The organism is Pseudarthrobacter sp. S6 (assembly GCF_050156575.1).
Lineage (GTDB): Bacteria > Actinomycetota > Actinomycetes > Actinomycetales > Micrococcaceae > Arthrobacter.
In genome coordinates, this window is the sequence record NZ_CP189581.1 from 1,127,018 (window position 1) to 1,239,693 (window position 112,676).

Below are 112,676 nucleotides of genomic sequence, written 5' to 3' on the forward strand. Positions count from 1 at the left end.
GTTCGTGGCCTGACATGATGTGCCAGAGCGCGAGCATGGAGTGGGTCTTTCCGCCGCCAAAGTTGGTCTGCAGGTTGATCACCGGGGGAGCGTTGAGATCTCCGCTAATGCGGCGAACGGCTTTCTCGAGGAGATCCTTGAGGCCTTCGGTCAGGTAGGTGCGGCGGAAGAACTGCACAGGATCGATGTATTCCTCGGATCCGATACCTTGCGCGACCATGTGGAGGTCAGCTGCGAATTCACTGGCGTTGAAAGTTCCAGTGATGACATCGGCGTGGGGTGTAACGACGTCGCGCCATGCCTTAATCGTTGAGGAGCCCGTTTCCGTGAGGACACCCGAGGTCGTCGCCTTCTTGACGTCTTTTTGGAAGTTGCTGTTGCGGAGGTCCTCGCGGGAAGCCCTGATCAGATCGGCGCCAGCGGGGTACCCAACCACTCGCAAGAGTCGTTCGAGAGTGTCCAGTGCACGATAGGCGTCGTCGAAATTGACTGGTGTTCGGTGCGCCCAGTTATTGCGGATATCCCGGGCCTCGCCAGCCAAATTCTGCTCGGCTCGGGACAGCTTGCCATCAAAGGGGAACCAACCGGGAATGAGTTTTTCCGTGAGCGCCCGGAGTTGATCATTGGTGTCAAGGCTGTTGTATCTTTTTACCGCTCCATTCTGTGCGTCTTTGGCGGCCAGAATGATCGTCCAATCCTTGCCTGGCGGCACTTTGGACGCGAGCGCTTCGGCGACGAAGGGCTCTAGGCCCTGCGCCAAAATATCGAGCGCCTTGCCGATTCGGTCGAGATTACTCATTGCCATGATGCCCCCAGGTGCCGTTCTAGAACTCGTCGTCGATGGATTCGAAGTCGAATCCCGTCTGTATGGTTGTGGCCGCGCCGGATTCGGAGGCCCGCAGGATATCGGGCCACGCTGTGGCCAGATTGTTGAAGGTCTGGCCAATGGTGGACCAGTTCTTGAGCTCGGCAATCGAGTACAAAAGGTAGGCGAGTTCCTTGACCGCATCGAAGTCGATGCGTGATCCCGGAGCCTTCTTCAGCTTGGCCACGAGTTGCCCCGCAGCTTCGATGCCCTTCTCATCAAGTACGCGGGCCGTGTGGAGCGAAGCTTCCCAGACGCTGAGTCGGTGATCGCGACGTGGGTCGTAATCGTCCGGCACCTTCGCTGGGGCGAAGAGCTGGACCTTGCCTCCGCGGCTGGTCAGAATGCCGCCGCGTTCCAAACCTGGAAGCGATGTGTTCAAGGCGGTAGCGAGAGTCTCGGCTTCGCCGAATGCTCCCTCCTCGAAGCCGTGCTGGCGGAACCACGTGATCGCCCAACGAGTGTCTGAGTCGAAGTCGCCCTCCAACTCGTTAAGTACTTCGGCAAGGACCTGGTTGATGAGCTCAAGGGCCGAACGGACACCCATCGTTGAGCCGTCAGCTTCAGTCACCTTTGAGAAACGCGTGAAGACTGCCATGCCTGGGCCGATCGTGGACTGCGCAAGGTCGACTGGTGCGACCGCTGCCTGCTGCAATTCGCGTAGTTTGGACGGGAGCTCGGAACGGAGGACGGACAGGAAACCGCCGCGGTCATTGGAAGAGGCCGATTCGCTGCGCGGTCTGCAGGCTAGGACAATTGACGATGCCAATGCGTTCGAGCCCACACCGATGAGCCGGGCTCCGCGCTCGCTGCGCACCGGCCATGTAGCCGTGACCATCCATCCTGCCCGAACGATTCCCTCGAGAATCGTGGCCCAACCAGTCGACGATGATCCGTCGGAGGTTGTCTCGGATTGTTTAAATGCATAGAACACACTGATCGGATAGTCGGGGTTGGCGCCTTTACGCATGTTGACAAAGACGTCTTCAAAACCGGACTCGAAAAATTCTTCCGCGGACTTCTTACTGCCATGACGGTACGCATTCGCCACGAGCTCTTCAGTCTTGGGGACAAGGAGTGTGGCCATGAGCTTCGGATGGATGGTCCTTAGCGCTCGACGCTGCCATACGTAGAAAAAGTCCGAAAGGTCCGAGTAACCGATATTGTCGTAGTAGGGCGGATCGGTGGAAACGACCATGCCGGAATAATCGCGCGAGGACGCGTCCGCTTGAATGGCATGGCCCGCGGTCTTTTGGCCAGCACTTCGGACTGCCTTTTCTACCCACTCGAGCTGGCCAAAGAAGTTGCCTGACGAAGTTGAGAATGGGTTTACTTCCGCGAAGTCCCAGACCATCGGAATGGCTTGTCGACCAAAGACATTACGCATGGTCTCTCCAGCGCTGATCCAGCTGCACATGCTGGAGAAGTAATCTGCACACCGACTGACTGCGAGGCCGAGGTAGGTGGCGACGGCGTCCGCATAGGCCGCGGCTCCGCCCCCGCCAGATTCCAGGCGATCGCCTTCCGGCAGACCTGCGTCTAGCGCATGTCTCAAGACCTCCTCACGCGCCTCAGCCACGAGGTCGCTCAGCGTGGTGAGGGCTATGAGCTGGCGGTTGGTAAATAGGTCAGAGAACTTCGTCAGCCCGTAGTTTGGCGTCTTGAAGTCTCTAGGGTTCTGGGCAAGATATCCTTCGGGTATGTCGGCGGGCGCGGTGCAGTTCAGTGCCGTTTGGACGTGCGATTCACTGGGCGGAAGGTAGGTTCGCGACCTGGTTCCTTCGCCAACGACAGCGATGAGGTTTGTACCCAGCCCGATATCTCGACCCTGCTGGCGGATGTACTTGAGCTCGATACCGCCGCCGCACGAGATGCACGTTGCGCCGGCTCGGCCTACCGTCCCGTCATATTCTCCCGTCGGTGCCGCGTCAGGGTCGGCGCCGATAGAGTAAGTGACCTGACCGTTTTCGACAATCGGAATTACGTAAGCTTCTCGACCCTTCTTCTTCCCCAGCCACCAGGAGCGCACGAGGGGCACAGCTATGTGGCACGCTGGGTTGGGGCATATAACTGTGCGAGCCCAAATCCACGCGACAACGGTGGTCGTCTGACCGGCCCCGATTTCGATGGCCGGATACAGGTGGCCGATCCTCTGGGTCGCCGCATCACGAATCCACTCACCATAGGCGTGGATGTCTGCGGCCAGACCCTCGGGCCCAGTCCACGCAGTCGTCTGGCCGTCAGCAAGCCGCGGGAATACGGGTGGTGTATCGGCGAACTTAGGTGGGATCTCGATCAGCGCCTTGTTGATCAGTACAGCAACGGGGTTGAGATCGGAGGCGTGGGCCTCGAGGCCGAGTCGCTGTGCTTCGAGCGGAATGGACCCGCCACCGGCGAAGGGGTCCAGAATGGCCGGTGGGCCGTCCGGTCCAGCCGACTTCACGATCTCCGCGTGAGCAGCGCTGAGGAGCGCCTTGTTGTTCAAGTTCTCCCAGACAACAAGCTGCTCGATGATGCCGTGCAGTCGCGCACGCTCGATAGTCTGCTCCTCTTCAGTCGGGAAGCGCTCCGGATGCGAGGACGGGTCATCGACCAGCTGCGCAAAGAGCACAGCACGGGCCGCGGCAAGCGGACGTCGGGCCCACCACAGATGAAGAGTGGACGGGTGTCCATGACGGATGGACTTTTCGCGTGCTGACTCCCGGTTGATGACCTCGAGGGGCATCGAGACCTCGATGAGTTTCCGCTTCTCCGCGTGCATACGTGCTTTTGTCCATTCATGTTGTGCTGCAAGAACCAGGGCGCCCCGTTTCCACAACCAAATGTATACTCTGCTGGCTGGCTGAACGGCATGGGGCTCGCGTGGTGATCCAAAGGTCTAACGATTAGGCGTGGCTGATGCCAGCGCGCCAGCGGTTGTAACCCAAAAGTGTCCTACTGGCCGGCTAAGCTAGTGGTCATGCCACAACGTCTACGCCTTATCGACCTCTTCGCCGGCGCAGGCGGAATGACTCAGGGTTTCAAGTCCACCCGGCGATACCGAACTGTGGTGGCCGTCGAGCTCGACAAGTACGCTGCTGCCACATTTGCGCAGAACCACAATGCCGCGCGAGTCTTTGCCGGGGGGATCGAGGAATGGCTGGACGAAGGTCTCGTGCCTCAGGCCGATGTGATAATCGGGGGACCGCCCTGCCAAGGATTCTCGGGGCTTGGAAAGCAGGACGTGCTTGATGAAAGGAACTTCCTCTGGCGGAAATACGCGGAAACCATCATTCGGGCACGACCAAAGTACTTTGTGGTCGAAAATGTACGGCAGTTTCTGACTTCGCCGCAGTTCGCCGAGTTTGAATCATGGACTTCCCCGGGCGAACCCCTGCAGGATTATGAGCTTCAGCCTCTCCTTCTGAATGCAGCGGACTTTGGAGCCTACCAAGCTCGCACCAGAACCATCGTGATCGGACGACGGAGGGGGCTTGCGGAGATTCCAGTGCCGGCCGTGGGACCGTTCAAGGGGCAGCACCGCAGCGTCGAGGACGCATTTGTGGGAATGCCAAACCAACGGGTCATACCGCGGATGACTTCCGTGAGGGACTTTCCAGACACGAGGACTGAAGTCCGCGGCATGACGATGCCCGGTCCGTTCACAACGCCCGAGCTGCACGTGACACGCAACTACACAGATAGGTCTCTGGAGCGCTTTAGGACGATCCCAGCTGGCGGTAATCGGTTCGATATCCCGGACGAGCTGTTGGCCGACTGCTGGCGTAAACACAAGAGTGGATCTGGCGATGTCATGGGTCGCTTGCACTGGAACAAGCCATCAGTAACGATTCGAACCGAATTTTTCAAACCTGAGAAAGGTCGGTACCTCCACCCCGATCCCGACGTACATAGAGCTATCACTCATTTCGAGGCAGCCCGGCTCCAGGGTTTCCCCGACGACTACAAATGGATGGGTTCGAAGACGGCAATTGCTAAGCAGATCGGCAACGCTGTCCCGATTCAGCTCGCTGCGTTCTTAGGCCAGCTCATAGCCGAAGCGTGGGACGCCGCACTGGCAGAGGCCGGAACTGTGCCGTCGAGTAGAAGCGATAAGGCAGCCTGATGCTGAGCTACAGGACACTTTTCAACATCAACCCGGGGTCAGACGCCGACGTGGTTCAAGATGTACTCAACAAGACCTTCGATTGGCTCCGAGAGAAGGGCTTGGACTCCGATTCGATCGCAGCCAACCAGGAAGTCGCAGTCGCGGATCATGCCAAGGTGAAGTGGATTTCCCCCGACTCCGCAGACTTTGCTGACACGCATCGCCTCATCCTCACGGAACAATCGCCCATCGGGGAATGGGTCTCCACCATCACCATTCGGCAACCGGCCGATGGTCGACCATGGTTTTGGATGGACGTTGAGGGACCAGAGTGGGCCGGGGCGCCCAGGCTGGTTCGGTCGTTGATCGACGATTACGCCTGTTCGGATCGCGGCGTGAAGCTGACAAATCGGCCAGTAATAGTTCGGGCACAGCAGGTGGATCAACTCATTCAACTCCTCGGCCGAAACGGCCGGCGGACTCTCTCGTTCATTGCTGGAAGTAGCGCTGGACTGCCGATGAAAGAATGGACGGAATTCGTCGGCAATATTCTCAAGCAGACAACTGGTCAAGCATCTGCGTACGTGCTCGATCCCGTTGCAACGACCATGTTCAACCAGCGAGTTGGAATGGAATTCGGTGTGAGGCCGGGCATGCTACGGACTTATCTTCCCGACTTGGACGTCAATGATCCGCAAGATTCAGCCCGACATCGGTTCCTGACGACCGAGTCAATCGCCTCTCAGCACGTGGGACGTCTACGTAAGACACTTAGCTACAAGGCGCGCGAGGTGGCCCAGACGTCACTATTGGACGACAGCATCAGATTGCTGGATCGCCGGATAGATGAACTGGAGCTTCGGCTAACGCCGCTGGTTGTGAGGGAGCCGACGGATGGGGCGGCTCTCGACGGCCGTTCCGCCGCCCACACGCCTGAAGCCTCATCGGGGCAGATTGTCATCCCAGCCGTCGAGTGCCCTGCTTCGACACCCAACGCGCCGGATGTCCCGCTGGGTGAGCGTTCCAAGACGAAAGACAACCTCGAGGGGGAGCCCTCCGACACGTCGTTGGGGGAGCAGGCCGAAATCTACCTGGCGCTGCGATCACTTGTCGAAGAGTATGCCGGCGGTGAGACGTCACTGCCGGCAGTGGAAGTTGTGCGAGGGCTCTTGGAAGCTGGTGTTGCGACTGAGGCCTTGAGCACTCGTCTCCTAGCGAAAATCGACCAAAAGTCAGCCGCTCTCGATGCGGCCACAGTTGAACAGGCGAAGCTGCGCCACCTAATCGACGACCTTGAGCTAGACGCCTGGGACACATGGGAGCAGCTCGAAGCCCAATACGCCCGAACTCGAAATGCCCAGGACACCGAGCTAAAGCTGCGCGGGATGCTGGCAAAGACCGGCAGCGACGACGTTGATTGGACCCAGCTTGACGAAGTTGCATCGGTTGAGCTTGTCGTCCCCCAAAACTTCAACGGCCTGGTGGAGTCGTTTGATGGGCTTCCCTACGTGGTTTACACCGGGGATAAAGACATCACGGCCCGCCTCGATGACCACGACGCAGTGGGCCGATGGTGCAGCATGACGTGGAGCATTCTGGCGGCCCTGAACGACTATGCGCGATTCAAAGTAGAAGGCGCGGACATTGCTGGCGTGCAGGCTTATTTGGAGAGTCCACCGCCGGGAGCCCACACATACCATCCTGGACGCCATGCTCGAGATGAGAGCGAAACCGTCAAGAACAATCCGAATTATTCGGCCCCGCGAACCCTGCCCGTTCCAACGAAGGTCGACCCACGTGGCGAGGCCTTTATGGGCGCCCATTTCCGGATCGCTAAACATGGGCTTGTGTCGCCACGGCTGCACTACTTGGACGCCACCGCCATAGCCGGGAAGATCATCGTCGGATACATTGGACCACATCTGCCGAACTCTCAGACGAACTAAGAGCCGGAGCCAGATCCTTCCATTTTGTCCCAGAGGATGTCGACGACCCGCTGTTGCACGTTGGGACCAACTTCTCGTAGTACCTCAAAAAACTCTTGGGCCATGCTCTGGGCCATACGCTCAAGCATCGGTTTCAACTCTCCATTCAACGGCGTTACTGCGGCCGATTCCTCATGGGCGGAGTGAGTGTCGTCGGGGCGCGGAACGTCGTTCTCAGATTTAGATCCATGATCGTTGTTGTCGCTGTGAATTGCTATGTCGTGCGTTTCGGCCCCGACGCTTGGTTCGGCATTTCCGGAATCGTTAGGAGCCGAGTCAAGATCGAAGGCTTCGGTACCGCTCTGGGCGACGAAGTCCGCCAGCATCTCCGGGATCCTGTCGACTCTGAGGATCACGTCAAGATGGTGGACTGTGCGCGTCAGAGCGACGTAAAGGAGCTTGTCTCCCTGAGCGAGTTCGAGTATCGAGGCAGGCTCGACGACTACGACGGCGTCAAACTCAAGGCCCTTGGACTCCTCAGGGGAAACCAGGTTGATGCCCTGCGACAACCCACCATCGGCCGACTCGCTGTATCTGATTCCAGCTGTGCGGAAGGCGGTGCGAACTGAAACCATCTGCGGTTCAGCGACGACCACACCTACAAACAAGCCCCGAGAACTGTAGTCCTTCACGGACGAAACCACTACGTCCATCAACTCGTCGGTAGCCACGACACGCCAACGAGGTTCTTCTTCAACCTGCCGCGGAAATGCCTCCGGAGCAGTTAACCCAGGCGCTGCCGTGGCGAGGACCTTGGCTGCGATAGCCAAGACAGGAGCTGGCACGCGATACCCAATGGTCAGCTCAGCTTCAGTGAAGTTGTCTTCAGTTCCAAGCGTCGTGAGGACTTGATTCCAATCTTTGCGTGAATAAGCTGAAGTCGCCTGGGCGATGTCGCCCACCACAGTCATAGACCCGTTCTGACTGCGCCTCCTGACCGCACGGAGCTGCATGTATGAGAGGTCCTGCGCTTCATCTACGACAATGTGCCCATAGCGGCTGAGCGTGCCACTAATTGCATCGGCCGCACAGTCGATAACGCCTAAGTCCGCCATCGTCCACGGTTCGTCCCCGATTCTCGGGGCCGCCGGCCGGTAAAGTAGCTCCACTTCAGATTCTGTGGCGCCGGCTCGACCGAGTCGGTCCTTCGAACCGGACAACTCCCGGACGAACTGCTGGGGGGATAGCGATGGGTAAACCCTCTCTGATTGCTCATCCAATGAAGCTCGATCTATGAGGGGTGCCGAGTCCCTTCTCCCGGCGTCGATCTTGCCCCCAACGAAAGTCTGCAGTGCGGCCCTGAACTGAGCGCGACGGCGGTTGTAGAGGCCGGTGGTGATTCCAGCCATGAGGCGTTCAACCGCCTCTTTTGTAACGGACACGGTCAATGCGGTGTCCGTCCGCCGCACCTCTAGCCCGTCTGCTGGAACCCGCGCCCGTCCGTTCAGCCCACTTTGGACGATGGACTCCATCTTGGCGGAGCCCTTCTTCCGCGCCACGTCTGGCTTGTCGAGTTCCCTTGCGGCAAAGTCGCCCGCAAGCAACTGTGCCAGCGACTGCTGAACCACCTCGACGTCGCCGAGCGTCGGCAGTACGCGTCTGATGTATTTCGTGAATGTAGGGTTGGGCCCGACTACCAATACGTCCCGCGGCTGCAGCTCATCTCGAAAGTTATGGAGGATCCACGAGACGCGGTGAAGCGCCACGGTGTCAATGGCCAATAGTTTGTGCCCATGGGCGGCCAGCAGAAATGCCCGCTGGTGGCCATGAAAACTGCCCATTCATGGCCAGCAGATCTGCCCACCGGGTGTTCGGTGGCGTTGGCCATGTTGGGATGTGGGTTTAGTTCATTGGTGTGACTCCTTTCCCGGCCAGGGCCTGGCTGAGGCGGATCGATTCCCCTGAGGTTTGGCAGACGTGGGCGTGGTGCAGCAGCCGGTCGACGGTTGCCGTGGCCAGAGTTTTAGGCATGAGCTCGTCAAAGCCGGCAGGATGCAAATTTGAGGACACCGCGATGGACCGTTTTTCATAAGCGGCGTCGACGAGACGGTAGAGCCCCTCCGCCGCGTCCGTGCCCACCGGCAACAGCCCGATGTCATCGACCACCACTAAATCTGCGCGCAGGATCCGGGCGACGACTTTCGTGACGCTGTCATCGGAGCGGTGTGCGCGCATGAGAGCCCCGAGATCCTCGAGCCGGAACCAGGCGACCCGCAGGCCGGCCTCGACTGCCTGCTGGCCGAGGGCTTCGAGGAAGAACGTCTTGCCCGTGCCGGAGGGGCCGCAGATCACGACGTTTTCCTTCCGCCCGATCCATTCCAGCGTCCGCAGCGCCTGCTGCGTCGGGGCCGGGATCGAGGAGGCGGCAGGGTCCCAGGTGTCAAAGGTCTTCCCGGTCGGGAAGCCCGCGGCCTTGCGTCTGGTGGCGAGCATGGACCGGGACCGGCCGGTGACTTCCTCGACGAAGAGGGCTTTGATGACCTCGGCCGGTTCCCAGCGCTGGGCGCGGGCAGTCGCGATCAGTTCCGGCGCCAGCGCCCGCGCATGGGGCATCTTCAACTGCCGCATCAGCGCCTCGAGCTCCGCCGGCAACGCCGGTGCGGTGATCGGGACCGGACTCATGCGCTTTCCTCCAGAACGGCGGCGGCGGCGCTGGCGGTTGCGGGTGGGCGCCCGATCGCCGCCCACCCGGCGGTGCCCTGGGTCAGGGACCGGGTTTCCCCGGCGGCATGGGTGGTGGTGCGTGAACCCGCGGCGTTCAGGATCGAGGCCAGGTCCTTGTTCGCGAAGCGGCCATGGATGGCCGCGGTCCCCAACGCGTGATCAACTTCGGCCTGTCCTGCGATCTTCGCCAGGGCGACGGCTTCGGCCATTTTCACGTTCATTCGCCCGGTGCCTGCCGCTGCGGCCTCGAGCAGCCAGGTGCGGGCGCCGTCCCCGATTGCGAGGAACTCCGCCTCCGCGGCCGTCCTGGCTTTCGCCGTGTAGTCGCCCGGGATCCTGGGCCGGTGGTCCGGGAAGTGCGCGTCGTCGATCGCCGGGCTGCCGGGCCGGGCGCGCGGGTGCCGGGCGACTTCCACCGGTCCCTGGCTGCCGTGGTGGACGACGATGACCTGTTCGTCGCCTCCGGCGCCGTGGGATCTGACGAACACCCGCGCGCCGAGCAGATACGCCGGGACGGAGTACTGGCCGTTTTCGAACGTGACCATCGGCGTGTTCTCCGGGACGCTGCGGGAGAGCCCGAACGCGACCGTGTGCGCGGTATCAGGGATCCGGTGCAGCCGTGGCGCTTCCTCGGCCAGCATCGCCACGGGTTTGCGGCGGGTGGCCCGGTGCTCACGGTGGTTGACCTCGTCCATGAACGCCTGACAGGCCGCTTCGATCTCGGCGAAGGAGGCGTATTCGGCCCGCAGGTTGGTGTCCTTAGGCACGATGTCGGCCTTGGCGACTTTCACCGAGGACTCCACGCCGCCCTTGGTCGCAGGGTCAGCCGGCTGGCAGGTCAACACCGTCACCCCGTAGTGGCGGGCGAAGTCGACCGTCTGCTGGTTGCGCACCGGGACCCCGGCAACATGGGACACCGTGACCGTTTTCTCGTTATCGGTCAGGACGTAGGTCGGGGCGCCGCCGATGACACGGAAGGTGCGGTCCAGCGCCGCGAACACACTCGGAGCCGTCCGGTCCCGCAGGGCGATGACGATCCTGAACCGTGACCACGCCAGCCACGCCACGAACAAAACGGTCTTCTTCCCCTCGATCACGGGCCCGTCGCCGAAGTCGTACTGGATCCACTGACCAGGCTCGGTCACCCAGGGGCGGTGCACCCGGACGTGGCCCAGACGCCAGGCCGCGCGGACCTGCGCGACGGCCCGGCGGGTCGAACGTTCCGAGCCTTCGTAGCCGAGGGCCCGGAGTTTGTCGTGGGCTTTGTCGGCGCGGATCTTGCCCTTGGAGGCCTCAATCCATTCCTCAATCTTGGGCAGGAACGCATCGGTGACCCGGCCCCGGTAGACCGGCTCGGCGATCGGCTGACCCGCGTCCCTGGCAGCGACGTGCCGGGCGACGGTGTGGTGCGAGCAGCCGGTGAGTTCCGCGGCGGCGCGCAAAGATCCGGTCAGATCATACGCAGCAAGTATTTCCATGATTTCTCCGTCAAACTTCATTAGGGCCTCTTCCCGGGCGACTTTGGTGCGACTAGACACCGTCATCAAACCCCGGGAAGAGGCTCCCGCCGCTTAAGCAGCAGGGCTAAGTCAAAGAAGTGGGCAGATCTCATGGCCACCAACGGGCACTTTTCATGGCCGTCAGTGGGCAGTTCCGTGGCCGCCTATGGGCAGTTTTTCATGGCCGCTAACACCACGGCAGTCTTGCCTGTCCCGGGACCGCCTTGAATGACGAGAAGTTGGTCTTTCGGAGCACGGATAATGCGGTTTTGAGCCGCCGTAATGGTGCGTACGATATCCCTCATGTACTCGCCGCGGCCGCGGCCAAGATCTTCAAGTAGCGGATCCTGCTCGCCGACGAAAGTGTCGGCCGCGAAATCGTCGGATAGCTCCTGGAAGATCACGTCGTTAAACGTGTCGATTCGGTTGAATGTAGTGCTGAAGATTCGCTTGCGGGCAAGCCCGTGGGGCTCCTCGTGAGTGGCCTCGTAGAAGATCCCTCCGATTTCTGACTGCCAGGGTGCGACAAGGAGGTCATACTTTTCGTCGCGGATCGCCACACTGCCGAGGTAGATTGTTTGGCCGTCCTCAAGGTCCATGCGGGCCGTCGCGACCGCCTCGGAGGGATCGAGCCTTCTGCGATTCAGGAGCGCTTTGCGCTGACTGGAGCGCTCATGGACGTTCCCGCTGACTGTTGAGGACGCAGCTTCTTCCAAGTGCTTGTCGTAGGCCTGCTTTGCCGCATCAAAATAGTCCTGCTCCAGTAACTTTTCGGCCTGAAAAGCGTCCTGATCTGTATCCTGCAACTGTGCAGTCATGATTCCCCCCGTAACTCGTGGAACACATTAAAGCAGAGAGGGGCGACAGCAGCGCGTAAGTGCACCTGTGCGTAGGAGCGCCTTTGCCGATTGACGGGAGTACATAGTCGATCTGGATGCCATGTAGGGTCGTCACACGTACGCAGGGAATTTTGGAATTCCTCATGCTGTCGTTACTCGACGATTTACACCCGAGGATCGGAGCAATAGCCTGGACCGATGTTTACTGATGCGGGCCGCGTGCCGGACGACTTCGACAACAGGCTTCGCACTGCCGCATTCGCCTGGCTAACGAGCCGAACGCTCCAGCGCACAGGGAACCTTACTTACTCCGCAATCCAGAGTTTTGTTTTTGAGGGACACACGATTCCGCTCAAGGACCGAGTGAAGGGGATATGGAAACCCGCACGTTTGAGTTCGGCGCTCTCGATCACGACGACATATCGTCCGCCGGGGGTTGTTCGACCCTATGACGATCTAATTCACGAGGGCGACGGGCTGCTGAGGTACAAATGGAACGGAATCGAACGGGATGAGGCAACAAATCGCTCGCTGAGATCGGCGATGCAGTCTGGTGTTCCGTTGATCTGGTTTTTCGGCGTCGGAAAAGGTGTCTTTAATCCGATCTTTCCGGTTTACGTGGTGGGCGAAGAAGAGGAGAACAGGCAATTCATCCTGGACGCTGACCCCTCAGCAATCGGTGAGCATGAGGAAGGTGTTGCAGAGCAATTCCTCCGCCGCTACCTCAAAGTAGAAACGCGCCACAGGCTCTTTCAAGCTGTCTTTCGTGGAACAGTCATGCGCGCCTATCAAGGACGATGCGCAGTGTGCAGACTTCAGCATGGTCAACTACTGGACGCCGCGCACATCGTTCCAGACCGGGACGAGGACGGTGTGGCGAGCGTCGTCAACGGCATGGCTCTCTGCAAGATTCATCATGCAGCGTTCGACGTCGGCATTCTGGGTATTCGACCGGACCTGGTCGTCCAGATACGGTCGGAACTGATGCATGAGATTGACGGGCCGATGCTTCGGTATGGACTTCAGGAGATGCACGGGAAGCGGATCGTAGTACCGAGCGCGAGAGCTGAGAGGCCGAGAGCGGACCTCCTCGAACGCGCCTATGAGCGGTTCCGGCAGGCTGGATGAGGCGGGTCAGAGCTTGTCTATCCAGGTGTCTTCATCTCGGTTGTCCCATGCAGAGCCCGAGGTGGGCTTGGACGGGAGGCTTCTCTCTTCGATACGCCGGAGTACGAGGCGCACATCTTTTGCCAGGAGGTCCCTTATGGTGGTGACCGGGCGGACAGAGCAGCTTTCGATGATTGCTCGCCGTTCGTCCATGGAGTTGATACCGGCGGCGGCAAAGGCATCGCGGAGCTGCTGCACCTGGGCGTCGCGGATTGGTATGTCCGTGAGTTCGTTCGGATTTTCGGCGGGCTGGGCAAAGATGTCAAAAGTGCTGTCGTTCACGGTGCTTCCTCGTCGATTTCGCAGGGCTTCAATTCTGCCACGCCCTTATCGACGTGACCCCGAACCGCCACTGTTCGGGGCCTCGCAGTGATGACGGGCTGTGTCTGAGGTTCAGAGATCTTCCACTGAGGGCGGTTTGGGCAACTGCCAGACTCGGGCGAATTCGTCGGCAACAAGGGGCCAGACCTCACGAAGACCATCCTTGACTGAGTCGATCCCGTCGGCTAAGGGCGGAAAAACGACGAATTCATGTGGGATCACCCTGCCGGCCAGGTCCTGCCACCCCGAAGGATCTGGGAAACGTAGCGCCACTTTCTCGCCAACGCGGCGGCAGACTTCCCGCTCATCCTCGACACCCAAGAATGCTTTGTCGTATTCCGGCAGCGGATCCGGAAACCCCCCGTCACTGAGAAACCGGAAACCCCAAGTCCGCCCACGAGTGGCCCAGATGAGGGTCATCTACGGCTCCTGAGTAGGATCTGCTCCTCTTCGCCCGTTTCTAAGTCCATCCGGAAGCCGGACAGTGTGGCTTTCAGGTTGTCCTGCTTGGCCCGCGCTTCGGAATTTATCTCTCTGAGTTTGTCACCTGCCAGCTTTGCGGCATCGCTAGCAAGCTTGGCCGCATCTTTCACCTGCTTGGGATCGAAGCGGTTCAGCAGCTGGCCTAATGGGCCAGGCAGGGTACCTTCACTGTCGGTCAGCACGGCAGCCAAAGCTTCAGTCCCGACCAGAAGGTTTTCTATCACTTTTCCGTGGATTTGCTTTGCCTGGGCCCATTGCGCGTACCGTTCGATAGGAAGCATGGCTGCCAGCGGCAGGATCAGCTCCAGCCCAACGCGCCTTGTCACCTCAATTCTGTCTGCTTCGAACTTTGCTGACGAAAACAGTACAAAGTCCTCACCCACTGACAGCGCGTCGTTGTCTTCCACTAGGCCAGCGAGGACCTTGCGAAGTTCGTCCAGGTCGTCGCAGGCCTTCTCTATGAGGAGATCCCTGAACTTGAACACGTCCAGATTTGGCAGCAGGTCGGACTTGGACAGCGCCATTACCCAAATACGCGGAAACACGACAAGAGGCTTGCCGTCATCCAGCAGGTCATCCTTAAGCGATAGCAGTCCGTTGCGGAAATTGGTCAACAACGACCTAAGGTACTTCTCCTCCTCGCCGGAGTTGTCCAGCAGCTGCTGACCATCCACCAGTAAGAGCGCGACATCAGAACCCAGCAAAGACCTAAACGTATCAACCTTGCGGTGGGCCTCCGACCCCTTCACGTCTTCCTCGAACCATTCCCCCGGGTAGTCGTGCCAGACGAGTCGGAAGGCGTCGAGAGGGCTGGGCTTCTTCTGCTTCCGCTTGGTGTCAGCCCCATCCTTCAGCTTGATTTTGAAAGAGTAAGACGTCGCAGCAAAACGGGTGGTCTCGGGCGGCTGCGCCGAGTTTTTCATGCCAAGGTAGTTTTTATGCAGCCGGTTGCCTTGGCCAATATCGTCCGGCACTACATGAAACAGACTCTTCTGCAGGTACTGAGATTCTTGCGTGGCTCCGTAAAACGACGAGAGCATGACGGTCTTGCCGCTGCCGCTCTCGCCAAACACTGCAATGTGCTGCTCGCCCGCTCTGCTACGTTCCATAAGAGGAGCTTACGCGAGGCGGCATTCCCCAACCCGCTGGCCACCCGCGCCTGTTCGGTCGCTGTTACCGTGATGTCCCGAGGACCAAATCTGACGCGACGCCCACGCGGCAGCGACCGCTCTGCTAATGGCCAGGCGGCGTCCGTGGTTCGGGCGGGCGGTCGTGCGGGGTGGGTGCCCTCTACATCGTGGGCATCTCGTGGGAGCGGATTATCCGGGAGTCCTTCGGGCACCCGGATAGGGAGACCACCCCGCTGCTAACCTCAGGGCTTGGCTGTCTATTGCGATGGCGCTGCTCGATCGAGCCGGACGGAACCAGCGCACTGACGCGTCCAACTGACCTCCGCGGCCACTGGCGCTTTCGTCCAGCTGCGGTCGGGAAAAGAAACCTAGTTCACACGGACCGCGACAGTCCAGAAGCTCCGCCTGCCGTCGTTTTCAGAGGTTGCGTGGACAAATTTCAGTGCCCGCCAGCTCAGGCCTTCCGTGTCAGTATGCGTCTTCGTCGTCGCTTCCGGCCGCTACGACACCGCCTCAGGGCAGGGCATCACCTCGAACGCCAGGCCATCATGTTGGGCTAGATATGTTACAACTCCTCTTGACGGGACTGCTCCTAGGGGCCAAACTGGAAATGCCAACCCACGTTGCAACCTATCTTGGAGTTCAGATGCTTATTCCGATAACCGTTCACGTCCCCGAACACCGCGTTGCGGAGTTCCAAATCCGCTTTGGAGAATTCATGGCCAACGCCACTGATCCCGATGCTCCCTCCCTGCTGCCGTCGGGGATCGTCCCCTCCTGGGTTGAGACCGATGAAGCTCCAGCAATCGCCGCGACCCTATGGGAAAAGATCTCGCTGCCGGGACACGAAGTTCTCCTTCACTTGATACGAGCGACCGGTGACGAGACCGCGCATTTCCTTCCAGAGGAGATCGCCAAGGCGATCTCGCACCCCAAAGGCAAGTCGGGCGTCGCAGGCATTCTCGGTGGCGTGGGGAAGGCAATCCGGCGCGCGGGCCTTCCGATGTACACCACGCCTAGGGGCAATTCTTGGCACTACATCTGGGATTGGGACGGTGAGCGCTACTCCATGACCCCGGAAGTCGCTCGCCTCTTGCGAACGGCCGCACGCAACTGACAGTGACGAACCATCCGATGTGGTCGGCGGCATGGCCGACGACCACATCCCGTTCGCATACCCAATCAGGTGGGAAGCAATGCCCGGCCTTGGCGCGGGGCTTCTTTGACCTATTCCTCGCCGAAGTAAGTCCGCTACGACGAGCCCAAGCCCGGAGGGTCTCGGTGCAGTTCAGCGCCGCCACCGTCCAGTCCATGGTCTTCCTGGCCGGTGCCATCCGGTCCCGTGATCGGCAGATGGAGCGACTTCATCGGCCGCCGCGCCGCCCTGCTGCTGGTCCTCGGCATTATGGGCGCCGGCACCATCCTCTGCATCACCGCGCCCACGCTGGACTGCTCACATCCGCCGGCAACGCCGCCGCACTATGGATCTCGGTGGCCATCACCGCCGCCAAGGGAGAGACCGCCTGACTCCGCTTCCCCCACACGAAAGAAGAACCATGACCACGCCTCCCGTTCTGGCTCGACTGCGACACCGGGATCGACGACGCCCTCGCCCTGGCCTACCTGCTCGCATCTCTCACCGCTGAGCTGGTGGGGATCGGGACCGTCAGCGGCAACGTCAGTGCCGCCGTCGGCGCCCGCAACACCCTGAACCTGTGCAGCTCGCGGGCCCCATGCACATCACCGTGGCGCTCGGTGCGCGCGATCCCCTTGTTGGCGAGTTCGGGGGGAGGGGCGCCGTGGGTGCACTGCCACGCGCAGCGGTGCGCCTGGCTGGGCGGCCACCGGCCGGGAGAGGACCCGGGCGTCCGGCGTCGTGACGAGCTGAGGCATTCTCAACCCGCACCTGCCGGATTGTCGGCGCCAGATGCCATGATGGGTTCTGATTGATTGAATGACGACACTGACGCCGGTGCCGTAGATGGGGGAACCTGATGAGTCTGTCCAACCGCGAGTACGTGGGCCGCGCCCTTGACGCCTTGGCCGTGGGCCTTGAGCCCTACATCGCAGGAGTGCTCGCCGAGGTAGCCCCCGGCGTGGTCTGGACAAAGATCCTCCAGCACAAGGATGAGAACGCCGGACGCGCTGCGCAGAACTACGCAGCCTCGGACCTCAGCGTGCAGCTGCGGATCATGACCGAACCCATGGGCTCACTGGGATACCCTTTCAACCTCCCGCACGATGCCCGCAGCCACACCTCCGAGCTGCGGCAGGCACGTAACCTGTGGGCACACAACGAGTCCTTCAATGACGCCGACACGTTCCGCACTCTGGACACCGCAGGACGGCTGGCCAAGGTCATCGGCCTGAACGACACCTCCAGCGAGCTGACCGCACTTCTGAACGCGTACCAGAACCGGACTTCTCAGAACCAGGAACAACCGGAAAAGAACGATCACGCCCTGCCGGCCGCCGTCGTGGAAGTCGACATCCAGGAAGACGGCGCAGCGGACGATTCGGTGGCTCCGGAACCGGTCGCCTCGTCTCCTCACGTGGTGGTGGAAGTGACCACAGCGGATGCCCTCAGCTATGCGATGGCGCACAACGGCTTCCGTTTTGTGCGGCAGGTCAAGATCACCAACGCCGGCGCGGAAATCCGCGGTGCCGTCGTCCACATCGAAGCCACCGCGCAGTCCGGCCGGATCTCGGGCGACTTCCAGCAGTACGTGGATCTCGCAGCAGGCCAGACCATCACCCTGGATGATCTCAACGTCCCTGTCCTGGCCGCCACCATGTATGAGCTGGCGGACCGGCAGCTGGGGAAGGTGCTGGTAACCGTCCAGTCGGTGGGCGCCGATTCAACCGTGACGGAGCTGGGCCGTGCCGAGGCTGACCTGACACTCCTGCCCGCCCAGCTCTGGATTGCCGGGCGGGGACTGGTCTCCTACGAGTTCCTGGCCGCATATGTGCAACCACACCACCCCAGCATCGCCAGGCTCATCTCCGAGGCTGCCGACGTCCTCATGGAAACCACCGGCAGCGGCAGCTTCGACGGCTACCTGGAAGACGGCGACCGGGTTGACAAGATCGTCTTCGCCATCGCCCGGGCCATGAGTGACCGTGACATCCGCTACAGCATGCCGCCCGCAAGCTGGGGATTGGATGGCCAGCAGGTCCGCACCCCGGCGCAGGTACTGGATGAGCGTTTGGGCACCTGCCTGGACACCACGCTGGTCCTCGCCGCCGCGCTGGAATCCTGCGGCATCAGGCCGCTGCTCTGGCTGGTGGACAGCCACGCGTTCCTGGGCTATTGGCGCGAAGGAGGCAGCCTCAGCACCGCGGCGTCCGACGACGTTCCCGAACTGGTCAGCCTGGTCCAGCGCGGCTTCATCGGGCTCGTCGAGACCACGCTCCTCACCGGCAGTCAGCCCATCTCAGCCGCCGCACTCCGCAGCAGTCCGCTGAACCGCTACGTGGAGAGTGGCAATGACGAGATCAACGCCGTCACGGACGTCCGGCGCGCGCGCCTTGACGGCATCTACCCGTTGCCCGCCCGCACCACGTCCGACGCCGGAACCCACACTGTGGTCAACTACGTCCCGGAGACCAGGACGGCACCGTCCCTGCCGGAGAAGGCAACCGCCAGCGGGGGAGCGGCCAGGACCCCCTCCGACGTTCCACCCCGGGTAGGCCAGTGGAAAAACGCCCTGCTGGACCTCAGCCTGCGGAACAGGCTGATCAACTTCACGGACACGGCCAGGTTCCCGCTGGCCGTCCCCACCGCCTGGATGGGCGCCTTCGAGGACCTCATCAGCAAGGGCACGTCCGTCAGTTTGCTGCCGTCCAACCAGATCAGCGCCATCCACCAGGAGCGCGGCGTGCGCTTCGGCCGGGACCTCCCCCAGGACGAACTCGAGGACCTGCTGAACTCTAGGAAGTCCGTCTTCGCTGAGGTCAGCGAGGACGGCTACAACGCCAAGATGCGGGGCCTGGCATACAAGGCGAAGACCCAGTTGGAGGAAACCGGCGCCAACAACCTGTACCTGGCCATCGGCAGCCTGATGTGGGAGCTGGACGGCCGGACGCTCAGGTCCCCGCTGGTGCTGGTCCCGGTCAAACTGACCTCCGCGGGCAAGAACGGCCTGTACCGGGTGACCCTTGATGAGACGGGCCAGTCAACGCCGAACTATTGCCTTCTGGAGAAGCTGGCGCAGTCCCATGACCTGCGCATCCCTGGCCTGGCCGAACCGGAGGAAGATGGCTCCGGGATTGACCTGGACGCCGCGTTCGCTGCCGTGCGTGCCGCTGTTTCTGCCAAGGGCCTGGCCTTCCGGGTGGAGAACACCGTGGACCTGTCCATGCTGCAGTTCGCCAAGTTCCGCCTGTGGAAGGACCTCGACGAGAACTGGAAGGAATTCACCTCCAACAGCCTGGTCAACCACCTCATCAGCACCCCCACGGAACTGTTCTCGGACAGCATTCCGGTAACGTCCGACGTCGATCTGGACGCCCTTGCGGCGCAGTGTCCCATTCCAGCGGACTCGTCTCAGTTGGAGGCAGTTGCGTCTGCAGTAGCCGGCCAGACATTCGTTCTGGAAGGCCCACCAGGCACGGGCAAGTCCCAGACCATCACGAACCTGCTGACCCGCGCCATTGTTGAAGGCAAACGGGTCCTGTTCGTTGCGGAGAAGCGGGCAGCACTCGATGTTGTCCAGCGGCGGCTTGAAGACGTTGGCATGGGGCCGTTCTCCCTGGATCTGCATGACAAGGGCAGCAAGCCGGCGGTGGTCAGGGCGCAGATTAAGCACGCCTTGGAACTGCGGTTAGCGGCGGATAAGCAGCAGCTCGAAACTGCCTCCACCGACTTGGCTTCAGCCCGGCGCGGACTGGTCCGCTATGCCAATAACGTCCATGACGAGAATGGCGCGCAGCTCTCCCTGTACAGCGCCCGGACCAAGGCCCTGACGTACGAACCTGATCACGCGACGGTGCCGCTCAGCCCGGAACTGACAGCGTCACTGAACGGGGCGACGCTGGATTCGATCCGGCAGGTCTTCCGGGAACTTCCCGAGCTCACCGACCCCGTCCGTCCTGGCCCAGCCCACCCTTGGCGGTTTGTCTCTGTGGCCGGCGGCGAGCAGCAGGAGCAACAGCTGCTGGCTCTGGGACGCCGCATCAACGATGCGTTGAACGCCCTGCGTCCAACGCCTGGGCTGCCGTCGGTTCTGGATGCTGCCCAGACGCCGGCCGACGTCGGAACGCTCGCCGCACTGCTGCAGGACCGGAACGTACCGTTAGGCACCCTGGACGTGGTCCGCTCGGGCGACTGGTCCGTCAACGCTGAACAGCTCGAAAAGCTGGTGGCTGCTTTCGCCTCTGTCCAGCATCCTGGGCTGGAGCAGGTGGGGCCCGGTGCCATGGACCTCCCGCTGCCGGAGATCCTGGGACGTGCGCAGCAGGCTGCGGCCACCGGATTCTGGGGCCGCAAGAAGCGGCTGCTGGCGGTAGCTGCTGAGCTGTCTCCCGTACTGTCTCCCGTACTGGCTTCCGGAGCGGAGGTCCGGCACAAGGAACTGGTACCGCTGCTGGAGAAATTGGTGGCCGTGCAGCAGGAGGTCTCCGGCCTGCGGGCAACCCGGGGCTCGCTGCCCGGTCTTGCCGCGGATCAGCAGTGGAACCCGCTGACGCCGGACGATCAGGCTGACCTGCGGCACCGGATTTCCTGGCTGCGCTGGGCTGCGGAGGCCGTGCAGCCTGCTCCGGAGGCCGCGGTCGTGAGTTTTCAGAACGAGCTGCGGACGTTCCTGAAGGATGCCCCGGGCGTCCACCAGAACGTTGTTGGCTGGCTGGAGGAGCTTTCCCAGGCTTGGGAAGAGTTTCTGCAGGTCCAGGGTGTAGGCACAGCTGAGCTGCGCACCTGGACCGGTGAGCGGGGCTTCCTGGCGCGCTGGTGGGAAACATCCGTGGCCAGACGGCTGGATGCCTCGGGGGCGGTACCGCTGACGCGATGGCGGGATCTGGTTCGCCACCTCGAACCGCTGCGTGCTGCCGGGCTGCTCGACGCCCGTACCGCCGTGCTCGACGGCGAGCTTGAAGCTGATGACGCTGCAGCTGCCTTCGAACGCGGCTTGGCCGAAGGGTCGCTGGCCGAACGGCGCATCGCTACCGGGTTGAGCGACTTTGACGCCACCGTGCACGAGCGCACAATCGACAGGTTCACCACCCGCGCCGAAACGGTCCGTGAGCTGCTCAAAACCAACCTGGCTGCCGGGGTGCTGGGCTCCCGGACGGTCTCGTCGTCGTCGACCTCGGGGCGCATGGGGGAGCTGCAACGACAATTGACCCGGCAGCGGGGCGGCATGTCAGTCCGCAAACTGATGGAAAACTACGCAGACCTGATCACGGGGATCATGCCCTGCACGCTGGTGAGCCCGGATTCGGTGGCGCGGTTCTTCCCTGCCAAGGCTGGTCTGTTCGACATCGTGGTCTTCGATGAGGCGTCGCAGATCCGGGTAGCCGACGCGGTGGGTGCCATGGGCCGCGGCGCGTCAGTAGTGGTGGTGGGTGACAGCAAACAGATGCCGCCGACGTCGTTCGCGGAGATTTCCTCAGACACCGGGAGCGACGGGGACGCCGAGATTTCCGTGGTGGAGGATATGGAATCGATCCTTTCCGAATGCGTGGAAGCGCGGGTGCCGCGGCAGTGGCTGTCCTGGCACTACCGGAGCCAGGACGAATCGCTGATCGCCTTCAGCAATCAGCAGTATTACGACAGCAAGCTGTCGTCCTTCCCCGGCCCATCGCATGGTGCTGCGAATGCGGGTGTCCGCGGGCACGGCGTGAACTTTGTCCGGGTGGATGGGCAGTTCCACCGTTCGGGGCCGTCCAAGGTGCTCCGGACCAACCCTGTGGAGGCGGCTGCTATGGTGGCCGAGATTCGGCGCCGGTTTGATGCTGATCCTGCGGGTTTGCCCTCCGTTGGTGTGGTGACGTTCAACCTGCAGCAGCGTGCCTTGATTGAGGGGCTGCTGCGGGATACAGAGGATCCGCGGATTGTGGCTGCTCTTGATGAGGAATCTGAAGGGCTGTTCGTCAAGAACCTTGAGAACGTACAGGGGGATGAGCGGGACATCATCCTGTTCTCCACGGGGTTCAGCAAGAACGACAAGGGTTACCTGCCGCTGAACTTTGGGCCGCTGAACCGGTCGGGTGGTGAGCGGAGGCTCAACGTGGCCGTGACCCGTGCACGCCGGCAGGTGATCGTTTTCTCCAGCTTCAGCCCGGCGGACCTGCGCTCTGAGGAGACCAGTTCGGTGGGCATCAAGCACCTCCGGTCCTACCTGGATCTGGCCGAGCAGGGAACTGCTGCGCTGCCTTATGACGGGCGACGTGCTGCCAGCATTGACCTGCACCGGGAAGAGATTGCCGACGCCCTGCGGGACCGTGGGTTCGTGGTTTCTTCAGATGTTGGGTTGTCCGACTTCAAGGTGGATTTGAGCGTGGCGCTGGCGGAGAACCCAAGCCGCCAGCTGATGGCCATCCTGTTGGACGGTCCCGCCTGGGCTGCTCGCCGGACGGCGGGGGATCGGGATGGACTGCCCCGGGATGTCCTGACGCGGATGATGCGGTGGCCGTCGGTGGAGCGGGTATGGTTGCCGGCTTGGCTCGCCGACAGTGAGGCCGTCCTTGACCGGATTGAACTGTCCCTGCGGGAAGCAGCTGCGGACGTTTTGGAAGAGCCCGCCGACGAGCCAGCTCCTCGGGAAGTCGCCGTTCCGCGTGCGTCCGACGAAGAGCTTTACGCAGAGCCTGCTGAGGATGTCACGGATATTCTTGGAACCTTGCCGCTGTTCGATGAGATTCGGAAACCGGCTGTCGCGCCGTCGTCCACGTCTGTCGTCTCTGAGGTTGATACGTACGCGCCGTGGCTCGTTCAGACGTTCGGTACCACCGACGTCCTTGACAACCTCCACTCGCGCCGTTCGATCGCTTCCGTCCGGGATGCCATTTCCGCGGTAGTGGCAGCTGAAGGTCCTGTCCATCAGGACCGTCTGGCGAAACTGGTGTGTGCGGCTTTCGGGCTGAACAAGGTCAATGGTCAGCGTTCACATTCTGTGCTTCGGTTGGTGGAGCCATCGACCCATGTCATTGATGATGATGGCTTCGTGTGGGATGCCGCCGTGGACAGAGGCTCCTGGCGAGTATTCCGTCCGAACGGCACAGATATTGTCCGCAAGCCAGAGCACATCAGTGTTGTCGAGCTGAAGAACGCCATGGTGGACATTGTGGGCGTGAACGGCGGCATAGCTGTGGATGAGCTGCATCGGGAGACGATCCAGGCATTCGGGGGAAAGCGTCGAACAGCCGGCATCATCGCCCGCCTAAACGAGGGGCTGCAGCATGGCCTTGAATCGGATCAGCTGGAACTGCGCGGCGACGTGGTCCATTTGACCAGCTCAGCTTCGGGCTAATTAACCGTGTCGGTGGTAGCGAATAGCATCGTCGCAGAACTGACGGATGCGGTGTCAATAAATGAGTGAAGGCGGTCAAGTTGACTGGAACAGCACGTCCGAACGGTGAGCTGATTCTCTATGCCAGCCCTGACGGTCGGCAGGTGGTGCAGTTGCGGGCAGCTGGTGGCACAGTGTGGCTCACGCAGATGCAAATTGCGGAGCTGTTTGGGACCTCAATACCCAATGTAGCCCAGCTCATCTCCAGGGTTTTGGGGGACGGGGAAGTGACCGAGGCAACTATTAACTCAGAGTTAATGGTTCGAACTGAGGGGACCCGACAGGTCACCCGCGAGGTCAAGGTATACAACCTCGACATGATCTTGGCCGTAGGCTATCGCGTCTCCACACCAAGGGCTGTCCAGTTCCGCCAGTGGGCGACGACGGTGCTAAAGGAATTCTTGATCAAGGGGTTTGCAATGAATGATGCATACCTCAAAGATCCCGCCGGCGTGGACTACTTCGACGAGCTTCTGGAGCGGATCCGCAGCATTCGTGCGTCGGAGAAGCGCTTCTATCAGAAGGTTCGTGACATTTTCGCTGAAACGAGCAGTGACTACGACAGCAAGTCAGAACTGGCTCGGAGCTTCTTCGCTACCATTCAGAATAAGCTGCTCTTCGCCGTTACCGGCAAGACGGCGGCTGAACTGGTGGTGGCTCGTTCGGATGCGTCGGCTCCAAACTTGGGGCTCACGACCTGGGCAGGCAAGGAAGTCAAACGTCTGGATGCGGAGACGGCCAAGAATTACCTCACGCATGAGGAGATACGAGAGCTTGACCGTTTGACCGTGATGTTCCTCGACTTTGCTGAAGACCGGTCCGCAAGACGTCAGGAAATTCGTATGGCCGACTGGGTCACGCAGGCCGACCGCTTCCTCGACTTCAACGAAAGGACTCTGCTCGGTAATGCCGGGTCCGTATCTCACCAATCCATGAAGGCGGAGATCGGCCGCCGATACGACGACTTCGACAACAATCGAAAAGCAACTCAAGCCAGACAGGCTCTCGAAGAGGAAGCCAAGGATTTGACGGAACTTATGAACGCTGCCGAGGCCATCACCCGCCCAGACGACAATCCGGAACCGGGACGACGGACGGACGGCATGTAGGCACGACACATACGGCGTGGAGCGCCGCTCAGGATCACTGTGAAGCGCCCAGGCGCTGTCCATGGGCGTCCCGCCGTCGGGCGTTCCCAACAGCGCCTCCGCCACCCGGATCGCTCACCGCACCATCCGCAGGGTGTCCGCGCTGATGGTGTCCAGCGGCCCGGAGACGTCCAGCACCCCAGCAGCCGGCCGGTTGCCGGGTCCGTGATGGGCTGACGCTGGGCCGCAAGGAGAAAGCGGTTTCCAGCGGCGTGGCGGACCATGTGCTGGACCCCAGCAAGGAGGAGGTCCCGGCGCGGGTGCTGGAACCCACCGGTGGTACCGGCGCGGACGTCGCTTTCGAGTGCGCGGGCGTGAACGCAGTGCTTGACACCATGCTCGACGCCGTCCGGCCGGCGGGCGTGGTGGTCAACGTGTCCATCTGGGGTGCGCCGGCCACGGTGGACATGCAGAAGCTGGTGCTGAAGGAAATCGACCTGCGCGGCACCATCGCCTACGTCCGGGACCATGCTGCCGCCATCAGACTGGTGCAGGAGGGCACGGCGGACCTCAAGCCGTTCATCACCGGAAGGATCGCGCTGGAGGATCTGGTGGAGCAAGGGTTCGACACCCTGATCAGCCACAATTAGACGGCGGTGAAGGTGCTGGTGCACCCCTAGGGGTGTTCCGTGGGTGCCCGGAGGAACTGCACCGACTCAGTTCCGGAGCGCGGCACAGCGAAGCCCCCAGCTGATCAGCCGGGGGCTTCGCGAACTTTCTCTGAGTGTTATTTGGCTGCGACGAATACCTTGTCACCGAGCATGCCCGCACGGACGGCGAGAACGCCTTGACCCGCGGTGGCCGACGGCACTTCAAAGGCCTCATTGCCGGTTGCCGAGCCGTCCTTGTAGAGCGCGTTCGAGCTGATGGGATCCGGTTCTACGACGTTCTTGTCGTAACTGTTCACGGTCCTGCCGTCTGCTGTCACGTATGCGACTGACACGAACGAAGGTGTCTGCCCGTTAACGTCATCGCCGATGTAGGTGACCGAGTAGTTCACGAGGATGTACTCCGAACCCGCGGCTGGCGGGTCGTTGAATCGGTTGGCGGCGACCACAGCGTCCGTGGCGGCGAGGGTGACCGTGTTGACCACAACGCGCCAATCCTTAGATTCAATGACCGAGCCGATCGGGTGTGGGGTTTCGCGGGTCCCGGCTTTGGCTGCGGGAGCTTCCGCTGCCCCACCGTTAGTGGCACCTGCATCGCCGGACGGTGCCACGACTTTGGTGTCGCCGCTGCCGAACGCGTTGCTCGCCGCTGTCCCGACGACTGCAAAGAACACGACGACCCCAACAATCGTTCCTACGATTGACAGGATCAAGGCAGCAATACCCATTCCTTTGGGCTTGTCCCTTTGGAAGAGGGAGACGAGAGCCAGAACGAATGCGATCGGCAACAGTATCCAGCCAACAATGAGGGCACCGGGCATACAGGCGAAGATGAATCCGAGTACTGCTGTGATGAGCGCGATGAGGCCGACGACGTTCAACGGCTTTTTAGCCTTCGCCGACTGAGGCGGGAGGGTCTGCCTTGACGCCTCGTGATCAGCCTGTGCAGGAGATGCGTGGTTGGGCGAAGTCTGCTGTGAGCCCGCCCCAGGGAACTCTGGTGTTGTCATGCCTCAAATATGGCAGACGCAAAAGGTTTTCGGTCTTACGACAATACGTAATCCCAAATATGACGAGCCTGAGTCGCATTCTATTTGTTATTTACAAAGGCACCGTATTGTTGAATCTTTTACTAAAGAACCATTGGGCTGCGTTGACCGCGGGTCCTAAGTTCGCGGAAGGTCTTGCGGTCTGCTGGCGGCATAAAAGAATCGTTACTACGTGACAAGAAAGTGTTGATTAAAACCCGCGAGAGTTTCGGGAGTCGAACTGCTCCTGCGAGGGAAGTCCGGCTGCGCGCGGCACACCGCGAAAAGTTCCCGCCGTAGGTAAGGATTGAGCCATGGCAAAGCGCAAACGCGGCCCGAACGCGGTGACGTACAAGCAGACTGTTTCCGTCCCGGTGATCCAAAGTGCCTCCTCATGAAGCAGATGAGGCTCCGGTACGCCGGAGCCTGCCGGTTGTGCGGCGTGTCTCTTCCGGCCGGGACGGTCGCCATCTACGAAAGCGAGACGAAGACCGTCCGCTGTGTGGAATGTGCCACCGAGCCTCCCGAACTCGGACGACCTGATGACGAGTCATTGTCCCCTGACTTCGGACTAGCCGGATCGTCCGCCCGCCGAGAATACGAGCGCCGAAAGGCGAAGGACGAGGAAAAGCTCCGCGAGAAGTGGGGTCGCTTCGGTGGCCTTGCAGTCGCCCTCTCCGAGGAGCCGCAACACACAAAGTCCTGGGATCGAGGCGCGATCGGTGAGGAACAGCTCGGCGCTCGGCTAAATGCCATGGGCTCGGCCGGCCTAGCTGTCCTCCACGATCGGCGCATCTCCGGATCGAAGGCCAACATCGACCACATCGCCATCACTTCTGGTGGAATCTGGGTTATTGATGCCAAGCGGTACAAGGGCCGGCCTGAACTGAAGATCGACGGTGGCATCCTTCGCCCACGCGTCGAGAAGCTCCTCGTTGGCCGGCGTGACTGCACGAAACTGGTCGACGGGGTGCTCAAACAGGTCGACGTCGTGCGCGACCTCGTCGGGGATGTTCCGATCACCGGGGCGCTGTGCTTCATCGAAGCGGACTGGCCCCTGATCGGGGGCGCGTTCTCGACTCGTGGCGTTCACGTCCTCTGGCCGAAAAGGTTAGCCAAAGTGCTGACAGAGCAATCAGCCGGCGACGTTGATGTGGCACGGATGCGTGAGTCGATAGCGTCGCGGTTCAGGCCTGCGTGACGTGAATCGTCGATGTTGGAAGCCGTTCCGAAGGGGGCTGCGTCCCTTCCCCGGCACAGACGGAAGGCGGCGGCGGGAGGCAAGTGACACCGTCGTTCCATGCTGGGCTGCTACTTCCGGTTCTACGAGAGCACCCACGGCAGGCCCTGCTCCGCAATGCACCATCCGCTGGCGGCGGCGCTCGCCGTTGGTGCGGTGAAGCCCGCTCTGGCACCCGTGGTGCGCGCCGCCGTCGACACCTCCGACCGTCCCTGCCGTGGGCAGACTGTGTGTGACATGCGCGGGCTTTAAGTCGGGTATCCAGGGGTGAAGGGTGCGCGGCGCCGGGTGGTGCTCAGCCTCGGGGATGACTTTGCCCCGCGCCTGGTGGAAACGTTGCTCGGCCGGTTTATAGGGGCACGACGGCCGCGCTCGCTGAGGCGGGTTGGCCGCGTGAGGCTGTGGGCGGACAGCACTGATACTGGTGAAGCCAACCCCTCCGCGGTCGGGAATCGAGGACTACAGTGGATGCATGGCTCCCGGCCGCAAACCGCTCGACGAGCTGCGCGAGACCATCGGCCATCTGGCCGATCAGCTCAAGCTGCCCGGCGGTTCGGAGCGCGTCGACGACCTGGTCGGCGATCTTATCGGTGCGAGGCCCGGGCCGGCCCGGCCATTGTCCGAGGTGCAGGCCGAGCTCGACGCGCTGGTCGGACTGGAGACCGTGAAGGAACAGGTGCGGGCCCTCGTCGCACTGCTCCAGGTCCAGGCACGCCGGAAGGCGCACGGCCTGCCGGAGGTGGCCACATCGCAGCATCTGGTGTTCCTCGGAAACCCGGGCACGGGCAAGACCACCGTGGCGCGGCTCCTGGCCGAGATGTACCGAGCTGTCGGTCTGCTGCAGAAAGGCCACCTGGTCGAGGTGGACCGTTCGGGCCTGGTGGGGCAGTACGTCGGCGCGACTGCCATCAAGACGGACCGGGTGATCCGGCGTGCGCTGGACGGCGTCCTTTTCATCGATGAGGCCTACGCGCTGGCCCCGGAGGACGGCCGGATGGACTTCGGCCCCGAGGCGATCGAGGTCCTGCTCAAGGGGATGGAGGACCACCGCCACCGCCTGGTGGTAATTGTGGCCGGGTACCCGCGGCTGATGGAGTCCTTCTTGCTCTCGAACCCCGGGCTGCGCTCCCGGTTCGCCCGCGAAATCACGTTCCCCGACTACTCCGTCGACGCACTCCAGACGATCTTCCACCAGATGCTGGCCCAGCACGAGTACACGCTGGAGCCGGGCGCGGACCAGATGCTGCGCCGCATCTTCACCGGGCTCCACGCGGGCGAGGACTCCGGCAACGCACGGTTCGCCCGCACGTTGTTCGAGCAGGCGCTCAACCGCCAGGCGCTGCGACTCTCGCTCGACGAGGAACGAAGTCTCGACGCGCTCGATCGTGAGGCCGTCATGACGCTCACCGCGGACGACATCGTCGGGGCCGCGCTGGCCTTGGGCGAGGAGCCGGAACCAGAACCGACTCCGGAACCGGAGCGGCCCCGCTGGTGGCGCTGGCTGGTCTGACCGCATCTGCGGCGGCTGTATGCGGATGGTAAGGATAGTTAATCCCGGCCTGACCCTTCCGACGGTGTCGGGCGCCGCTGTAGTCTCATGACGTGATCGTTCCCGATATATCCCAGAACGCCGTGGCGGTCGCCGATCACTACGACGAGCTCGATCCCATTTATCGCCGAGTGTGGGGCGAGCATGTCCACCACGGGCTATGGGCAACGGGTCGCGAGACGTCCGGCGAGGCCGTCGAGGCGCTGGTCGACACGGTCGCTGATCGGCTGCGCCTTATGCGCGGCGAGGCGTGCGTTGACATCGGCTGCGGCTACGGCACCACCGCAGGGCGGCTCGCGGTGACGCGCGGGGTCCGCGTCACCGGTTTCACGCTGTCCGCCGAGCAGGCCCTCTACGCCGCCGCGCATCCGGTACCGGACGTAGACATCCAGGTCCGCGACTGGCTCGCCAACGGGCTGCCCGACGCGTCGGCCGACGCCGCATGGGCGATTGAGTCGAGCGAGCACATGGTCGATAAGCCCAGGTTCTTCGCCGAGGCGCACCGCGTGCTGTCGCCTGGTGGCCGCTTCGTTGTCTGCGCGTGGCTCGCCGAGTCCGATGCCAGCCGTTGGAAGGTTCGCCACCTGCTCGAGCCGATCTGCCGCGAAGGGCGCCTGCCCTCGATGGGCACGCGCGAGGAGTATGAGGCGATGGCACTGGCGGCTGGCTTTGCGATCACCGGCTATGAGGATGTGAGCCGCCGCGTCGCCCGCACGTGGCCGATCTGCGCCCGACGACTTGTGAGGGTTTTGCTCGTCGATCGCGAGACCCGTCGCCTCGCCCTTGGCGGTCGCAATCGCATCTTCGCTCTGAGCATCCCGCGCCTGATCCTGGCCTACCGCACCGGTGCGATGCGCTATGGGATATTCACGCTGTCGAAGGCTGGGGACAGCGGGGCGCCACACAAACCCGGCACATCAACGCAGCAGAAGCCGGGACTTCCGGCATAGCCGTTACGGCGGCCATAGCGTTCCAGCAGGAGTCCTTCTTCGCCCTGCGCGTCTTGTCGTTGGTGGTTACTGGGCTGCGGGCGGAGGGCATCGTCGAGTAGGAGAACCCCGGGCGGTTGGTGTTAGCCGCCCGGGGTGATCGTATGGAGTCCTGTTTGAGTTGCTGCCCTTACAAGCTCCTTGTCGAAGGCGACGAGGGTCTGCGTTTCAAGTCTGATCGCAGCGGCGAGGTGGATCGCGTCGGCGCTGCGCAATTTACCTGGGAGGGCGGCGGCGTAAAGGAGGTCTGAACGTGTCAGGTCCACGAGGTTGATTGCGTCCAGCACGGCGTTGACCAGTTCCGGCGGCAGGCCGCGGCGGTTGGCGGCACAGTGCAGTTCCGTGTGGAGAAGCATCGAGGCTACGAGCCGCTCACCCCTCTGGACGGCCGATGAGAGAAACTCCGCGGTGGGACCGGACTCCGGTTCCTCGACCACCAGCTTCAAGGCGGCCGAGGTGTCCACATAAACGATCACCGGTCGCCGCGAAGGTCGTCGATCATCTCGGCCGTGCCGACATCAGAGGCCACGCGCTGGAGCAACCGGAAGTCGACGGGGCTTTCCGATGCCTGTCGCACGCTGCCGGACAACAGCAGGCGCCCGAAAGGGGAGGCTGCAGGCGGGATCAACGTAGCCGCAACTTCACCGTTGTTTGTGACATCGATGGTTTCGCCGTTCTTGACCCGTTCCAGGATCTTGCTGCTCTGGTTTCGCAGTTCGCGGTGGGGGATTGTTGTCATGGCCTGCCTCCGTAGCAATCGTAGCATCTGCCGGCCGCGGGCATCCCTCGGCGACCCTCAAGCTGTGTGGTCGGCTCTATCCAGCACCTGTCCGCATGTTCGAGCCCATCAGGCGGGAACGGCGCGCCGTGAACCTAGTCCAGAAGGCGGACACCCGCCGTCGCGCGTTAGAGCTCCAGCCGGAACACCCACAACAGCGCGTCCTCGCGGTCCACCACGATCAGCGCGGTTCCGGTCGGCTCCGGCAGGATGGCAACGTCCGTGGTGTCCACGCCGGCAGCCGCCTGCGCGTCCAACATCTTCCGCGCCGGCACCATCCTCTGCATCACCGCGCCCACCCTGGACTGCTCATCACCGGCCGGTCCCTGCAGGGCGTCTCCAGCGCCGGCTTCGCGCTCGCCTACATTGTCCTCAACGAGAACCTGCAGGCCAGGGTGTTCGGCACGTCCGTGGGCATCATCGCTGCCATCAACGGGGGAGTGGGCGGCTACGTGGGCCAGCTGATGGCCCAGCCCCTGGGCTTCCGGTCCATGTTCGCCGTGGTGCTCGTCCTCACCGCCATCGCAGCCACCTGCATCATCGAAATCACCACGAGGGGTATCCAACCAGTCACTGTTCGCGCAAGATAAGCGCCATGAAAAAACTTATAGTGGCCAGTTTCGCAGCGGCAACGATGGCGCTTGGCGGAATCACCGTGGCGGCCCCGAGCAACGCAGCTCCCGAGTCCTCACACATCGTCGGACAGATCATGGTCAAATTCCGTGACAACGCCGCCGCGCCTGACGTCCTGCGCCAGCATGGCCTGAGCGACGGCGGCGGCATTGGCAGCACGGGCGCCCGCCTCATCAAAGTACCTGCGGGCAAGGAACTGCAGCTCGTCACCGCCTTGAGCCGGAACCCGGCAGTGGAGTACGCCGAGCCGGACCAGCTGGTCACTGCCGCTACCGATGATCCTTTCTTCGGCCGCCAGTATGCCCTGCAGAACAACGGTCAGTCATTCTTCAACAACAACCCGGACTATCTGGTGGAGGTGGCCGCGGGCACACCGGACGCCGACGTGGACGCCGTCGAAGCCTGGACCCGCTCCAAGGGGAGCGGCGTCAGAGTGGCCATCATCGACTCCGGGGTGGCAGTGGACCATGCGGACATTTCAGGCCAGGTGGTTGCGCGGACCAACCTCACCGACAAGCAGATCGTGAATGCTGAGGACTACGACAAATATGGCCACGGCACCCACGTCGCCGGCATCGTCGCCGCCGTCCATAACACCGCCGGTGTGGCCGGTGTGTGCCCGGAGTGCTCCATCCTGGACGTCAAAGTCCTCAACGACTCCGGGACCGGCTCCAGTTCGGCCATTGCCAAGGGCATCGACTGGGCGGTGGAAAATGATGCAAAGGTGATCAACATGAGCCTGGGACAGCGCGTCTCTTCACGCACCCTGGAAGCTGCGGTCAACAAGGCGTGGGAGGCGGGGAGGGTCATCGTTGCCGCTGCCGGGAATGGCGGTACCCAGGCCAAAATTTACCCGGGCGCGTACCCGAACGTCATCGCGGTTGCGGCCACGGACAACAACGACCTGAAGGCATCCTTTTCGACGTACGGCAGGTGGGTGGACGTGGCGGCTCCGGGTGTCAGCGTGTTTTCGACGTTCCCGAATCATGAGTTCACGCTGGGTAGCCAGAACAACCGCGCGAAGGGTTACGACATTGCCAGCGGAACCTCCATGGCTTCGCCTATCGTGGCCGCAGTTGCCGCGCTGGTGTGGATTACGCCCGCAGGCACGTCAAACACGACAGTCCGCAAACAGGTGGAATCCTCTGCCAAACCCATAGCCGGCACAGGCAGCTACTGGGTGCATGGCCGGGTGGACGCTTGCAAAGAGGTTGGGTGTGTGAAGCCAGGGCCGTAACGGGCGCTGTTGTTGATGACGATAGCAAGGCCCGCGTGCCGGCCGGACATTTTTCCACTGTCCACCAGAGAGTAGAGTTGTGCGTTAGTGACACGGGGTGCCCTGCTGGTAGGGGCTGAGAGAACACCCGTTGAACCTGATCTAGTTCGGACTAGCGAAGGGATGTCGCGGATGACTATTCGCCTGACGCCTAACCATGCTTGGACCATGCTCGAACGTGTCCGGGAAACCACGCCGCTGATCCAGTGCCTGACCAACACGGTGGTGACGAATTTCACCGCCAATGTGCTGCTTGCCCTAGGCGCGGCACCGGCGATGGTTGATGTCCCTGCTGAGGCAGGGCCGTTCGCACGGGTTGCGTCCGGAGTGTTGGTGAACGTCGGCACTCCGCATGAAGAACAGCAGGCCGGCATGCGCGAGGCGGTGCACGCCGCCACGGAGGCCGGGACACCTTGGGTCCTGGACCCAGTGGCTGTCGGCGTTCTGCCGGTCCGCACGGCCCTCGCCGCCGAGCTGCTGAATTACCGGCCGACGGCGGTGCGCGGCAACGCGTCGGAGGTCTTGGCGCTTGCCGGCGAAGGTCAGGGCGGACGCGGCGTCGACGCCGTGGACGGGCCCGAAGCCGCGCTTAAAGCGGCCAGCGGCCTTGCCCGCCGCTACGGCTCCGTCCTTGCGGTCTCTGGCCCCACAGATGTCATCACGGACGGCACGGACGTCATCCGGATCAGCAACGGCCACCCGTATCTGACCCAGGTCACCGGGGGAGGCTGCGCCCTGGGTGCGGTCACCGTCGCTTTCCTCGCCGTCGACGACGATCCGCTGGCTGCTGCTGCGGCGGCCACCGCCGTCTACACTGTGGCAGCAGACATGGCAGCTGACGGCGCCCGCGGCCCGGGCAGCTTTGCCGTCGCATTCCTTGACGCTCTGGCAGGTATTGACGCTCGAACGTTCACCTCCCGCGTGGTCATTTCATGACCGGTGGGGACTGGGCGCCCGGACGTATTGAGGGCATCTACTTGGTGACCGACACCCAGCTGTGCGGTTCGCGGGGAGTGGTGGAGACCGTCCGCGCGGCGGTGGCCGGTGGCGTTCGGGTAGTCCAAATCCGCGAGAAAACCGCCAGCACCGCTGATCTGTACCAGCTGGTCCTGCAGACCGCGGACGCCGTCGGGCACGCGGCTACGGTGCTGGTGGATGACCGGATCGACGTGTTCCTTGCCGCCCGCGCGGAAGGGGCCGCCGTGCATGGAGTCCATGTTGGGCAAAGCGATCTTCCCGTGGAACGGGTCCGGGCACTGGTAGGCCCGGACGCCGTCGTCGGACTAACGGCGAACACCCCAGGCCACCTGGAAGTGCTGCATGCCCTGCCGCCGGGGACGGTGGACTACCTGGGGGTAGGGGTCATCCGGCCGACCGCCACAAAGCCGGACCACCCGGCGCCGCTGGGCGTTGACGGATTCGGGCGGATCGCGGCCGCCACGCCCCTGCCCTGCGTAGCGATTGGCGGGATCGAATCCCCTGACGTTGATGCGCTGCGTGCTGCCGGAGCGGCGGGCATAGCAGTGGTCTCTGCCATCTGCGCCTCTGATGATCCAGAGCGCAGCGCCGAAGAACTTGTGGCCCAGTGGGGCCGTCAGAACACCAACCGATAGAAAGCGGAAAAACCATGCAAATCCCAGAACAGCTCGTCCTCGTTACCGGCGGCGGACGCGGCCTCGGCCACAGCATCGTCCAGGCCTTTGCCGAGCAAGATGCCCGGGTTGTCATCAATTACCGCAACAGCGCCGAGGAGAGCGAAGCCCTGGCAGCAAAGTACGGTCCCGGCCAGGCTGTGGCCCTGCAAGCGGACGTGACCGACGCCGACCAGGTGGCCGCTATGCTCACCGACGCCCAGGAACATTTCGGCAGCCCCGTCACCACCGTGGTCAACAACGCCCTGGCCGACTTCTCCTTCAATGGCGACGCCCGTTCCTCCGCGGCCGGCATCACTTGGCCGGAATTCGAAGCCCAGTTTTCCGGCAGCGTCCGCGGCGCGCTCAACACCACCCAGCAGGCCCTGCCGGGCATGCTGCAGAACGGGTTCGGCCGGATCATCAACATCGGCACCAACCTGTTCCAGAACCCGGTGGTTCCCTACCACGACTACACCGCCGCGAAGGCCGCGCTGCTGGCCTTGACCCGGACCATGGCCGCGGACCTGGGCCAGCACAACGTCTCGGTGAACATGGTCTCCGGCGGGTTGCTTCGCACCACCGACGCCAGCGCCGCCACACCCGAGGAAGTCTTCGACTACATCGCCGCCGCCACGCCCCTGCGCAAGGTCACCACGCCGTCCAGCTTTGCTGACGCCATCCTCTTCTTCGCCTCCCCGTGGGCACGCTCCGTCACCGGCCAGAACCTGGTGGTCGACGGCGGCCTGGTCATGAACTAGCGGAAAGGGACGGCCATGCAGGACACGGACGGAACCCAGCGCCAACTCCATTTCAACGCCTTCCTTTTCGGCTGCGGCCACCACGGGGCCGCCTGGCGGAGGCCGGACTCGCCGGTCGAGCGGCTTAGCGACATTGCCTTTTATGAGCAGCTGGCGCAAAGCGCCGAACGTGGACTCTTCGATGCGGTGTTTTTCGCCGACGGCCACAGCGTGGGCGATCCGGACCAGGGACCGAGGTGGTTCCTTGAACCGCTGACCGCCCTGGCCGCCATGGCGCGTGCCACCAGCAAGATAGGTCTGGTCAGCACCGTATCCAGCACCTTCTACACGCCCTTCCACGCCGCGAGGATGTTGGCATCCCTCGACCACATCAGCGGTGGGCGGATGGGCTGGAACGTGGTGACGTCTATGTTCGACGCCGAAGCGCGCAACCACGGGCTGGACGCGATGCCCAGCCACGGGGAACGGTATGCGCGGGCGGCCGAATTCATCGACGTGGCGGTGCGGCTCTGGGATTCATGGGCTGATGATGCGCTGGTGATGGACCGCGCCGGCGTTTACGCTGACCCGGACAAGCTTCAGCCACTGCATCATGTAGGAAGTCATTTCCGTGTTGAGGGCTCGCTGACGGTACCCCGGCCGCCCCAGGGCCGGCCAGTGCTGTTCCAGGCAGGCGCCTCGGAACAGGGACGCGATCTGGCAGGCCAGTATGCCGAGGGGATCTACGCCGTGGCGTATGACCTGCCCTCCGCGCAGGACTACTACGCCGACATGAAAAGGCGAATTGCGCTGGCCGGTCGAAACCCCGACAACGTGGCGATCATGCCCGGCCTGGTCACCTACATTGGTGCTACCGAGGCGGAGGCCCGCCGCAGGCAGGCCGAGGTGGACGCGCTGCTCCCGGCCGCGCACTCGCTGGCGCAGCTCGGCACCTTCATCGGCCAGGACTGCAGCGGGTGGGAGCTGGATGCCCCAGTGCCGTCCCTGCCGCCAGCCAGTGAGTTCACCGGACCGCAGGGGCGCTACACAACCATCCTGCGGATCATCGAAGCGGAAAAGCCCACGGTGCGGCAACTGCTGGGCCGGCTGGCCGCCGGCGGGGGACACTGCACCATGGTGGGAACACCGGAGCAGATCGCCGACCAGATCGAGCTGTGGTTTTCATCAGGTGCCGCCGACGGCTTCAACCTGATGCCACCACTGCTGCCGGAGTCCCTGGACGAGTTCGTGGACCAAGTGATCCCTGTCCTGCAGCGCCGGGGTCTCTTCCGCAGCCGCTACACCGCGGGAACACTGCGCGGACACCTGGGCCTTGAACGGCCCGCCGCCGTCGGCCGGCGGGGCTGAGGATCACTTGGGGCCGACCTTACATCGCCCGCCAAAGGGCTACGTCTACCCAACCAGCACGTCGTTCGCGATGCTGTTAATGCCGGACTTGGTGATCAGTCGAGGACGCAGCGGTTGCTACCTGATTGCGTTCAGGATGCGTAGGCGGCGTGCCTCAAATAATTCCAGGCTGTCCAGGCTGTCCAGGCTGTCCAGGCGGTAACGCTTGTACGTGGGCACGTCGGAGGGCAGCACCGGCAGGCTGGCGCAGAGCAGCCAGATCATGGTGGACAAGCTGACGACGGGACGGCGCGCTAACCTCGGCCAGCGAATAGGCAGAATCGATTCCGCAACCATGGTTGCTGTGGAGCAGTCGCTCGCCGTCTTCCTCGGCCTGGCACGCTGACGGAGGTCGACGGCGGCAGGTGGTCCCGCCGTCGTCGTTCCATCCGTTGCTGCTGGCGGAGGCGCGCACGTTCGACGGCGAACTGGGGCTCCTGCGTTCGCGCGGCGTTGAGGTGGTGGTCCTGGACGATCAGCGGTGCGTGGACATGATGCGCACCTTCCAGGCCGACAACCCGGAGCTGTGGGCGGAGGACATTGCTGAATAGGCCCCGGGCCTGTTCTCGAGGCCATCTGACGATGTTGGCGCGGCCGATTGGACGTACGTCACCAGCCGGTGTAAGGGTGGACAGATGAATGCCGACATCAACTTCTATTTCGACCCGGTCTGCCCTTTCGCCTGGATGACCAGCAAATGGGTGCGGCAGGTGCAGGCCCAGCGTGACTACACCGTGGACTGGCGGTTCATCTCCTTGCGCCAGGTCAATGCCGATATTGACTATGACGCCCATTTTCCGCCCGAGTACGAAGCCGGACACACCGCCGGGCTCCGGCTTCTGCGGGTGGCGGCCAAGGCACGTGCGGAGCACGGCCGTGAGTCAATCGCCCGGTTGTACAAGGCATGCGGCACACACATCTTCGAAACCGCCCCGGACACGGACCAGGGCACCGAGGAAGAGGTGCGCGAGCGGCGCGGCACGCGTGAGTTTGTGGAGCCGGTCCTCGCCGAGGCCGGTTTGCCCCTGGAGCTCGCGGAAGCTCTCGACGACGAGTCCTGGGACCTCGAAATTCGGCAAGAAACGGATGAGGCGCTGGCCCTGACCGGTAAGGACGTGGGAACACCCATCATCCACTTTGAGCCACCGGCCGGCGTGGCCTTCTTCGGCCCGGTGATCAGCCGGCTGCCGGACGGGGAGTCGGCCGCCGAGTTGTGGGACCACGTGGTGGGGCTGGCACGCTTCCCTGGATTCGCCGAGCTCAAGCGCAGCCTGCGCGAGCAGCCTCAGCTTCCTGCTTTCGGGGTCGCCGCGGACACCGTCGGTCAGCAGGAGGACTGGCACGGCGGCAGCCGGCGGCAGAAGAAGTGAGCGGTTGTAAGGATGGACCCATGCATCAGACCAGCATCCGCCAGTACCAGGAGTCCATTACGGTCCAGGCGTCAGCCGAGACCCTCTACGACCTGGTCTCGGACATCACCCGCACCGGCGAGTGGAGCCCCGTCTGTACATCGTGCTGGTGGGACGACGAGGAAACGGCAGGCCAGCCCGGGGCCTGGTTCACCGGGCGCAATGAGCTGCCGCAGCGGACCTGGGAGACCCGGTCGCAGGTAGTGGCCGCGGAGCGCGGCCGCGAGTTCGCCTGGGTGGTAGGCGGCAGGTTGGTCCGCTGGGGCTTCACTATGACCCCTGTAGATGCCGCGACGACGCTGACCGAGTCGTGGGAATTCCTGCCGGACGGGGTAGCCATGTTCGAGGAAAAGTTCGGCGACGGGGCTTCCGACCAGATCGCCGACCGCACCCAGCAGGCGCTCGACGGCATCCCGAAAACGCTCGCAGCTATCAAGCGGATCGCAGAATCTATCGCTGCGAACGGGTAGGCCTGGTTCTGGGACGGGAGAAGCTGCATCACTGAAAGGTGACCGGTTCAGGGAGCGACCACGAGGTCCGCCGTCTGGAAGGGGCCGTATTCGGTGGGGCGTGCGATGAAGGCCGTGGCCAGTCCTACTTCCCGGGCAGCGTGCAGGTCGCTGTTGTGGGCCGATCGCGGGACCTGCCGCGTCGCCCTGGGCGCGGGCAACCGTGGCACCTTCCTGGGCATTCCCCGCCTGATCCTGGCCTACCGCACCGGTGCGATGCGCTACGGGATCTTCACGCTGTCCAAGGCCGGGGAACACGGGGCGGCAGGGGAGGGTAGCAACCAGCGCTGACGGAGGACGACGTCGGCGGGCTGTCCCGCCGTCGTAATCTCTTGCCCACTCACTTATTGCATCGTCTGCGGACGCCGCTCACCTCCCCTTGTTGAAGTTCCCCAGGACTTCCCCCACGTAGGCGGCACGGGCCGCGTCTCCAGGTGCGGCAGAACGGACCAAGCCGGCAGCCGCAGGGGTTTCAGGGGGCTTTTACCCCTACCCAGCAGCAACGGGCAGGGGCAAGATGACCCTATGAAAAAACTGCTTATGGCCGGCCTCGCCGCGATGATCCTGGTGCTTGGCACCATTACCAGTGCCGTCCCGGGCGCTGCGGCGGCAGCCCCTTCAGGCGCCGCGGGGCACATCATCGTCAAATTCCGCGACGGCGGTGCCGCCGCGGGTGTGCTGCGCCAGCACGGCCTGGGTGAAGGGCCCGGCGTCGGCAGTACCGGCGCCCACCTGATCACGGTGCCGGGAGGCAACGAACAGCAGCTCATCGACGCCTTGAGCCGGAACCCGGCGGTTGAATATGCTGAGCCGGACCACCAGGTCACCGCCTTGTCAACGGACCAGTACTTCCCCCGGCAGTACGCGCTCCAGAACGACGGGCAGGCGTTCACCAACACCAAGGGCGACATCCAGGTAGCCGCAGGTACTCCGGATGCCGATGTGGACGCCGTCGAAGCGTGGACCGTCACCACCGGCGCCGGCATCAAAGTTGCCGTCCTCGATTCGGGCGTCGACGGCAACCACGAAGACATCTCCTCGCAGGTTGTTGCCCGAGCCAACTTCAGCAGCTCAGCAACCAGGAGCGGCGACGTTGTGGCAGAAGACTATTACGGGCACGGCACCCACATGGCCGGCACCGTCGCTGCCATTTACAACAACTCCAAGGGCGTGGCGGGGGTATGCCCTGGCTGCAGCATCCTGGCTGGCAAGGTGCTCAACGACAGTGGGGTCGGCTCCAGTTCAAGCCTCGCCAACGGTATCAACTGGGCGGTCAGCAACGGCGCGAAGGTCATTAACATGAGTCTCGGTGTGCGGGCATCGCGCACCCTCGAAACTGCGGTCAACAACGCGTGGAGCAAAGGCGTGGTGCTGGTTGCCGCAGCAGGCAACGGCGGCAACCAGACGAAGATCTACCCGGGCGCATACCCGAACGTCATTGCCGTCGCCGCCACGGACAACAACGACCTGAAGGCATCGTTCTCAACCTACGGAGCCAGCTGGGTGGACATCGCAGCACCCGGAGTCAACGTGTACTCGACCTTCCCGAACCACGATTTCGCGCTGGCCGCGCCCAACAACCGGTCGTTGAATTACGACGTCGGCAACGGCACCTCGGTGTCCTCGGCCATCGTCGCTGCCACTGCCGCGCTCGCGTGGAGCACCAACCCTGGTGCCGGCAGTTCGGCAATCCGCGCCAAGGTTGAGTCAACCGCGGACAAAATTGGCGGCACCGGCACTTTCTGGGCAAATGGCCGGGTGAACGCGTTCAACGCCGTCAAGTAGTTCCACATGTAGTCCACGTGCGGCGGAGACCGTCGCGGCGGAGGCACCGGCCGCCGTCGACCTCTGCCCCCACCGTACAATCTGAGCATCCTGGTCATCGGGGGCTCTGGTGATCACCGTGCTCGTGTACGGTGCCGTCGCACTCATCGTCAAGATGGACGACGTCGGCCTGCACCTGACCACCAAGGAACCCCGCGTACGGAGCGATCGGGAAGTGCTCCGAGAATGCGTCCGCCGAGAAATTATGGTCACTTAAATAATCACTAAAGCACTTAGTGGTCATGTTTATGACCTTTATTGGTTGGATCCGAAATGTGGCCACGAAGAGAACGTCCCTGAAGACGCAGCGGACTGCGCGCACAATCGGCGAGCAGCTGGTTACCTGGCGAAAACTACTCGGCCTCACCGCCGAGCAGGTGGCCGACCGCGCCGGGCTCAGTCGCAACACGCTCCGCAAGCTCGAACATGGCGAGCTCGGAGTCGGTTTCGAGGCCTTCCTCGACGTGGCGCGGGTCCTCGGCCTCGGAGATCAGCTCAACGTCGCCTTCGACCCCTACGAGAGCGACTTCGGCTGTTCCGGAGGATTGCCTTCAATATCGCGGTGAACAATACAGGTGACCATCTTCGGAACCATGGCTTCCTCCGCGGGTGCAGTGGCTGGCGGTTTTCGCCGGCGTTCGACGTCAACCCGAATCCGGATATGGCGGCGGAGCGCAGCACCGCCGTTGACGGAGCTACCAGCCGGGAGGACGCCATGGCTGCACTCCTCGATTCGGCTGAATACTTCGTTCAACCCAGCCAACGGGATACGATCCTCGCCTCCGTGCGGAAGGCGTTGGGCGCTTGGCGGCAGGCGGCAGATGCCTGCGGGATACCTCGAACCGAGTTGGAGCTTTTTGCGCCGCTGTTCGACAACCCACCGCGGCGTTTGGGCTCTCAGACAGAGTGAACTCCTGAGATCGTCCGGTAGCTACTTTCTCCTGCTCAGGGCTTGCGGGCCAAGGCAGCGGGCATCGGCCCATGCGAGAATGGCGCCATGAGCCACGAGCAGCACGAATCCGCCGCGACGGAACCGGACCGCACCGCCCACTCGGCATTCGAAGCCGCCTACCAGGCCGCCCAGAAGAGCCTCAGCGAAGGCGGCATCCCCATCGGAGCGGCGCTGGCCCGTGACGGCGTGGTCATCGCAAGCGGCCACAACGAACGGGTCCAGAACGCCGATCCGATCGCGCACGGTGAAATGTCCGCCCTCCGCGCCGCCGGCCGGCAGAGGAGCTACCGGGACACCACGCTCTACACCACCCTGGCCCCGTGTGCCATGTGCGCCGGAACCATCATCCAGTTCAAAATCCCCCGCGTGGTGGTGGGGGAAGCAGACACGTTCGACGGCGAACTTGAGCTTCTGCGCTCACGTGGCGTTGAGGTGGTGGTCCTGGATGACCGGCGTTGCGTGGACATGATGCGCACCTTCCAGGCTGACTGCCCGGAGCTGTGGTCGGAGGACATCGCCGAGTAGGCCTGGCCGTGCACGGTGCACTTCGCACTAGTTCCGCGCCGGTTCCTTCTCGCGCTCGGCCGTCTTGTAGGACTCCCAGAAGGTGGCTCCCACGATGTCGAGGGGCCGCGGATCGAACACCGGGTCGAGGCCAAGCTTCTGCTGCGCCTCGAAGTCCTTGAGTGCTTTGAACGCGGGTTTCTGCAGGATCAGGATGCCCACAATGTTCAGCCAGGCCATCAGGCCCACGCTGACCTTGACGCCCGGAATGAGCTTGCTCGAGGAGGTGCCACCAGGAAGCGCAGGTTGGTTTCGGCCATGTAGTAGTAGACGAAGACCGTGGTCAGGCAGAAGAAGATCAGTGTGATGGCCATGAACGCCAGTTTCCGAAGTCGTTTGCACAGAATATCCGAAGCCATCTGCGCTGGCTCCTCAACCCATTCCGCTAGATGGAAAGTTTATTTCCTATTGTGAAAATGTGTGACTTGGCTTACTGTTTAGCTACGCCCTCAACGATGAGGGCAGGTTTCAAGTGATTGGTCTGAATCCATGTACATCTCACAACCTGCGGGGCTGAAAGCGAGTTCGGTCCTTGCCGGGAGGAACGCAGCTCTGATGCGCCTCCTCTTGACCAGCTCTGATCGCCCCGGCGGCGCCTTCAGACCCCGATCGCCGTGGGCAGATCCCCGCAGCTGACAGGTTCGGAATTACAGGCGGCCCGTACCGCCGTCGCTTTGGCATCACCTGCACGATTTTCCGTACATCCGATCTTCCTGACTTCCGGCTACTGACGCCATTTCCCCGGCGCAGTTTTCCCGGTGGACCGACCGGCCGACGTGCGGCCACGTCCCCACTCCTTCGTATACAGCATTTGGTATAGCCAAAATCTTCATTCCAGAGAGGCATTTCCATGAATATGGTGCCGGATACAACCCGTCCCGCAGATAAAGCCGTCCCCGAAGTCACCGTGGACCACCACCGCCATGAGCACCACGACCCCATCATGCACCAGCCGCCGGTCAGCGCCGAGGCTCTGGGCCTGTCGCCGACCAGTGCCCGGCTTTACAACCAGGATCTTGCCCCGACGAAGATGGCCGGGCGCAGGTGGACCGCGTACAGTATCTTCACCCTCTGGGCGAACGACGTGCACAGCCTGGGCAACTACGGGTTCGCGATCGGGCTTTTCGCCCTGGGTCTTGGCGCCTGGCAGATCCTGCTGGCCCTTGGTGTCGGTGCGGTGCTGCTGTTCCTGCTCCTGACCTTCTCCGGCTTCATGGGCCACAAGACGGGCGTCCCGTTCCCCGTCATGAGCCGTATCGCCTTCGGGATCCACGGTGCCCAGATTCCGGCGCTCATCCGTGGCGGCGTGGCAATCGTGTGGTTTGGCATCCAGACGTATCTTGCCTCGCTGGTCCTCAGGGTGCTGCTTATCGCACTGGCGCCGGGACTCGCTGACCTGGACAAGAATGACATCCTGGGCCTGTCCACTCTGGGCTGGGCCGCGTTCGTCTTCCTCTGGGTGGTCCAGGTCATCATCGTCCGGTACGGCATGGACATGATCCGCAAATACGAAGCGTTCGCCGGGCCCATCATCCTGGTCACCATGGCCGGCCTCGCCATCTGGATGTTTCTCCAGGCCGGCGGGTCCATCGCTTTGTCCACCCACGATGCCCTCACCGGCGGCGCGATGTGGCGCGAAATCTTCGCCGGCGGCGCACTCTGGGTCTCCATCTACGCGACCTTCGTCCTGAACTTCTGCGACTTCACCCGTTCCTCCACCACCCGCCGGTCCATCATCAAGGGCAACTTCTGGGGCATCCCCGTGAACATGCTGTTCTTCGGCATCATCGTGGTCGTCATCACCGGAGCCCAGTTCAAAATCAACGGCGCCATCATCGGCAGCCCCTCCGACATCGTCCAGTCCATCCCCAACACTTTCCTGCTCGTGCTGGCCGCCCTCGCGCTCCTGGTGCTCACCATCGCGGTGAACCTGATGGCGAACTTCGTAGCCCCCATCTATGCACTGACGAACCTCATGCCCAAGCGGCTCGACTTCCGCCGCGCCAGCCTGGTCAGCGCCATCATCGGCCTGGTCATCCTGCCCTGGAACCTCTACAACAACCCCGCCGTGATCGTGTACTTCCTCGGCGGCCTCGGAGCCCTGCTCGGACCGCTCTTTGGCGTCATCATGGCCGACTACTGGCTCATCCGCAAGACCAGAATCAACGTCCCCGAGCTCTACACCGAAGTCAGCAACGGCTCCTACTTCTACCGCAACGGCGTCAACATGCGGGCCGTCGGCGCCTTCATCCCGGCCGCGGTCATCTCGCTCCTCATCGCCTTCATCCCCGCCCTGCAACCGGTCGCGGCGTTCTCCTGGTTCATCGGCGCCGGCATCGGAGCCATCGCCTACCTCGTCGTCGCCGACCGCAAACGGACCTTCCACGACGTTTCCGGGGAACCGATCGCCGTCCCCAGCCTCCACTGAGGCCGTCCCAGCCATACCGAAAGCCAACCGGAAAGTAACCATGCGCATCCTCGTCGCCAACGTCAACACCACAGCATCCATGACCGAATCAATTGCCGCCCAGGCCCGCGCGGCCGCTGCCCCCGGGACAGAAATCATCGGCCTAACACCCCGATTCGGCGCCGACTCCTGCGAGGGCAACTTTGAAAGCTACCTTGCGGCCATCGCAGTCATGGACGCCGTTCTCGCCTACCCGGAACCGTTCGACGCCGTCATCCAGGCCGGTTACGGCGAGCACGGGCGGGAAGGGCTCCAGGAGCTGCTGGACGTCCCGGTCGTCGACATCACTGAAGCGGCCGCCAGCACGGCCATGTTCCTCGGCCACAAATACTCTGTCGTCACCACCTTGGACCGCACCGTGCCGCTCATTGAAGACCGGCTAAAACTCGCCGGGCTGGACGCCCGGTGTGCCTCCGTCCGTGCCAGCGGCCTCGGCGTCCTCGAACTTGAAGAATTCCCGGAGCGGGCTGTGGAAGCTATCCTTGCCCAATCCACGCACGCCGTTGAGGAAGACAAAGCAGAGGTCATCGTCCTCGGATGCGGAGGGATGTCAGGCCTGGATGCGCAGATCCGAACACGCCTCGGTGTCCCCGTGGTTGACGGCGTCGCGGCCGCAGTCACAATCGCAGAATCCCTGGTCCGCCTTGGCCTGTCCACCTCCAAGGTCCGCACCTACGCACCGCCCCGCCCGAAAACCGTAACTGGCTGGCCGTTCCCGGCCAACCTGCGCAACTCTGGGAACGCAAAGGTGAGCATCAATGACTGAAGCAACGGAATTCGCGTTTGACCTGGTCATCCGTGGCCAGCGCATCCTCACCACTGCCGGCATCACCGCCCGTGAAGTGGGCGTCCGCGGCGGCGTGATCGTGGCCATCGAACCGTTCGGCAACGGCCTCACCGGCGGCCAGGTCATTGACCTGGCCGACGACGAAACCCTGATCCCCGGCCTCGTGGACACCCATGTCCACGTCAACGAGCCTGGCCGCACCGAGTGGGAGGGCTTCGCCTCCGCCACCCGCGCGGCCGCCGCCGGCGGTGTTACCACCATCATCGACATGCCGCTGAACTCCATCCCGCCCACCACCACCGTGGAAGGCCTCAAGCTCAAGCGCGAGGTGGCCGAGGACCAGGCGTTTGTGGACGTCGGCTTCTGGGGCGGTGCCGTACCGGGCAACAAGAAGGACCTCCGCGGCCTCCATGACGAGGGCGTCTTCGGCTTCAAGTGCTTCCTGCTGCACTCCGGCGTGGACGAATTCCCGCACCTCGAAGCGGACGAGATGGAGGAGGACATGGCCGAGCTCAAGTCCTTCGACTCCCTGATGATCGTCCACGCCGAGGACTCCCACGCGATCGACCGCGCCCCGCACCCGGGCGGTGACCACTACGAAACGTTCCTGGCCTCCCGCCCGCGCGGTGCCGAGAACAAGGCCATCGCCGAGGTCATCGAGCGCGCCCGCTGGACCGGCGCCCGCGCCCACATCCTGCACCTCTCGTCCTCCGACGCGCTGCCCATGATCGCCAGTGCGAAGCGCGACGGCGTTCACCTCACCGTGGAGACGTGCCCGCACTACCTGACCCTGATGGCCGAGGAAATCCCCGACGGCGCCACCGCCTACAAGTGCTGCCCGCCGATCCGTGAGGCCTCCAACCGCGAGCTGCTCTGGAAGGGCCTGCAGGAGGGCACCATCGACTGCATCGTCTCGGACCACTCCCCCTCCACCCTGGACCTGAAAGACCTGGAAAACGGCGACTTCGCCGTGGCCTGGGGCGGCGTCTCATCGCTGCAGCTGGGGCTGTCCCTGATCTGGACCGAGGCCCGGCACCGCGGCATCACCCTGGAACAGGTGGTGTCCTGGATGGCTGAGAAGCCGGCCGCACTGGCCCGCCTGCACAACAAGGGCCAGCTTGCCCTCGGTTACGACGCGGACTTCTCCATCTTCGCGCCGGACGACGCTTTCGTCGTCGACGTCACCAAGCTCAAGCACAAGAACCCCATCACGCCCTACGACGGCAAAGCGCTCTCCGGCGTCGTCCGCAAAACGTTCCTTCGCGGCAGCGAGATCGACGGCCGCACGCCCAGCGGCAAGCTGATCCGCCGCGGCGGCGTCTGAGGCGCAGCGCGATGGCCGTAAACGTCCACGCCCCCTACCCGCGGCCGCGCGCCGGCGCCCGCGTCGGCTTCAGCCCGGGACCTGGCACGGGCTATCTTCACCCTCACGCTCAACCGAAAAGGTGCCATCCTGAAGGCCGCCCACCATCCCATGGTGTGCAGAGGACTTCTGACATCTGGATGTCAGAAGTGCCGTGCACGGTCATCCAAATCTTCAGAAGTCCCGTGCACCAACCACAGCAGCTACGGAGTCGAAACCTTGGCCGGTCTTCGATGCCGGGACCCAGCGGTAGAGGGTAGGTACAGAGACGCCGAGGTTTTTGGCGACTTCCTTGAGCGGAGTGCCCTCGCAGAGGAGCTTTCGTGCGGAGCGGATTTTGGAATCCGTCATGATGCGTTGGCGGCCGCCGACCCTGCCTTGTTCCCTCGCCGCCCGCAGGCCGGCCTGGGTACGTTCGACCATGAGCTCCCGCTCCACCTGGGCCAGGGAAGCCATAATCTTGAAGAAGAAGCGCCCGGAAGCGGTCGTGGTGTCGATCGCGTCGGTCAGGCTGATAAAATCAATTCCGCCGTCGCATAACCCGCCGGCGAAGTCCAGCAGGTCTTTAACCCTCCGCCCGCGACGGTCCAGCTTCCATACGACGAGGGTGTCACCGTTGCGTAGTTGGTCCAGTGCTTAAGCGAGGCCTGGGCGCGTGGCTTTGGTTCCGCTGATGGTGATGACCTCGCCGTGCCCAGCACTGAGCCGGGCCAGTGCTTCTTCCATCAGCAGCTTCATCAACAGCCCGTCCACGTGCTCGACCGTAACCGCCATCTGCTCCAGGTCCTCCGTCTGCGTTTGTTGGGGCCGGCGCTGCTGACGGCGGAAATTGTCGATGACGATGTTTCTGGCCGTCCGGAAAAGGTAACCGCGCATACTGGTGGTGATTCCGGGGGCCTGCTGCCAGATGCGCAGAATCGTTTCCTGCACGACGCCTTCGGCCTGCTCCGGGCTCGATGTTATCCCGATCACGAAGCGTCGTAGCGCCGGCGCATGCTCCCGGTAGATCTCTGCGACTATCTGCTCATCCAGTGGCATGGACGCCCCTGACATCTCGATGGAACGGGCTCTACCCGCTACGACGCCCATGGCCGGGAAAAGTTCAGCCGTAAAAAATTCTGCCCCCGGTTGAACCATTCTCACCACCAGCGCCGTCTTAGGGCATAGCGGCAACCCGCGCCGTGCAGATCCACAGCAACGACCGGCTGAGAGCAGGCCGTGTGTATCTGTCCCAAAGATCTGTTTTTAGAGGAGTCATATTTCATGAACACGAGACTGAGCATAGCCATGGCGGCGCTGTCCCTTTCCGCTCTGGCCCTGACCGGCTGCGGCGCATCGACAACGACCTCCACCGGAACCACGTCAGCCCCGGCCGCGCCCGCCACCAGCGCCGCCCCGGCAGATCTGGCGACCGCGAAAACCTCCCTGGGGACCACGGTTGTCAACAACAAGGGCATGTCCGTCTATGTTTTCGACAAGGACGTCAAAGACTCCGGGAAAAGTGCCTGCACCGGGGCCTGCCTGTCCATCTGGTCGGCGGTGACCGCCGGATCCGGGACCCCGGTAGTGGAGGGTGTCACCGGAAAGGTCGGCGTGATCACCACCGACGCCGGGACCAGGCAAGTCACGCTCAACGGGATGCCCCTGTACATCTACACCAAAGACACCGCCCCGGGCGACGTTAAGGGCCAAGGCTTCAACAAGATCTGGTGGGTCATCAACCCCACCGGGGAAAAGATCAGCACGCCCGCCGGATAACAGGTGCAACGCAGGGCCCCGGCCGCCGCCGGCCCATTAGCTGGCCGCCCGAGGAACGTGTGTCGGCAAGAACGGTTGCCAACAGTTACCAGACCATGGCCCCTCGGCCCCTCTCTCGGTCCGCGATACAGCGCCGCGCCAATCCCGCCCGCGTAACTCAGCAGCCGACGCGGCGAATTCCCAGCCAGCGAGGAAATAGTCCCCTACTGCCGTCGCGGGTATTGTGTTCTCTCCTCCGAACCCGTGTGCCTGCGTCACTCCAGGGGCCGCCGTGCCCGTCAGGCAAAGCATTACAACCGCGCCGGGTTTCATGCCTTCCGGCGGGTGCTGGTTCCCGGAACAGCTCTGGCGGCGATGGCTGCCAGATCCCGGGCCGGCCCCGGCGGGGGTGTTGGACCGGTCTGCCACAGGGCGGTCAGGGTGCGGCGCAGGGGCAGCCCACGGACGGGGACGGCGATGAGCCGGTGCAGGGCAAGGTCGTCACGGACGGCCAGTGCGCTGAGTACTCCGGGGGCCGTGCCGGCGGCGATGGCGGAGCGGACGGCCGCCGTCGTGGATAGTTCCACCAGCGGCTCTGCCAGGGGCGGGGCCCCGGCGGTGGTGAGCAGGTGCTCGAGGGCGTCCCGGGTTCCGCTGCCGTGTTCCCTGGTGACCAGCGCGGTTGCTGCCAGTTCGCCTGCTGTGACGGGTGTCCGTCGCCGGGCCCAGGGATGCTGCGGTGCGACGACCAGGACCATGTCATCGTCCTGCACCGCCGTGGCGCTCAAGTCCGGGGGAAGGTGCGGGCTTTCGATGAAACCGATGGCTGCCTGTCCGGAGCGGACCAGGGCTACGGTGGCTTCACTGTTGTTCACCGTCAGCTCCACGACCGTGGGGACGAGTCCGAGACTCTCCTGCTGGCGGCGCAGCGCGACCAGCCAGAGGGGCAGCAGGTGTTCGGCGATGGTCTGGCTGGCCGCGACCTTCAGCTGCCGGACGGTGTCGGAACGCAGCGAGGCGATTCCGGCGTCGAGCCGTTCCGCCGCTGAGAGGACCTCCGCCGCCCACCCGGCGACCAGTGCACCTGATTCTGTCAGGGTGGAACCCCGCGGGGTCCGGGTCAGCAGGGCGGACCCGATCTGGGACTCCAGGGAACGCATCCGGGAGGAGACAGCCTGCTGGGACAGTCCCAGGTGTTTCCCCGCGGCGGAGAGGGATCCCAGATCATGGACCGCGGCCAGCATTTCCAGGGCGGAGAGCTCCGGTATCCGGGGGCTGAGCATCGGGGAATCTCCTTCAGAAACGTCACGTGCGGTACAAGTCCGGCTTGTACCCTGACAAGTCTATGCCGCCTACTGCGGCAGGTCCGGAACCGGGAGCATTGAAGACATGGGAACACTGCTGCTGACCGCCGACAACCACCACACCGCACCACCGGCACCGCCCCCGGGCGGGCGCCCCGGGGACCGGCGCGTCCTGCGCCGTCTGGAGAAGCCGTCGGAGCTGTTCGCGAACCTGACCCCTAACTGGTTCGCCTCCATTATGGGTACCGGGATCGTCGCGACTGCCGCCGCCACACTGCCCGTCCAGTTCCCCGGCCTGCGCACCGGCGCCACCGTCGTCTGGGCCCTGGCGTCGCTGCTGCTGATCCTGTTGATGGCCGCGACTGGGGTGCACTGGATCCGGCACCGGGAAACCGCCCAAAGCCACCACAGCCACCCGGTCATGGCGCAGTTCTACGGCGCACCGCCCATGGCGCTGCTCACCGTCGGCGCCGGGACCCTGCTGCTGGGCAAAGACATCATGGGAGAACAGTTGGCGCTCGGCATCGATGCGGTGCTCTGGACCGCCGGGACCCTGCTGGGGCTGGCCAGCGCAGTCGCGGTCCCGTACCTGCAGTTCACCCGGCACCAGGTCACGCAGGACAGCGCGTTCGGCGGCTGGCTGATGCCCGTCGTCCCTCCGATGGTTTCGGCCTCCACCGGGGCACTGCTGCTGCCCTACGTCCCGGCCGGGCAGGCACGCCTGACCCTGCTGATGGGCTGCTACGCGATGTTCGGACTGAGCCTGCTGGCCTCCATCATCATCATCACCCTGATCTGGAACCGACTCGCCGGACACAAGATCGGGGCCGCCGCGGCCGTTCCCACCTTGTGGATCGTGCTGGGCCCGCTGGGCCAGTCCATCACCGCCGCGAACCTCCTGGGTGGGAACGCCCACCTCGCCGTGTCCGGGACCCTGGCCCGGGCGATGGAAGCCTTCGGCGTCCTGTACGGGGTGCCGGTCCTGGGCTTCGTGCTCATGTGGGCCGGACTCGCAACCGCCATCACCATCCGCATCGCCCGCCAGGGCCTGCCGTTCTCCCTGACCTGGTGGTCCTTCACCTTCCCCATCGGAACCTGCGTCACCGGCCTGACCGGCCTCGCCGCCCACACCCACCTCGCCGTGTTCGACGCGATGGCCGTTGCCGGCTACACCCTGCTCGTGGCCGCCTGGATCATCGTCGCCGCCTGGACCTTCCACGGCAGCATCCTCGAAGGCAATCTCTTCCAGAAACCCGTAACGACCGCCCCGTAGGCGGGCCGCAGCGGACCAACGGCCCAGCGGCTCCTCACCGGCAGTCCTCGCAAACAAGCACCGAGTGTAGCGTGTCGTTGATTCCTTTGGGTCTGGTTGTTTGCCAGACTTGGTCCATGGTGTATCTGGCAAGGGCATTGGAATTGCGTGACGGGGACCGGGGAGCTCTGGAGGCGCTGACGCGCGGGAAAGCATCTACCGCGACGGTGGCGTTGCGGGCGCGGACGGTCTTATTGGCTGCCGACGGGATGCCGAATGTCCAGATCGAGAAGATCACCGGGTTTTCGGCACCCACGGTTTTGAAGTGGCGCAACCGCTATGCGGAGGGCGGGATCGAGGCCCTGTCCGATGTCCAGCGCCCGGGCCGGGAGCGGGAAATCGACGAGCTTGCCCTGGTCGCGGACACTCTGACCAATGACGGGATCCCGCCGGCGGAGATGGGGATCTGGCACTGGTCCGCCCGGATTATGGCCGAACGCCACGGGATCTCCTTTTCCTCTGTGGCCCGGATCTGGCGCCGGTGGAAAATCCAGCCGCACCGGATCGAGACGTTCAAGTTCTCCACCGATCCCGCCCTGGAGTCCAAGCTCCGGGACGTGGTGGGCCTGTACATGTCCCCGCCGGAAAACGCGGTGGTGGTGAGTATCCATGAGAAGACGCAGATCCAGGCCCTGTCCCGCACCGGCCCGGTCCAGCCGCTGTCCCCGACGCATCCGCTGCAGCAGACCCACGACTACAAGCGCAACGGCACCACCACCTTGTTCGCCGCCCTGGAGGTCCTAACCGGCAAACTCAGCGCGAACGCCTTCTACCCAAAGCACACCAACATCGAGTTCGCCGATTTCCTGGGCCGGGTCGCCGACGCCCACCCCGGGGTTGAGCTGCATGTCATCTGCGACAACTATGCGACCCATAAGCACCAGAACGTGAAGGACTGGCTGGCCGAGAATCCGCGCGCGAGCCTGCATTTCACCCCTACCAGCTGTTCCTGGCTGAACATGGTGGAAATCTTCTTCGGGATCATCACCCGCCAGTGCCTCAAACGCGGGGCATTCAGCTCGGTCAAAGAGCTGGAAGCAACCATGGAACGCTACATCGAGAACTACAACCAGGACGCCAAACCATTCACCTGGACCAAGTCAGCGGACTATCTCCTGGGCAAGATGAAACGCAAACAAACCATTAACACGCAGCACTAGATTGCCCCTGACGACACTCTCAGGAGTACCGGGCCTAATCGCGGTGGGTGCCGTTTGACCGCTCGCCGCGGTCAGGTTCGGCAACCTAACCCACCGACGCGCGTCAGCGCACCCGGATGTTAGAAGGCTTCCCTGGAACGTCCAGCGGCTTCATGCCCGCGGCCCGAGCCTGCAGCACACACCACTTACGCAGCGGCATACCCAGCACCTTGGGCAGCGAACCGTGGTGCCGCTTCACCAGCGGCGTCCCCACGGACCCGAAAAGGGAGATGCTGATACCGGTCTCTCCATGCAGCAGCCGATCCGCAAGCACCAGCTTCCAAGCTTTCGCCAGTGCCTTGGCTGCGGCGTCGGAGTTGCCGTTGACGCCTTGGAAGCTTTGCGCCAGGTGGGCGTTCATTCGCTGGTGCTCGGTCAGGGTAGGGGATACAGGCGCCGGGGCGGTCCTTGTCGCTGCAGGCCGCGGCTGGACGGTAACGGAGCCCCGGGCGATCAGTGTGAGGTCGGCGAGTTCGACGTGCAGCGCGGCGATCTGCCGGTGAATGGCGCTGATCCGTTGGACGAAGTCGGTGTCCCCACCCGCCAATGGACCTCGCAGCTTGGCTTTAACTTCGGCAGGTGATGTTGTGCGGAACAGCGCACAAAGCGCGGTCGCTACGCGAAGCCGGGCGCCTTCTTCTGACATCACCAGCGGCGACCGGCTGGTCGAGTTCGAAATCACGGCAGCCAAAGCCGGAAGGCTGCCGTACACCTTGCCCCAGCGGATCCGCTCGATGGCTGTCCTCCCGTCCACCTGCGGCGAGTAGACGCTCTGCATAAGCAACAGCTGCTGCGGATCGAAAGCGGGGAAGTGCTGCGGAAGGATCTCGGCCCGCAGGACTGAGCGGACCGCATCGAGCTGCCGCGAGACCTGCTCTATCGGATTGGGGACCGCCATGCCGCCGTCAAGCCTCCAGGGTTCACCCGTATCGGTTGCCGACACCACACGTTGCGGGAAACCCTTCCACTCGCTGACCATAAGTGTCCCGTGACGCACGTTGTAGAAGAGCCAGTCAATTTCGGCAACAGGCTTGCCAGGGGCATCAACCCGGCAATTGCTGAACGCCCACACGTCGTCGTCCAGCAGCCCACACAGGATTGTGACGTCGCGGTCAGAGGGACGGTGCGCCGCCGAATTGGCGGAAGGAAAATGCAGCAACGTAGGCCTTCTGGGGCGCTGGAACCGGCAGAGGGGACCCCGCACCCACAGCCCGCAGCGCGACGTGCGCTACGCCATCATGACTGGGCGCAGGTTCCATCCGCAAGTATCTCCAGCCGGGGAGTGCGGCTCAGCGGGATGGGGCCCGGAGGGATGAAGCCGGGAGTTACTGCGCCGGCTGGCGGGCAGGGGCGAGGCGGGCGGCGAGGCCACTGAGCAGGATGGTGATTCCCTCGTCGAGTTCTGCCATTCCGTCGTAGTCGACCAGGACGGGGGCGAGGGCGCGCAGGCGCGGGAACTCCTTTGGCGGCAACCGGTGCAGGCCCAGACGGAGCAGGGCTTCATTCTCGTCCGGATCCACAACGAACTCCTGCAGCTCGTTGAGGATGTGACCGTACAGGTAGCCGTAGTAGGCGCGGTAGACATGGAGGGCATCGGCCGGAGAAAAGCCGGCGTCGATCAACAGCGACAGGATCTGCTCCAAGGGCCGCAGCGTCCCCAGGGGGCGAAGGCCCAAGGGGGTGGACAGAGGGCGGGTCACCAGCAGGGGCACAACATTGGGGTGCCGGAGCGCCAGGAGGCGAAGATCGTGGGCGATGCGCCGGAGCTGGGCCTGCCAGTCCGGGTCGTCAGGAAAAATGGCCAGTTCGTCAAACACCAGCTCTGACACGCCGTCGAGTAGCGCCGCGCGGTTTTCCGCATAGCGGTACAGCCCCATGGGATCCCGGCCCAGTTCCTGCCCGAGCCGGCGCATGGTGAGCGCATCGAGCCCTTCGGAATCAACCAGTTCCAGCGCCGCGGACAGCACAATTTCACGGCTGAGCCGCTTCTTGGTGCGGTGCGTCGGGCCGGACGTCGGGTTCTCTGCGGGGGGCATTGGGTTCCGTTCACATGGAGGCGGCGGTCCCTCAACAGAGGCACCAATCGATGGGGAAATTCCTCGGCAAACCCACATGGGCTTGTTTAACTTGTAGTCTACGCCTAAAGTCTACATTGTAGATAAAACGTTTATTGCCCGTTACAGGCGTCGAACCCTGGAACGCCTGGCCGTGCCGGCCCGTCACGCGAAGCTGATTAAATTCATGCGGCGTGACCTAGAACCGCCCCCGATATCACACCACACCCGAAGCTGCAGTTCCGCAGATGCCGGGTTCCCCGCTTGACGCCGTATGCGCAGTCAAGCATTGGCCGCCGCAACAACGCGGAGGCATGACCCCCAAGCGGAAGAGACTTTCATGACATCCACCCAAGCGGAAGAGGCTTCCCTGGCAGATTCGGAATTCGACCACTTCGACCAGTTCCTTCAGGAAGCCACCGCCTTTGACCCGGACGCCGGGGCAGCGCTCGGGCGGAACCGACTTTACGGGCTCTACACGAGCTGGTGCTTCGTGTCCCATGGCGCACCGGGTCCCGAAGACGCATTTTGGGCGGCCATGAAGCAAAAAGGGATCCGCCCCGGACACACCCGGCTCCGCATGAAAGGGCCTGCGGCCACCGACTACATCCTGTCCACGTATCCCGAGATGGTGTGAGGCAGATGCGCGCCACCGCAGGCGCCGCGGCATTCCTGGCATCCCGCTTAGCCCGCCGGCAGGCGGCTTAACCGGCTGACAGGCCGCCCAGCGCCGCCCATGCGAGCCCCGCTCCCACCCCCACAACCAGGACCAGCACGGCCCCGGCAACGGCGGTCCGCCCAGCCCACGGGCGCGGGCTGAACTCCCCGGCGTCGGGGGAGTCCGGTGACGCGGCGCGGAAGGCGGGGGCGAGCCAGCGCAGGTAGTAGAAGAGGCTGATCACGGTGTTGACCGCGGCCGCAAGCGTGAGCCACCAAAAGCCGCCGTCCCACGCGGCGGTGAAGACTGTCAGTTTCCCCAGGAAGACGGCGGTGGGCGGGGTCCCGACCAGGCTGAGCAGTGCCACCACCAACGCCACAGCATGCCATGGGCGGGCCGCGGCCAGGCCCTCGTAGGCGCGGAGCTCCGTCCGGTCCGGGTACGCCGCGATCACGGCGAACGCGGCGAGGTTGGTGACCGCATACCCGGCCAGGAACACCACGAGCGAGGGCAGGGCAAGCGGTACGGATCCGGCCACCGCAACAGGCATCAGCAAATACCCGGCCTGGCTGACGGTGGACCAGCCCAGCAGCCGCCGCGGGTTTGTCTGCGTGTACGCGGCCAGGTTGCCCAGCGTCATGGTGAGCACGGACAGCAACGCGATCAGCAGCGGCCAGCGCACCGTGCCGGGCATCATCTCCAGCAGCCGGTACGCGGCCAGGAAGCCGCCGATCTTCGGCACCGTCGTAGCAAACGCCGCCACCGCAGTGCCGGACCCTTCCGCGGCGTCGGGAACCCAGAAATGGCCCGGGACGGCCCCGGCCTTGAACATCAGCCCAGCGAGGACCCCCACCAGCCCCACACCGACGACGGCGGGCGCGGCCGCCGCCAGCGCGCCGCGGAGCCCGGCGTACGACGTCGACCCCGAGACCGCGTACAGCACGGTCACGCCGAGCAGCAGCAGGATCCCGAACAGCGCCCCAAGCAGGTAGGTCTTCAGGGCGGCTTCGGCCCCGGCCTTGGTGCCGCCGATCCCGATCAGGGCGTAGAGCGGGATGCTCGCGAGCAGGAAGCCCACCGCCAGCACCAGCAAGTCCGCGGCGCCGGCCAGCACCACTGCGCCGAGGGAGGCGAGCAGGATCAGCACGTACGTTTCGCTTTCCCGGGCGGTACCGCGGAGCTCGTCAACGCCGAGGGCGATCACCAGCAGCGCGGAGAGCGCGACGACGAGCCGCCCGGCAGCAGTGCCGCCGTCGAGGATGTAGCTGCCGTCATAGACCGACATTGACTCAGCCACCGGCCCGGCGGTGGAGGCAACAGCGGCGAAAGCCACGCCGGCGGCCACGGCGCTCGCAGACAAGGCCACCACCGCGATCACCCTGCTGATCCACTGCCGCTCCCGGGCTGTGAACGATCCCGCCAAGAGCGCAAGGACAGCCCCGGCCAGCAAGAACAGTTCCGGCAGCAGGGCCAGCGCGTCGGCGCCTGAGTTCATCGACTCCACCGGCGGCTAGCCTCCTGCCACGCCGACGAGCGCCGCCGAGGCCGGGGCGATGACATCCAGCAGCGGGACAGGGAACAGTCCGATCAGCACCGAAAGCACCAGCAGGCCGCCCACGGACCAGGCCTCGGCCGGGCGCAAATCCTGGAAACCTGTGGACTTACCCTTGGTGCTCCCGGTGAAGACCCGCTGCAGCGCGCGCAGGAACAGCGCTGCGGTGAGGAGGATGCCCGGCAGCGCAATGGCTGTCAGCGGGACGGTACCGATGCTGCCGGCGAAGATCTGGAACTCGGCGATGAACCCGCTGAAGCCCGGAAGCCCCAGGGAAGCGAACGCGCCCACGGCGAAGAACGCCGCAAACCGCGGGGCGGGCGCGGCGAGGCCCCCGAACGCTCCCATGCTGTAGGTCCCGGCGCGGCTGTGCAGGACACCGGCCAGGAGGAACAGGGCGCCGGTGATCAGGCCGTGGCTGACCATCTGCGTCACGGCACCGGTCACCGCCGTCTCCCGCGCCGCCGTCGCACTTTCCCCCGCGGCACCCGCGGCACCCGCAGCACCCAGCGCGAGGACAATGTAGCCCATGTGGTTCACCGAGGTATAGGCGATCATCCGTTTCAGGTCGCTCTGCGCCAGGGCCACCAGCGCACCGTAAAGGACGGACACCACGCCGACGGTGATCAGCACCGGCGCCCAGGCCCGCCACGCATCGGGCAGCAACGGCATCGCAATCCGGACGAAACCGTAGGTGCCCATCTTCAACAGCACCCCGGCCAGGACAGCCGAGCCGGTGGCGGGTGCGTCGGTGTGCGCGGGCGGCAGCCAGGTGTGGAACGGCACCGTGGGGGTCTTGACCGCCAGGCCCACCACGATCGCACCCAACACCCACACCCCGGCAGGGTTGTTCCGCAACGCGTCGGCGCGGAGCAGTTCCGGAATGTCGAAAGTGTGCGGCTCGGCGCCGAGGTAAAGCCCGATGAACCCGAGCAGCAGCGCCAGCGAGCCGAGGAACGTGTAGAGGAAGAACTTCAGCGCCGATCGGGCCCGGTCCCCGTGACCCCAGCCGGCGATGATGAAGTACATCCCCACGATGGACAGGTCGAAGAAGAGGAAAAACAGGATCAGGTCCTGGGCGGCGAACAGCCCCACGCTGGTGGCCTCCAGAAAGAGGAACAGCGACGCCCGGGGCCGCGGCCGGTCCGTGGCGTTCCAGTCGTAGATGGCGCAGGCCAGGAAGATCACGGCCGTCAGGACGATCAGCGGGAGCGAGAGCCCGTCGACGCCCACGTGGTAGCTGCTGCCCACGTTCGGGATCCAGCGCAGCTGCTCCTCATAGGCCAACCCGCCGACCCCCGGGTCACGGTACCCGGCCCAGAGCGCCGCGGTGAGCGCCACCTCGACGGCGGCCACCAGCACGAAGGCCAGGCGGGCGGCCCGTTCGGCGCGGGGCAGCGCCAGGATCAGCGCCGCCGCGGCCAGGGGGAGAAGGACGACAAGACTGAGCAAACAGGCTCACCTCACGAGGATCAGGAGGACGGCGGCGGCCACCAGGACCAGGGCCGCTTGGACGTAGTAATGATGGACTTGGCCGGTCTGCGGACGCGGGGCGGCGGAACCGGCGCGCCGGACCGCGAGGGCGAGGGTCTCGACGCCGTCGTCGATTTTCGTATCGACCACCGCCGAGCCGCCTGCCGCCCGCGACGTCGCGGTGGCGCTCGCCTCCACGCCCCGGTCCAGGACGGCGTCCGCGGCTGCGGCACCCCCGGCGGCCCGCAGCGCGAAGAGGGCGGCCCGCTCGACGCCCCGGTCCAGGACCGCATCGTCAAAACGGGCCAGGTGCTGCGCGGCGGCCAGCACCGGGCGGACCACGACGGCATGCGCCGCGGCTTCCATGCCCAGCCACCCGTTCGCGGCGCCCAGGGCGGGGAGCCGGGCGGAGAAACGCCACACAAGGACGACGACGGCGAGGGCCAGCGCGGCGGAAACGGCCAGTTCCAGCGGCCCGGACTCCACACCGTCTCCCGGAGTCCCGCGGCCGAGCGCATCCCGCAGCGCGTCGCCGCCGGGGCCGATCACCAGCAGTCCCGCCACGGCCGCGCCCGCGGCGAGGATCAGCACCGGGAATGTCTGCCCGGAGGTGATCCGGCGGCTGCCGGGTTCCTCGGCGTCGTACAGGGCGGAGGCCTCCGGCAGCACCGGCTTCCAGACGAGGGCAACGGCCTTGGCGGCGTAGGCGGCGGCGAGGACGGCGCCGGCCAGGCCCGCCACGTACAGCGGCACGGAATGCTCGAGGGCCGCGGTGAGGACGTTGTCCTTAGTGGCCCACAGGGACAGCGGGGCAATCCCGGCCAGGCTCAGGGCGCCCACGGTAAACGCGGCACCAAGGACCGGCCAGCGGCGTCCCGCCCCGCGCAGCCCGGCGAGCTTCTTGGTCCCGAGCGCGGCGAGCCAGGCCCCGGCGGCGAGGAACAGCCCGCTCTTGGTGGCGGCGTGGGCCATCAGGTGCGCCGCGCCACCGGCAACGTTCCCAACCCCGGCGGCCATCACCACATAGCCCAGCTGCGCCGCGGTGGAGGCGGCCAGAAGTTGTTTCAGGTCCGTCTGGGCAACGGCCACCATGCCAAGCACGACGGCGGTGGCGGCGCCGGCCCAGGCCGCGGTAGTGGCAGCCCACCCCGTCGCAGCAAGCAGCGGCTCGACCCGCAGCAGCAGGTAGCCGCCCATCGCCACCATGGCCGCCGAGTGCAGCAGCGCGCTGACCGCGCTGGGACCGTCCATGGCCCGCGACAGCCAGAAGCTGAACGGCAGCTGCGCGGCCTTGCCCAGCCCGGCGGCCAGGAGACCGGCCGCGGCGATGTCCCGCCAAGGGTCGGGCAGTCCGGCGAGACCAGCCAGTGCCATGGACCCGGTTCCGGCGGCGGTGCCTGACCCCGCGGTGCCTGACCCCGCGGTGCCTGACCCGGCGGTGCCTGACCCGGCGGTTCCTGATCCCGTCTGGGCAGCACCGGCCAGGGCCGCGCCGGCGGCGATATACAGCCCGAGGTCCGCCGTGCGGGTGGTGAGGAACGCCGTCAACCCGGAGGACATCCGGTGCTGGTCGGACCAGTGGAAGCCGATCAGAGCATAGGAGGCGGCGCCCATGATTTCCCAGGCGAAGAGCAGTGTGGGCAGGGTCGTGGCGGTCAGGGTGATCAGCACCGCCGCGGTGAAGATCAGCATGAGGCCGTGGAACCTGGCCGGATGCGTGGTTCCGGCGGCGGCGGCAAAGAGCAGGACCAGCAAGGTGACGCCGGCCACCGCAGGGAGCAGCACCGCACTCAACGCGTCGGCCTCGACGCCAAACGCGGACCCGGCCATAAACGGCGCCTGAAGCGCGGGGCCTGCGGCCGCGGCGGACGCGGCGGCGGTCAGGCCCGCCAACGCGAGCACCAGGACGGCGACGACGACGGCGATGGCCGGCGCCGCACGGTCGGCCCGGCGTCCGGCGGTGGCCAGGACCGTACCGGCTACCGCCGGGAGTACGATCAGCCACAGCAGCAGCGCGCTCATCCGGAGAGCTCCGAGGCCATCTCGGTCATGTCGGTGTTCCGGGCGCGGTGCAGCAGGGTTGCCACCGCGAAGCCCATCGCCATTTCAACGGTCATGGCCGCGATCACCACCAGCAGCAGGACCTGGCCGTCGGGCGCAGGGGCGAGGAACCACCAGAACCCGGCCGCGGCGAGGATGACGCCGTTGATCATCAGCTCCAGGCCCATCATCACCATGACCACCACCTGCTGCGACAGCGCGCCGTAGAGGCCCACGCTGAAAAGCCCGGCGGCCGCGATCAACACGATTTCCAGGGTCATGAGTGGGCACCGCCCGGGTGCTGGTGGTGGCCGTCATGGCCACCGCCCTGGTGAGTGCCGCCGTCGTCGTTCTCCGGTTCAACCGGAACCACCGCGGACGGTGCGTAGCGGCCGCGGGGATTGGCGAGCACCAGCGCGGAGACCAGCGTTGCGAACAGCACCGGGCTGACGGTCAGCATCACCAGCATCTTGGGCCCCATGATCGTCTCACCCAGGGACACCGTCAGGTCAACCGCCGGGACGCCGCGCCGGGCCGGCCAGTCCGCCAGCAGGATCCCGGCAGTCAGCAGCGCGAAGACGCCGGCGGCGATACCGGCGGAGGCCTTTTTGTTGTGGACCATGTCCATCGGCATCAGCGCCGGATTCATGCCCATGAACATGACCATGAAGATCGCCATGATGGCCATTTCCATCACCATCATCAGGATCGTGATGACGCCGATGTACTCCAGCTCGAGCTGCAGCAGCATAATTCCCACGGCCACGAAGGACACGGCGAGGGCGTATGTGGCCCGCGCCATCGAGTCGGTGCGGAAGACAATGACGCCGGCGGCGATGGCCACCACAGCGAGGACGACGAACAGAACGGCACTCAGCACGGCTTAACCTTTCCCAGCGACGGCGGCCACCGCGACAACGAGCACCTGCAGCAGGATCAGCGGCAAGCCGACCACCCACGCCGGCGCCATGAGCTGTTCGGGCCGGAGCGCCGGCACGCGGCGCCGGACGGCAAGAAGCAGCCAGAAAAGCACCAGCGTCTTGGCCAGAAACCAGGCCCAGCCCGGCAGGACCGGCCCGGCACCGCCGCCCAGGAACAAGGCCACTCCGAACCCGGAACCGGCGGCCAGCAGCAAGTACCGCCCGGCCAGCAGCAGGAGCCGCTCCACCCCGGAAAGCTCGGCCAGCACACCGCCGGCGATGTCAGGGGAGAGCGGGGCGGTGAACGGACGCTGCAGGGAAAACGCCAGCACTGCGGCGCAAAAAACCAGGAACGCGACCGGCATCCAGACCACAAACCACAACCCGTCCTGGGCGGCAACAATATCGGCCATCCGCAGGCTGCCCGCCGCGACCGCCGGCGCCGTCAACGCGAACATCAGCGGCAGCTCATACGCCAGTGCCAGCGCCAGGAAACGGTACCCGCCCACCAGCGAATGGGCGCTGTTCGGGCCCCAGCCGGCCAGCCACACCAGCGCCCAGACCATCACGTCCATCGTGTTGAACCAGACCAGCCCCACGGCCAGGTCCGAGACAACCCACGCCCCCACCGGCAGCACGGCCACCTTCAGCGCCGCGGCCACCGGAAGACCAACGACGCCCACCCTGCGCAGCAGCGTGTCCGCCGCGACCGTGCCGCGCGGCCGTTGCCGGAGCAGCCGGGCCGTTTCCGCCACCGGTGCGAAGCCGCCGCCGCGTCGCCCCTCAGCCCGGGCCGTCACGAGCCCATCCGCGGCCGCCCCGCTCAAGGCCACGAGCACCAGCACGGCGAGGGCGGCCACCGCACCCCAGGCCGGGAGCTGTTGCACCAGGGAGCCGTTCATCCGGACACCCCGGCTGTCCGCGCCGCGGGGGCCAGATCGAAGCTGGCAACGATCAGGCGCACCACCGAGAGCTCCTGGCCACGGACGAGGTCCGGGAGTTTCTGTGCCGGATCTCCGGCCCCGCGTGGTCCTGTGGTGTGGGCAGCTGCCTTGGTTCCGGTGGCCGCTGCAGTGCCGGCCGCTGCCGTCTCGAACATGCCCACCAGCCTGTCCCAGACGTCGGTCCCCTCAAGGCCGGGTAGTCCTGAGCCGCCCGGGATGTGGCCGACGCCGCGCAGGGTGCGGCGCAGCAGCCAGTTCTTCCGGATCCTGGCCAGCTCGGACTGCAGCTCCGTTCGGCACTGGTCCAGTGCTGCGCCGTCCAGGGCGGAATCGCGGATCAGGCGGGTCCGGGTGGCGCTGGCAGCGGCTCCGGCGAGGCGGAGCAGCCGCGACGCCAGATCCAGATGATGAATGACAGATGCGCGCTCATCGGGGCCGGGCGCCGGTCCGGTCTCTGGCGCCCCGAAGGGAAAATCGATGGCGGAACCAAACACGACATCGCCCTGCAGCTCACAGTGCAGCACCAGTCCCGCGGGCCAGAGGGAAAGGTAAGGGCCGAGCGGTACCTTCAGGACATCCAGGTTCAGGCCGTCGCGGTCGGTTCCTTCGCCGGCCAGCGGGATGCCGCCAGGCATAGGCATGTCCATCTGCCCGTGGTCCATCTGCCCGTGGTCCATCTGCCCGTGGTCCATCGCGGCGTGATCCATCCCGCCGTCGTCGCTATCGTCGTCGTCCGGCTGCACCCAACGCTCCGCTTCCTGGCGGCGTTGACCGGCGGTATCCAACAGTTCGGCGACGCAACCGTCCAGGCGGGCGCCGGCGTCGTCCGTTTGCTCAACACTCACCCGCGCCCGGGGGCCGGGGAGCTGGTCCCAAAGCCGGTGGATCGCGTCCGCCTGCCCGCCGGGGACCTCGCCACAGACGCAGAGGATGTCGGCGTCGGCCGGGGACAGGGCTTCCACCCACCCGCGGCGCGCCAGCTCCCGCTCCACGGCCATCCGCGGCGCGGCACCGTCCAGGGCCTCCGCCAGGAAAACGTGGCAGCGGGTCACGGCGGCCCGCGCCAGGACGCCGTTCAAGCCCATTTGAACGCCCCTTCCCGCCAGGCCCACAGCACACCGGCCATCAGCACGCCGAGGAACACAAACATCTCAATCACGGCGGACGCCCCGAGCCGGGCAACCACCACGGCCCACGGGTACATAAAAAGCATCTCGACGTCGAACGCGAGAAAAATCAGCGTCACCGGATAGTAGCGGGCGTGGTAGCGGGAGAGCGCATGCTGCTCAGGGATCCAGCCGCTGGCGAAGGGCTTGCTGATCAAAGGGTTGTTAGCGACTGCATTGAGGCGGTGCAGAGCGTAGAGTCCGGCCACGCCGGCCACTGCTACTAGGAGGGACATCGCCAGGCCCAGATACGCCGACATGTGTCTCCTTCCTCCCTGGAACACCCTGCCGGGTGCTCGCGGTTATCAGTCTGCTTACCTTATCGGCGTTCCGTGCCGGGGTGAAGCTTGAGGACGACGATCAGCCCGTCACCACAGCCTGTTAAGCCTCAGCGCTCACCTTGCTCCAGGGTGACGGGCCCGGGCGGGGGCACCAGTTCGTCGCCGCCCAGGTCTGCGGCTTCAAGCGGCAGAGGCTCGGCATGGCGCATGCGCTGCAACCGGACCAGAGCAGTGATGGCGATGGCGCACCAGGCAATGTTGGTGGCCACCGAAGGCCACGCGCCATGCCAGGCGCCGTTGACGAGCAGGGCCAGGGCGCCTATCAGGTTTGCGCTTTGATACGTCCTGCCGTTGGGGATCCGGCCCAGGGAAAAGAGCAGGTAGCCCGCGAGGACTGCCAGCGCACCGAACCAGCCGGAGGTTTCGGCCAGATATTCCATCGCACTAGGCTCCTTTTTGCAGAGGCGGGGTGACCGGTGCCGCGGGGTGCCGGCGGCCGTATACCAGTCCGGTGTACCGCAAGTGCGGTGTCGGGCCCCCGGTATGGACCCGGGTCATCGTGCGGTGAAAGCCGGTTCGGCCAGCTCCGACACTCGTAGCTCGCGTCCCTTCAGCACCACTTCGGCGAACTGCCACAGGATGGCGCCTGTTGGAGCGTGGATGACCATGCCCCGGCGCAGCGGCATCTGGAGGATCGGGCCACCGTCTGGCCGGGGGTGCCATCTCGGGACGCCGTCGGCAGTCAGCGCCTCGAGTGGCAACGGATGCAGCGAGGCCACTTCGGCCGGATGCCGGCGGGGCCGTTGCGGCTCATCAAGCAGGACAATTACAGGGGTAATGACTATGCCCCGGCTGGCCGGGAAATCGTCCAGCACACCCACCACGTCGGTGCGCGACGCCATGATCCCGGTCTCCTCGTGCAATTCGCGCAGCGCAGTGTCCACGAGGTCTTCGCCCGGATCCATGCGGCCGCCCGGCAGCGCCCACTGCCCGGCGTTGGAGCCCCTGGCTGCACGTTTAATGATGAGGACGTGCAGGGAGCCGGATCTTGCGTAAATGGTGATGGCGACAGCTGCACGGCGCACTCCCGGGTGGTCTTCGCCGGCAATATGGCGGACCCGGTGCTCCAGACGGGAACGCCACAGGGAACGAAGCTCGCTGTGCGGCCCCGCCACCTGCGCCACGGTCAGGCCACGCTTGCGGACAGGGTGAGCTCCCTGTCAACGATGGATACCAGCATGGTCCGCATGCCATCAATGGACATGTCAGGGGCTCCGGTGAGGATCTTGATGGCCGCGCCGTCAGTGGCGGAGGTCAGCAGGCGTGCGAATCCGACGGGATCGAGGTCGCGGAAGATACCTTGGCGCTGGCCGCGGCGGACGATGCTGACCACCGCGTCCATCCAGCGGGCATAAAAGTCGTTGTGGATAGGCCTGAGTGAGGGGTTAAGGCAGGTTTCGGACCAGAACTGGAGCCAGATGGACCACTCGTTGCGAACTTGGGTGCCAATGGGCAGTTGGAGTTCAATCAGTGCCAGCAGCCGCTTGTGCGCGTTATCAATCTGGCTCAGCACCGCACCCTGGCGGTCGAAGGCCTGGTCCACGCAGTAGCGCAGCGCTTCTCGCAGGACATCGTCCTTGCCAGGGAAGTAGTAATGGATGGTGCCGGTACTGGTGCCGCAGATCCTGGCTATGTCCTGCACCCGGACGTGATGGTATCCACGCTCAGCGATCAGCTGCCACGCGGCTTCGAGAATGGCGTTCCTGCGTTCCTGGGATCCCTTGGCATCGCCCGAATCAGTCATGGCAGTTCCTTCCGCGGACTGGCGCATCATTTGTACCGATGACTATAGCTTAGCGGTAAAACTGACGCACCAGTCAACTTTATAGCTCGAATTTAGGTTCTCAGGTCAGTCCGCCAGCAACTTGCGCCGGATTGTGACCGGGTCAGATTTCCCGCAATCTAGGCATTTTTAGGGCCTTACGTGGATTGAGTATTGACAGACTGTGATCCGAGACACGAAGCTTGGGTCAATGACCGACGCGTCAGTCAACGCGTCAAGGTCCCCGATTCTTCCTTCATCGCCGCAGGAGGCACACCATGACCGCCCATCGACGTCACAAGAGTTCCCGCCTCATCACCGCTTTGGCCCTGGGCTCGCTCATGGCTCTGTCCGCATGTTCTTCCGGAGCGTCAGCGGTCCAGGCCGGGGCAAACTCCGTGTCTGACCCCAAACCCGGCGGTAATCTGCGCGTGGGCATCGTGGGTGGATCGGCCAAAGATAGCCTGGATGCCCACGCCCCGGTGACCCATCCGGACCAGGCGCGTGTCATCCAGCTCTATGACACGCTCGCCAGCTACGACAACGAGCACAAGATCCAGATGGCGCTCGCCGACTCCATCACGCCGTCCGCGGATGCGACCACCTGGACCGTCCACCTTCGGGACGGGCTGAAGTTCAGCGACGGCAGGCCGCTGACGGCAGAAGACGTCATCTTTACATTTCGCCGCATCACGGATCCTGCTTCCCCGCAGAGCGGAGCTTCGGCACTGTCCACGCTCAACCGAGATGCTTTGAAGGCCGCCGATTCCCAGACCGTCGTCTTTAGCTTCAACGCTCCCAACTCGACCTTCCCGGACACAGCCGCCCAATACTCGCTCGGTATTGTGCCGGCCGATTACGATCCCAAGAAACCGATCGGCGCGGGGCCGTTCATGATGGAAACTTTCACGGCGGGCCAGCAGAGCGTATTTGTGAAAAACCCGCATTACTGGCAGGCCGGGCAGCCGCTCGTGGACAAGGTCACCATCATCGACTTCCCGGACGACACCGCCCGCGTCAACGCTCTCCTGGGCGGCCAGGTCGACGCGATCGACCAGCTTCCCCTCGGCCAGGTCAACGTCGTCAAGGCCAATCCGGCCATGAAGGTCCTGGAATCGGCCACCGGGTCCTGGCTGCCGTTCACCATGCGCGTGGACCAGGAACCGTTCAACGATCCCAAGGTCCGTCAGGCCTTCCGCCTGATCGTTGACCGCCAGCAGATGGTGGATCAGGTCCTTGGTGGCCACGGCACCGTTGGCAACGACATGTACTCACCGCTGGACCCGTGCTATCCGTCGGACACCCCGCAGCGGACCCAGGACATCGAGAAGGCCAAGCAGCTTTTGGCGGAGGCCGGTAAGAGCAGCCTCACCGTTGACCTGGTCACGTCGCCAGTGGCCGCGGGACTCGTGGAGGCTGCACAGGTCTTCGCTCAGCAAGCCAAGGCCGCCGGCGTCACCGTCAATGTCAAGAAGGTTGATCCGGGAGAGTTCTACGGCGACCAGTACCTGCAGTGGACCTTCGCCCAGGACTTCTGGTTCACCCGCGACTACCTCTCGCAGGCATCGAACTCGGGATTCGCCAAGTCGCCGTACAACGAAACCCACTGGGCGGACCAGGAATGGACAGAGCTCGTCACCCGGGCACAAGCCACCACCGACTCCGAGACGCGCTGCGGACTCGTCAAAAAAGCACAGCAGATCGAATTTGAGCGCGGCGGCAACATCATTTGGGGTTTCCCGAACAGCGTGGACGCCTACAGTGCCGCGGTCCAGGGCCTGACCCCGGACAAGAGCGGCATCCCGCTGACGTCATTCGGGTTCCGCAACGCCTGGCTCAATAAGTGACGGCCGCACAGGGAGGGGGCATGCGCCGGCTGCTGTTCAGGCGCACCCTGTTCGGGCTCTTTACCCTCTGGGTTGTGTCGCTGGTGGTCTTCCTCGCAACGCAGGCGCTGCCGGGTGACGCTGCCCAGGCCATCCTGGGTCGCGAAGCAACTCCGGAGCGGCTGGCCGCCCTCCGCGAGCAGCTCAACCTTGGGGGTTCGCTGCCGGAACAGTACTTCGGTTGGCTCGGCCAGCTCCTTAGTTTCAATCTCGGAACCTCCCTGGCCGGGGGGACTCCGGTGGTGTCGGCCGTGGGACCCATGCTCCTGAACTCGAGCATATTGATGCTGTGCGCGGCCGTCATAGCGATCCCGCTCGCCATCGGCATCGGCACGTGGACCGCGCTGCGGAAAGACTCCGCCGTGGACCACGTCACCGGCATCATCACCCTGGTGCTGGCCTCGCTGCCGGAATTCGTGGTGGGTGTGCTGCTGGTCCTGCTTCTGGCCACCGGGGTGTTCCACCTCTTCCCGGCTGTGTTTGTCCTGGTTCCCGGAGAACAGGTATGGAGCAACCCGGCCCAGCTGGTGCTGCCCGTGCTGACCCTGGTGCTGGCCGTGTCCCCGTACATCATCCGCATCATGCGGGCCACCATGCTCGAGGTGCTGGAGAGCCAGTACGTGCAGCAGGCCCGGCTCAAGGGTCTGCCGGAGCGCACCGTGGTCCTGCGCCACGCCTTGCCGAACGCCATCGGCCCGGTAGCCCAGGTGATCGCCCTGCAGCTCGCCTGGCTGATCGGCGGCGTGGTGATTGTGGAGTTCCTCTTCCGGTTCCCGGGAGTCGGCTTCCAGCTCATTGACGCCGTCACCAACAGGGACCTGCCCGTGGTGCAGGCACTGGTGATCGTCATCGCCATCTTCTACGTAGCGGTGAACCTTCTTGCAGACGTGGTCACCCTCGCCGCCAACCCTAAAGTAAGGACGGCATCATGAGCATCGGCATGAGCACCCGGCCGGCTGGAAACTCCGCCCGGGCAGGCTGCACCCCCCGGAAGCAGGGGCTCCTCCGGCGGGCACTTCAGTCCAAACGCACCGTTGTGGGCTTGGTGCTGACCCTGGCCGTCCTGGCCGTGGCATTCCTCGGCCCCTACCTGGCACCACATTCCGCCACGGAATTTGTGGCGGCACCCTTTTCACCAGCTGGTATCGGCGGGCCGTTCGGCACCGACAACCTTGGACGGGACGTACTTTCCCGCTTCCTTGCCGGCGGGCAGACCCTGATGATCCTCGCGATCATCGCCACCGCCCTCGGCGTGGGCCTGGGCGCCCTGGTGGGAGTGCTGGCCGCGTACCGGCGGGGCTGGCTGGATGAATTGCTGATGCGTGCCGGCGATGTGGCACTGGCATTTCCCCAAATTGTGCTGGCTCTCCTGTTCCTGTCCATCATCGGTCCGGAGCTGTGGCTGCTGGTACTGATGGTGGGTTTCGGCCACCTTCCCCGGGTTGCCCGGGTGGTCCGGGGAGCCGCGTTGTCGGTGGTGGAGCGGGACTTCGTCAAGGCCGCCGAATCTGTCGGAATTCCCCGTTGGCGCATCATGATCGGCGAAATAGTCCCCAACATCAGCAGCACACTGGCGGTGGAATTCGGTCTGCGCCTGACGTACTCGATCGGGCTGGTTGCTGGTCTGAGCTTTCTGGGACTCGGAATGCAGCCGCCCGCCGCGGACTGGGGCCTGATGATCAATGAAAACCGGATTGCCCTGACAATTTCCCCGTGGTCCGTTGCATTACCCGTGATCGCGATCGCCCTCCTGACAGTCGGCACCAACCTGGTGACCGATGGCCTCGCCAAGGCATCCATTGGCAGCGATAAAGGAGTCACGGTATGAGCACCGCCGCGCCCACCCTGGAAGTGGAGGATCTGAAAATCATCGGCATCCCGTCGATGGCCGCCATCGTCGAGGAACTCTCCCTTGAAGTCCGTCCCGGCGAGATATTGGGGGTGGTGGGAGAATCGGGATCCGGTAAGACCACACTTGGGCTGGCCCTGCTGAATTACTGCAAGGAAGGCACCCGGCTCGGCGGTGGCAAGGTGAGCGTCGCCGGCCAGCAACTGGCCGGATTGAACTGGCGGCAGGTGCGTCAGCTCCGTGGGCGCACCGTTGCCTACATCCCGCAGTCGCCGGCGTCGGCGCTGAACCCCGCCCTTCGCATCAGCACCCAGCTGAAGGAATGCCTTTCAGGCCCCGCGGCCCAGGTGCTGGAACGGGTCCGGCAGGTGCTGCGGGAGGTGGCATTGCCCGACGACGATGCCTTCCTGGCGCGATACCCGCACCAGCTTTCCGGCGGCCAGCAGCAGCGCGTGGCCATCGCCATGGCATTCACCGCGCGGCCGGCCCTGATTGTGATGGACGAACCTACGACCGGTCTGGACGTCAGTACCCAGGCCCATGTGCTGGACACGGTACGCTCCATGTGCAGGACCTATGATTGCGCCGCGGTCTACATCAGCCACGACATGGCCGTAGTTGCCGAGCTTGCTGACCGGATTGCCGTGATGTACTCAGGCCGTATCGTGGAAATCGGCGGCACAGCCGAGGTATTGTCCAATTCACGGCACCCATACACCCGGCGCCTGCTGCTGGCGGTACCGGATCTTCTGGCCAAGCGCCCCATGATCGGTATTCCCGGCCACGCCCCATCACCGCTGGCCCGGCCGCAAGGCTGCGCCTTCGCGCCACGCTGCCCGCTCGCGGACGCCGGCTGCGGCACGGTTGCCCCCGCTGCCACCGAGGTTGGTCCCCGGCACACTGTGCGGTGCTTCAAATCCGAGCAGCCCCTACCGCCTCTGCAGCTCCGGAACCCATCCATTTCGTCGGCCCCGGCCGCCGGACGGAAACCGGTGATAAAGATCGAGGGGCTGACCGCCGGCTACGGCAGCAAAACTGTCCTGGAAGGCATAAACCTGCAGGCGTATGCCGGGGAATGCCTGGCGCTGCTGGGAGAATCCGGATCCGGGAAGACCACCTTGAGCCGGTGCATCGCAGGGTTGCATCATAACTACACCGGCGACATCTCACTGGACAACAGCACCCTGGCACCGAGCAGCTTCAAGCGCACCAAGGATCAGCGACGCCGCGTCCAATACATCTTCCAGAACCCCTACGAGTCACTGAACCCGCGGCGAACGGTGGAGGAACTGATCCTCCAGCCCGTCACCGCCGTACGCGGCAAGGTCAGCAATGCCCGCGAGATCGTGGCCACGGCTCTGGAACGTGCATCGCTGCGGCCGGACCACGCCAGACGCTACCCGGACCAGCTTAGCGGCGGGGAACGCCAGCGCGTGGCGATCGCCCGCTCCCTGGCCACCGAACCCGAGGTCCTCATCTGCGACGAAATAACCTCGGCCCTGGACGTGTCGGTGCAGTCCACGCTGGTGGACCTGCTGCGCGGGCTGCAGGCAGAAATGGGGCTCACCCTGGTCTTTATCACCCACAACATTGCCCTGGTGCGCAACATCGCGCAGCAGGTGGCCGTCCTTGAGCGCGGCCGGATCGTCGAATTCGGAGAGGTGGAACGCGTGTTCGCAGACCCCCAGCATCACTACACACAATCACTGCTGACCGCGACGCCCAACTTCCAGCTTCCCGACCGTCTGAGCACGCCGTGAACGGGGCACCGGTACCCGGACCCAGCTTCCACCCAGAAGCACTGGCAGGACAGGTTGTCCTGATCACCGGCGGCGGCACCGGCATCGGCCGGGCCACGGCCCTCGCCATGGCCGGGTGCGGCGCGAAACTCGTGCTCGCCGGCAGGCGGGAGGTCCTCCTCAAGGAAACCGCCGAGCTGGTCCGCCGGTCCGGCAGCGAGGCCATCGCCGTCGCAGGTGATATCCGCGAGCCGGAGCACGCCACCGAACTTGTGGACGCCGCGCTCGCCGCCTTCGGCCGGATCGATGTCCTGGTCAACAACGCAGGAGGCCAGTTCCAGTCCCCGGCGGAGGACATCTCGCTCAACGGCTGGCGCGCCGTGCACCGGCTCTCGGTGGATTCTGTCTGGAACCTCACCCGCGAAGTGGCCACGCGGACCATGATTCCCAACCGCTCGGGCCTGCTGGTCTTTATGGCTTTCTCGCCCCGGCGCGGTATCCCGGGCATGGTCCATGCGACGGCCGCACGTGCCGCCGTCGAGAATCTCGCCTCCGGGCTGGCGCTGGAGTGGAGCCGGTTTGGCATCCGCTCGGTGGCCGTAGCCCCGGGCAGCATCCTGAGCGAAGGCCTGGAGCAGTACTCCGCCGAGGCACGTTCCGAATGGGAACAGGGAGTCCCGCTTGGACGTCTCGGCCGTCCGGAAGACGTGGCAGACGTTATTACATTCCTGGCCACCGACGCTGCGCGCTACATCACCGGAACCACCATCACCATCGACGGCGGGGCGGACGCCTGGGGCTCAGGCCGTCCCGTCCCCGCAAAGGAGCTCTCATGACCTCAACCACGGACCTGCCGGTCCTCCCCGCCGCCGAGGCCTGCGACCTTGCCGCGCTGTTCGCCCCCAACGCCGTGGCCATCATCGGTGCCAGCGATGACACCCGCAAATACGGAAACTGGATCGCCGTCCAGGCGCTCAAAGGCGGCATCCCGGTCCATTTGGTGAACCGGACCAGGTCCACAGTGCTGGGCCGAACCGCCGTCCCCAGTGTCACTTCGATCGGCAGCCCCGTCGAACTGGCGGTCATCGCCGTTCCGGCAGCCGGATTCGAGGATGCCGTGGACGACGCCCTGGCCGGAGGCGCCAAGGCCATCGTGGGAATCAGCGCGGGCCTGGGCGAGGCCGGGGGAGATGGCCTGCTGCTGCAGGAGCGCATCACGGCCAAAATCCGTGCCGCAGGCGCCCGGCTCCTGGGTCCTAACTGTCTGGGAGTGCTGGATCACAGCAGCTCGCTGATGCTCGCCTCCAACGAGTTCCCGGTCGGCAACATCGGCGTCATCTCCCAGAGCGGAAACCTGGCCCTGGAACTGGCCACCCTCCTGGTGGACCATGGGCTGGGCGTTTCCCGTTTCGCCTCGCTGGGCAATCAGGCGGACCTCGACGCCGCAGACCTGATCGACGCCTTCGTGAAGCATGAGGGCACCGCGGCCATCGCCGTGTACTGCGAGGATTTCCGCGACGGCCGCCGTTTCGCCCGAGCAGCCCAGCGCGCCGCCGAGGCCGGCAAACCGGTTGTCCTGCTGACCGTCGGAGCCACGGATGCCTCGGTCCGCAACGCGAAGTCCCACACGGGCGCCATGGTGTCCTCCGGGATTGTCGTTGAGGCTGCCTGCCGAGCCTCCGGGATCGAACAGGTCTCCTCGCCTGCCCAGATGGCGCATCTGCTCCAGGCCCTCGTCCGCAGCCGGGTACCCTCCGGCGCCCGCACCGCCGTATTTGCCGACGGCGGCGGGCAGGCATCCGTAGCCAGCGACAACGCAGCCGAACAGGGCCTCGACGTGGTCGAGTTCGGCGCCGCCCTGCAGTCGGCTATCGCGGCGGAACTGCCGCCGACCGCGGCGGTCAGTAATCCGGTGGACGTCGCCGGCGGCGGTGAGCAGGACATCATGTGCTTTCAACGGGTCCTGGGTCACCTGATGGCCAGCGACGACGTCGATGCCACCCTCATGAGCGGCTACTTCGGCGGATACGGAAGCTACGGGCCCGAACTCGCGGCACGTGAAATAGAGACCGCCCAACGGATGGCCGCGGAGACGGCCGCGGTCGGCGGCACGGTACTCGTCCAGACGATGAACTGGCAGTCAGCGGCGGCCTCCGCCCTCCGCGACGGGGGCATCCCCGTCTACCGCGGCATTGAGGAGACCGCATGGGTCCTCGGACGGCTCGCACGCCGCCGCACCGAACCGGCCACCGGAATTCCTGCCCTGCCACTTCCGGCGAAGCCCGTGGAAGATACGGGCTACTACGCCTCACGCCAGCTCCTGGCCGACGCCGGTATTCCCTTCGTAGGGGCAGCCGAGGTGTCCGGCGAGGCCCAGCTCCTGGCCGCGGCGGCCACACTGCGCTACCCGCTTGTCCTCAAGGCCCTTGGGGACGAACACAAATCCGACCGCGGCGGCGTCATCCTCAACATTGCCGACGAGGCTGCCCTGCTCGCGGCCTGGCGGGACGTCGAGGCAAGGCTCGCGCCGCCGTCGTGCTCCATCGAAGAGATGGCGGACCTCGCCGGAGCGGTGGAACTGCTGGTGGGGGTCCGGCGCGATCCGCGCTTCGGGCCGCTGGTGCTGGTGGGCCTGGGCGGGGTCTTCGCCGAAATCCTCGGTGACGTGCGCTGCGCCCTCGGCCCGGTGACCGCCGCTCAGGCCAAGGACATGCTGTTGTCGTTGCGCGGCGCGGCGCTCCTGACAGGAGCCCGTGGACGGGCGCCGGTGGATATCGACGCGGCGGCGGACATCGTCGCCCGGCTTTCGACGGTAGCCGCCGCCCACCCGGAGATCGCTGAAATCGAATGCAACCCTGTGGCCGCCATGCCCGCCGGCGCCATCGCGCTGGATGCCCGGATCGTACTCGACTGACCGTTCCGCCAAAAACCAAGCAGCACCAACATACTCAAGAAAGAGGACCCGTGGACTTTCGCATGACTTCCCGCCAGATCGAAATCAAGCAGCGTGCAATCGCCTGGACAAACGAGATGTACCAGTACGAGCTCGACTGTGAAATGAATAACGGGCTCACGGCTGATCAGCACGCCAAGGTCAGGCAACTGGTCATCAACCACGGGCTCGCCGCCATCAACATGCCGGCCGAGTGGGGCGGCGCAGGGCTCAGCGTGCTGGAGCACGCGATCGTCTCCGAAGAAGTGGGAAAACTGACCGGAGCACTGTGGGACACGCTGTGGCGTCCGGCCAACGCGCTGAAGGCCTGCACCCCGGCCCAGCGCGAGGAATACCTGCTCCCCGAGATCCGCGGTGAGCGCCGCGACGCCGTGGCCATCACCGAGCCGGAGGCCGGCTCGGACCCGCAGAACATCCAGACCACCGCGGTCAAGGATGGCGAGCACTACATCATCAATGGTGAAAAGCTCTTCGTAACCGTGGGGGATGCAGCGGACTTCATCCTGGTGCTCGCCAGCGTGGAGGGTGCCCCCACCATGTTCCTGGTGGACAAGGACCTACCGGGTGTCTCCGTCACCCGCACTCCGCGCTACACGCACACCTTCGTCTACGAGCACCCCGAGTTCCTTTTTGAGGACGTGCGTGTGGGGGCAGACAAGATCCTGGGCGAGATCGGCCAGGGCTACGAACTGACGCGTGACTGGTTCGTGGAGGAACGCCTCATGATTGCCGCCCGCACCATCGGCGCCGCTGAACGGGCTACCTTGCTCGCAGCCGAGTTTGCGAAATCCCGTGTGCAGTTCGGCAAGCCCATCCTGGAATTCCAGCTCATCCAGAACATGCTCGCCAAGAACACCGTAGACATCATGACCAACCGTGTCCTGACGTATCAGGTGGCGTGGGAAGCGGACCAGGGAATGGACCGCAAGCTCCTCAACGCCAAGGCCGCCGTCATCAAGCTGGGCGCCTCCGAGGCTTCCAACCGCTGCGTTGACAACGCCCTGCAGATCTTCGGGGGCCGCGGCTACATGCGGGAAAACCCGGTGGAACGCCTGTGGCGCGAGCTCCGCGTGGACCGCATCTGGGAAGGCACCTCGGAAATCCAGACGGTCATCATCGGCAACGAAATCAACAAACGAGGCGCCGAGGGGCTGCTGGGCTACGCCGGCGCGGTGGCGCGGTGACGTCACAGCCACAAACTGCAGGACCGCACTCAGCCGTGACCGGCCCTGCAGCCCAGGATTCCGGGCCTGAACCCCTCGTCAAAGTCCGGCGCCAGGGCAAAGTGGCGGTGGTGCAGCTCAACCGTCCCGGCAAACTCAATGCCCTGTCCACCGCCCTGGAGCAGGCTTTGCTGGACGCCCTGCAGTCGCCGGAAGTGGCGGGTGCTTCGGCGATCGTCTTCGCGGGATCGGACCGGGCCTTTTCGGCCGGTGCTGATACGTCCGAGCTGCCGGAGATGACCCCGCAGAGGATAGCGGCCTACTACCGTGGCAGCGGATCGCTGTATGAGGTCGTCTCCCGGTTGCCGCAGCCCACCGTAGCCGCGGTGTCGGGGTACTGCCTTGGCGCCGGCTTCGAGCTTGCCCTGGCCTGTGACATCCGGATCGCGGACCAGACCGCCAGCTTCGGCCTGCCTGAGGTGGGGCTCGGGATCCTGCCCAGCTCTGGCGGGCTGACCCGGCTGGTCCGTGCGGCCGGCCCGGCCATTGCCCGGGAGATCATCCTGTTCGGCGAGCGATTCCCGGCGGCCGAGGCCCACCGCCTGGGCCTGGTCCGTGAAGTGGCGCCGGCGGGAGATGCGCTGACCGTCGCCCTTGCACGGGCTGAGTTCCTGGCCGGTCAGCCGGCCATGGCAGTGGCCTGGACCAAAGCGGCCATCGACGCCGCCGCGGAGTCTTCGGCCTCGGCGTCGATGCTCATCGAACAGCTCGCCTACGCCGCGCTCAACCGCCCCGCAGGGGATCCCGAATGAGCGTGGGCGAATTTGAGCGGGTAGGGGTGCTCGGGTGCGGCCTCATGGGTTCAGGCATCGCGGAGGTCTGCGCCCGGGCCGGTGCCGGCGTTGTGGTTGTTGAAGCCAACGACGCCGCCGTGGCCGCCGGGCGCAAGCGCCTCACGGCGTCCATGGACAAGGCGGTGGCCTCCGGCCGTCTGGACGCCGCGGACAGGGACGAGGCGCTGGCCCGGATCAGCTTTGGCACCGACATCGAGGCGTTCGCGGACCGCCGCCTGGTCATCGAGGCCGTCCCGGAAATCATGGACCTCAAACTCGACGCGTTCCGGCGCATCGACGCCGTCATCCAGGATCCCGAGACGATCCTGGCCTCCAACACCTCCTCCATGCCCATCGGCCGCATCGCCGCGGCAACCCGGCGGCCGGAAAACGTCCTGGGAGTGCACTTTTTCAACCCGGCACCCGTCCAGTCCCTGGTGGAACTGGTCACCGGCCTGCAAACAAGCAGCAGGACCCTGGCGCGGGCCAGCGCTTTCGCGGCAGGTCTCGGCAAGGAAGTCATTGTGGCCAAGGACCGGGCAGGGTTCGTGGTCAATGCCCTCCTAATCCCCTACCTGCTGTCCGCCATCCGCATGGTGGAGGCAGGCCACGCCAGCGCGGCGGACGTTGATACCGGCATGGTGGCCGGCTGCGCACTTCCAATGGGTCCCCTGAAACTGACGGACCTGGTGGGGCTGGACACGACGCTGCACGTGGCCGCTGCACTGTACGAGGAATTCAAGGAACCGCACTACGCCCCGCCGCCGCTGCTCCTTCGCATGGTGGAGGCAGGCATGCTGGGCCGCAAGAGCGGGCGCGGTTTCTATGACTACGGGTGAGGGAGCAACATCCGCGAAGGCCGTGAGGGACGCCAGTGAAGCGTTCCAGGTCCGGAACACCGGCTTCGATCCGATGGGCCCTGTGGTGTGCTCCAAAGTTGTGGGGTCCGGCCGCACGGTGAACTACATCGACGACGGCGGCGCCTGGGCTGTCCCGCTGCTTTTCCTCGGCGGCGCAGGAACAACGGTCAGGGCCTTCAGGCTCCTGGAGTTCGCCCGGTCCTTCCGGCGCGAATTGGGGATCCGAGTGGTGTCTGTAGAGCGCAATGGGCTGGGGCAGAGCGTGTTCGATCCCGCCGTCGGATTGGATGAGTACGCCGCGGACGTGTGGTCTCTGCTGGACACCTTGGGCATCGGGCAAGTCTCCGTCCTAGCGATTTCCGGTGGCGGACCCTACGCCGCCGCGATCATCGCGGCGCGCCCGGCGCAGGTCCGGTCCCTGCATCTGGCTTGCGCCTTCGCTGAGAGGCCCGAGCGCGCGGACGCGCTGATGGAGGCGGACGCTGTTGCTGCGGACCCGGTGGCCTGGTGGAGGTTCCCGGCCGACAGTTCTATCCACTCCATTCCCGGTTTCGTTGACTCGGTGATCGAGGAAGCCACACGGGGACTCTTCGCGAAGGGGCGCGACGTTCCGCCCGACGGGCTGAGCCAGGCCTTTGGCCTGTACGAATCCGAGCCGCTTCGGGACCTGACCTCGGTCCAGGCCCCGGCGTTCCTGTATTGGGGGAGTGCAGACGAGCTGGTCCCGCTGGAACAGATGGGGCGCTGGACAGCTGCCCTTGCCGGGACCGCAATGGTGGAACGGGTCTACGCGGGCGAGGGCCACGATGTGCAGTACCGCCACTGGGACCAGATCCTGGCCGATGTGAAGTTCCTCGGTGGGCGCATCGTGGCCAGCCGCGGCGGGCGGACGCAGCTCATCGTGCCCGAGGAGGAAGCAGAATTCCTCGCAGCGGGTGGCATTCTTGGCATCGCCGCCTGGCAAAGGCCCACGGACGCGCCGCCTGAGCCCTTCCTGGGTCCGACACTTCAGCGATAGCGCCGCGGACGCCACGCCAGGACAATTTACCCGGCAGGGTCAGCTGGAGGGCGCCAGCAGTCCTGCCGCGACCAGAAGAGCCAGCAGAATCATGATGATGTCGATGACTCCGAAGATGCCGATGACTCCGAAGATCCAGATCCGGCTGGATTTCCCCTTCGGCGCCCGCCAGATGGCGATGACCGCCGCGAGGAGCAAACCCGCGGCGACCGGGATGAATGCGAGCTGCCGGGGTTCGGTGTCGAGGGGGAGGGGCCGGTCGGCACCGTAGAGGGGCGGGACCCACGGCCGAAATGCCGAGGCCGAGGGAGGCGACGGCGGCAAGGGTGTTGAACGCGGCCTGCTCTACGCCGCGGGCTACCACCGTGCGCATGTTCGCATCTTCTGCCACTTCCCACGCCACGGGAGTACCGTCGTCGTAATCCGCTACGACGACGGCGGCCCGTCCTGCACCCTCGGTATCATCTGGAAGTTGGAACCTGTTCCAGGTCCTCGGCATTGTTTTCCGAATCATTGTCCGACGAGTTGGCAGCGGATGCTCCGTTGTCCCAGCGCCCCGATTCGCGCTGGGAGTAGAACCAAATGGGTATGTAGAGCGCCAGAACGAGGAAGCCGAGCCAAGTTGAAGTCCAGCCAATCTCCTGGCTGTTCAGGTAGACCACACCGACCAGACACAGGGGCAGGTTGAACAGGCCAAAGATCATGGCGACGTTTTTCCAGCCCTTGGGTGCTTTGAAGGGCCTTTCCAGGCTAGCGAAGGCGGGGTGTTTCTTGGCTCTGACATAGGCGAACAGACTGATGCCGTTGGCGCAGGTGTAGCCAATGGCGGCGGCCGCGAGAATTGCGGAGAGGGAGCCCATGGAGATCAGGACCAAGTTAAAGGCCGCGGTGACGAGCAAGGCAATAAAGGGAGTTCCGTGGCGATTCGTTTTGCCAAAGACCTTGGGAAGGTTTCCTTCCGTCGTCATGGAGTGCAATGCCCGGGACGAACCCAGGTAAGCCGTCTGGATGATCAGGATCATCGCGGCGATCAGCATGATGATGGTGACGATTGAGCCGGACTCGCCAAAGACTGCCTGGGCAACTGGAATCAGGGGCGATACAGGCTCCGCCATCACACCTTCAACACCGAGCACGCCGATTACTGAAGCCTGCACCAGTACGTACGAGAGGAAGCAGATGATGCCGCAGGAAAACAGCGCTTTCGGGACATCTTTGGAAGGGTTTTTGTATTCAGGGGCGTAGATGGCTGCCGTTTCCCAGCCACAGGCACTCCACTGTGCAATCGCAAAGATGCCAAAAAGGATGAGGATGTGGTGCATGTCCCAGGCCCAGTCAGCCGGCCACCAGTTGCCGGTGATATTGGCAAAGTCGACGTGTCCGGTAGCAAAAGGCGCCACGGTGAGGATAACCAGCGGTATCAGGGAAACCGCCGCCAGGATGTAGCCCAGGATGGCGCCGTCCTTGAGGCCGAACCAGTTAACGATGAACAATCCGGTAAAGATCACCAGACCGGAGATCAACGCGAGCTGATACTCGGTAAATGTCTCGGCCAGAACCGGAAAGAGCCCGTGCAGGTAACCGCCCACCAGGATGGCGAAGATCGCCAGGACCGGGTTCCAGGCAAACCAGTAGCTCCATGCGGAGAAGCCGCCGATCAGTTTGCCCTTGTCGTACTTGCCTTTGAAGTTCTCGGTGCGAAAAACATGCTGCGCGAAACCTGGCAGACCAGAGGCCTTGGGAAAGGTTGTAGCCATTTCAGCGTAGGCAGCGTTCTGTATGAAACCCTGGATGACCGACAACCCCCAAACCAGGATTGCTGCGGCAGCCATATACATCGGCAGGTAGCCCAGGGACGGCAGAATCAACAAGGGGACCCCCAATGCTATGGCCAAGCCCTGTTTCCAGTTGATCGATCTTTCCAGATGGCCAACACCGTCCGAAATACTTTTACTCATAACAGTCTCCTTAGACGGCTTCACGTCGTCTGATCTTTTAGGTTAAATAACCGGGTTCATGCCATTCGCGCAGCTTTCACGATGTGTAGATGAAAATGCATGCGTGCGCAATGGGACAAGCCATGCGTTTGTATCTTCAAACTTTTAGGCTCGGCTAGACCTGCAACCGCGATCTGCAGTTGCATGTATTACCATGAGCGAGAATGAATTACGGCGCGCAAATTTCCGCCCAACCCAGAGGCAGAAAGGGATTCCGAGGGTCTGTAGGGGCGACATAAGATGCTGCCTGCCGTTCAACGGCGTTTGATTTGCAGAAATGCAGAAGCACTTATCGTTGTGATTGGGCGGAACTCTGCGGCATCTATGTCAAGGCTTGAACGGCCATATCGCTTCGTAGTCGATTGCGTCGTCCACGGTGGCGTCTAAAGCTCAGATTTCGTAGTACCGGAAGGAATGCGACTCCGCGCCCTCGGGGTTGGGGCCATAGACGGTAACCATACGGGCGTACGTGGGTGCCCAGTATCGGCCAAGTTGTCCGGGATTTACCCGCGCCGAGTCGCCGGGTCTGAGGACGACAGTCTTGCCCTCAGACTCGATGTAGAGCTCGCCCTCCACAACGAAGTTCGTTTCGCTGTGAGGGTGAAAGTCTTCCCATCCGCAGGCTTCCATTTCCCATTCTGAGAGCCGGAAGTCATCCCAACGTCCTACGGGATCTGCGTTTATAAATCTGCAGCGCAATCGCGGCCATTCATCCTTCATGACCTGCATGGACATCGCTGACCAAAAGTCGATCGGTTCCCCCGTCGTCAGTGCCGGGGGCTGGGTGGCTGTGGCCATAATCTTTCACCGTTCTTCAGTTGGAACTCTGATTTGCGGAACATATCGGTGAAGCAAAAATCAATTACATCAACGTGATGTGAATCACGGACTTTCAATACTCTGACATTGACGATCGTTCTAGTCAAGAGTTCAGGAGCAGGAAGAGGGAACTATTCTCGGTCGAGGATCCGAGCGCCGGTTCACAAAAAGAATCTCGCAGAAATCTTTCCTGAACGATTGACTCGTACGGGTGTTCATGTAAAGGTCGGTGGATGACGAAACGTGATTCACTTCACATCGGAATAGCTCGAGGAGGAGCTCAACCGGTCCGTTGAGAATCAAGAATGTCGGATTTGCGACCATTCCTCACGGAGCCATAACCCGGTTTCAGGGGTGACCTTCAATGCAGTCCCTTATGCGCCAAAAGCGCTGTCCCCTATGGCTATTTATGCCCTAAATGAAGAGTTCTGAAGAACTCTTCACCCAATTCACAGGAGAGACCATGGAAACCACCCTCGTAGGAACACTCAGCAAGGCCGGATCCATCCACAAGGTAGAAAACGGCTTCATCGGGCTGCCCTCGATGAACGAGCCGGGGACGGACGCCGCGATCGGTGACGCCCTCCACAACCCCGCCGGCTCTGTCATGTGCGCCGGCTTCTTCGAGCTGGAGGCTTCCGAACCATTGGTGTACACGTACACCTATGACGAGATGAAGGTGGTCATCAAGGGTGAGTTCATCCTCACGGACCAGACGACAGGAGAAGTCACCCACGCCAGGGAACGCGATGTGCTGTTCTTCCCCAAAGGCACCACCGTCAAGTTCGAGACCCCGGAGTACGGCCTGGGGTTCTTCGCCGGCGACCGCACCTTCGCACCCTAGGGGACCATCCAGCGCGTTCACATCGTTGCTGGCTTGATGCGCAACCCAACTCACAACGCCGCACACCAGCGGCCCCTGAAAATTTGGAAGAGGAAAGCAGCATGACACTTCGAGTCGGAATCATCGGTGCCGGCCCCAGCGGCCTGGCCCAACTGCGGGCGTTTGAATCGGCACGCCAAAAAGGCGCCCCCATCCCCGAGATCCTCTGCTTTGAGAAGCAGGACGACTGGGGCGGGCAGTGGAACAACAGCTGGCGGATCGGCCTGGACGCTCACGGCGAGCCGGTGCACTCCAGCATGTACCGCCATCTATGGTCCAATGGGCCCAAGGAATGCCTCGAGTTCTCGGACTACTCCTTTGACGAGCACTTTGGCCGCCCCATTTCCTCTTTCCCGCCCCGCGAGGTTCTCTTCGACTACATCAAGGGCCGGGTGGAAAAGTCCGACGTCCGCAAGTACGTCAAGTTCAACACCGTCGCCCGCCACACCAGCTACAACGAGGCAACGCAGGAATTCACGCTGACGGTTGAAGACCTCAAAACCAACCTCACCGAAACCCACGTGTTCGACAAGCTCGTGGTCGCCACCGGACACTTTTCCGTCCCCTCCGTCCCCGAGTTCAAAGGCATCAAATCCTTTCCGGGCGAGGTTCTGCACGCCCACGACTTCCGCGGAGCCGAGCGCTTTTACGGAAAAAACCTGCTCATGATCGGCAGCAGCTATTCCGCCGAGGACATTGGCATGCAGGCCCACAAAATGGGCGCCGCATCCATCACCATCAGCTACCGGACAGCCCCCATGGGCTATCACTGGCCGGAGAACACGTTTGAGCGCCCACTCGTCACCCACTTCCAAGGCAGCACCGCACACTTTAGCGACGGCACCCAGGATGACTTTGACGCCGTTGTACTTGGCACCGGATACCAGCACAAGTACCCGTTCCTGCCCAGCGAGCTATCGCTGAAGTCGCCAAACGTGCTGTACCCGGGCAACCTTTACAAAGGCGTGGTGTGGCAGCAAAACACCAACCTGTTCTACCTTGGCGCGCAGGACCAGTACTACACCTTCAACATGTTTGACGCGCAAGCGTGGTTTGCCCGCGACGTCATGACAGGAGCGATTGACCTAGCGTCCATTGCCGAGCGCGAGGCGGACATCCAGCTCTGGCTCGCGCGCCAGGCCGCGCTGCCTGATCACGACGCGGAGGCCGATTTCCAGACGGACTACCTGCGGGAACTCATCGATGCCACGGATTACCCGCCCTTCGATCTGGATGCTGTTTCCCAGTTGTTCAAAGACTGGATGCACCACAAGGAAACGGACATCCTGGGGTACCGCGACATGGTCCATCGCTCCGTGGTCACCGGCACCATGGCAACCAAGCACCACACCCGCTGGCTCAACGCCATGGATGACTCCATGAAGCGGTATTTGGAAGGGCCTTCGCAGGATGTGGACACCGGCTCACCTGCCGCTGTAGATGACATCCTTGCCGCGAGGTAGCTACAGGATATTCGCGCTCCGGACCGTATCCTGGCTGTTGCATCGACAGCCCGGATACGGTCTCCTGCGGTACCAAAATCCATTCCTTCAACGCCAGGTGCAAGGGGTGCTCTATGCGGGCCATTGCCAAGGAGGCTAATGCTCCGTTGGCTACGGCTCATTATTGCTTCAGCGATAAAGACGAGCTCATGGCCAAAGCCGCCGAGGCCTGGCTAAAGAGCAGGCAAGCCTACTTGCTGAGATCGAACTCATTCTGTGGGCAACACGCAATGCCGCCGTCAGCCCGCTGGCAGCGAAGATTTATCCCGCCTGCGAAGTGCAACTGGGCAACATGTTCTTACGCTGCCGCGAAGTGTTCTCCCATCCGGACGAAGTGGTTTCCGCCGCCGGGAAGGCGGAGCATGCCCGCAATGCTGGTGTCGATCCGACCGCCGTCGTTGGCGTCGCGATAGTTGCCAAAGGCGGCGACATGAGCCGGCTCCTGCCCCGTGACCATCCGGCTCATGTTGACGCAGTAGCACCCAGCAACGAAAAGTGCGCCGCCGCCGAGCCCTGCATACCAGCGGATGTTGTCGTCCCCGCCCGCATCAAAGGAGTGCGCAACGTGGACAAAGGTCAACGTGCCCACCGCGTTGGCTCCAAGCAACTCCTGCAGCTTCTCGAAACGCGGGTGGAAACGGTACATAAAGCCTTCAAAGACTTTCATCCCGGTTTTCGTCGGCCTTTTCCTCGGTGCGGGAAGCGACCTACGGCATCGCCGATGCTTCTCGAGGCGTCAAATGAACTCATCAAAGATGCCCCATCAACAACGCGTCTCTCGTTACCGGTGCCCCTGTTTCCGTGAGCCGCCCTTGAAACGGGAGGTCGGAAAATGGGACAGGCACGCGAGGTAATGGATCGCTTAACCTCGGCCATGACAGCGAGAGATAAAGAGACGCAGGCAGCTTGTTATGCCGCTGATGCGGTCGCCGTTACCCCGGATCAAGGCGAGATTACCGGGCAGTGTCACCGGAACCAACACAGGACCGCTGCCCTTGCCATCCGGCGAAAGCCTGCCTGCAACGGGCAAAAGCATCAGGGTGAGAAGTTGCGACGTAGCGCACGTAGAGGCTGGCCTAATCAAACAGCACGCATTCTACTTTGACCAGATGGAGCTCATGGGACAGCTTGGCCTGCTCCCTGAATCCGTTTCCACGCCAGGAGCCTGAATGGCAGATCAGGGCCACCGGTAGCGCCACAATCGGAAATGATCTGAGCGGCCGGGAGCTATCCCAAGGGTAAGATCTCGCTTCTTGCCTAAGAGCAGGCTCGCCCACCTGACAGAAGGGGCCAAACAACTGGATTAGTTGGAGGAAAATCGAGGGGAATCTAATATTTGCACGGGAAAGGTGCAGGCAAAGACCTGTCCATCACATTGTGGGACTCTGAGGATTCCATGACCGCGAGCCGGGAGACGGCGAATAAGATCATGACAGAGACCAGCGCAGCTGAAGGAACTCAGATCCTCACAGTGAATTCGAAGTGACGGCCAGCAGCTTCGAAGACTGAACATCCCCAGCCTGTGTCACATCCACCAGGACTTGCCCCCTTGCGGCCCGCAACAACAGGGGTCCCCGGGGAGGTGGTCCGGTACATGCGCGTGCTCGAACCGGACGCGGCCCGAGGCGGCGGGCGGGGACTCAGCCGCCGGCGGCGGCCACCTGAAACCTCAATCCCTGCACCCGGAACTTCTGCACCTGGGCCGGGTCGGCGCCGAGGAACACGCGGTCAAAGCTCATCCGCTCCAGGGCCGCCTCGGCCAGGGGGCCTGCGAAGCTTTGGCTCAGGGTCCGCAGGGGGCCGCCGAGGCAGTCCACCTCGATGCCGTCGGACTCGGGCAGTTGCTGCATGGTGTTGACGCCCGGTGTGGTTACGGACAACCGATCAAACCCGCGCAGTTCGTGGGCCAGGGCACCCACGGCGGAGCCGGCGTCGAGCAGGATGTGCTCCCCGGGCCGGATCACGGACGCCGCCCGGCGGGCGATTGCCTGTTTCTGCTCAAACGCCTCGCCGGTGCGCTGCCGCAACGATGCTTCCGGGTACCAGGCAACGCTCTTGGCCTAGCCAGAAGCCCTCAGCCGTTCACGCCGCCGGTGCATAGGGCCCCCGGCTCCGGAGCGTTGGGGGACTGGGCGTAGGCGCGCATGAAAGTGGCAATGCGCGGATCGGCGGCATCGGTCAGGGTCAGCTGGGCACCCCAGGCCGTGGCCGTGATTTCGGTCCCGGAGTCCGTACCGGGGCTGAGTAGAACGTAGGGCTTGTCCTTGGCTACCGCGGTCAGCGCGGTAACGTCGGCAGCGGCCAGGCCGGAGCCGTACGTGATGCTGACGGCGCCGTGCTCCAAGGAGTGGACGGCGCGCTCTTTGTTGACGGGTTCGGTGTAGATCCCGCAATTGGTCCAGGTGGCCGCATGGTCACCACCGACGCCGGGCGGGTGGGGGTAATTCACGGGTCCTTCCACGTGGTTCCGGGACAGGCCGGTAAAGGTCTGGATGCCCTCGATGGGTTGCTTGGCGGCCTCGGCTGCGGCGTTCTTTTCCTGCACGGACCCGACGATGGTCAGGGTGACGGCGGTGATGATGCCCGCCACGAGCAGGCCAAAACCGCCGAAGAGGAGGATCTTGAGGCGGCGCCGTTTCGCCTGCTGCCGTGCGCGGATACCGGCCACGGTCTGTTCGTTTTCGGCGCGTCGTTGTTCTACGTTACTCATGCGGAGTTTCCTTTACTGGCGGGGCGGGTTCCGTGGCGTCGTGGAGTGCGACGGGTCCGCCGGGGGCGGGTTCTTTCGGGGCGGGCGGGACGGCGGAGCGGGGTCGGGTCCTGAGCCGCTGGAAGAGGACGAGCCCGGCCAGGAAGAGCAGGCCGGCCACCCAGGTGTTCACGCGCAGGCCCAGGATCAGGTTGGCCGGGTCCGAGCGCATCAGCTCGAAGGCGAAGCGACCGGCAGTGTAAAACACGATGTACAGGGCGAACACTGAACCGGAACCAAGGGTGTAGCGGCCATCCAGGAACATCAGCAGCGCCGCCGCGGCCAGGACCCAGAGTGACTCGTACAGGAAGGTCGGCTGAAAATAGCCCAAGACCTCAGGGCCGCCGTCGGCACCGGTCAGCGCTTGCCCGGTGACGGGGTCCATGGCATGGATCTGGAGTTTCCAGGGCAGATCCGTCGGTTCGCCGAAGAGTTCGTTGTTGAACCAGTTGCCCCAGCGGCCCAGGCCCTGGGCGATCAGCAGGCCCGGTGCCGCCGCGTCCACGAACGCAGGGAACGGAACCCCGGCGCGGCGGGCCCCGATCAGGGCTCCAACGAGTCCGAGGGCAACGGCGCCCCAGATCCCGAGGCCGCCTTCCCAGATCCGGAATGCACCCCAGGGGTCACGGCCGGGGCCGAAGTAGAGCTGGTTGTCCGTGATGACGTGGTAGATCCGGCCGCCGACGATGCCGAACGGCACTGCCCAGGTCACAATGTCGAGGGTCTGGGAGGTGGTGCCGCCGCGGGCCCTGAGCCGGCGGGCGGTAAGCCAGACGCCAACGACGATGCCGGCCAGGATGGCGAGGGCGTAGAAGCGGATGGTCAACGGCCCGAGCTGGAAGGCACTGAACGTGGGGGAGGGAAAGAAGGGCTCTGTCGCGACAGGTATGTTCATGGTCCGGCTCCGTTATTTGATGTAGGAGAAGACGCCAATCATGCCGCGTTCGGCATGGTAGGCGTTGTGGCAGTGCGTGAGCCATTGGCCGGGGTTGTCGGCGTCAAAGATCACCGTAACCGTTTGTTTGGGCCGGACGATGACGGTGTCCTTCCGGGCGCCGTCCGCCCCAACCTGGAAGGTGTGCCCGTGCAGGTGCATCGGGTGCCACATGTCCGTTTCGTTGACGAATCTCACCTCAACGCGCTCGCCGGCTTTGATCTCGAAGGCATTCCGGAACGGGTCGTTCATGTCGAAGCGGCCGTTGTTGATGCCCCAGTCGTACTGCATCATGCCGCCGGTGAGCCGGAGCTCGTGGGTCCGGTCCGGGGTTTTCGGGGCGAAGCTGACACTGGGGTCCGCCTTGAGTTGGCCGCCGTCGACGACGGTGCCGTCCAAAGTGAACGGCAGGGTCGCAGCGGGCGGTTGCTTGCCGGAGCCGGTGCTGATGAATCCCAAGGCCTGCCCGGTCTTGCCCTCTGGCAGCGCAAGTACCGGAGTGAACCCCTCAGGGACGGTCAGCAGGGCGTCGATGCGTTCGCCCATGCCGAGCACGACGGCGTCGACGTCCCGGTGCTGCACCGGGAATCCGTCGGTGTGCGTGAGAGTGAGCGTACGCCCGGGGACGCCGACGCGGTAGGCGGTATCGCCGGCGGCGTTGATGATCCGGAGCCGGATGACATCCCCGGCCCTGGCGGCAAGGAGGTCGGCTTCGTCCGGCGCCTTGGAATTGAAGAGGTGGACCGGGAAACGGACGTCACCGGCGTCGCCGCCGAGGAAGTCGCTGCGGGCACCCATCAGCATGTGGCTCGTTCCCGTGCCGGATTGTCCGCCGCTGGTGGAGGGTTCCGGGGTTGAGCCCATGGAGCCGTGGTCCATGCCGGGCATGGAGGTCCCGGACATAGCCCCGCCAGACATGGACATTCCGCCGGAGAGTTCTTCCAGGACTTCGTCAGGGGTGCCGGTGATGCCGTCCAGCCAGTCGTCAAGCACGATCACCCAGTCCTGGTCGTAGATGAGTTTTTCGGCCGGGTCCTCGATAATGAGCGCACCGTAGAGGGCCCGTTCGCGCTGCATCTCGACGTGGGAGTGATACCAGTAGGTGCCGGGGTGTGGCAGCAGGAATTCATAGTCGAACCCGGCCCCGGCTGCGGTCGGGGCCTGGGTGACGTGTGGGACGCCGTCCTGGTCGTTCCGCAGCGCCAGGCCGTGCCAGTGGATGCTGGTCGGATCCTTCAGGCCGTTGGCCAGGCCGACCTGGAGCCGGTCACCTGCCACGGCGCGGATGGTGGGGGCGCTGAGTCCGCCGTTATAGCCCCAGGTCGTGACGGGCTTCCCCGCAACAGTGGTTTGGAATGATGCCGCTTTCAAATCCTGTGTCACGGTTGTTCCGCTGAACGCCCGTCGGGCCTCGTAATCGGCGACGGCGGCATCAGTGGGCAGGACCCGGTCCGGCAGGTCTGCCGGGGGCTGGGTGTTGGTGCAGGCTGCGAGGGCCGCGGCGGCGGCCGTGGCGGCGGACAGGCCCATAAAACGGCGCCGGTCCAGGTGGTAATCGGTGCGAATGCTCATGTGAAGTCCTTCGTAGGGGGTTCTGGAGACGCCGGTGCGCACCGGATCAGTCCGCGTCTGAGGGCCGGAATGACGCCCCGCCGTCCTTCGACACGATCACACCCTTTGAGGTGGCGGCCCAGATCCACGGCTTTCCGTCCGTGCCTTCCGTTGCGGTAATGGCCTGAACCTCGCCGCTGACGGCGCCCGTCTGTTCCCAGGACACGCCGGCGTCGGGGGAGTAGTACACGGTCCCGTCCGGTGCGACGCCGACGGCCTTGCCGGCGCTCGCAAACGAGGCGAACTGAATCACAGGTGCCGCCTCGTTCAGCGTCCAGGTGGTTCCGCCATCGGTCGAGCGCTGCACGCCCTTCTGGGTGGTGGCGAGGACGGCGTCGCCGGCGGGATGAGCGGCCAACACAGCGGGCACGAAGTCGACGGCGGCCGTCTGCCACGTTTCGCCGTCGACACTGGTCCGAAGTGTCCCGTCGAAGGCCACGATGCCGGATTTTGTGGCGGCCAGGGCGTGGAAGTCGGATTGCTTCTGCCGTGAGAGTTGCTGCCAGGTCCTGCCGCCGTCAGTGCTCTTGATCAGGCCGAGCGGATTGGGCAGGTCCGAGCCTGCGCCAGGGTGCCCCGAAGCGTAGAACACGTCCGGGTCACCGGCCGCGGTGAATCCCATGTAGTCATTGGTTGGTCCGATCTTGACGGCAGGGTTCCGGGACATGTCGAACAGGCCCTCGTGGGTGGCCAGGAGCACCTGACCGGTTTCGCCGTTGACGCTCAGCCCATGGACGTGGGCGCTCGGCAGTCCGGGCGCCGCGCCGGCTGCTGGGGCTGTTGCTGATCCACCTCCGGAGGGCGAATCGGTGGCTGCCGGGGTGCAGGCGGAAAGAGCAACAATCAGGGCTGCTGCCGCGGCTGCCGCGGCTGCCGCTGCTGTCCTGGCGGAGACGGGCGGGCGCTGGCGGGAGGTAAAAGACATAGGGGGCTCCAAACGAAGACGGGAAAAGTCAGGGAATACATGCGCCGGTCCGCTGCGGGGACCGGCGCGTCTACAGCGCTGGCTAGAGGGAGCCGAGCAGAATCTGCATTTCCTCGATTTCTGCCTGCTGGGCCGCGATGATCTCCTTGCCCAGCGCCAGCGCGTCGGCATTCTGGCCGTCGGCCCCCTCAGTCCGGGCCATCATCACGGCCCCCTGGTGGTGCGCGATCATCTGGGTCAGGAACAACCTGGCCGCGTCCGCGCCCTGCGCGGCCTGGAGCTTGGCCGTGTCTTCCCCGTCCACCATCCCGGACATGCTGTGACCGGCGGCCATCTGTTCGGGCTCATTCCATGACTTCAGCCACCCGGTCATGGTGCTGATCTCCGGGGCCTGGGCGGCCTTGATTTTGGTGGCAAGGGCCGTGACCTGCGGATCAATGTCAGGCTTCTGGAGGATGATGTCGCTCATCTCCACAGCCTGGCTGTGGTGCGGGACCATGCCCTGAACGAACATGATGTCGGCCGCGTTCGGAGTCACGGTGTCGAGCGGGGCGGCGGTCGCCGGCATGCTGGAACTGCCGTGGTCCATGCCGGGCATGCTGCTGCCGGCAGTTCCGGTCCCGGCCGAGCAGCCGGCAAGGGCCAAAGTGGCTGCGAGGACGGTGGCGGAAATTGTCAGGGTTTTCGTCATGGGAATCTTGATCCTTCAAGGTGATTGCGGAAACAACGCTGGGCGGGAACGGTCACCGTCCAGCGACTCGAGCCCTGGCAAAGAGGGCGAGTTATAAAGGGCTGCGCGCCAGTTAACGGTGGCGCGGCACACACCTTTACGTTCGGCTGATGCAGAGGTCGCCCGGCGAAGGAGTCGTGGGCAGGAATGAATAGTCAGCGTGGCCGGACGGTTGTCCGGCGCCGGATACATTCCCAAAGGGTGTGCTGCCGGGCAGCGGGGCTAACAGCGATCCGGTTCCCGGTGACGGGACGCAGCCGGCATCCATGCCCGCCATCTCGGCGCACCCGCCGGATCCGGTGCATGAAGCGGCAGGGTCCGGCGGTGTTGGAGCCGACGTTGTATCGGCGACGTGGTGGCCGGTGTGGGCATCAGGTGCACGCGCTACGGAATAGGTGTCGGCGGCGTGTATGGCTCCGGCAGCGGCCATGGAATGCGTGCCAGGCACGAAGTGCATCCCGAAGATCCCGGAGATGAGGGCCAATAGCCCAGCCAGGAGGCCCGCACGGCGGAGGAGGGCCGGGAAACGGCGTAGCAGTGTTGTTAGCATGCAAGTTCCTCCTTTCGCGCGGGATCAACTCAATAAGGGTACTCGTGGGGTGGTTCCGCAACCCCATGTCTCTAACGTAGCCGGAGGCTGATCAGTTCCGACCGGTCGACGCACCTCGCGGCGGGAGTGGGCCCGTGAGGGACGTCTGGTAATACCCCCGAAAGTGAGTCTCCTCGCCCTACCGCCGGGGCCGTGTTGCAAGCGGAGAATGGCCCTACTTGCGGTGTCCCATATCTCTCCGCCGTGGGTATAGGGGCGTCGTCGTAGCCCTATTCCAGGAGGAACCCATGAACGTCAAACGCACCTCTGCCGCAGTGAGTGCCGCCGTACTGGTTGTGCTCTTCAGAGGCGCCGTCCCCGCATCCGCCGAGATTTCCAACAGTCACGCTGCCTGCACCGGACTTGGCATCTCGGATCATGCCGTCACGGACGGCCCAGGTGCCGTTCCCGAGATTATCAAAGAAATAAAAGGGGCGGCCGCCTACTATGGCTTCGCTAACTCGGGCCAGGTTGTGAGCAGGTTCTCTAAGGTCCATACAGGCACGCACGCGCCGGGCTGCGAGGAAGCCATTGTGGAAATCCTTGTCGCCGGACCATAACGTGTGGGTCATGCCCTGAACCGCACTGACCGGGCTGGAACGGTAATGGCCCCGCCAGCAGCGCGATGCTGCGGACGGGGCCATTTACGCGGTTGCCTGATGATGCAGATGGTCGCTTAGGCGCGGACCTTGGTGTGTCCCTTGCTGAGGACCATGGCCAAGGCGATCATGCCGACGCCGAGCAGCAGGTGCAGAACGTTGTCGAAGCCGTTCAGCGGCACGAAGTTCCCAGCCGATTCCTGGGGGACCACCAGGCCGTAGACGAACAGCACCAGATAGATGACGCCGCCGTAGAGGAGGAACGAACGGGCACCGGTGGCGGACTTGGCCAAGGCGATGCCCGCTGCGCCGAATAGCAGGTGGACCACGTTGTGCAGGACAGATACCTGGAACAGGCCCAGCAGCATTGCCTCGGAATCGTGTCCCGCGAAATGCAGCTCGCCGAAGTTGGCCGTCAGGCCCGGCACGAAGCCGAGGACGCCGACCAGCAGGAACACGGCGCCGACAACCATGGATGCCTTCTGGACGTTGGTGCGGGCTACCGTGCCGGTGTGGGTGTGTGTGGCCATGATGATCTCCTGATGCGATATGGGTTTGCGGATCAGCGGGTTGTGCTTACCTGCCAAACCGTTGGGTTATGCCTGCAATTCGGGGCTGGCATGCAACCCGGATGGCTCATTCGCAAATTTTGTGTAGTCGGCCGGGGCACCAGCGGACTTCGACGAGGCCCATCATTCCCTGGTCCTCGTGATCGAGGATTTAGCAGGGTCCACTCTTCCACGGTCTGCGCGGCCACGACGGTGTCCGTCCGGCTTGCGTTGAATACCCGGCCGTTGATGGTGAGTCTCATCATTCCCGTCCCCATCCCCAATCCGCCGACGCCGGGGGTCAGCTGCCGGTGCGCGGCAACCACCGCGGTCCTTAGGTCTGCCGGTGCCGGCCCCATCAGGCCGGCCATGCTGCAACCCTCCGTTGGCGCGCGCTGTGCAGCGCATCTGGTTCGGTGAAGTCCGCGCCTGCAATCGGGGAGAACCGGGAACTGGCCGTCCACCAGAGCCCGGCTCCGCCGGCGGCCGTGGCTCTGCCCGCGCCAAACAGGCGCACCGCAACCACCACAAGCAGGGCTGTCCCGACGAGCAGGAGTATGCCCCACAGCCACATCGTCCAGCCCATATTCATGCCGTAATCCCACATCATGAGGGCGCCTTTCGCTGGGAGCCATTGACGCTGCGATCTCCGGCAGTTTCCCGCCGGCCGGAAGGGTTCGAAGGCTCCTAGCTCAAAGAACTTTTTTGTGCGACGTTTCGACCGGGCTCACCTTCCGTGGACTTCGTACCGGGCCTTGCCGCCGTGCTTGGCCCGGTACATGGCCGAATCGGCCTGCCGCAGCAGCTCCGTCACGTCCGCCGTGTCCGCGGTGCGCTGGGCGACGCCCATGCTCAGCGACACCCGCAGTGACCGGTCACCGATCATGAACGGCTCGCTCAGAGCCTCGTAGATCCGCTCGGCAACAGGCCCCGTGGCCGGAGTGCCGTCGTCGTTATCCAGAACGACGACGGCGAACTCGTCGCCGCCCAGCCGTGCCACCAGGTCGTGGCTGCGGACGCTGGCCCGCAGCCGCTCGGCCAGCTGGGCGAGCAGCGCGTCGCCGCCTTCATGGCCGAGGGAATCGTTGACGTCCTTGAAATCGTCGATGTCGATGAACAGCAGGCCCTCGTGCCGGGTCCGGCGGTTGCTGTCCGGCTCGAAGGATGCCAGAAGTCGCTCCGCCAAGGCCGCCCGGTTCGCGAGCCCGGTGAGGTCATCGTGTGTTGCCCGATAGGTCAATGCCTTGTGGCTGTCCTGGAGCGCCGCGGCCATGCCGTTGAAGGCCACCGCCACCTCGCCGAGTTCGTCCCGCCGGGCCACGTCCAGGCGGTGGCCGTAATCGCCGGACTGCAGCTTCAGGACGCCCCGGCGCAGGCTGTTGACGGGCCGCATCAGGTCCTTGACCATTCGGCGCCGGAAGTACAGGGTGGCGACGATGGCCACAACGAAGAGACCGAACCGGCCAATCACCAGGAATCCCTGGAGCTCTCGCGTGTCCACGAGCCCCCGGTTCAGTGCCTGGAGGGAGGCCTGCTGGACGGCGGCCAGCTGCGTACGCACGCTCGCGCTTGCCGCGGCAAAGGCAGGTGCGTCAGCGACGTTGTTTCCTGTGAGGTTAAGTACCTGGTCGCCCCAGAGACCTGCCTTCTCCAGTCCGGCCTGCCAGTCCTGCCGTGCCGCGGACAGGGCCTCGGACCGGCCTTCGTCCACAGCTTTGACCGCGGCGGCTGCCCGGTAGAGCTCCTCAATGTCCTGCTGTTCCCGGAAAAAGGCCTCCCTGTTCACGGGAGCCGCCGCAAGTAACTGGTGCCCCAGTTGCTCATGCGCCTCAAGGGCTGCCTCCAGGTCCGCGACGCTGCCGTACTCGGCCTGGAGCCGTCCGTTCGCAGCTTCCATCTCGTTCACCACGAACCGGACGCCGACAACGGTGACCGCTGCGCCGAGGAACAGGGCCAGCAGCATGAGCGTGAATGCCCCGGACCATTCACGCTGCAGGCTGTACGAGCGCGGCGGGGCAGAGGCCTTAGCCACGGGTGGGCTTCGGCGGGCCCGACCACAGGAAGGCATGGTTCTCAGGCGGTGCAGTCATAGCGCAGGAATCCATGGCGTCCTCGGGCCGGGGTGATGTTATGCCAAACGTACACGGAGCCACAGACAAATTCGGTGGCGTATTGCGGGCCGGGCCGGATAATTACGGGCGCCTCCAATCAAGGTCGAACCAGCTAGGCTGCTCAGCAGTGTGCCAACAGGCCACCGAACAGGTCCGTGGCAGACCAGGCGGCCGCGGCAGTGCCGTCCGAATCACGTACGAGTTCCCGAGGCCCGTTGTGATTCCCGGCGGTGCTTTACTTCTCGTTTTGACCTTCCACCCTTCATGGGGTGGGGGCCGGTTCCCCTTGATCGGGAACGGGTTAAACCCCCGTCCCTACACACGAGATTATTCCTGTCATCCGCAGCCCCGCCAGCAGTCCCGGCTGGTCCTTCCGAGGCCTTGCTTTCGGACGCCGGCCGGTCCTTACTGATGGAAGGAGCCCGGGCCATCCGGCAGAAATCTGCTGCTTGGCTGCACCAGGTTCCTGCCGCACGGACTGGTTCCCTGTGTCGCAACGGGGAGCCGGCCAGCGGTTCCGCGCAGTGACTACGGGAGGGAAAAACCGATGTTCGCGAGAGTCAGCACGTACAAGACCGGCCCCGAGACGGTCTCAGACACCCCTACGGAAGACATCGTCAGCAGGGTGCGCCAGATCCCCGGGTGCAAGGGGATCTACTACCTGAGCGGGAAAGAGACAGACAAGGCCATCTCCATCACCCTTTGGGATACCGAGGAAGCCATGACCGCAAGCCGCCAAGAAGCAAACAAAATCCGCAAAGAGAACAGTGATGAGGAAAAAACGGAGATCGTCGCAGTGGAAGAATTCGAAGTCACCGTGAGCAGCCTCAACGACTGACCGCGAACCGTTCCAGCGCCCAGTCCCAGCGAATCAGCTCCTGCTCCAGCCTGACAGCGGTCCCGAAGGCGTCATTGCGGAGTCCTTCATAGAGTGCGGATTCGTCAGGAGTCAGCCGGCTCAACACAGCCTTCGACGGCGACGGCTCGCTGGCCCAGGCATCGCGGTGGGCCAGCAGCGTGGCCTCGTCCATCAACACGCTGGCCACGTGCGGGTGGACGGCGCGGAGCTGGTCCAGGATCCGGAACCCATGCGTGTCCAGGTCGCCCCAGTACAGGACCTCGCAGTTCCGCAGCCACCCGGCGTCCCGCAGCGACGAGAAACCATACCCGGCACCGTAGATGGCCAGCGTGTCCGGGCGTTCCGGGAGGGCCAGGAAGTTGACCAGGTTCTCGGTGATCATCACCGTGCGGGCGGGCAGCTGCAGGGTGCTGAACGCCTCCGCGGTGACGGTCAGGTCCCGCGCCTGGCCCAGCAGCGCCATGCCGGGATCCAGCAGGCGGAACCTGACCAGCTCGGGCGGGTGCAGGAAGCCATGGGCTGCCGCGAAGCGCGCCGCCGGGGTACGTGCGGCGCTCTGGCCCAGCAGGGATCCGGGGGAGGCCTGGGCGTCGGCCAGCGGCCCGCCGTTACCGGCATCAGCTTGCGGGTCGGGTTCGGCACGTAGCTCCGTCACGAGCTCATCGATAACCTTCCTGTGGTTCTCGATGAACTTGGTGTGCACGCCGGGAACGCTCAGCTGCCGCACGTAGATGCCTGGCCCGGGATTGTCCTGCAGCCACAGGGCCACGCGGGCAGCGGTTAGCGCGTCGGCACCGAGTTCCAGCAGCTTGAGCGGCCGCTTCAGGGCCCACCCGCGGAACAACGAGTGCAGCGAGGCCAGACTCCCGGCGAGCTCCACGAACCGGGCTGCGTCCTTCGCCTTACCGATAAAGCCGATCTCGTCCTCCACAGCGGCAAAGACCGCCGCCGCCGGCAGGTGGTTGGCCCCCACCGTGGTGCGCCCCACTTCCGCGGTTTCCAGGCTGAACGGACCCACTGCGCCGAACAGCTCCGCCGCCCATGCGCTCGCCGCAGCATAGTCACTCCGGAGCGTCCCCGCCGTCGGACGTTTCAACGGACGACGGCGGGGGTACAGTACGCCCGGTTCCAGCACCTCGCGGAGCAGCGCCCCGCTGCCCCAGGACTTCAGCGACTGCGCCCGCAGGTCAGCCACCGTGGTCCAACCCTGTGCAGGCTGTTTAGGCACGCCGGGCCCGCTCGTCGCGGTACTCCTGGATGGTCATGTTCCGCAGCTGCGAATCGTCGCCGTTGGTGTTGGCCACGAACCCCACATGGGACACAAAGGGTTCGATCACATGGATCTTCTGCAGGGGAGTGACGATCAGCAGCTGCAGCTTCATCCGCTGGAACAGCTCCAGCCCGTACCGCGCGGACTCGTCGGAGCCGCGGCCGAACGCCTCATCGATCACCACGAACCGGAAGCTGCGCCCACTGCCGGCATTCTTCCCGGCGCTCTTGCCGGACGCCAGCCCGAACTGGAATGCCAGGGCGGCCGCGAGGATGGTGTAGGCGAGCTTCTCCTTCTGGCCGCCGGACTTGCCGCCGGAGTCCGTGAAGTGCTCGAACTCCTCGCCGGTTTCGGTCCACTTCTCCGCGGCGGAAAACGTGAACCAGTTCCGGACGTCCGTGACCTTGGCGGTCCAGCGCTCGTCGAGGGTGGTGTAGCCGTCCCGGCCCCGGAACCGCTCAATCAGGCGCTCTACCTGCAGGTACTTCTGCTCGGAGTACTGGTCATCGTCGCCGATGGTCCCCTCCGAGCAGGCCCGCAGGTCCAGGCCGAACTGCCGTACGTCCAGGTCGGTGCTGTTCTGGTGCTCCAGCTGGATGTGCCGGCCGGCGTTGTACTCAATCCCGGCTAGGGACAGGTTGATTTCGCCGATCCGGTTCACGATGTCCTGCCGGCGGCTGTCCAGGAACGCGTTGAACGCCACCACCTCGTGGATGGTGTTCTGGTTCAGGGATTCCTTGAAGTGGGCTTCGAAGCGCGGGAGATCGTTGCTGACCAGCTGCTCCAAGAGTTTGCCGAAGTCGACGGCGGACTCGAGGGCGGCGTCGATCTCCGTGGTCTCGTTCTGATATTTGTTCCGGAACTCAGCCATCAGCCGGACAGTTTTCTCGGCGGCCCGGGCGATCTGCTTGGACAGTGCGTCAATTGTGTCGGTCAGCCCGTTCCGGACGGCGCTTTCCACCGTGCCCGTGTTCTTGTAGGTGAGCGGCTTGCCGGCGAGTTCCGCGGCGGCGAGCCGGGCGACGGCGGCCAACAGTCCGCCGTCGTCCGTTAACGGTGTCTCCCGCAGGACGTCGTGGCAGTCCTCGATCGCCTCGACGATGTCCTTGGCCGCGCCTTCGTTGGAGCCGATCCGGCGTTGGATATCATCAGCCCGCACCTGCAGGCGTTCCAGCTTTCCGGAGAGCTCGGCTTCCTTCGCCGTCAGCTGCCGTAGTACGTCGCTGGTGGACTCCAGCTGGGCCTTTTCCGCTTTGAGCTCCTCGATGCGGCGTGCGGTGAGCTGCCAGCTCAGCTCGGCGAAGTCAGACACCGCCCCGATGATGCCCAACTGCTGGTTCTGCCTGCCAATGGCGCCCAGGGAATCGTTGACCCGGGACAGCTGGCCGGCCAGTACGCTGAGCTGGCCCTGGACCTCGTCCCGTTCCGCACGGAAGCGGCTGATCTTGTCCAGGTTGTCCCAGCCCAGGACGTAATTCCGGCGGTCCGACAGTTCCTGCCGGTCGTCCTTCTCGTGCCGGCCGCGGCCGCCCTTGAGCTGGCCGTTGGCGGTGAGGGCCTTGGAGCGGCGGCGGAAGTCCTCCAGGGTGTCGCAGCAGAAGTAGTCGAAGCGGCTGCTGAGCTCATCCAGCAGGAAATTGCGGAACGGCGTCCCCTGCTTGATGGCGATCTTCGCCGCCAGCGTGCCCGCCTCGGCCGGCTTCGGCGCGTACGATTCGCCGATCTTCAGGTACACCAGCCGGCCGCGCAGGTTATTCCCGTCCACCCAGCCGCTCACCGCAGCGTAGCGCTCCGAGGGCACCAGCAGCGACAGCGCAAAGCCGCGCAGGGTGCGTTCGGCGGCGCCTTCCCAGGCCGCTTCGCCATCGCGGACGCGCAGCAGCTCGCCCGCGTACGGCAGGTCGGACTCCACGATACCGGTCCCCTCGCACAGACGACGGCGGAGTTCCACCTGGGGCCGCGGCAGCAGGTTGGGTCGCGCCTGCAGGCTGGTCAGCTCCGCGGCGACGTCCGCGGCGCGGCCGGTGAGCACGGTACGCGTCATGCTCAGCTCGGTGCGGCTGTCCTGAACTTCGCTGGCTGTGGTAGCGAGCTCCTTTTCGACGTCCGCGAGCCTGACCCGGTTGTCGTCAAACTGGACGCGGTCAGCGGGGGCCTGCAGGCCGAGGTCCGCCGCAGCTTCGGCGTATTTTTCGAATCGTACCCGCTGGGACCGGGACTCCTCGCCCAGCCGTGCGGCCTCTGCCTCGATGGCGGCCAGCCGGCCGCCGCCGTTGCTGCGGATGTCCTCCTTGACGGCGGCCAAGTCCAAGCGGAGCTGGGTGATTTCGGTAGCCAGCTTGCCGCTGTCCTCCTGCAGCCGCAAGCCGGTGTTCCGCAGTTCCGCCTGGTGCTCGATGCTCAGCTGCAGCTTCTGGTCCGTGAACCAGGGGTGCAGCTGGTCCCGCTGCTGGCGGGCGAATTCATCGTCCCGGCTCAGGGCTGTGTGCTGCGCCGCGCCCTCGGTGATGGGGGTGAGCAGCCCGATCTGGTCCTTGGCCCGCAGGACGGCGTCGTGGGCCTTCTTCAGGTCGTCGAAGTGATGGATGAGGTTGCCGATCCGGGCCTCGACGTCGTCTTCCTCGAGCATGTTGGTCCGCACGAAATTGGTGATGTTCTCCACCTGCTTCATGGACACCGTGCGGTGGAACAGCTCCATCGCCTGATTGCCGCTGATGCCGAACTGCCGCTTGAACGCCGCCGCGTAGGGCTCGAAGGTTTCATGGATGGACGCCCCCGCGGCCCGGAGCTGCTTCTTCAGCTTCGCGGGGTCCTGGCCGAAGTTGGCGAAGTCCCCGGCGATGGACTGCTCGCCCTCCAGCAGCGAGTAGAAGCGGTTCGGCTGGCCGGCTTCCTGGGTGGCCCAGAGGGTGATGGCCAGAGTGATTGATTTGCCCAGGACGGCGTTGTGGAAGACGCCCAGAACCACGGTGAGCTTGCCGGTGCCGCGCAGCGCCACAGGCTTGGAGTATTCGCCGCCGGCACTGCGGGTGCTCTTGTGGAAGCCCCGGACGTAGCTCATCAGGGTGCGTTCCTTCTTCTGCGCGCCCGCGGCCTTGTTGTACTCGATCCTGTTGGCCGGCAGCAGAAGGGTGGTGATCGCATCCACCACGGTGGACTTCCCGGAGCCGATGTCGCCGGTCAGCAGGCTGTTGGAACCGTCCAGCCGGAACGTCCGCACCTCCTGATGGAAGGTGCCCCAGTTGAGCAGCTCCAGACGGTGCAGCCGGAACCCCGGGGGAGTGCCGGCGTCGTCCGCTTTTTCATCGAGGCTGAACAGCATCTCCTGCTCGTCTGTCCCGCCTTTAACTGCGGTGAACGTCTCGGTGCTCATGCGCGGTCCTCTTCCTTGCTGCCGGTGCCGGTTCCGGTGAGCGAAGCGCGGTAATCGGACAGCCGCGCGTCGAATTCCTCCAGCCATTGGGCATCCACGTATGCCTTCAGGATCCGCGCGACCTCGTACGTGCCCGTCTGGCCGCGCAGTTTCCGCAGGAAGCCCAGCTCCACCACCTTCTTGATGTTGGTGCCGAGCTGGTCCAGGATCCGAGCCTCGTTGCTGGATTCGGGCAGGAAGACGGCCACCATGTCCGCAATGTCCTGATCCGTCATGATGAGGCGCAGTTCGCTGCTGTTGGTGTCGAATTCGAGCATCCGGCCGCGGAGCAGCGCCAGGAGGAGGCTGACGTTGAAGGTGAGCGGGCGGCGGGGGATGAGCCGCGGAAGTGTGCCGTCCGGATCCTCGCGCGATTTCAGGAACGCGTAGCCCTCGGATTCGTCCAGGATGAGGTCAAGGCCCAGGACGGCCACGTAGTCGCGGACGTGGGAGGACAGGACCAGCAGCGACTGCCAGATCTTTTCGTCGGCCTCGGCGTACACCACGCCTTTGAAAAGCTTCGTGACGACGCCGGGAAGTTCCTCGGGCGTGTGTGTTTCCGGTGCGTCTGTGGTGGTCATGCGGGCCTCACAAAGATGATCTGTTCGACGGTGGCTTCCCGGATGCTGCCGTCCGGGAGCTGCCAGGACAACTGCTGTGACTCGTCCGGGTTGATGGAGGCCCAGTTCGATTCGGTGGCCAACTGGTAGTAGGCGACGATTTCGGCCAGCCCCTGGGAGAGCGGATGGGCGGATGCTACTTCGCCGAGCGTGGCCTGTTCGGTGCCGGCCAGGACGTCGTCGATGTTGGACTTCAGCCGTTCCGTGTCCACGTGGAACTGGTTGAAGAGGGCGCCGGCGTCCACTTCCGTATCGTTTGCCGCCACCACGATGTCGTCCACCATGATCCGCCGGCTCGGCTCATACAGCGGCCGTTCGAACGGGAGCGCGACCTCGACGGACTGGGCCGCAATCTCCAGGAAAACGCCCGACGGCGGCACCTCCCGGGTGCCCAGCGCGCCGGATTCAATGCTCCGGACGAGCTGCATGATGCGCTTATTCTCCAGGAACACCTTGTCGTCCAGAAGCCGGCGCATCTGCTGCGAGAGCTGGCGGACCGTGGCCTGGGTCTGCTCGACGGCGGGCAGCCAGTCCTGGTGCAGGTTGGTCACGGCGTGCAGATTGTCCAGTTTGGCGAGGGCGTCGATCTGGGTGGCCCGGTGCAGCAAGTCCCGCAGTTCGGTACGGAGCTGCGGGGACATCAGGTAGTCCCAGAAGCCCTGGAACGTGCGGCCCTGGAGGGAGCCGCTGATGTCCTGTTGGTTGGCGAAAATGGAGGCCAGTAGCTCGCCCTGGGAGCCGTCCCAGGTGGCGATCTGTTCGCGGACCTGGCGGTCGAGCTTCCGGAAGTTCTGCTCCACCTCCCGGAAATCGGAGAGCAGGTCCTTGGCCAGGGTGGTCAGCTGCTGGAAGTGGTCCAGGGCTTCGGGTCCGGTCATTACCCGGATGTTGCCGTCCTTGATCCGCTGCATCTCGGCGTCGATCCCGTCCCGCTGGCGCTGGAGCTCGGCGAGCCTTACCTCCGGATCGGTTTCGGACTGCTGGACCAGCGCCTTCAGCACGGCGAAAATGCTGGTCAGCCTGGACTGGGTGGCCACGAAGTCCCGGCCGCTCAGGCTCTCCACCCAGCGGACCACGTCCTCGGCGGCGGCCGTGAGATCGTAGCGCGGCTCGTCCTGGCCCGGGACGTAATATTTCCGCAGCCACGCGCGTTCCGGGGCAGCCCACTCGTCCAGATATTCCCCGGCCGGGCGGGGGTATTTGTCTTCGCCGAAGACTTCGCGGAGGCCGAACAGGACATCATCGAGGTGGTCGATGAGCTCTTGCCGGCCGATGTCCCGTTGGTTGGGCCCGGTGAAGGCTTTGATGAAGAAACTCACGGCCAGCGGGGCGTTCTGAGCGCGGAGCAGGGACCACCCCGCGTGGTTCTCGCGCAGTGCGTTGATGGCGTAGAAATCCATGGTGTCCTCGGTGCGGGGGCTGTTGTTTCTAAGCTACACGGGGGCGGTGACAATTTCCGTGGAGGCCGGCGGGCTCACCCCCCGGGGCCTCCATCCGCTGAGGAGTTTTTGTCCAGGTAATCCGCCTTTACGGGCTTCCTAAGGGGATTATCTGGACAAAAACTTTATCTGGACAAAAAAGTCTAGGGAGAGAGGACGTTCAGTCCTGCCTCGACGGCGGCGGCCTTCAGCCCGGCGTCATAGGCCACCACAACGTCGGACTGCAGCCGGATGGCTGCGGCCAGATGAATGGCGTCGGCGCTGCGGAGCTTGCCGGGCAGGGCCGCCGCGGTCAGCAGTCGCTCAAAGGGTGATGCCGACGGCGGGATCAGCGTTGCGGCTACCTCGCCGTTGTTCGTGACGTCGATGGTTGCGCAGTTCCCGAACGTAAGGATCAACCACCGTGGGTTTCGAGAGGATCAGCTACGACGGGCTCAACCACCGCGCCGACTCCGGCCTGCGCCCAGTGCCGCCGGAGCAATTCAGCCAGCCGCTCGGGCTCGATCCGGTGTGGTGGGTCGAAATGGTGGCGCTGGGGGAAGACCTCCAGGTGGAAGTCCGGGAAGAAGACCCTTGACAGCCGGCTGGCAATATCGCCGTAGTCGTCGGGATTGCTCAGGCCGCCGAGGGCGAAGAAGACGGGCTGGCGAAAGGCGGCCAAACGCGCCCTCTCCAGGTCGTAGGTTTTGAAGGTCCGCAGGAACGCCCTGATACCCGCGGGCCGTTTGGCCATCCACGCCGGCGGGGGATCCGCCGGCGGCGGAAGGGCGACGTCGGGCTTAACTCCCAGCCTCATGAAGGCGGGCATGAACTGCTCCGGCGGGAGTGTTTCCAGCTGCTCGTACTGTTTCCAGAGTGCGGTGTGGGCAGGGCTCCAGTCCCAGTTCCCGGCCCAGGCCGGCTCCAGCAGCGCCAGGCTCAGCAGCGCCAGGCTCAGCAGTCTTTCAGGATGCTTGGCAGCGAACGCCAGCGCCGCCGCCCCGCCACCTGAGTAGCCTGCCAAATGGAACCACTCCCATCCCCGGGCATCGGCTTCGCGCAGCACGCCTTCGATCTCTGTGTCCAGGGTCCAGTCCGCCGGCGGCTCATCGTCCGTGTAGAGCTCGAGATCCTTGGCGATTGCCTCGACGTCCGGCCCGAGGGCTGCAATGAGTCCGCCGTAGGCGGCCTGGGCCGGAAGAACAGAACCCGGTAGAAGAATGGTCCGAATTGGTTCCATGGAAGAAGGCTACGCCGGGGTTTAGACGGGCTCAACCATCAGCCTTGGTGGGCGGTGGTAAATGGTTCTGAAAATCTCCTGTACAGTTGATTTTGTTGTTGTGTTTATGCAGTTGGTAATTCAGGCAGTACGCGCGGTCGAAAGTCCGCGTCTTTCTGAAGTAGCGGTTTTGAACACCCCACACCGGAGGACCCGAAAGTCGGGACTGTTCCTCCACCTTCACGAAGGACAAAAAATAATGGCTACTGGTACCGTCAAATGGTTTAACGCTGAAAAGGGCTTCGGCTTCATTTCCCCCGATGACTCCTCACAGGACGTTTTCGCTCACTACTCCGCGATCGCCTCTTCCGGCTTCCGCTCACTCGAAGAGAACCAGAAGGTTTCCTTCGAAACCGAGCAGGGCCCCAAGGGTCCCCAGGCCGTCAACATCCAGGCACTCTAATTCTTTAGAGATTCTGGGGCCTTAGGGTTTCATTTTCACAGCAGGGCCGGTCTAATGACCGGCCCTGCTTTTGTTAACCCGGATCGAGTCCATCCCTCCGCACAGGGAGGCTTCGCACTTCCGTGCCAATACCAAAGTGCCAACTCAGTCCGCTGATCCGCAAGCACCTCAATGTGGGCAGGAATATCGGGAACGCCTTAAGGAAACCGCTGTGGAGCCGGCTACCCCGCTGTACCTGGACGGGCGGCGTGACGGCATGGTGGCCCGGCTGGACTCCGCCAGCGACGAAGCCGCCTCTATGCCATCCACTGCGTGGACCGCGCCGGAAAGCCGCGTGGGATTGTGGGTCCCCACGACCTCACGGAAGATCTGGACGCACCATGTGGAAACCGCGAGACGCACGCGCGGGTGGTGCGGCGAAACCTCAAAAGCCTGCACCTGATGGCGCCCAAAGAGGACAGTCGCGGCCGGGCCCTGCTCACCAACGGCCGAGTGAAGTTCCTCCTGGCCGTCCGGGCTGCGGGCCAGTCGGATCAAGTTTCGACGGGCTCAACCACCGGGGTTGTCAGGATCCCTATCCAGGTCACTGGTCCGGGTTTGGGTCCCGCACATCCCGTTCGCCGATATCGGCAGCACCCAGGGCGGCCGCGGCAGCGCTATGCGTGGTTTCGTGCGCGCGGATGCTGAGCTCCGGGTGATGGAGGTCCAGGGCGGGACGCTCCGAACGGATCCGGGGCAGCGAGGTGAAGTTGTGGCGCGGCGGCGGGCAGGACGTTACCCATTCCAGCGAGGCGCCGAAGCCCCACGGGTCATCCACCTCAACGTGTTCGGAGCTGCGCGACGTGAGGTAAACGTTCCAGAAGAACGGAATCATTGAGGCGCCGAGCAGGAAGGAGCCGATGGTGGAGAACTGGTTCATCCAGGCGAAGTTGTCCTCCACCAGATAGTCGGCGTAGCGGCGGGGCATGCCCATGACCCCCAGCCAGTGCTGGATCAGGAACGTGCCGTGGAAGCCAAGGAACAGCATCCAGAAGTGGATCTTTCCGAGGCGCTCATTCAGCATCTTGCCGGTGAATTTTGGCCACCAGAAGTAGAAACCTGCGAACATCGCGAACACCACCGTGCCGAACACCACGTAGTGGAAGTGCGCCACCACAAAGTAGGAATCGGAGACGTGGAAGTCCAGCGGCGGCGACGCCAGGATGATGCCGGTCAGACCGCCGAAGAGGAACGTGATGAGGAAGCCTAGGCTCCACAGCATGGGAGTCTCGAACGTCAGGGACCCCCGCCACATGGTGCCGATCCAGTTAAAGAACTTCACGCCGGTGGGGACCGCGATGAGCATGGTCATAAAGGAGAAGAACGGCAGCAGGACCGAACCGGTCACGTACATGTGGTGCGCCCATACAGTCATGGACAGGGCTGCGATGGAGATGGTCGCGTAGATCAGGCCCTTGTAGCCGAAGATCGGCTTGCGGCTGAAGACCGGGAAGATCTCGGACACGATGCCGAAGAACGGCAGCGCGATGATGTACACCTCGGGATGGCCGAAGAACCAGAACAGGTGCTGCCACAGCACCGCGCCGCCGTTCTCCGGATCATAGATGTGTGCACCGAACTTGCGGTCGGCCCCCAGGGCAAACAGGGCCGCCGCGAGCGGCGGGAAGGCCATGATGACCAGGATGGACGTCACCAAGGCGTTCCAGGTGAAGATGGGCATCCGCCACATGGTCAGGCCCGGGGCGCGCATGCAGATGATGGTGGTGATGAAGTTGACCGCACCCAGGATGGTGCCGAATCCGGACAGCGCCAGGCCGAAGACCCAGAGGTCACCGCCCACGCCGGGGGTGAACGTGGTGTTGTTCAACGGCGCGTAGGCGAACCAGCCGAATGCAGCAGCGCCCTGCGGGGTGATGAAGCCCGCGACCGCGATGGTGGAGCCGAAGAGGAAGAACCAGAAGGCCAGGGCGTTCAGCCGTGGGAACGCGACGTCGGGGGCGCCGATCTGCAGCGGCATGATGAAGTTGGTGAAGCCGGCGAACAGCGGGGTGGCGAACATCAGCAGCATCATGGTGCCGTGCATCGTGAACAGCTGGTTGTACTGCTCCTTGGTCTGCAGGATCTGCATGCCAGGTTCGAAGAGCTCGGCCCGGATGAGCAGGGCCATAACGCCGGCCAGCATGAAGAACACAAATGAGGCGATCAGGTACATATACCCGATGACCTTGTGGTCGGTGGAGGTGAGCCAGCCGACCACCATGGAGCCTTTACGCAGCGGTACCAGCGGGGGAGCGGCCGTTGAAGCGGTCCCTGTTCGTGAATGTCCGGTGATGGCCATTTTTCACCTCACAGATTAGTCTGCACGGCATGTTTGGACCCTTTGCATGAGCCCCTAAGTGCAGGCTACTCACTTACGCGGCGTCCCGGAAGAGTCAGTGCAGGCCCATCGCATTCCGGACCTCGTCCAGGATGTGGTGGACGGCGGTCTCCGCCGCCACAGCGTCACCGCGGGCCACCGCTGCCGCAGCATCCTCGTGGGCCTGCAACGCTTCGTTCCGCGGCTTGAAGGGCATGAGGCCCTGTTTGGTGCGGCTGGTGAGCACCTCGGCCACCATGCCTTCCAGTGCGGTGAACATTTCGTTGCCACAGCTTTCGAGCAGCAGGCAGTGGAACTCGATGTCCACCGACAGGAACGCCTCGAGTTCGCCGGCTTCGCCCAGCCGCCGCAGCTCTGCGGCCAGAAAAACCAGCCTGGCCCGTTCAGCCGCGCTCGCCCGGCGGGCAGCACCTGCAGCCGCAATCGGCTCGACGGCGATGCGCAGCTCCGTGAGGCTGCCGTACTGCTCGGCGCGGTTGGCCGAGGCGAGGCGCCACCTCACCAGCTTGGGATCATAAACATTCCACAGCCCGCGCTCCTGCACCACGATGCCCACCCGCCGCCGTGAGTACACCAGGTTCATGGATTCGAGCACTTTCATTGTGTCCCGCGCGACAGTGCGGGAAATCCCGTACTCCAGCTGGATGCCCTCAAGCGTAAGCCGGCTTCCCGGTGGGAGGCTTCCGGATGCGATGGCGACGCCAACCGACTCCAGAACGCGTTCATGCATCGCGGGCGAAGCCCCGCCGTCGTCCGCGGTATCCGCGTGGTCCACTGTCGCCGTCGACATGTTTCCTGCCTCTCTATGCGCCGCAGCGCACTCACAGGATACCGAAGATTAAGCCAAAGATATGACTTGTGACACTCAAAGATAGTATCTATGGTTCCAAATGGTGATACCTTATCTCCCGGCGCAGTTCCCTGTGAGGTGCGCTTAGAGAGTTCTTCACTTAGCCAACGGCGTCTTCGGAGGTAAACATGCAGTATCCAGCCACGCACTTGGTGGTGATGGGCGTTGCCGGTTCCGGCAAGTCCACCATTGCGGCAGCTCTTGCCCGGCAGCTTGGCTGGGCCTGTGCCGAAGCGGACGAGTTCCACCCCCAGTCCAACATCGACAGGATGACCCAGGGCATTCCCCTGCAGGACGAGGACCGCTGGCCCTGGTTGCAGGAAATCCAGAACTGGATGAGCGCCCATGCCGCTGCCGGGGAAAGCACCGTGCTCACCTGCTCCGCGCTCAAGCTCAGCTACCGCCGCTTGCTCTCCGAAGCACAGGGCCGGGTCCTGTTCATCCACCTCGACGGCGGCGCCGACCTGATCGGCCAGCGCATGCAGGGCCGCGAAGGCCATTTCATGCCGCCCACCCTCCTGCCCAGCCAGCTGGCCACCCTGGAACCTCTGACCGACCAGGAACTTGCCGCCGGCAGCCTCCGCCTGGACATCTCCAACTCCCCGGAAAAGATCGTCGCCGCCGTGCTGGCAGGCCTCACGCTTCCCGCCCAGGCGGAACTCACCGACTGCTGAGCCCGCCCAAATTTTCACAAACCCCAATAAATTCTGTTTCAAAGGAGAACCATGGTCATCGAAGGATGGACCCAGACGCTGGGCGCAGGACCGCTGCTGCTCATCGCAACAGCAGCGATCGTCGTACTGCTGTTCCTGATCATCAAGCTGCGGATGCACGCGCTGATCGCCCTGATCGCGGTCAGCCTCGCGACGGCATTTTCCACCGGAATCCCTGCCAACCAGGTGGTACCGGTGCTGATAAACGGGTTCGGCACAACCCTGGGCACCGTGGCCCTACTCGTTGGCCTGGGCGCAATGCTCGGCCGCATCGTTGAAACCAGCGGCGGTGCCAAAGTGCTGGCGGACTACCTGATCGGTGTCTTCGGTGAAAAGCGTGCACCGTTCGCCCTGGGCCTCGCCTCCCTGATCTTCGGCTTCCCCATCTTCTTCGACGCCGGCCTGGTAGTTATGCTGCCCGTGGTGTTTGCCGTGGCCCACCGCCTGGGCGGGGGAGTGCTGCGCTACGGACTCCCGGCCGCCGGTGCATTCTCCGTGATGCACATCTTCCTGCCGCCGCACCCGGGTCCGGTCTCGGCTGCCGCCTTCTTTGATGCCAATATCGGCCTGGTCCTGATTGCCGGTCTCATCGCCGCCATCCCCACCTGGTATGTCACCGCCTACCTGTTCGGCCTCTGGACCGGCAAAAAACTGGTCCTCCCGGTACCGGAAATCCTGGGCCACGCCAGCGCCGAAGCCGAGTCCAACCCGCCGCGTTTCCGCACCATCATCGGCCTCCTGCTCCTGCCGCTCGTCCTGATCTTCATCAACACCGGCCTGAACACCCTCGCGTCCTCCGGCGTCCTGGACGCAGCCGTCAAGAAGGAGCAGTGGTTCCAGGTCCTGCGCACCATCGGCGAAACCCCGGTGGCCCTGCTGATCGCCGTGCTCGTGGCCATGTTTGTGCTCGGCGCCCGCCGCGGCACCGAGGCCGGTGCCCTGGAGAAGCTGCTCGAATCCTCGCTGGGCCCGGTCTGCTCCGTCATCCTGATCACCGGCGCCGGTGGCATGTTCGGCGGCGTGCTCCGTGCATCCGGCATCGGTGCCGCGCTGGCAGATGTCCTGGGCAGCCTGGGCATCCCGCTGATCCTGGCCGGGTTCCTTATCGCCGCCATCCTGCGCATCGCCCAGGGTTCGGCAACCGTGGCCCTGACCACCACTGCGGGCCTTATCGCCCCGGCCGTAGCGCTGGCGGGACTGAACGGCATGCAGGTCGCCGCCCTGGTCATCGCCGTGGCGGCAGGCTCCGTGGTGGTCTCCCACGTCAACGACTCCGGCTTCTGGCTGGTGGGCCGTTTCTTCGGCATGGACGTCAAAACCACGCTGAAGACCTGGACCGTCATGGAAACGCTGATCGGTGTTATGGGCTTCGCCATCGCGGCGGTCATCTTCCTGCTCGCCGGCGTGGCAGGTTAGCGATCTGACTCCAGCCACGGCTGCCTGAAGTACGACGGCGGGGCGTCCAGGGAAAATCTGGCCCCCCGCCGTCGTCGTACTCCCGGGCGCCGCTACTTGCGGGGTTTGGCTGCCTTGGGCGCTTTCGGCGCTTTGGGCGGGAGCTCCGCGACGTATTCGAAGGCCTTCCCCACCCAGGCCTTTGCCCGTGCATCGTCACCGCCGGCGTTCCACATCTCCGGGAGTCCGGTGTAGCCGCCCATGGGCCGCTCCGCCGGGCCGAACGGGATTGTCGGCTGGGTGCTTTCGAGCTCCTGCCGGTCGGCGTCGGCGAGCTTCACCCCGATGGTGGAGCCGAACAGTCCGGCAAACATGTTGCCGTTGACGAAGGCGCCCAGGTTGCCGAACATCGGCTTGACCACCACCTCAGGTATGTCCGGCACTACGGAGCGGAACCGCTCCTTGGCTTCGTCGGATGCTTTGGCCATCTCCATGGTGATTCTCCCAGGGTCGAGGTGTGATTCTTTGGGCAGCTTATGCCCGTTAGGGCGCTGGCGACAGAATTGCCTACCGCTAGGCTGGCAGGAGTCCGCACCCACTTCTCAGGTTCCCACCCCAACCAAAGGACATCCCTTGACCCAACGCACCATTGTGATCACCGGCGCCAGCGACGGCATCGGCGCGGCAGCCGCGAAGACGCTGACGCAGGCAGGCGACCGGGTGGTCGTCGTCGGCCGTTCCGAGGAGAAGACCCAGGCCATCGCGAAGGAGCTCAACGCCGACTATTTCGTCAGCGACTTCGCCGACCTGGGCCAGGTCCGCACCCTCGCCGCGCAGCTGAAAGACGACTATGAACGGATCGATGTCCTGGCCAACAACGCCGGAGGCATCATGGGCAAGCACCACCTCACGGTGGACGGCAACGAATCCACCTTCCAGATCAACCACCTGGCGCCGTTCCTGCTCACCACCGAGCTGATGGACGTCCTCACCGCCAGCAATGCCAAGGTCATCAACACCGCAAGCGCCGCCAACGGCTTCGGCAAAATGGATCTCTTCGACCTCAAATCGGAGCACAGTTACTCCACTAACCGCGCCTACGGCACGGCCAAACTCGCCAATATCCTCTTCACGTCCGAGCTGCACCGCCGCTTCGGCGAGCAGGGAATCACGACGGCGGCGTTCCACCCGGGCGTAGTCCGCACCAACTTCGCGGCAGCGTCCACCAGCCCCATGCGGCACGCCTACAAGACGCTGCTCAACCGCTTTATGCTCACCCCGGACCAGGGTGCCGACACCCTGCTTTGGCTCATCAACGGCACCGCCGGCACCGACTGGATCTCCGGCGCCTACTACGCCAAGCGCGCCTTGGCGAAGGCTAACGCACAGGCGTACGACGCCGAGCTGGCGCAGGGTCTGTGGGAGGCAAGCGAGGCGCTCGTCGCACGCTAAGCCGGGGGCCCTTAGCGTGCGCGTTCGACGTCGGCGGCACTCTCTGATGCTCCGCGGGCGTTGAGCCCTGCGACCACGCCGTCGACGTCCGCCGCGGACCGGTTCTGGCTCAGCTTGGTCTTCGCCTCGATTCTGGTGATGACCAGTTCGATGCCTACGATGGCGCGCAGCTGGCCGGAGATGTAACGTTCCGGCGCATCGTCCACGCTCCACGGGTGTTCAAGGCCCGCTTCGTTGACATCAGTGAGCCGCCTGACCTGGCCGGCGAGCCAGGCCGGGTCGTCGTGGATAACCAGTGTGCCGTACACGTGCGCTGTGGAGTAATTCCACGTGGGCACAACCCGTCCGTGCTCGGCTTTCGACGCGTACCAGGACGGCGAAACATAAGCATCCGCGCCCTGAATGATCATGAGTGATTCGCCGATCGCCGGCTCGGACCACTGGATGTTGTTCCTGGCGACGTGCGTCTGCAGGGCGCCGTGCTGGCCCACCGCGGGGTCGTAAAGGAACGGCAGCAGCGTGGCCAACAGGCCTCCTGACGTCATGGTGATCAGGTTTGCTGCGCCCGGCCGAGTCAGTAGTGGCCGGACGGCGTCGGGGCCGGCTTCGAAATGGGCTGGCGTGTACATGGGTCTACTCCTTTGCAGGCTGGAGGGATTTTGTGGCGTCGAGGACGGCGGGCTGGGCGGGCGCCGGTTGAGTTGAGGCCGGCCTCATCCGGACCCGGACGGCGGCGCCCGCGCAGAGGATAACGGCCAGGCCGCCCACGATGGTGCTCCATGTCAGGGGCTCACCGAGCAGGAGGCCCGCCCAGCAGATGCTCAGCACGGGCTGGACAAGCTGGATCTGGCTGACCTGGGCCATGGGGCCAATAGCCAAGCCGCGGTACCAGGCGAAGAAGCCGAGGAACATGCTCACCACACCGAGGTAGGCAAAGGCCAGCCACTGGACCGGTGTGCCCGACGGCGGATCCTGGGCCACGGACACCGCCACCAGGAAAACCATCAGCGGGGACGCCAGCACCAGCGCCCAGGACACGGTCTGCCAGGCGCCCAGCTCGCGGGCCAGCAGGCCGCCCTCCGCGTAGCCGATGGCCGCGGCCACCACCGCGCCGAGGAGCAGCAGATCGGCCCAGTGCAGCTGCCCGAACCCGCCGGACTGCAGGGATCCGAAGGCTATTGCGGCCAACCCGCCCACGCCGGTGATAGGCCAGAACGCCAGTGGGGGATGCTCGCGTCCGCGCAGGACAGCCACGGTGGCCGTCGCGGCGGGCAACAGAGCGATCACCACTGCGCCGTGACTGGCGGGCGTGGTCGTGAGCGCAAAGGACGTGAGCAGGGGAAACCCGACGACGATGCCGCCGGCCACCACGGCGAGGCGCGCCCACTGCGTGCCGCGGGGGAGCCGCTGCCGGGTGAGGGCGAGCGCGAAGGCGGCGAGGATGGCAGCTACCACCGCACGGCCTGACCCGATAAACAGCGGCGACAGGGACTCGACGGCCACCTTCGTGAACGGAACCGTGAAGGAGAACGCCGCTACTCCGAGGAGACCCCACCAGAGGCCGATGGGCTGGCGGGGCGGTATCACTGGCGATAAAAGCGTAGTAGCGCTACTATTGTCTCTCATGAACAACGATAGCAGTTCCCGGATTGTGGCGCACTTGAAGAAATGGATTTCTTCGGCCGCGCCCGGTGCGAAGCTGCCGTCCACGCGGTCGCTGGTGGCCGAGTACCAGGCCAGTCCCGTCACGGTGCAGAAGGCCCTGCAGACGCTCACGGCACAGGGGCTGATCGAGAGCAGGCCCGGCGTGGGGACCTTCGTGCGTGCGTTCCGGAGTGCTCGTCCGTCCGACTACGGCTGGCAGACGGCGGCCCTCCGTTCCCCGCTGGCGCCGCCGCCCCCGGCTTCCAGCACCATGCGCAACGTGGCCAACGATGCCATCGCTTTCCATTCCGGCTACCCTGACCGCGAACTCCTTCCCGAGCGGCTGGTGCGGGCCGCCCTTGCCCGGGCAGCCCGCGGCGACGCCGCCTTGTCCCGTCCGCCCGCAGCCGGCATGCCGGAACTGCAGTCGTGGTTCGCGCACGAACTCGGTGCCTCCACGCCGGCCGGGACCACCCCGCCGAACCCGAGTGACGTCGTCGTACTCCCCGGAAGCCAAAGCGGGCTGAGCTCCATCTTCAGCGCGCTCGCCGGCCGCGGGCAGCCGCTGCTGATGGAATCGCCGTCCTACTGGGGTGCCATCCTGGCCGCAGCGCAGGGCGGCGTGCGCATTGTCCCGGTGCCCAGCGGACCGGACGGACCCGACCCGGCCGAGCTGGCCCGTGCCTTTGAGGAGTCCGGCGCGCGGCTCTTCTACGCGCAGCCCAACTACGCCAACCCCACCGGCGCGCAGTGGTCAGCTGAACGGCGCGAACAGGTCCTGGACGTGGTGCGCGCGAAGGGGGCGTTCCTAGTGGAGGACGACTGGGCGCACGACTTCGGCATCTCCTCCAACCCCGTGCCCGTCGCCTCCCGCGACGACTCCGGCCACGTGGTCTACTTGCGCTCGCTGACCAAAAGTGTGTCACCGTCCATCCGCGTCGCCGCGGTCATCGCCCGCGGTCCGGCGCGGGAGCGCATCCTGGCGGACCGGGCGGCCGAATCGATGTACGTCAGCGGGCTGCTCCAGGCGGCAGCGCTCGACGTCGTGACGCAGCCCGGGTGGCAGACGCACCTTCGCAGCCTTCGCCACCAGCTCGAGTCACGCCGCAACCTGCTGGTCACCAGCCTGCGCCAGCACGCCCCGCAGGCGCACATCGAGCAGGTGCCCAAGGGCGGCCTGAACCTGTGGGCCAGGCTGCCCGACGGGACCGACCTCGAACGGTTGACCCGCGACTGTGAAACCGCCGGGGTGATCATCGCCGGCGGCAACGAGTGGTTCCCGGCCGAACCTGCCGGCGCATATATCCGGCTCAACTACTCGGGATCGAACCCGGGCGCCTTTCCAGACGGCGCCAGGATCATCGGCGCAGCCATGGAGCGGAACGGGGACTGACGACCGAGTGTGTTCTTATTCGCCCAGCAGGCCGTAGGTGCTGATGACGTTGCCCTTCGTGGTCCGGTACTGGTCCTTCAGGCCGAGCCGCGTCACGGGGTCCCCGTCTTCGAACAGCTTCCTGCCGCTGCCGGCCACCACAGGGTGGGTCATCAGGGTCAGCTCATCCAGCAGCCCGGCGAACAGCAACTGGCGCACCACCGAAATGCTGCCGGTCACGGCGATCTCGCCGCCGTCGCGCGCTTTCAGGCTGGCCACGAATTCCTCCAGCGGTCCCTCGATCAGGTGCGAGTTCTGCCACTCGAGCGGCTCCGTAAGGGTCCGGGAGGCCACAAACTTCTCCACCGGGTTGATGAAGCCGGCGAAGTCATTGTCCACG

General features: G+C 64.4%; 107 protein-coding genes, 6 pseudogenes and 1 riboswitch (2 of these 114 running past the window's edge). Of the genes and pseudogenes, 56 read left to right on the forward strand and 57 right to left on the reverse strand.

Annotation, left to right across the window (positions count from 1 at the left end):
• On the reverse strand, positions 1-799 hold the beginning of the coding sequence (locus tag ACQCS0_RS05515; RefSeq protein WP_426940073.1) for a DUF499 domain-containing protein. It extends 2,579 nt beyond the left edge of the window; the window shows 799 of its 3,378 coding nt (coding positions 1-799); it begins with the start codon at positions 797-799; the stop codon falls past the left edge of the window.
• Positions 800-824: 25 nt separating this feature from the next.
• A complete protein-coding gene (locus ACQCS0_RS05520) occupies positions 825-3,626 on the reverse strand; it encodes a DUF1156 domain-containing protein (RefSeq protein ID WP_426940074.1) in 2,802 nt (933 codons plus the stop codon).
• A 198-nt stretch (positions 3,627-3,824) separates the two neighbouring features.
• Here ACQCS0_RS05520 and ACQCS0_RS05525 point away from each other — a divergent pair, with 198 nt between their 5' ends.
• Positions 3,825-4,970, forward strand: coding sequence for a DNA cytosine methyltransferase (locus ACQCS0_RS05525; protein ID WP_426940075.1), 1,146 nt, complete (start codon positions 3,825-3,827; stop codon positions 4,968-4,970).
• Positions 4,970-6,898, forward strand: coding sequence for a hypothetical protein (locus ACQCS0_RS05530; RefSeq protein ID WP_426940076.1), 1,929 nt, complete (start codon positions 4,970-4,972; stop codon positions 6,896-6,898). Before ACQCS0_RS05525 ends, ACQCS0_RS05530 begins: the two co-directional genes overlap by 1 nt.
• Here the strand turns inward: ACQCS0_RS05530 and ACQCS0_RS05535 are convergent.
• The 4 genes from ACQCS0_RS05535 to ACQCS0_RS05550 all read right to left on the reverse strand — a co-directional run bounded on the left by ACQCS0_RS05535 (position 6,895) and on the right by ACQCS0_RS05550 (position 11,918).
• Positions 6,895-8,658 (reverse strand): HelD family protein, encoded by a 1,764-nt coding sequence (locus ACQCS0_RS05535; RefSeq protein WP_426940077.1) that lies wholly within the window; start codon positions 8,656-8,658, stop codon positions 6,895-6,897. The genes ACQCS0_RS05530 and ACQCS0_RS05535 overlap by 4 nt on opposite strands.
• Positions 8,659-8,779: 121 nt before the next feature.
• Positions 8,780-9,559, reverse strand: coding sequence for an IS21-like element helper ATPase IstB (gene istB, locus ACQCS0_RS05540; protein WP_354156186.1), 780 nt, complete (start codon positions 9,557-9,559; stop codon positions 8,780-8,782).
• Positions 9,556-11,100, reverse strand: coding sequence for an IS21 family transposase (gene istA, locus ACQCS0_RS05545; protein WP_426940078.1), 1,545 nt, complete (start codon positions 11,098-11,100; stop codon positions 9,556-9,558). Before istA ends, istB begins: the two co-directional genes overlap by 4 nt.
• Before the next feature lie 164 nt (positions 11,101-11,264).
• Positions 11,265-11,918, reverse strand: coding sequence for a hypothetical protein (locus ACQCS0_RS05550; protein WP_426940079.1), 654 nt, complete (start codon positions 11,916-11,918; stop codon positions 11,265-11,267).
• 219 nt (positions 11,919-12,137) lie between these two features.
• On the opposite strand from ACQCS0_RS05550, the gene ACQCS0_RS05555 reads away from it, so the two are divergent.
• Entirely contained in the window at positions 12,138-13,067 is a 930-nt protein-coding gene (locus ACQCS0_RS05555) for an HNH endonuclease (RefSeq protein WP_426940080.1), read from the forward strand.
• 6 nt (positions 13,068-13,073) lie between these two features.
• Here the strand turns inward: ACQCS0_RS05555 and ACQCS0_RS05560 are convergent, their stop codons facing one another.
• From ACQCS0_RS05560 to ACQCS0_RS05570, 3 genes are all read right to left on the reverse strand, one after another.
• Entirely contained in the window at positions 13,074-13,388 is a 315-nt protein-coding gene (locus ACQCS0_RS05560) for a hypothetical protein (RefSeq protein WP_426940081.1), read from the reverse strand.
• A gap of 111 nt (positions 13,389-13,499) precedes the next feature.
• Positions 13,500-13,847 carry a hypothetical protein gene (locus ACQCS0_RS05565; protein WP_426940082.1) on the reverse strand — a complete coding sequence of 116 codons (348 nt, stop codon included), beginning with the start codon at positions 13,845-13,847 and terminating at the stop codon, positions 13,500-13,502.
• A complete protein-coding gene (locus tag ACQCS0_RS05570) occupies positions 13,844-15,019 on the reverse strand; it encodes a TRAFAC clade GTPase domain-containing protein (RefSeq protein ID WP_426940083.1) in 1,176 nt (391 codons plus the stop codon). The genes ACQCS0_RS05565 and ACQCS0_RS05570 overlap by 4 nt, the downstream gene beginning before the upstream one ends.
• Positions 15,020-15,602: 583 nt before the next feature.
• On the opposite strand from ACQCS0_RS05570, the gene ACQCS0_RS05575 reads away from it, so the two are divergent.
• The 7 genes and pseudogenes from ACQCS0_RS05575 to ACQCS0_RS05605 all read left to right on the forward strand — a co-directional run.
• The gene (locus ACQCS0_RS05575) at positions 15,603-16,157 is read left to right on the forward strand and encodes a hypothetical protein (RefSeq protein ID WP_426940084.1); all 555 of its coding nucleotides are present in this window, start codon (positions 15,603-15,605) and stop codon (positions 16,155-16,157) included.
• Positions 16,158-16,330: 173 nt separating this feature from the next.
• A pseudogene (locus ACQCS0_RS05580) lies at positions 16,331-16,487 on the forward strand (MFS transporter); the annotation flags it as partial.
• 122 nt (positions 16,488-16,609) lie between these two features.
• A pseudogene (locus ACQCS0_RS05585) lies at positions 16,610-16,849 on the forward strand (nucleoside hydrolase); the annotation flags it as partial.
• 185 nt (positions 16,850-17,034) lie between these two features.
• On the forward strand, positions 17,035-23,511 hold the full coding sequence (locus tag ACQCS0_RS05590; RefSeq protein ID WP_426940085.1) for a DUF3320 domain-containing protein: 6,477 nt from the start codon (positions 17,035-17,037) through the stop codon (positions 23,509-23,511).
• An 80-nt stretch (positions 23,512-23,591) separates the two neighbouring features.
• Complete coding sequence (locus tag ACQCS0_RS05595; RefSeq protein WP_354166344.1) at positions 23,592-24,659, forward strand: virulence RhuM family protein; 1,068 nt, start codon at positions 23,592-23,594, stop codon at positions 24,657-24,659.
• 61 nt (positions 24,660-24,720) lie between these two features.
• Positions 24,721-24,867 (forward strand): hypothetical protein, encoded by a 147-nt coding sequence (locus tag ACQCS0_RS05600; protein WP_354166342.1) that lies wholly within the window; start codon positions 24,721-24,723, stop codon positions 24,865-24,867.
• Positions 24,868-24,871: 4 nt separating this feature from the next.
• Positions 24,872-25,288, forward strand: a pseudogene (locus ACQCS0_RS05605) (zinc-binding dehydrogenase); the annotation flags it as partial.
• 137 nt (positions 25,289-25,425) lie between these two features.
• Here the strand turns inward: ACQCS0_RS05605 and ACQCS0_RS05610 are convergent.
• Positions 25,426-26,316: a hypothetical protein gene (locus ACQCS0_RS05610; protein WP_426940086.1), complete on the reverse strand. Its 891-nt coding sequence runs from the start codon at positions 26,314-26,316 to the stop codon at positions 25,426-25,428.
• A 412-nt stretch (positions 26,317-26,728) separates the two neighbouring features.
• On the opposite strand from ACQCS0_RS05610, the gene ACQCS0_RS05615 reads away from it, so the two are divergent.
• The 3 genes from ACQCS0_RS05615 (at position 26,729) to ACQCS0_RS05625 (ending at position 30,073) form a co-directional block, all read left to right on the forward strand.
• The gene (locus ACQCS0_RS05615; protein WP_354154072.1) at positions 26,729-27,535 is read left to right on the forward strand and encodes a nuclease-related domain-containing protein; all 807 of its coding nucleotides are present in this window, start codon (positions 26,729-26,731) and stop codon (positions 27,533-27,535) included.
• 511 nt (positions 27,536-28,046) lie between these two features.
• Positions 28,047-29,084 carry an AAA family ATPase gene (locus ACQCS0_RS05620; RefSeq protein ID WP_354160238.1) on the forward strand — a complete coding sequence of 346 codons (1,038 nt, stop codon included), beginning with the start codon at positions 28,047-28,049 and terminating at the stop codon, positions 29,082-29,084.
• A 92-nt stretch (positions 29,085-29,176) separates the two neighbouring features.
• Complete coding sequence (locus ACQCS0_RS05625; RefSeq protein ID WP_426940087.1) at positions 29,177-30,073, forward strand: class I SAM-dependent methyltransferase; 897 nt, start codon at positions 29,177-29,179, stop codon at positions 30,071-30,073.
• 122 nt (positions 30,074-30,195) lie between these two features.
• Here the strand turns inward: ACQCS0_RS05625 and ACQCS0_RS05630 are convergent, their stop codons facing one another.
• The gene (locus tag ACQCS0_RS05630) at positions 30,196-30,576 is read right to left on the reverse strand and encodes a type II toxin-antitoxin system VapC family toxin (protein ID WP_354154069.1); all 381 of its coding nucleotides are present in this window, start codon (positions 30,574-30,576) and stop codon (positions 30,196-30,198) included.
• Between the two features lie 8 nt (positions 30,577-30,584).
• Positions 30,585-30,851: a type II toxin-antitoxin system Phd/YefM family antitoxin gene (locus tag ACQCS0_RS05635; protein ID WP_426940088.1), complete on the reverse strand. Its 267-nt coding sequence runs from the start codon at positions 30,849-30,851 to the stop codon at positions 30,585-30,587.
• 95 nt (positions 30,852-30,946) lie between these two features.
• Between ACQCS0_RS05635 and ACQCS0_RS05640 the strand changes: the two genes are divergently transcribed.
• From ACQCS0_RS05640 to ACQCS0_RS05665, 6 genes are all read left to right on the forward strand, one after another.
• Positions 30,947-31,480 (forward strand): hypothetical protein, encoded by a 534-nt coding sequence (locus tag ACQCS0_RS05640; RefSeq protein WP_426940089.1) that lies wholly within the window; start codon positions 30,947-30,949, stop codon positions 31,478-31,480.
• A 5-nt stretch (positions 31,481-31,485) separates the two neighbouring features.
• Positions 31,486-32,760, forward strand: coding sequence for a S8 family serine peptidase (locus ACQCS0_RS05645; protein ID WP_354160143.1), 1,275 nt, complete (start codon positions 31,486-31,488; stop codon positions 32,758-32,760).
• Positions 32,761-32,843: 83 nt separating this feature from the next.
• Positions 32,844-32,940, forward strand: a riboswitch (TPP riboswitch).
• Positions 32,932-33,735 carry a hydroxyethylthiazole kinase gene (thiM, locus tag ACQCS0_RS05650; RefSeq protein WP_354160141.1) on the forward strand — a complete coding sequence of 268 codons (804 nt, stop codon included), beginning with the start codon at positions 32,932-32,934 and terminating at the stop codon, positions 33,733-33,735. (Overlaps the previous riboswitch by 9 nt.)
• A complete protein-coding gene (gene thiE / locus ACQCS0_RS05655; protein ID WP_426940090.1) occupies positions 33,732-34,412 on the forward strand; it encodes a thiamine phosphate synthase in 681 nt (226 codons plus the stop codon). Before thiM ends, thiE begins: the two co-directional genes overlap by 4 nt.
• A gap of 14 nt (positions 34,413-34,426) precedes the next feature.
• Positions 34,427-35,191, forward strand: coding sequence for a 3-oxoacyl-ACP reductase (locus tag ACQCS0_RS05660; protein WP_426940091.1), 765 nt, complete (start codon positions 34,427-34,429; stop codon positions 35,189-35,191).
• Between the two features lie 15 nt (positions 35,192-35,206).
• Positions 35,207-36,538 carry an LLM class flavin-dependent oxidoreductase gene (locus ACQCS0_RS05665; RefSeq protein ID WP_426940092.1) on the forward strand — a complete coding sequence of 444 codons (1,332 nt, stop codon included), beginning with the start codon at positions 35,207-35,209 and terminating at the stop codon, positions 36,536-36,538.
• Positions 36,539-36,655: 117 nt separating this feature from the next.
• Here the strand turns inward: ACQCS0_RS05665 and ACQCS0_RS05670 are convergent, their stop codons facing one another.
• Positions 36,656-36,802, reverse strand: a complete 147-nt coding sequence (locus ACQCS0_RS05670; protein WP_426940093.1) for a hypothetical protein — start codon at positions 36,800-36,802, stop codon at positions 36,656-36,658.
• On the opposite strand from ACQCS0_RS05670, the gene ACQCS0_RS05675 reads away from it, so the two are divergent.
• The 10 genes and pseudogenes from ACQCS0_RS05675 (at position 36,801) to ACQCS0_RS05720 (ending at position 41,796) form a co-directional block, all read left to right on the forward strand.
• Positions 36,801-36,923, forward strand: coding sequence for a hypothetical protein (locus ACQCS0_RS05675; protein ID WP_426940094.1), 123 nt, complete (start codon positions 36,801-36,803; stop codon positions 36,921-36,923). The two genes, ACQCS0_RS05670 and ACQCS0_RS05675, sit on opposite strands and share 2 nt — an antisense overlap.
• Positions 36,924-36,981: 58 nt before the next feature.
• Positions 36,982-37,128 (forward strand): annotated as a pseudogene (locus ACQCS0_RS05680) (nucleoside deaminase); the annotation flags it as partial.
• An 84-nt stretch (positions 37,129-37,212) separates the two neighbouring features.
• Positions 37,213-37,947, forward strand: a complete 735-nt coding sequence (locus ACQCS0_RS05685) for a hypothetical protein (protein WP_354154062.1) — start codon at positions 37,213-37,215, stop codon at positions 37,945-37,947.
• Between the two features lie 20 nt (positions 37,948-37,967).
• On the forward strand, positions 37,968-38,456 hold the full coding sequence (locus ACQCS0_RS05690) for an SRPBCC family protein (RefSeq protein ID WP_354154061.1): 489 nt from the start codon (positions 37,968-37,970) through the stop codon (positions 38,454-38,456).
• A gap of 114 nt (positions 38,457-38,570) precedes the next feature.
• Entirely contained in the window at positions 38,571-38,786 is a 216-nt protein-coding gene (locus tag ACQCS0_RS05695; protein WP_354154060.1) for a hypothetical protein, read from the forward strand.
• Between the two features lie 234 nt (positions 38,787-39,020).
• The gene (locus ACQCS0_RS05700) at positions 39,021-40,280 is read left to right on the forward strand and encodes a S8 family serine peptidase (RefSeq protein ID WP_354154059.1); all 1,260 of its coding nucleotides are present in this window, start codon (positions 39,021-39,023) and stop codon (positions 40,278-40,280) included.
• Between the two features lie 103 nt (positions 40,281-40,383).
• Positions 40,384-40,470: pseudogene (locus ACQCS0_RS05705) on the forward strand (DUF808 family protein); the annotation flags it as partial.
• A 124-nt stretch (positions 40,471-40,594) separates the two neighbouring features.
• The gene (locus tag ACQCS0_RS05710) at positions 40,595-40,885 is read left to right on the forward strand and encodes a helix-turn-helix transcriptional regulator (protein ID WP_354154058.1); all 291 of its coding nucleotides are present in this window, start codon (positions 40,595-40,597) and stop codon (positions 40,883-40,885) included.
• The gene (locus ACQCS0_RS05715) at positions 40,882-41,229 is read left to right on the forward strand and encodes a HipA domain-containing protein (RefSeq protein ID WP_354154057.1); all 348 of its coding nucleotides are present in this window, start codon (positions 40,882-40,884) and stop codon (positions 41,227-41,229) included. The genes ACQCS0_RS05710 and ACQCS0_RS05715 overlap by 4 nt, the downstream gene beginning before the upstream one ends.
• 87 nt (positions 41,230-41,316) lie before the next feature.
• Positions 41,317-41,796, forward strand: a complete 480-nt coding sequence (locus ACQCS0_RS05720) for a nucleoside deaminase (protein ID WP_354154056.1) — start codon at positions 41,317-41,319, stop codon at positions 41,794-41,796.
• Positions 41,797-41,823: 27 nt separating this feature from the next.
• Here ACQCS0_RS05720 and ACQCS0_RS05725 read toward each other — a convergent pair whose 3' ends face one another.
• Entirely contained in the window at positions 41,824-42,015 is a 192-nt protein-coding gene (locus ACQCS0_RS05725; protein WP_354154055.1) for an alanine:cation symporter family protein, read from the reverse strand.
• Positions 42,015-42,149 (reverse strand): alanine:cation symporter family protein, encoded by a 135-nt coding sequence (locus ACQCS0_RS05730; RefSeq protein ID WP_354154054.1) that lies wholly within the window; start codon positions 42,147-42,149, stop codon positions 42,015-42,017. The genes ACQCS0_RS05725 and ACQCS0_RS05730 overlap by 1 nt, the downstream gene beginning before the upstream one ends.
• A gap of 629 nt (positions 42,150-42,778) precedes the next feature.
• On the opposite strand from ACQCS0_RS05730, the gene ACQCS0_RS05735 reads away from it, so the two are divergent.
• From ACQCS0_RS05735 to allB, 3 genes are read left to right on the forward strand one after another with little or no spacing between them, the layout of a single operon-like run.
• Positions 42,779-44,263, forward strand: coding sequence for an NCS1 family nucleobase:cation symporter-1 (locus ACQCS0_RS05735; protein ID WP_354154219.1), 1,485 nt, complete (start codon positions 42,779-42,781; stop codon positions 44,261-44,263).
• Between the two features lie 40 nt (positions 44,264-44,303).
• A complete protein-coding gene (locus ACQCS0_RS05740) occupies positions 44,304-45,068 on the forward strand; it encodes an aspartate/glutamate racemase family protein (RefSeq protein ID WP_354154053.1) in 765 nt (254 codons plus the stop codon).
• Entirely contained in the window at positions 45,061-46,413 is a 1,353-nt protein-coding gene (allB, locus tag ACQCS0_RS05745; protein ID WP_354224307.1) for an allantoinase AllB, read from the forward strand. The genes ACQCS0_RS05740 and allB overlap by 8 nt, the downstream gene beginning before the upstream one ends.
• 213 nt (positions 46,414-46,626) lie before the next feature.
• Here allB and ACQCS0_RS05750 read toward each other — a convergent pair whose 3' ends face one another.
• Together ACQCS0_RS05750 and ACQCS0_RS05755 are read right to left on the reverse strand one after the other, a co-directional pair.
• The gene (locus ACQCS0_RS05750) at positions 46,627-47,085 is read right to left on the reverse strand and encodes a recombinase family protein (protein WP_426940217.1); all 459 of its coding nucleotides are present in this window, start codon (positions 47,083-47,085) and stop codon (positions 46,627-46,629) included.
• Positions 47,086-47,088: 3 nt separating this feature from the next.
• Positions 47,089-47,490, reverse strand: a complete 402-nt coding sequence (locus ACQCS0_RS05755) for a sigma factor (protein ID WP_426940095.1) — start codon at positions 47,488-47,490, stop codon at positions 47,089-47,091.
• A gap of 225 nt (positions 47,491-47,715) precedes the next feature.
• Between ACQCS0_RS05755 and ACQCS0_RS05760 the strand changes: the two genes are divergently transcribed.
• On the forward strand, positions 47,716-48,210 hold the full coding sequence (locus ACQCS0_RS05760) for a hypothetical protein (protein ID WP_354154051.1): 495 nt from the start codon (positions 47,716-47,718) through the stop codon (positions 48,208-48,210).
• Positions 48,211-48,518: 308 nt separating this feature from the next.
• Here the strand turns inward: ACQCS0_RS05760 and ACQCS0_RS05765 are convergent, their stop codons facing one another.
• Positions 48,519-49,472 carry a LysR family transcriptional regulator gene (locus tag ACQCS0_RS05765; protein WP_354154050.1) on the reverse strand — a complete coding sequence of 318 codons (954 nt, stop codon included), beginning with the start codon at positions 49,470-49,472 and terminating at the stop codon, positions 48,519-48,521.
• A 106-nt stretch (positions 49,473-49,578) separates the two neighbouring features.
• Between ACQCS0_RS05765 and ACQCS0_RS05770 the strand changes: the two genes are divergently transcribed.
• Together ACQCS0_RS05770 and ACQCS0_RS05775 are read left to right on the forward strand one after the other, a co-directional pair.
• Complete coding sequence (locus ACQCS0_RS05770) at positions 49,579-50,766, forward strand: TDT family transporter (protein ID WP_354154049.1); 1,188 nt, start codon at positions 49,579-49,581, stop codon at positions 50,764-50,766.
• 116 nt (positions 50,767-50,882) lie between these two features.
• Positions 50,883-51,965: an IS630 family transposase gene (locus tag ACQCS0_RS05775; RefSeq protein ID WP_354154048.1), complete on the forward strand. Its 1,083-nt coding sequence runs from the start codon at positions 50,883-50,885 to the stop codon at positions 51,963-51,965.
• 103 nt (positions 51,966-52,068) lie between these two features.
• On the opposite strand, the gene ACQCS0_RS05780 is transcribed toward ACQCS0_RS05775, so the two are convergent.
• Together ACQCS0_RS05780 and ACQCS0_RS05785 are read right to left on the reverse strand one after the other, a co-directional pair.
• Entirely contained in the window at positions 52,069-53,163 is a 1,095-nt protein-coding gene (locus ACQCS0_RS05780) for a hypothetical protein (RefSeq protein WP_354154047.1), read from the reverse strand.
• A gap of 166 nt (positions 53,164-53,329) precedes the next feature.
• Positions 53,330-54,040 carry a TetR/AcrR family transcriptional regulator C-terminal domain-containing protein gene (locus ACQCS0_RS05785; RefSeq protein WP_354154046.1) on the reverse strand — a complete coding sequence of 237 codons (711 nt, stop codon included), beginning with the start codon at positions 54,038-54,040 and terminating at the stop codon, positions 53,330-53,332.
• A 358-nt stretch (positions 54,041-54,398) separates the two neighbouring features.
• On the opposite strand from ACQCS0_RS05785, the gene ACQCS0_RS05790 reads away from it, so the two are divergent.
• On the forward strand, positions 54,399-54,695 hold the full coding sequence (locus ACQCS0_RS05790; protein ID WP_354154045.1) for a hypothetical protein: 297 nt from the start codon (positions 54,399-54,401) through the stop codon (positions 54,693-54,695).
• Positions 54,696-54,762: 67 nt separating this feature from the next.
• Here the strand turns inward: ACQCS0_RS05790 and ACQCS0_RS05795 are convergent, their stop codons facing one another.
• From ACQCS0_RS05795 to ACQCS0_RS05845, 11 genes are all read right to left on the reverse strand, one after another.
• Entirely contained in the window at positions 54,763-56,211 is a 1,449-nt protein-coding gene (locus tag ACQCS0_RS05795; RefSeq protein ID WP_354154218.1) for an NADH-quinone oxidoreductase subunit N, read from the reverse strand.
• Positions 56,212-56,226: 15 nt separating this feature from the next.
• Positions 56,227-57,720: an NADH-quinone oxidoreductase subunit M gene (locus ACQCS0_RS05800; protein ID WP_354154044.1), complete on the reverse strand. Its 1,494-nt coding sequence runs from the start codon at positions 57,718-57,720 to the stop codon at positions 56,227-56,229.
• Positions 57,721-57,726: 6 nt separating this feature from the next.
• On the reverse strand, positions 57,727-59,763 hold the full coding sequence (locus tag ACQCS0_RS05805) for a proton-conducting transporter membrane subunit (RefSeq protein ID WP_354224317.1): 2,037 nt from the start codon (positions 59,761-59,763) through the stop codon (positions 57,727-57,729).
• Positions 59,760-60,062 carry an NADH-quinone oxidoreductase subunit NuoK gene (locus ACQCS0_RS05810; RefSeq protein ID WP_123256133.1) on the reverse strand — a complete coding sequence of 101 codons (303 nt, stop codon included), beginning with the start codon at positions 60,060-60,062 and terminating at the stop codon, positions 59,760-59,762. Before ACQCS0_RS05810 ends, ACQCS0_RS05805 begins: the two co-directional genes overlap by 4 nt.
• Complete coding sequence (locus ACQCS0_RS05815) at positions 60,059-60,661, reverse strand: NADH-quinone oxidoreductase subunit J (RefSeq protein ID WP_426940096.1); 603 nt, start codon at positions 60,659-60,661, stop codon at positions 60,059-60,061. The genes ACQCS0_RS05810 and ACQCS0_RS05815 overlap by 4 nt, the downstream gene beginning before the upstream one ends.
• Before the next feature lie 3 nt (positions 60,662-60,664).
• Positions 60,665-61,603 (reverse strand): complex I subunit 1 family protein, encoded by a 939-nt coding sequence (locus ACQCS0_RS05820; protein WP_354154041.1) that lies wholly within the window; start codon positions 61,601-61,603, stop codon positions 60,665-60,667.
• Positions 61,600-62,730 carry a hypothetical protein gene (locus ACQCS0_RS05825; RefSeq protein WP_426940097.1) on the reverse strand — a complete coding sequence of 377 codons (1,131 nt, stop codon included), beginning with the start codon at positions 62,728-62,730 and terminating at the stop codon, positions 61,600-61,602. The genes ACQCS0_RS05820 and ACQCS0_RS05825 overlap by 4 nt, the downstream gene beginning before the upstream one ends.
• A complete protein-coding gene (locus tag ACQCS0_RS05830; RefSeq protein ID WP_193341037.1) occupies positions 62,721-63,071 on the reverse strand; it encodes an NADH-quinone oxidoreductase subunit A in 351 nt (116 codons plus the stop codon). Before ACQCS0_RS05830 ends, ACQCS0_RS05825 begins: the two co-directional genes overlap by 10 nt.
• Positions 63,072-63,199: 128 nt before the next feature.
• Positions 63,200-63,532, reverse strand: a complete 333-nt coding sequence (locus ACQCS0_RS05835) for a CBU_0592 family membrane protein (RefSeq protein WP_426940098.1) — start codon at positions 63,530-63,532, stop codon at positions 63,200-63,202.
• A 114-nt stretch (positions 63,533-63,646) separates the two neighbouring features.
• Complete coding sequence (locus ACQCS0_RS05840) at positions 63,647-64,276, reverse strand: NUDIX hydrolase (protein WP_426940099.1); 630 nt, start codon at positions 64,274-64,276, stop codon at positions 63,647-63,649.
• Positions 64,277-64,278: 2 nt separating this feature from the next.
• The gene (locus ACQCS0_RS05845; protein WP_282330977.1) at positions 64,279-64,896 is read right to left on the reverse strand and encodes a TetR/AcrR family transcriptional regulator; all 618 of its coding nucleotides are present in this window, start codon (positions 64,894-64,896) and stop codon (positions 64,279-64,281) included.
• A 296-nt stretch (positions 64,897-65,192) separates the two neighbouring features.
• On the opposite strand from ACQCS0_RS05845, the gene ACQCS0_RS05850 reads away from it, so the two are divergent.
• From ACQCS0_RS05850 to ACQCS0_RS05895, 10 genes are all read left to right on the forward strand, one after another.
• Positions 65,193-66,761 (forward strand): ABC transporter substrate-binding protein, encoded by a 1,569-nt coding sequence (locus tag ACQCS0_RS05850; protein WP_426940100.1) that lies wholly within the window; start codon positions 65,193-65,195, stop codon positions 66,759-66,761.
• A 20-nt stretch (positions 66,762-66,781) separates the two neighbouring features.
• Positions 66,782-67,732: an ABC transporter permease gene (locus tag ACQCS0_RS05855; protein WP_282331015.1), complete on the forward strand. Its 951-nt coding sequence runs from the start codon at positions 66,782-66,784 to the stop codon at positions 67,730-67,732.
• Positions 67,729-68,628 carry an ABC transporter permease gene (locus ACQCS0_RS05860; protein ID WP_426940101.1) on the forward strand — a complete coding sequence of 300 codons (900 nt, stop codon included), beginning with the start codon at positions 67,729-67,731 and terminating at the stop codon, positions 68,626-68,628. Before ACQCS0_RS05855 ends, ACQCS0_RS05860 begins: the two co-directional genes overlap by 4 nt.
• A complete protein-coding gene (locus ACQCS0_RS05865; RefSeq protein WP_426940102.1) occupies positions 68,625-70,409 on the forward strand; it encodes an ABC transporter ATP-binding protein in 1,785 nt (594 codons plus the stop codon). Before ACQCS0_RS05860 ends, ACQCS0_RS05865 begins: the two co-directional genes overlap by 4 nt.
• Positions 70,406-71,224 (forward strand): SDR family NAD(P)-dependent oxidoreductase, encoded by an 819-nt coding sequence (locus ACQCS0_RS05870; RefSeq protein ID WP_282330981.1) that lies wholly within the window; start codon positions 70,406-70,408, stop codon positions 71,222-71,224. Before ACQCS0_RS05865 ends, ACQCS0_RS05870 begins: the two co-directional genes overlap by 4 nt.
• Positions 71,221-73,302 (forward strand): acetate--CoA ligase family protein, encoded by a 2,082-nt coding sequence (locus ACQCS0_RS05875; protein ID WP_426940103.1) that lies wholly within the window; start codon positions 71,221-71,223, stop codon positions 73,300-73,302. Before ACQCS0_RS05870 ends, ACQCS0_RS05875 begins: the two co-directional genes overlap by 4 nt.
• Before the next feature lie 62 nt (positions 73,303-73,364).
• Entirely contained in the window at positions 73,365-74,525 is a 1,161-nt protein-coding gene (locus ACQCS0_RS05880) for an acyl-CoA dehydrogenase family protein (RefSeq protein ID WP_219729685.1), read from the forward strand.
• A 35-nt stretch (positions 74,526-74,560) separates the two neighbouring features.
• Positions 74,561-75,316 carry an enoyl-CoA hydratase/isomerase family protein gene (locus ACQCS0_RS05885; protein ID WP_354154031.1) on the forward strand — a complete coding sequence of 252 codons (756 nt, stop codon included), beginning with the start codon at positions 74,561-74,563 and terminating at the stop codon, positions 75,314-75,316.
• Positions 75,313-76,176 carry a 3-hydroxybutyryl-CoA dehydrogenase gene (locus ACQCS0_RS05890; protein ID WP_354154030.1) on the forward strand — a complete coding sequence of 288 codons (864 nt, stop codon included), beginning with the start codon at positions 75,313-75,315 and terminating at the stop codon, positions 76,174-76,176. Before ACQCS0_RS05885 ends, ACQCS0_RS05890 begins: the two co-directional genes overlap by 4 nt.
• A 22-nt stretch (positions 76,177-76,198) precedes the next feature.
• The gene (locus ACQCS0_RS05895) at positions 76,199-77,215 is read left to right on the forward strand and encodes an alpha/beta fold hydrolase (protein ID WP_426940104.1); all 1,017 of its coding nucleotides are present in this window, start codon (positions 76,199-76,201) and stop codon (positions 77,213-77,215) included.
• A 39-nt stretch (positions 77,216-77,254) separates the two neighbouring features.
• Here the strand turns inward: ACQCS0_RS05895 and ACQCS0_RS05900 are convergent, their stop codons facing one another.
• The 3 genes from ACQCS0_RS05900 to ACQCS0_RS05910 form a co-directional block, all read right to left on the reverse strand.
• Positions 77,255-77,539, reverse strand: a complete 285-nt coding sequence (locus tag ACQCS0_RS05900; protein ID WP_354154028.1) for a hypothetical protein — start codon at positions 77,537-77,539, stop codon at positions 77,255-77,257.
• A gap of 137 nt (positions 77,540-77,676) precedes the next feature.
• The gene (locus ACQCS0_RS05905) at positions 77,677-79,173 is read right to left on the reverse strand and encodes an APC family permease (protein WP_354154027.1); all 1,497 of its coding nucleotides are present in this window, start codon (positions 79,171-79,173) and stop codon (positions 77,677-77,679) included.
• 429 nt (positions 79,174-79,602) lie between these two features.
• Positions 79,603-80,010 carry a cupin domain-containing protein gene (locus tag ACQCS0_RS05910; RefSeq protein WP_426939328.1) on the reverse strand — a complete coding sequence of 136 codons (408 nt, stop codon included), beginning with the start codon at positions 80,008-80,010 and terminating at the stop codon, positions 79,603-79,605.
• 484 nt (positions 80,011-80,494) lie between these two features.
• On the opposite strand from ACQCS0_RS05910, the gene ACQCS0_RS05915 reads away from it, so the two are divergent.
• Both ACQCS0_RS05915 and ACQCS0_RS05920 read left to right on the forward strand, forming a co-directional pair.
• Positions 80,495-80,875, forward strand: coding sequence for a cupin domain-containing protein (locus ACQCS0_RS05915; RefSeq protein ID WP_354154026.1), 381 nt, complete (start codon positions 80,495-80,497; stop codon positions 80,873-80,875).
• 101 nt (positions 80,876-80,976) lie between these two features.
• Positions 80,977-82,377 (forward strand): NAD(P)/FAD-dependent oxidoreductase, encoded by a 1,401-nt coding sequence (locus ACQCS0_RS05920; protein ID WP_354154025.1) that lies wholly within the window; start codon positions 80,977-80,979, stop codon positions 82,375-82,377.
• A 337-nt stretch (positions 82,378-82,714) separates the two neighbouring features.
• Here the strand turns inward: ACQCS0_RS05920 and ACQCS0_RS05925 are convergent, their stop codons facing one another.
• The 8 genes and pseudogenes from ACQCS0_RS05925 to ACQCS0_RS05960 form a co-directional block, all read right to left on the reverse strand.
• Positions 82,715-83,083 (reverse strand): Gfo/Idh/MocA family protein, encoded by a 369-nt coding sequence (locus tag ACQCS0_RS05925; RefSeq protein ID WP_426940105.1) that lies wholly within the window; start codon positions 83,081-83,083, stop codon positions 82,715-82,717.
• Between the two features lie 1,039 nt (positions 83,084-84,122).
• A pseudogene (locus tag ACQCS0_RS05930) lies at positions 84,123-84,458 on the reverse strand (DeoR/GlpR family DNA-binding transcription regulator); the annotation flags it as partial.
• Positions 84,459-84,490: 32 nt separating this feature from the next.
• Positions 84,491-85,126 carry a DUF3105 domain-containing protein gene (locus ACQCS0_RS05935; protein WP_354154023.1) on the reverse strand — a complete coding sequence of 212 codons (636 nt, stop codon included), beginning with the start codon at positions 85,124-85,126 and terminating at the stop codon, positions 84,491-84,493.
• Positions 85,119-86,060, reverse strand: coding sequence for a prolipoprotein diacylglyceryl transferase (gene lgt, locus ACQCS0_RS05940; protein WP_354154022.1), 942 nt, complete (start codon positions 86,058-86,060; stop codon positions 85,119-85,121). Before lgt ends, ACQCS0_RS05935 begins: the two co-directional genes overlap by 8 nt.
• A gap of 12 nt (positions 86,061-86,072) precedes the next feature.
• Complete coding sequence (locus ACQCS0_RS05945) at positions 86,073-87,671, reverse strand: multicopper oxidase family protein (protein WP_354154021.1); 1,599 nt, start codon at positions 87,669-87,671, stop codon at positions 86,073-86,075.
• Positions 87,672-87,717: 46 nt separating this feature from the next.
• Positions 87,718-88,635 carry a F510_1955 family glycosylhydrolase gene (locus ACQCS0_RS05950; protein WP_354154020.1) on the reverse strand — a complete coding sequence of 306 codons (918 nt, stop codon included), beginning with the start codon at positions 88,633-88,635 and terminating at the stop codon, positions 87,718-87,720.
• Between the two features lie 82 nt (positions 88,636-88,717).
• Positions 88,718-89,326, reverse strand: coding sequence for a DUF305 domain-containing protein (locus ACQCS0_RS05955; RefSeq protein WP_354154019.1), 609 nt, complete (start codon positions 89,324-89,326; stop codon positions 88,718-88,720).
• A 136-nt stretch (positions 89,327-89,462) separates the two neighbouring features.
• Positions 89,463-89,915 carry a hypothetical protein gene (locus tag ACQCS0_RS05960; RefSeq protein WP_354154018.1) on the reverse strand — a complete coding sequence of 151 codons (453 nt, stop codon included), beginning with the start codon at positions 89,913-89,915 and terminating at the stop codon, positions 89,463-89,465.
• Positions 89,916-90,202: 287 nt separating this feature from the next.
• On the opposite strand from ACQCS0_RS05960, the gene ACQCS0_RS05965 reads away from it, so the two are divergent.
• A complete protein-coding gene (locus tag ACQCS0_RS05965) occupies positions 90,203-90,514 on the forward strand; it encodes a hypothetical protein (RefSeq protein ID WP_354154017.1) in 312 nt (103 codons plus the stop codon).
• Between the two features lie 116 nt (positions 90,515-90,630).
• On the opposite strand, the gene ACQCS0_RS05970 is transcribed toward ACQCS0_RS05965, so the two are convergent.
• The 3 genes from ACQCS0_RS05970 to ACQCS0_RS05980 all read right to left on the reverse strand — a co-directional run bounded on the left by ACQCS0_RS05970 (position 90,631) and on the right by ACQCS0_RS05980 (position 93,133).
• Positions 90,631-91,083: a DUF4383 domain-containing protein gene (locus tag ACQCS0_RS05970; RefSeq protein WP_354154016.1), complete on the reverse strand. Its 453-nt coding sequence runs from the start codon at positions 91,081-91,083 to the stop codon at positions 90,631-90,633.
• A 376-nt stretch (positions 91,084-91,459) separates the two neighbouring features.
• Positions 91,460-91,711, reverse strand: a complete 252-nt coding sequence (locus ACQCS0_RS05975; protein WP_354154015.1) for a hypothetical protein — start codon at positions 91,709-91,711, stop codon at positions 91,460-91,462.
• Between the two features lie 117 nt (positions 91,712-91,828).
• Positions 91,829-93,133 carry a diguanylate cyclase domain-containing protein gene (locus tag ACQCS0_RS05980; protein WP_354154014.1) on the reverse strand — a complete coding sequence of 435 codons (1,305 nt, stop codon included), beginning with the start codon at positions 93,131-93,133 and terminating at the stop codon, positions 91,829-91,831.
• 626 nt (positions 93,134-93,759) lie between these two features.
• On the opposite strand from ACQCS0_RS05980, the gene ACQCS0_RS05985 reads away from it, so the two are divergent.
• Entirely contained in the window at positions 93,760-94,050 is a 291-nt protein-coding gene (locus ACQCS0_RS05985) for an antibiotic biosynthesis monooxygenase (RefSeq protein WP_282331002.1), read from the forward strand.
• On the opposite strand, the gene ACQCS0_RS05990 is transcribed toward ACQCS0_RS05985, so the two are convergent.
• The 6 genes from ACQCS0_RS05990 to ACQCS0_RS06015 form a co-directional block, all read right to left on the reverse strand.
• On the reverse strand, positions 94,040-95,299 hold the full coding sequence (locus ACQCS0_RS05990; protein WP_354154013.1) for a Wadjet anti-phage system protein JetD domain-containing protein: 1,260 nt from the start codon (positions 95,297-95,299) through the stop codon (positions 94,040-94,042). The genes ACQCS0_RS05985 and ACQCS0_RS05990 overlap by 11 nt on opposite strands.
• Positions 95,292-98,714, reverse strand: a complete 3,423-nt coding sequence (locus ACQCS0_RS05995) for an ATP-binding protein (RefSeq protein ID WP_354154012.1) — start codon at positions 98,712-98,714, stop codon at positions 95,292-95,294. The genes ACQCS0_RS05990 and ACQCS0_RS05995 overlap by 8 nt, the downstream gene beginning before the upstream one ends.
• Positions 98,711-99,334: a DUF4194 domain-containing protein gene (locus ACQCS0_RS06000; protein ID WP_354154011.1), complete on the reverse strand. Its 624-nt coding sequence runs from the start codon at positions 99,332-99,334 to the stop codon at positions 98,711-98,713. Before ACQCS0_RS06000 ends, ACQCS0_RS05995 begins: the two co-directional genes overlap by 4 nt.
• Positions 99,331-100,773, reverse strand: a complete 1,443-nt coding sequence (locus ACQCS0_RS06005) for a DUF3375 domain-containing protein (protein WP_354154010.1) — start codon at positions 100,771-100,773, stop codon at positions 99,331-99,333. Before ACQCS0_RS06005 ends, ACQCS0_RS06000 begins: the two co-directional genes overlap by 4 nt.
• Positions 100,774-100,955: 182 nt before the next feature.
• On the reverse strand, positions 100,956-101,210 hold the full coding sequence (locus ACQCS0_RS06010) for a hypothetical protein (protein ID WP_354154009.1): 255 nt from the start codon (positions 101,208-101,210) through the stop codon (positions 100,956-100,958).
• Complete coding sequence (locus tag ACQCS0_RS06015; RefSeq protein WP_354154008.1) at positions 101,207-102,031, reverse strand: alpha/beta fold hydrolase; 825 nt, start codon at positions 102,029-102,031, stop codon at positions 101,207-101,209. The genes ACQCS0_RS06010 and ACQCS0_RS06015 overlap by 4 nt, the downstream gene beginning before the upstream one ends.
• 238 nt (positions 102,032-102,269) lie before the next feature.
• On the opposite strand from ACQCS0_RS06015, the gene ACQCS0_RS06020 reads away from it, so the two are divergent.
• On the forward strand, positions 102,270-102,473 hold the full coding sequence (locus tag ACQCS0_RS06020; protein WP_024365339.1) for a cold-shock protein: 204 nt from the start codon (positions 102,270-102,272) through the stop codon (positions 102,471-102,473).
• 211 nt (positions 102,474-102,684) lie between these two features.
• Positions 102,685-102,915, forward strand: coding sequence for a hypothetical protein (locus ACQCS0_RS06025; protein WP_354154007.1), 231 nt, complete (start codon positions 102,685-102,687; stop codon positions 102,913-102,915).
• Between the two features lie 141 nt (positions 102,916-103,056).
• On the opposite strand, the gene ctaD is transcribed toward ACQCS0_RS06025, so the two are convergent.
• Both ctaD and ACQCS0_RS06035 read right to left on the reverse strand, forming a co-directional pair.
• Positions 103,057-104,811: an aa3-type cytochrome oxidase subunit I gene (gene ctaD / locus ACQCS0_RS06030; protein ID WP_354154006.1), complete on the reverse strand. Its 1,755-nt coding sequence runs from the start codon at positions 104,809-104,811 to the stop codon at positions 103,057-103,059.
• A gap of 94 nt (positions 104,812-104,905) precedes the next feature.
• A complete protein-coding gene (locus ACQCS0_RS06035; protein WP_354154005.1) occupies positions 104,906-105,640 on the reverse strand; it encodes an FCD domain-containing protein in 735 nt (244 codons plus the stop codon).
• Positions 105,641-105,828: 188 nt separating this feature from the next.
• Here ACQCS0_RS06035 and ACQCS0_RS06040 point away from each other — a divergent pair, with 188 nt between their 5' ends.
• The gene (locus ACQCS0_RS06040) at positions 105,829-106,374 is read left to right on the forward strand and encodes a gluconokinase (protein ID WP_354154004.1); all 546 of its coding nucleotides are present in this window, start codon (positions 105,829-105,831) and stop codon (positions 106,372-106,374) included.
• A 51-nt stretch (positions 106,375-106,425) separates the two neighbouring features.
• Entirely contained in the window at positions 106,426-107,829 is a 1,404-nt protein-coding gene (locus ACQCS0_RS06045; RefSeq protein ID WP_354154003.1) for a GntP family permease, read from the forward strand.
• Positions 107,830-107,921: 92 nt separating this feature from the next.
• Here the strand turns inward: ACQCS0_RS06045 and ACQCS0_RS06050 are convergent, their stop codons facing one another.
• A complete protein-coding gene (locus tag ACQCS0_RS06050) occupies positions 107,922-108,302 on the reverse strand; it encodes a TfoX/Sxy family protein (protein ID WP_354154002.1) in 381 nt (126 codons plus the stop codon).
• Between the two features lie 139 nt (positions 108,303-108,441).
• On the opposite strand from ACQCS0_RS06050, the gene ACQCS0_RS06055 reads away from it, so the two are divergent.
• On the forward strand, positions 108,442-109,260 hold the full coding sequence (locus ACQCS0_RS06055; protein WP_354154001.1) for an SDR family NAD(P)-dependent oxidoreductase: 819 nt from the start codon (positions 108,442-108,444) through the stop codon (positions 109,258-109,260).
• An 11-nt stretch (positions 109,261-109,271) separates the two neighbouring features.
• On the opposite strand, the gene ACQCS0_RS06060 is transcribed toward ACQCS0_RS06055, so the two are convergent.
• Both ACQCS0_RS06060 and ACQCS0_RS06065 read right to left on the reverse strand, forming a co-directional pair.
• Positions 109,272-109,889 (reverse strand): FMN-binding negative transcriptional regulator, encoded by a 618-nt coding sequence (locus ACQCS0_RS06060; RefSeq protein WP_354154000.1) that lies wholly within the window; start codon positions 109,887-109,889, stop codon positions 109,272-109,274.
• A gap of 4 nt (positions 109,890-109,893) precedes the next feature.
• Positions 109,894-110,886, reverse strand: a complete 993-nt coding sequence (locus ACQCS0_RS06065) for a DMT family transporter (RefSeq protein WP_354153999.1) — start codon at positions 110,884-110,886, stop codon at positions 109,894-109,896.
• Between ACQCS0_RS06065 and ACQCS0_RS06070 the strand changes: the two genes are divergently transcribed.
• On the forward strand, positions 110,885-112,297 hold the full coding sequence (locus ACQCS0_RS06070) for a PLP-dependent aminotransferase family protein (protein ID WP_354153998.1): 1,413 nt from the start codon (positions 110,885-110,887) through the stop codon (positions 112,295-112,297). The genes ACQCS0_RS06065 and ACQCS0_RS06070 overlap by 2 nt on opposite strands.
• Before the next feature lie 15 nt (positions 112,298-112,312).
• Here the strand turns inward: ACQCS0_RS06070 and ACQCS0_RS06075 are convergent, their stop codons facing one another.
• Positions 112,313-112,676: the 3' portion of a dihydrofolate reductase family protein gene (locus tag ACQCS0_RS06075; RefSeq protein WP_354153997.1), read on the reverse strand. The gene runs 188 nt beyond the window's last position; only the last 364 of its 552 coding nucleotides appear in the window; the start codon falls outside the window, past its right edge — the gene reads right to left on this strand; it ends in the stop codon at positions 112,313-112,315.

Coding starts and splice junctions, on each gene's coding strand:
- ACQCS0_RS06065 (WP_354153999.1), bottom strand. CDS start 110,886: ATGAGAGACAATAGTAGCGCTACTACGCTTTTATCGCCAGTGATACCG.
- ACQCS0_RS06015 (WP_354154008.1), bottom strand. CDS start 102,031: ATGGAACCAATTCGGACCATTCTTCTACCGGGTTCTGTTCTTCCGGCC.
- ACQCS0_RS05965 (WP_354154017.1), top strand. CDS start 90,203: ATGAACGTCAAACGCACCTCTGCCGCAGTGAGTGCCGCCGTACTGGTT.
- ACQCS0_RS05665 (WP_426940092.1), top strand. CDS start 35,207: ATGCAGGACACGGACGGAACCCAGCGCCAACTCCATTTCAACGCCTTC.
- ACQCS0_RS05915 (WP_354154026.1), top strand. CDS start 80,495: ATGGAAACCACCCTCGTAGGAACACTCAGCAAGGCCGGATCCATCCAC.
- ACQCS0_RS05645 (WP_354160143.1), top strand. CDS start 31,486: ATGAAAAAACTTATAGTGGCCAGTTTCGCAGCGGCAACGATGGCGCTT.
- ACQCS0_RS05530 (WP_426940076.1), top strand. CDS start 4,970: ATGCTGAGCTACAGGACACTTTTCAACATCAACCCGGGGTCAGACGCC.
- ACQCS0_RS05985 (WP_282331002.1), top strand. CDS start 93,760: ATGTTCGCGAGAGTCAGCACGTACAAGACCGGCCCCGAGACGGTCTCA.
- ACQCS0_RS05725 (WP_354154055.1), bottom strand. CDS start 42,015: ATGGCCTGGCTGAACATTGTGGGCATCCTGATCCTGCAGAAACCCGCG.
- ACQCS0_RS05660 (WP_426940091.1), top strand. CDS start 34,427: ATGCAAATCCCAGAACAGCTCGTCCTCGTTACCGGCGGCGGACGCGGC.
- ACQCS0_RS05905 (WP_354154027.1), bottom strand. CDS start 79,173: ATGAGTAAAAGTATTTCGGACGGTGTTGGCCATCTGGAAAGATCGATC.
- ACQCS0_RS05910 (WP_426939328.1), bottom strand. CDS start 80,010: ATGGCCACAGCCACCCAGCCCCCGGCACTGACGACGGGGGAACCGATC.
- ACQCS0_RS05970 (WP_354154016.1), bottom strand. CDS start 91,083: ATGGCCACACACACCCACACCGGCACGGTAGCCCGCACCAACGTCCAG.
- ACQCS0_RS05620 (WP_354160238.1), top strand. CDS start 28,047: ATGGCTCCCGGCCGCAAACCGCTCGACGAGCTGCGCGAGACCATCGGC.
- ACQCS0_RS05880 (WP_219729685.1), top strand. CDS start 73,365: ATGACTTCCCGCCAGATCGAAATCAAGCAGCGTGCAATCGCCTGGACA.
- ACQCS0_RS05685 (WP_354154062.1), top strand. CDS start 37,213: ATGAATGCCGACATCAACTTCTATTTCGACCCGGTCTGCCCTTTCGCC.
- ACQCS0_RS06035 (WP_354154005.1), bottom strand. CDS start 105,640: ATGTCGACGGCGACAGTGGACCACGCGGATACCGCGGACGACGGCGGG.
- ACQCS0_RS05610 (WP_426940086.1), bottom strand. CDS start 26,316: ATGACAACACCAGAGTTCCCTGGGGCGGGCTCACAGCAGACTTCGCCC.
- ACQCS0_RS05960 (WP_354154018.1), bottom strand. CDS start 89,915: ATGCTAACAACACTGCTACGCCGTTTCCCGGCCCTCCTCCGCCGTGCG.
- ACQCS0_RS05995 (WP_354154012.1), bottom strand. CDS start 98,714: ATGAGCACCGAGACGTTCACCGCAGTTAAAGGCGGGACAGACGAGCAG.
- ACQCS0_RS05775 (WP_354154048.1), top strand. CDS start 50,883: ATGGTGTATCTGGCAAGGGCATTGGAATTGCGTGACGGGGACCGGGGA.
- istA (WP_426940078.1), bottom strand. CDS start 11,100: ATGAAGTTTGACGGAGAAATCATGGAAATACTTGCTGCGTATGATCTG.
- ACQCS0_RS05520 (WP_426940074.1), bottom strand. CDS start 3,626: ATGCACGCGGAGAAGCGGAAACTCATCGAGGTCTCGATGCCCCTCGAG.
- ACQCS0_RS05950 (WP_354154020.1), bottom strand. CDS start 88,635: ATGTCTTTTACCTCCCGCCAGCGCCCGCCCGTCTCCGCCAGGACAGCA.
- ACQCS0_RS05700 (WP_354154059.1), top strand. CDS start 39,021: ATGAAAAAACTGCTTATGGCCGGCCTCGCCGCGATGATCCTGGTGCTT.
- ACQCS0_RS05590 (WP_426940085.1), top strand. CDS start 17,035: ATGAGTCTGTCCAACCGCGAGTACGTGGGCCGCGCCCTTGACGCCTTG.
- ACQCS0_RS05805 (WP_354224317.1), bottom strand. CDS start 59,763: ATGAGCGCGCTGCTGCTGTGGCTGATCGTACTCCCGGCGGTAGCCGGT.
- ACQCS0_RS05730 (WP_354154054.1), bottom strand. CDS start 42,149: ATGGCCATCACACTGATCTTCTTCTGCCTGACCACGGTCTTCGTCTAC.
- thiE (WP_426940090.1), top strand. CDS start 33,732: ATGACCGGTGGGGACTGGGCGCCCGGACGTATTGAGGGCATCTACTTG.
- ACQCS0_RS05795 (WP_354154218.1), bottom strand. CDS start 56,211: ATGAACTCAGGCGCCGACGCGCTGGCCCTGCTGCCGGAACTGTTCTTG.
- ACQCS0_RS06060 (WP_354154000.1), bottom strand. CDS start 109,889: ATGTACACGCCAGCCCATTTCGAAGCCGGCCCCGACGCCGTCCGGCCA.
- ACQCS0_RS05935 (WP_354154023.1), bottom strand. CDS start 85,126: ATGAGTAACGTAGAACAACGACGCGCCGAAAACGAACAGACCGTGGCC.
- ACQCS0_RS05720 (WP_354154056.1), top strand. CDS start 41,317: ATGAGCCACGAGCAGCACGAATCCGCCGCGACGGAACCGGACCGCACC.
- ACQCS0_RS05675 (WP_426940094.1), top strand. CDS start 36,801: ATGGTGGACAAGCTGACGACGGGACGGCGCGCTAACCTCGGCCAGCGA.
- ACQCS0_RS05820 (WP_354154041.1), bottom strand. CDS start 61,603: ATGAACGGCTCCCTGGTGCAACAGCTCCCGGCCTGGGGTGCGGTGGCC.
- ACQCS0_RS05600 (WP_354166342.1), top strand. CDS start 24,721: ATGGGCGTCCCGCCGTCGGGCGTTCCCAACAGCGCCTCCGCCACCCGG.
- ACQCS0_RS05845 (WP_282330977.1), bottom strand. CDS start 64,896: ATGACTGATTCGGGCGATGCCAAGGGATCCCAGGAACGCAGGAACGCC.
- ACQCS0_RS05760 (WP_354154051.1), top strand. CDS start 47,716: ATGAACACGAGACTGAGCATAGCCATGGCGGCGCTGTCCCTTTCCGCT.
- ACQCS0_RS05670 (WP_426940093.1), bottom strand. CDS start 36,802: ATGATCTGGCTGCTCTGCGCCAGCCTGCCGGTGCTGCCCTCCGACGTG.
- ACQCS0_RS05615 (WP_354154072.1), top strand. CDS start 26,729: ATGAAGCAGATGAGGCTCCGGTACGCCGGAGCCTGCCGGTTGTGCGGC.
- ACQCS0_RS05770 (WP_354154049.1), top strand. CDS start 49,579: ATGGGAACACTGCTGCTGACCGCCGACAACCACCACACCGCACCACCG.
- ACQCS0_RS06050 (WP_354154002.1), bottom strand. CDS start 108,302: ATGGAGATGGCCAAAGCATCCGACGAAGCCAAGGAGCGGTTCCGCTCC.
- ACQCS0_RS05920 (WP_354154025.1), top strand. CDS start 80,977: ATGACACTTCGAGTCGGAATCATCGGTGCCGGCCCCAGCGGCCTGGCC.
- ACQCS0_RS05635 (WP_426940088.1), bottom strand. CDS start 30,851: ATGACAACAATCCCCCACCGCGAACTGCGAAACCAGAGCAGCAAGATC.
- ACQCS0_RS05765 (WP_354154050.1), bottom strand. CDS start 49,472: ATGCTCAGCCCCCGGATACCGGAGCTCTCCGCCCTGGAAATGCTGGCC.
- ACQCS0_RS06040 (WP_354154004.1), top strand. CDS start 105,829: ATGCAGTATCCAGCCACGCACTTGGTGGTGATGGGCGTTGCCGGTTCC.
- ACQCS0_RS05850 (WP_426940100.1), top strand. CDS start 65,193: ATGACCGCCCATCGACGTCACAAGAGTTCCCGCCTCATCACCGCTTTG.
- ACQCS0_RS05835 (WP_426940098.1), bottom strand. CDS start 63,532: ATGGAATATCTGGCCGAAACCTCCGGCTGGTTCGGTGCGCTGGCAGTC.
- ACQCS0_RS06045 (WP_354154003.1), top strand. CDS start 106,426: ATGGTCATCGAAGGATGGACCCAGACGCTGGGCGCAGGACCGCTGCTG.
- ACQCS0_RS05890 (WP_354154030.1), top strand. CDS start 75,313: ATGAGCGTGGGCGAATTTGAGCGGGTAGGGGTGCTCGGGTGCGGCCTC.
- ACQCS0_RS05855 (WP_282331015.1), top strand. CDS start 66,782: ATGCGCCGGCTGCTGTTCAGGCGCACCCTGTTCGGGCTCTTTACCCTC.
- ACQCS0_RS05945 (WP_354154021.1), bottom strand. CDS start 87,671: ATGAGCATTCGCACCGATTACCACCTGGACCGGCGCCGTTTTATGGGC.
- ACQCS0_RS05790 (WP_354154045.1), top strand. CDS start 54,399: ATGACATCCACCCAAGCGGAAGAGGCTTCCCTGGCAGATTCGGAATTC.
- ctaD (WP_354154006.1), bottom strand. CDS start 104,811: ATGGCCATCACCGGACATTCACGAACAGGGACCGCTTCAACGGCCGCT.
- ACQCS0_RS05785 (WP_354154046.1), bottom strand. CDS start 54,040: ATGCCCCCCGCAGAGAACCCGACGTCCGGCCCGACGCACCGCACCAAG.
- allB (WP_354224307.1), top strand. CDS start 45,061: ATGACTGAAGCAACGGAATTCGCGTTTGACCTGGTCATCCGTGGCCAG.
- ACQCS0_RS06020 (WP_024365339.1), top strand. CDS start 102,270: ATGGCTACTGGTACCGTCAAATGGTTTAACGCTGAAAAGGGCTTCGGC.
- lgt (WP_354154022.1), bottom strand. CDS start 86,060: ATGAACATACCTGTCGCGACAGAGCCCTTCTTTCCCTCCCCCACGTTC.
- ACQCS0_RS06000 (WP_354154011.1), bottom strand. CDS start 99,334: ATGACCACCACAGACGCACCGGAAACACACACGCCCGAGGAACTTCCC.
- thiM (WP_354160141.1), top strand. CDS start 32,932: ATGACTATTCGCCTGACGCCTAACCATGCTTGGACCATGCTCGAACGT.
- ACQCS0_RS05755 (WP_426940095.1), bottom strand. CDS start 47,490: ATGCCACTGGATGAGCAGATAGTCGCAGAGATCTACCGGGAGCATGCG.
- ACQCS0_RS05735 (WP_354154219.1), top strand. CDS start 42,779: ATGCACCAGCCGCCGGTCAGCGCCGAGGCTCTGGGCCTGTCGCCGACC.
- ACQCS0_RS05865 (WP_426940102.1), top strand. CDS start 68,625: ATGAGCACCGCCGCGCCCACCCTGGAAGTGGAGGATCTGAAAATCATC.
- ACQCS0_RS05925 (WP_426940105.1), bottom strand. CDS start 83,083: ATGAAAGTCTTTGAAGGCTTTATGTACCGTTTCCACCCGCGTTTCGAG.
- istB (WP_354156186.1), bottom strand. CDS start 9,559: ATGAGTCCGGTCCCGATCACCGCACCGGCGTTGCCGGCGGAGCTCGAG.
- ACQCS0_RS05690 (WP_354154061.1), top strand. CDS start 37,968: ATGCATCAGACCAGCATCCGCCAGTACCAGGAGTCCATTACGGTCCAG.
- ACQCS0_RS05740 (WP_354154053.1), top strand. CDS start 44,304: ATGCGCATCCTCGTCGCCAACGTCAACACCACAGCATCCATGACCGAA.
- ACQCS0_RS05955 (WP_354154019.1), bottom strand. CDS start 89,326: ATGACGAAAACCCTGACAATTTCCGCCACCGTCCTCGCAGCCACTTTG.
- ACQCS0_RS05550 (WP_426940079.1), bottom strand. CDS start 11,918: ATGACTGCACAGTTGCAGGATACAGATCAGGACGCTTTTCAGGCCGAA.
- ACQCS0_RS05525 (WP_426940075.1), top strand. CDS start 3,825: ATGCCACAACGTCTACGCCTTATCGACCTCTTCGCCGGCGCAGGCGGA.
- ACQCS0_RS05565 (WP_426940082.1), bottom strand. CDS start 13,847: ATGACCCTCATCTGGGCCACTCGTGGGCGGACTTGGGGTTTCCGGTTT.
- ACQCS0_RS05825 (WP_426940097.1), bottom strand. CDS start 62,730: ATGGGCTTGAACGGCGTCCTGGCGCGGGCCGCCGTGACCCGCTGCCAC.
- ACQCS0_RS05810 (WP_123256133.1), bottom strand. CDS start 60,062: ATGACCCTGGAAATCGTGTTGATCGCGGCCGCCGGGCTTTTCAGCGTG.
- ACQCS0_RS06005 (WP_354154010.1), bottom strand. CDS start 100,773: ATGGATTTCTACGCCATCAACGCACTGCGCGAGAACCACGCGGGGTGG.
- ACQCS0_RS05875 (WP_426940103.1), top strand. CDS start 71,221: ATGACCTCAACCACGGACCTGCCGGTCCTCCCCGCCGCCGAGGCCTGC.
- ACQCS0_RS05830 (WP_193341037.1), bottom strand. CDS start 63,071: ATGTCGGCGTATCTGGGCCTGGCGATGTCCCTCCTAGTAGCAGTGGCC.
- ACQCS0_RS05570 (WP_426940083.1), bottom strand. CDS start 15,019: ATGGAACGTAGCAGAGCGGGCGAGCAGCACATTGCAGTGTTTGGCGAG.
- ACQCS0_RS05575 (WP_426940084.1), top strand. CDS start 15,603: ATGTTACAACTCCTCTTGACGGGACTGCTCCTAGGGGCCAAACTGGAA.
- ACQCS0_RS05640 (WP_426940089.1), top strand. CDS start 30,947: ATGTTCGAGCCCATCAGGCGGGAACGGCGCGCCGTGAACCTAGTCCAG.
- ACQCS0_RS06070 (WP_354153998.1), top strand. CDS start 110,885: ATGAACAACGATAGCAGTTCCCGGATTGTGGCGCACTTGAAGAAATGG.
- ACQCS0_RS05975 (WP_354154015.1), bottom strand. CDS start 91,711: ATGATGTGGGATTACGGCATGAATATGGGCTGGACGATGTGGCTGTGG.
- ACQCS0_RS05860 (WP_426940101.1), top strand. CDS start 67,729: ATGAGCATCGGCATGAGCACCCGGCCGGCTGGAAACTCCGCCCGGGCA.
- ACQCS0_RS05555 (WP_426940080.1), top strand. CDS start 12,138: ATGTTTACTGATGCGGGCCGCGTGCCGGACGACTTCGACAACAGGCTT.